Origin of the sequence: Mucilaginibacter sp. (assembly GCF_041660805.1) — a bacterium.
GTDB lineage: Bacteria > Bacteroidota > Bacteroidia > Sphingobacteriales > Sphingobacteriaceae > Mucilaginibacter.
The window spans coordinates 173,015-288,357 of record NZ_JBAZVP010000001.1; the positions used below are offsets into that span (position 1 = coordinate 173,015).

Sequence of the window (115,343 nt, forward strand, 5' to 3'; positions counted from 1 at the left end):
ACCAGCATAAACCGTTAAAACTCCCTTGAGTGTTGCTGGGACGGTTCCGTTGATCCGGATTTGTTCAGTAAGAGAAAAAGTCTTTTCGTATACAGCTGTTTTTTTATTGTCAAAAACAGGGTCGGTAATATATTGGGGCGATGTGCTGAATGACGGTGCTTTTACGGCTGCTACCTGCTCATATTCAAAATTGAACAGAGGCGGTGTTAACCCTTCTATATTGCTGTTTAACCCATATATATGCCACATTTGCGGTATGGTTGCTTTCGCCGTTAGCTCGTATACAGATGCATTTATCTTTTTTGAAGTAAATGACCATTTTACAGAGGGTTGCCCATTGACATTTAAAGCCAGTGAAAACATCACTGCTAAAAGTAAGATCGGTTTTAATATTTTAAACATGGCGCTATAGTTATTGTAACTTAATATCAAAGGATTGTTTTACAGGCGGCAGGCATTTAGCATCGTTGCAGACCATATATTCTATCGTGCCCCGTACATTAGTTTTTACCGCTCCTTTCACTTTTATGGTTTTAACAAACTGGGCCTTATCAGAGAAATATTTGACATCGACATCAAAAGTTTTATCATGTACTGTTTTTAAGTTACCGGTTTCCCTGTCAATTTTTTCAACCAGCAAAAGCGGATTTGGTGAAAAAGTTATTTTAGTGGGTAACGGCCCGCCATCAGGCGTAAATTGCGAGTAAATATGCCATGGCTTGGCTACAGTGGCGCTCATGACAACTTCGTAAACCTTGTCTGATTTTTTATGGCTGGTAAAGGACCAGCTTACCGGACTTTTTGTTTGGCCAAATACGTTAAGCGATACAAAGAGAAAGGTGCATACGATCAGTATATTTTTCATTTTCGTTTTTTTAAAGAAAATTATTTAGCGTTTTTTTTCAGGTCAGCTATGCTTGACGCGATGCTGGTAAAAGGATCAGCAGCTGCTTCATGCTCTATGAAATAATACTTTAACCCGCTTGCTTTGGCATATTGAAAATATTTCTTGTAATCCAAAATCCCCTGGCCTATAGGTAAAACAGTCTTATATTCTTTATCAAGATCTTTGATATGCCATAAAGGAAAACGGCCGGGGTATCTTTCAATCAGCTTAAGCGGGTCAGAACCGGCTTTGATAGCCCAGGCAATATCCAATTCAAACTTGAGCGCGGCCGGGTCAGTTTCGGTCAGGAATACTTCATATGGTACTTTACCATCGACTACCGCGAAATCCGCAGGCTCATTGTGGTAAACTAACTGGATCCCTGCTTTCTTAGTGGCTTCAGCGGCTTTATTTAAAATTTCAAGAGCCGAACTGATTTCCTTGCCCGTACTTATAGGAAGATGGGCGGCGACAAGGTATTCCAATCCACCCTGGGCGGCATCATCGATGATCTGCTGGGTGTTTTCTACCAGGTTTTTAAACGGAGGAAGAGTACTGCCCGCCGGCATTTTGACAGGCGCTCCAAATACGTGATGCGAACGCCACTTCATGCCCATGTTTTGTAATAGGGACGAGAAATCTTTAGCCGACAAACCATAATAATCGCCCTTACGGCTGAATGCCGATTCTATATTTTTAATACCTGCGGCAGCCGCTTTTTTAAGTGTGCCGGCAACGTCGGTGTCTATGAAATTGTAAAAAGTAAATAGTTGTACCCCTGGTTGCGGGATATTGCCGGCGGGAAATCCGTAAATTAAATTAGGTATCGACAGGCTGCTAAGGGCTAAGGCCCCCGAGGTTATTTTTATAAATTTTCTTCTGCTTTGCATGATTTTTTTTCTTGGTTTGTTGAGGAACGTGTTTAGTAGGGGTATGAGCTACGGGCTTATTCTTCCGGGATCTTAATATTGGGAGGGAGTTCAAAAACACGCCCCATTGAATTAACGATCAGCTTTTTTAATTCCAAAGGATCTATCAAGCCCTGTTTGCTATAAAGCACCTTACCCCCCGGGGCAAGCAATATTGTATAAGGTAATGAACCTTCCCAGTCCTTGTTCAATACATCAATGAATTGGTATTTATCGCCTGTAAGAATGTAGTTTTTTGTAGAAGCCTGTTTCTTTGTAAGGAAGGCCAGGGCATTCTTTTTGCGCGAAGGGTCATCCATACTGATAGTGGTCAGTTCAAATTCGCGCTGGCGGTACATCCTGTTTATCGTTACAAATTCTGGAAATTCGGTTACACAGGGGCCGCACCAGGTTGCCCATACATTAATGAGCCTGTAGTTATTGCTTTTGTTTCCCAGTAATGCTTTTGCACTATCAATTCCAATATCCTCAATTGTCACTTTTTCCTTTGCCCAACTTAACTCTTCGGCATTTGTCAGACTTTGTTTTTCAGGCCATTTAATAGAACATCCAAAGGTTTTTGTTTTGGGTACGGTGATTGTTTGGCCTGCCAAAAGCTCATCCAGTGCTTTCTTTGTGTTGAATGATTTTGCTTTCCCTGGTACACCTAATCCGTCATCAATACGGCCCGAATACCTTAATGTCCTGTCTTTGTCGAAAATAAAAACGTGCGGTGTTGCCTGCGGGCCATATTTAAGAGATGCTGCCGATGTCTCCCCGTCAAACAGAAAAGGAAAATTGAATTGTTTGTCTTTCGCCCTGATAACCATGTCTTCATAACTATCCCCCAGGTCGGTAAAACCCAGTTCATCAAGACGGATAGATTTTGGATCGTTTGGCGAAATGGCGACCACTGCTAATCCTTTAGATTTATAATCCTTAACTATTTGCATGATGGCATCCTCATAAGCTTGTGCTGTGGGGCAGTGCACACAGGTGAAAACTATCATCAGGGCTTTTGCCTTGCTGAAATCTTTCAGTGAGTACATTTTGCCATCCACACCTTTAAGAGAGAAATCGGGCGCTTTAGCTCCAATGGGTAGTGTAGGATGATCTGCAGCAACACCGGTTTTTGCCGCAAAAGATAAAATCACGGCAAATGCCAGGATGGAGCGGAACGAAAAAACTTGTAGCGCATGGCAACAAGTCTGCACAAATAAATTCCTTTTTTTCATAATGGTTAATTGGTTTATTTCGGTTATGAATTCAAATTTATTGTAGCCAGGCAGTGCGGCAAAGCGGTAATGAGTAGTTGGCGTGTTTGTTGGGTAATTGTAATAGGAATGGCCGGTAGCTGTATTTAGCCTATGTATAAACCGGCACTAATGGCATTGAGGTAAGCCTGCTTTGAAGGATGCGTGAATAAAACGCAGGTGCACAGCAGCCGTGCAGGAGGGGAGATTAAAGTATAGGTATAGGTTGATTTAGCCGGGTATTAAAACAACTTAAGTAAGGCGTCTTTACGGCTGCGCGAAACATTTACGGTAGAGCCGTCGCTCATAATTAAGTAACCACCTTCGCCGCGTACGTATCGGTTTACTTCGTTTATACTCACAATAAAAGAATGATGTACGCGAACAAAGTATGAAAAATCCTGCAGTTGCTCTTCAACGGCTTTGAGCGTACGCGATGCTAAAATCTTTCTTTTATCTTTTAGTAATATGTGCGTGTAATTATCATCTGCTTCACACAGAATGATTTGGTCTGCAGGTATTAGTTCAAAACCTTCCAGGGTTGGTATAGCAATTTTTTTGAATGTGTTGAGCCTGGGCTTCAGTCTGTCAAAAAGCATCTCAAATTGTTCAGCTTCCGGCAACTCTTTTTTGCGTTTCAGTTTATTTATTGCAGCGATCAACTCTTTTGGGTCAATTGGTTTAAGCAGATAGTCAAGCGCACTCAAACGTATCGCTTTAATGGCGTACTGATCAAAACTGGTAGTAAATATTACAGCAAACGAAACATGGCCAAGCTGCTCCAAAAGCTGAAAGCCACTAATGCCAGGCATTTGAATATCCAGGAACACTATATCAGGGCTTAAATTTAAAATAGCATCCATCCCCGTTTTTGCAGAGCTACAAGCCTGCAGTATTTGAACTTCAGGACAATATTCTTTAAGCAGAATGCCTAAAGTATCAAGGCAATGTGCTTCATCATCTACAAGGATTGCTTTAATCATAAATAACAGGTAATTTAAGTACAACCTCGGTGCCGCAAGGATTGCCGGCTATATCTACGATGTCGTTAATAACAACTGCCGGGTCCTGTGAATTTGCTTCCTGTATCATTTCAATCCGTTGTGATGTGATACCCAAACCCATTGATCTGTGAATTGGATCGGGTTTATGGGTCAGTGAGCAGGCTTTTTCGCGGCCAACACCGTCGTCCGTTATCTTCAGGTACAGAAAATCGTGCTCAACTAAAACTTCTATATGTAATTCTCCCTTTTCATCTTTATGCATCAAACCGTGCCATACAGCATTTTCTGTATAAGGTTGAATAATAAGTGGTGGAACTTTTAGCATAGATACATCAAGATCACCGTGTACTGTGATCTTGTAAGAGAAATGGTCATCAAAACGAAGTGCCTCCAGGCTAAGATACAGTGCCAGTGACTCCAACTCCTGCTCCAGTGTTATTAGTTTGCTTTGTGAGTTTTGCAATATCATCCTTACCAGCCGTGAAAACTTAGTAAGGTATTCTGAAGCCTGTACACTGTTGTTGCGTAAGATGAATCTATTGATAGAATTTAAAGAATTGAAAAGGAAATGCGGGTTCATTTGTGTGCGAAGAACCTGCATTTCAAGCTCTCCAAGTTGCTTTTTTGTTTCGAGTTTCTGAATGCGCAATTCATTCTCTACCAATTCACGCTTATGTTTCTCATTCCTTTTTTTCAAAAGCATATTTCGTACCATCACTACCCCAAAGAGCATTAGTGCCAATAAGCCAATAAATAGAAATTTTCTTTGTTGCGATGTTTGTTTCAACTCCTCCTGTTGTAGTTGCCTTTGTTTATTAAGCAGATCAATTTTTAGTTGTGCTTGTTCACGCTCGTTTGATGTTTTGTAGAAGGCGAGTTTACGGGCAGATACATCGATATCTATTTGGCTTTTTAACGCCGTATAGTTTTTTAAATACAGGTAAGCACTATCCTTATTTTGCGAGCCATCATATAATTGAAACAGCAGGAAGTTGCCATCAAGGATGTATTGTCTTGCACCGGATTGCTCGGCAGCATTCAATAATTCCCTGGTATTTTTAATGGCTGCATTAACATCACCGGTTTCCTTAAAGGTTCTTCCTAATTCCAATAACACCCGCATTGTCCAATTACGGTTATGCTCCTCTTTGAAATTTTTTAAAGCTGCATTAAGGTAAAAAAAAGCTGTATCATATTTTCTTAATTTAAGATAAACGCTACCCAAAAGAGCGTATGGCTTTGGCAGTAACTTCCTTGAGATCCCGCCGCCATCTTTGATGAATAACTTGTAATAATAGATTGCCGAATCGTACTTATTTTGCAGGTAATATGCTTCTCCAACCTTAAGATAGGAATACACCTTTAAGTCTTTGTCTCTTATTTTTGCGTAATAATCCAGAGCCGTTTCATAATCGCCTACATCTGCATAAAGTTGACCTAATGCGGCAAAAGCGTTGCCGTCGCCAAATTTCAAGGCCTTAGCGGCATATTGAAAAGATTGTTCGTATTTGCCCCGCTCTTCTTCTAATAAAGCTATTAAACTGTAAGTTCTGCCTATGCCAGTTGAATCGCGTAACTGTGTAAAAAGCTGATTGGCCTTGTTAAAGGCTTCCTTTGCCTGGTCAAATTTGCTTTGCGCCCATATTGTTTGTCCTAATAAAACGTAGGCATCTGTGAGTTGTGTGCTGTTATGTGCTTTGTTAAAAAAGGTAATCGATGTGCGACAATCTTTTTCAACTGCGGCAAAATCCCTTACCTCAAAGCCTGTTGCCGCCAGGTTATAATAAGCTTCACCGCCGCCTAACCAATAATTATCCTGATCGGCCTTCACTGCTGCTTGTAAAGCAAACGTTCGCGAAGCATGAAATATCCGTAGGTTACGGTATGCCAAACTTAAATCATTCAAACAATCGACCTGTTTTTTGCCGTTCAACCCGGGTAAAGCTTTCTTCAGGCTATCTATTTTGTTTTGCTGTGCATAACAAATGTTTTGGCAAAAAAACGCCAAAAAAGCAATAATAAACCGGCAGTAGGTTTGTAAAGGCATAAATAGTTGGTATTATAAAGTTACGCATTATTAACACTGCTGTATTATTCATGGGGGATAAATAAACAATTACAAGCCGGAATTGAGTAACTGGCAGATGGTGATGGTAGTATGCGGGAAGGGGAGGGTAGTTTACTTCAAGAGTTATTCAATTCACCGTGTTGTAATCAATTGAGCTTTATTGCTATTTATCTGTTTCAGATTGATTAACCTTACATCAGTCAACAAGTTTGAGCAGTACTTATTGCGACTTTTTTATCTCTTTAATTCAGCGAACGGTATTCATTGGGCGTTTGTCCGACACGCTTTTTGAATAGCCTGGCGAAATGCTGCGGATATTTAAATCCCAGTTCATAGGCAACCTGGTTGATAGTCTTGCTTCCGTCAAAGACCTTTTCTTTAGCCACATCAATTAATTTGGCTTGTATATACTCCTGGGCAGTTTTGCCTGTCTCTTTTTTTACCACGTCTCCAAAGTAGTTGGATGATAAATTAAGCTGTTCAGCACAATAAGTAACAGACGGCAGGCCGATGGTTTGCGGCTTTTCAGATTCAAAATATTCGTTCAGCAGGTTTTCAAATCTTTCCAAAACCCCCTGGTGCACATGGTCGCGGGTAATAAATTGCCGGTCGTAGAAACGGACGCTGTAATCCAGAAACAGTTCGATGTTAGACACGATCAGTCGTTTGCTATGTTTATCTACACCTCGTTCCAATTCATAGTCTATTTTTGAGAAACAATCCAAAACAATGTTCCTTTCACGTTCAGATAAGTGTAGTGCCTCGTTGGACTGGTAGCCAAAAAACGTAAATTCCTGGATACGCCTGCCGAGCGAAGTTCCATGTATTAAATCCGGGTGAAATGCCAGTACATGGCCCTTAGGTTGGTAGGTATCACCGTTACTGTTCGCGCCCGCTACCTGGCCTGGAGCAAGGAAAACCAGGGTTCCTTCCTGGTAATCATAAGTATCTCTTCCGTACACCAGATCGCCGCATTTTACATCTTTTAAAAAAACGATATAAAAGCCGAAATACATGCGTGACAGTTGTCGCGGGGCGGCTTTTGAGAGGTCAACTATAGTAATTAAGGGGTGTTTAGTCTCGTTGTTGTTGAATACATTGTAATCACTAATAGTGTTAAAACGGCGCATGGTATCCATAACTCATTATTTTAATTCGAATTTACGCTAATAATCAATGGATTGACACTAAGGTACTTCAAATCAGTAATAATGGTAGAAACATCCGTAAGATGTATCATATCCCGAAACAAAAAAGCTTAGCTCAAACATCTGTAATGGATGTTTGAGCTAAGCTGTTTTAGGTCTTTAATGCGTTTGGTCAGGGTACTTGCTAACCAATAATTCCGGGATATATAATTAATTGAAATATTTTTTTTAGACCTGGAAAGTAAATTACTTACGATGATTTTATCGGGAATTTGCCGAACTCAAACAACTGTTAATCAATTACCAATAAGATTTCATTCGCCTGGAAACGAGCCGTGCTCCTGATGGGGGCGTGTGTTGAGAATGATGTTATATTATTGCTTACCGCCAAATATAAGTGAATATGCTGCTGCTGTCTCACAACCTATATCCGGAAGAAAACGTATAAAAAGTCCCTGGATAATTTAAACGAAAGATTAAATATTGCATTAAAAGCACTTTATTTAATTATTAAGATTTATGAATTAATTTGAAAGCCACCCGGTGTTTCAAATAGTTCATTTCTTAATAATTAATTATTAATCTTTAATCAAAAGCAAATTTATTTCAGAAAGTTAAACACCCGCTCCAACTTAGCCGCAGTAGCTGTAGTTAAGTTAAAATTGATTTACAATTTTAGTCCTAAAGTAAATCGCATATTATGATCAGCTCACTACGAAGCATTAAGATTATAATATAAAAAACCTACCAATCAGTTGATTTAATTAATCGTTTTATGAAAATTAATTTACTTAAAATTACTGGGATATCTGTGTGTTTTTTGTTCAGTAATCCAGCATTATCAAAGAACTTAAAGTGGATAAGGCCTGAACCATTGAGCAAGTTACCAGGGTTATATTTTGCAACGCAAAAAGATGTATCGGGTACAGTTGTTGATGAAAAGAACCTGCCCGTTCCCGGAGTTACCGTTAAAAATTTGGCCACCGGAAAAGCTGTCGTAACCGACGTGAACGGACGGTTTAGTATAGAAGCCGGGGATGATGATACACTCAGCTTTTCTTTTGTTGGCTTTATAACACAAAACCAAAAAGCCGGTTCAACAAATGTGTTAAGCATTAAACTTGTTCCCTCAAGTACCAATTTGAACGAAGTAGTGGTTGTTGGTTATGGCACACAAGACCAAAACAAAATTACCTCAGCAGTAGCTCACGTAACACCTGACGAATTCAGGCAAAGCGGATCCAGAAACCCGCTTGACCTGATACAGGGAAAAGTTCCGGGGTTAAATTTAACCCGTACCAGCGGTTCCAATCCTAATAGTGGTGTTTCCGTACAATTAAGAGGAGCAGTTACCGTCACCGGTAGTTCAAGTCCTTTATATGTAATTGACGGCATTCCTTATTCAAATGCCAATATATTAGATGTTTTGCAACAAGATGACATCGCGTCGATTGACGTCCTTAAAGATGGATCTGGGGCTGCAATTTACGGAACAAGTGCTAATGCGGGCGTTATTTTAATCACCACTAAAAAAGGTAAAGAAGGCCCGCCGCAGTTTGATTATTCCACTTATTTCAGGAAAGAATATGTTCAACGAAGGCAGGATTTCCTTACGGCAGATGAATATCGGCAAAAAATTGCTGCCGGCGATATTAAGCAGCAGGACTTTGGCAGTTCAACTGATTTTTATGATCAATTGATCAATCATGATAACCTCTCTCAAAACCATAACCTGGCTTTGTCTGGAGGAACTAATAAAACCAGCTATAGAGCGAGTATTAATTATCGCGATTTACAAGGTATTGCAAGAGAAAACGGACGGAGAGAATATAACTTGAGGTTAAGTGTAGATCAAACAGGCCTTAATGACCGTTTAAAAATGCAGATAAACCTGGCAACTAACTTTAACAACGCCAATTTATTAGGCGGTGGAGGATGGGAAAGCGAGGCTACCAAAAATCCTACCCTATCTAATTTTAACCCCGATGGTAGTTACCGGTTTGATTTGACCAGCACTAATGAATATGCGCGCTTAATTCAGGAGACCAGTTACCGCAAGCAGCAAACAACTACTGCCAGTGCAAAAACTGATCTTACAATTATTGAAGGTTTAAAAGCATCTGTATTTGGCTCTGTAGTAAGGGATAGTTATTTGGATGGACAATACCGGCTTAAAGCAAGTGAAAACTCTGTTGAAAATACAGACTTTCCAAGAGGTGGATATGCTTACAGAGGCACCTCGTTATACCAGGATTTTGCCCTTGAGCCAACCTTACAATATAATAGGATATTTGCTAAAAAGCATAATCTTACAGCTTTGGCAGGTTACAGTTACCGTTATCATATAGAAGAGGGTGCAAGCGCATCTAACCGGGGCTTTATAAATGATCTTTTTCATGAGGATAATCTTGCCCAGGGATCTGCCCTTGCACTCGGAAAAGCATCAATGGGAAGTTTCAAAAATGATAATACACTCATTGCACTTTTTGGGCGGTTAAATTATGCCTATAATGATAAATACCTCTTGCAATTTATTATTAGAAGAGAAGGGTCTTCCAGATTTGGGGACAACAACAAGTTTGGATATTTCCCTGCGGTTTCTGCGGGATGGAATGTGAAACAAGAAAGCTTTATGCAGGATGTTGCTTTTGTTAACTACCTGAAGTTAAGAGTGGGCTATGGTGTAACCGGCAACAGCGGGTTTTCAAATAATGCGTCACGGGTTACCCTGGGCGGCGGCGGCCGGTACTTATATCCCGATGGTCAGTATCTGGAAACCTATGGGCCTAACAGAAACCCCAACCCAAACCTCAAATGGGAAACTAAAAGAGAGTTAAACATTGGATTGGATTTTACTTTATTAAACAACCGGCTGTCGGGCACGCTTGACTTGTTCAATCGTACAACCAAAGATCTGTTAGACACTTACACATCTCCGCAGCCGCCATTTATCCAATCCAGCATATATACCAATGTTGGTACAATATCATCTAAAGGTATAGAGCTTGGATTGAGTTACGCGGCCATTAAAACTCAGAATTTTAGATGGAGCGCTGATGCAACCTTTAGTACGTTAAGAAATAAACTTGATTCTTACTCCAATGATCAGTATAAGGTTTTATATAAAACCTTTGGCGGAATTGGAGGGGCAGGGGCATTGGGTGATGCCATAACTACTTATGAGGGTGGCAACCTTGGCGAATTCTGGGGTAAACGGTTTGCAGGCTTTACGGCCGACGGTAAGTGGCTTTTTTATAACCGAAATGGCGAAAAAGTAACAAACGATGTAATTAATAATTCTAAAGATCGGAACGTAACTGATCTGGCAATGCTTGGTAACGCAATACCCAAATACTATGCCTCACTAACAAATAGTTTTGTGTACAAGAACTTTGATCTTAGAATATTTTTAAGGGGCAAGTTTGACTTTGATGTTTTAAATACCACTGCGCTTTCTTATGCAAACAAAACCTGGAGCGGAAATTTGTTGCAAAGTACGTTTAGCAAATACAGTCAAATAAACGACACTTATCAGTATTCAGATTATTATATAGAAAGCGGCACCTATGTGAAGCTGGATGAGGTAACATTAGGTTACAATTTCAAGTTCAAAACCAAACTGATTCGTGGGATACGTTTATATGTAACGGGCCAAAACCTGGCAACCTTTAGCGGGTACACAGGCAGCGACCCTGATTTTATACAGGACACAGGTACAGGGCCTGGTGTAGATAACAGGGGGGCGTACCCAAGTACACGGACATTTTTAATAGGCTTGAATTGTGGATTTTAAAATCAAGAAAATGAAAAACCAAACATTCAGATATATAGCACTTATTTTAATATTATGTACTACAGCATGCAAAAAGCAGCTGGAAGAACATGCATATGATCAATTATTAACTGATAATTTCTACAACAATAAAACGGAGGTGTTATCTGCCGTATTGCGGCCTTATACACATGCGAATGCATGGGTCACCCCATCAGGGCAGGATGGCTGGTGGAGACCGGCGGAGCTTTCAGGAGACCAACTGGCCTGGCCTACAAAAGGGAGGCACGGAGAGGATGGCGGTAAGTGGAAAAGGTTTCATTACCACACCTGGACAACCGACGAGGGCGGATTAAACAACGCATGGTCGCTTATGTTCTGGGGAATGGGTTTATGTAATGACCCCATTGAAAATATCGGGAAAAGAGATATCGCAGCCATGGGGATTACACAAACTGAAAAGGATTCTTACATTGCTGAACTCAAATTGCTAAGGGCTTTCCATTATTTGAAACTGATGGACCTTTTTGGTAATATTCCCGTAGTCACTCAGGTTGGTACTCCGGCCAAGCCCGAGACCTTACCAAGAGCCGAGGTTTTTAAATTTGTTGAAAGTGAAATAAAACAAAACATTGACAAGGCTCCCAAATTATCACGCGGAATGTTAGGCCGCATGTCTCAGGCAGGGGCTTACGCCATGCTGGTTGAGCTCTACTTAAATGCTGAAGTATGGACAGGTACTCCAAGATGGGACGATTGTATTGCCGCCGCAGATAAACTCATAAACAATGATGGCGGCGGGCAGAATGGCCCTATGGCGCTGGATCCGAATATTATTGATCAATTCAAAACCACAAATGATTTATCCAAAGAAGTGATATTCTCAATTGCCTATGATTATAAGGTTGCTAATTTTGAGCCATCATGGCCGGGAGAATTTTTTCACTTTAAACAGCAGGAAATATATGGTGGCGGGCGTAATGGTAACGATGGAATTGTTGTAATTCCGGGTGTTTATACAACTTACGATGCGGCCGACCTGCGCAGATCAAATTGGCTGTTAATGGGGCCCATGGTTAAATTCACTGATGGCAAAACACCTGTTCTTGCATCTGAAGAATACAATGGGCAACAGTTGGTATTTGTAGATAATATTCAAAAAAACAAAGCGGGTTCTACCTTATCTAGTATGAGTGAGGGTGAAGAGAACAGTGGCGTGCGCTTCAATAAGTATAAACTCGGCAATCAATTTCCCGGGCCTGGAGGAGTGCCTGGAATAGATCCGAATTATAATAATACTGACTGGAATATTTACCGGTTAACCTGGATCTATTTTGCAAAAGCAGAAGCCATTATGCGTAAAAATGGCGGTACTGCAAATGCTGTCGCTGTGCAGTTAATTAACGACTGTAAAAAACGTGCTTTTTCTGACGCGGATTGGGCTACTAGGGCTTATACCCCGGCAACCCTTACGCTTGATGAACTGCTGGCAGAAAGGGGCAGGGAATTTATCTTTGAAGGCTTTAGAAGGGATGATTTGATACGTTTCGGGAAATTCGCCACAGGAAGCTGGTGGGATCATACGCCAACTAATCCAAACAAGGCTCTTTATCCTATACCGCAGCGACAACGGGATCTAAATTCAAATTTGCAACAGAACCCGGGATATTAATAAAAAAATAATAACAGAAAGCTAAGGTGCCATGTAAGTGGCACCTTAGCTTTTTTGATACTAATATTTACATTCCAGTAATCAACAAGGGGCCGAATATTGCCCTGTTCAACATGCCGGGCCCTATCCGTCTGTTTCTGATAACACGGTAGGAACATCGTCTCCATTATTGAGTTGTAGCCTTATAATAAGAGGAGCACGCCCGCTGTAAATAAACTAAAGAAGCTTTTGTTCTATTGGATAATAGATAATTGAAAAGCGTTTGCTTTAACACTCACAGCTTCGGTTTTATTGCTATAACTTTTTTACAAACACCCCCCTTTTGAATAAACTTATTATGTTTTATATTGCCCCGCTCTGATCTAAACAATATCAACTATGTTAAAACTTTCCTTTACACTGTTTTTTGTCCTCATCTTTTTAGTAACTGTTAAATATTTTGCCGGTGCTGATGGAAAAGACCATACACCGGTTACGGGTGTTGATTCGGCTCATACGCGCATGCAAACTCCGCCTGTTCAATTGAAAAAGCTTTCAGGATGGCCTGACGGTTTAACGGTAACCACGTTTGCCGGGCCGGAGCTTACACCAAGCCCTGCCTGTATCGCGGCGGCACCAACCGGCGAAGTTTACGTTGGTGTAGATATGATGGGCTCATTGGGAAAAGCGCCCGGAAAAGGAAGGATTTTAAGATTGGTTGATAAGGATAACGATGGCAAAATAGATGGACATACCGAATTTGCCCGTGTCGATAATCCCAGAGGGATTTTTGTATTGGATGATAAAGTTTTTGTTCTGCATACCATATTCTCGAAAGAGACAGAAAAGGCAACAGGTATGGATCTGGTGGTATTTGAAGACAAGGATCATGATGGGGTAGCTGATGGGCCTTCCAAGCCGGTTGTTGAACACCTAAGTAACCCAAATATGCTTGCGGATAGGGGAACAGATCATGCAACCAACGGTATTCGTATGGGTATTGACGGTTGGATCTATATTGCCGTGGGCGATTTTGGTTTTCATGATGCCATTGACCGCTCAGGGAAAAAACTGACCATGCTGGGTGGTGGTATTGTACGGGTAAGGCCTGATGGGACGGAAATGGAAATTTTTTCGCACGGCACACGGAATATTTACGACGTAGCGATAGACCCTTATATGAATATTTTTACAAGGGATAATACAAACGATGGCGGCGGCTGGAATATTCGTTTTTCGCACCATATCCAGTCGGGAGAATACGGCTATCCGGTGTTATTTCAGCATTTTACCGATGAGATACTGCCTGCACTGGCAGACCTGGGAGGGGGATCGGGCACGGGCGCGTTATTTATGGATGAACCCACCTGGCCCGAAAAATACAACCATGTGCCAATGATGGCAGACTGGGGAAGAAACGAGCTTTATATTCACCGCGTTACTCCTGATGGTGCCAGCTTTACGCAAAAGCAGGAGGATTTTATCCAGCTGCCGCAAATTACGGATCTGGATGTTGACGGATCAGGAAGGCTTTACTTATCTGCATGGGATGGCGCAGGCTATTCAGGCGACCCGGCCAAAGGATACGTTGTAAGGGCAGTGCCCGCCGGTTGGACGTATAAGGCGTTCCCTAACCTCAAAGCCACATCAGTTAAAGACTTAGCCGCTATGCTTACTTCAGGCAGTGCTGTGGCCCGCCTGTATGCCTCTCAGGAACTTATTTTGCGCCCTGCCGGAGAAGCTGGTAAAGTGGCGCTCGGTATAGCATCAGATACCACATTGCCATTATTTGCCCGTGTGGCAGGATTATACACCTATACGCAAATAGCAGGGGATAGCGGCATACCTGCCCTGGTGCAGCTTTTCGAAGAAAGCGCACTACGGGAATTTGCGTTGAAGGCTTTGGCTGACAGGAAAGGCCGCCTTGAAAATGTACCGATAGAACCGTTCTTAAAAGGTCTTAAAGATCAGTCTGAGCGTGTACAGGCAGCTGCTATAATTGGCCTGGGGCGATTAGGCAGGATAGAGGCTGCCAAGTCATTACTGCAAACACATGTCCCGGCATCTTTTGTTGCCCCGGCCAAAGGTACTGAAGGAGCTCATGCTACTCCTAATTCTGGCATAATTCCTGCCCATTTAGCAGTTCGGGCACTTGTAGGCCTCAACGCGGTGAGTGCTTGCGTTAATGCAATAGGGACTGAAAACTCAACACTGGCGCTTTGGGCCCTCAGAAACATGCATGATGCAAAGGCCGTGGACGGTTTAATATCGGCCTATCAACAAGCTAAGACTCAAAGCCTAAAAAAGCAAATACTGATAACACTTGCCAGGCTTTACAAAAAAGAAGCCCCTTATGATGGCTCCTGGTGGTGGAGTACCCGGCCAGATTCGCATGGCCCATATTATAAGGCGGTTATTTGGGAGTCTTCTCCCAAGATCCGTACGTTTCTGACAAAGGAGCGTAGCAAAGCGACAACAACGGGCAAACAGTTCTATGCTGATTTGAACGCGCGCAACCAAATGACAATTACTGCGTTTGGCGGAGAAGAAAAACCACCCGTAGCTAAAGAAGCTAAAGTCGACCTTGAAAAGATCCGGAATAAAAAAGGGCAGATTGGGAAATCTTCTATTGAAGATGTAATGCTGGCCATCGCAAAAATTAAGGGAGATCCGTTTAAAGGTAAAGCACTTTTTTCTCAGCAGGGTTGCGTCGCCTGTCACAGTATTAAGCGTGGTGAAAAACAGAAAGGACCTTTTATGGGACAGATAGGGTCTATTATGACCCGGCAGCAAATTGCCGAATCGGTTCTTAAGCCGAACGCATCTATCTCTCAGGGGTTTGCCACGGTGATGATATCAGCGAAGGGAAATAAGAGTTATATGGGCTTCATCACTGAAGAATCTGCCCAAAAGATTGTTATGCGCAATATAGTAGGGGATGTTTTTACTATTAAAACCGCGGATATTATTTCACGAAAGGAAATGAAAAATTCGATGATGCCTACTGGCCTGGCCAGCGCATTGTCTTATGAAGAGTTTGCATCGCTTGTAACCTTTCTGTCTCAGCAAAAAAATTAACCGTTTAGCGGTATATAAATAATCTAAAACAATAATGGCCGGTTAACTTTTTTAAGCTTTAAGATAAAGTTAACCTGCCTTTCTAAATGGCCGGTTAAACTGTCCCATTCAGAAAAACGTTCTTTACCAAGTAGTATTTGATTGGTTTCTGTATTCCAGTAACCGCCATCTGATGGAAGTTTTGATGATTCGGCAACCTGGATGCTAATTACCTGCTGGCTCAGTTTATCGTAAAAGGAAATGGTATGTTTTGATGGCACTGGCGGCGATTGTTTAAGTTTTATTTTGCATCATTAAGCCAAACAACTTTTTGCTCTGACTCATGTGGCTGGGCAATGATCTCACTATACAAATGAGGGCGGCGGGCTTGAATATACCGGTAGCCGCCTGCATCGGTAAGTTTATCGGGAGTGGCGGTAGCAATAGCAATATCGTCATCAAATGTGCGGCATTCAGCAATAATATCTCCGAATGGATCAAGTATCATAGAGCAACCATTCTTTAGCTGATCATCGTCCATACCAATTGGGTTAGAGAATACGGCATAAATGGCATTATCATATGCACGCGCGGGCAGCCATTTCATTAACCAGGCACGGCCTTTTAATCCGTCAAACTCCTGTCGCAAGGTGGTTGGGTCTGCTTCGCGGTTTTGCCAAAGCTCCGGATCTACAAAACCGGCCCCCGGCCGGGTAGAGGGTGTACACATGGTTACATGCGGCATAAACACAATATCTGCACCCAGTAGTTTTACAGCCCTTACATTTTCTATGATATTGTTATCGTAACAGATCAGGATACTGCAATTCCAGCCATGAATATCAAATACCACATATTCATTCCCCGGTGTAAGGTGCGGATTTATAAAAGGGTGAAGCTTGCGGTATTTAGCAACAAGCCCATTTTTATCCACACAAACGTATGCCTTAAATAAATTATCATCAAGGTCTTTTTCAAACAAGCCGGCGAGAATAGTTATGTTTAATTCGGAGGCTATCTCCGTAAGATTTTTAATGCTCGGGCCATCAGGAATAAATTCGGCTACTTTAAGCATCTGCTGCTTGTTCAGTTTGCGGGCAAATGTATACCCGGTTATTGAGCATTCATGAAAAGCCACAACCTGTGCTCCCTTTGCAGCTGCTTTTGCAGATAATTTTTTTATTGCCGATAAATTATAAGCTTTATCTCCGCTTTTATGCTCGAATTGTGCTGTCGCTATCTTTAGGTTTTCCATTTAAAAAGCATGTATGTAAATATAACGCTTAAAGTATGCTTTTACTATCAAAGCATAAGACCCAAACATATTAGGAATTGCATTTTTTACATATACAGGCAGAAAAAAGACAAATCAATTATTTGAATTGCCTTAATTTATATTGCCGTAAATTCATCAACAGCTGTTCGCCAGTTTATATAGTTGTTGTTTTGCGTTGCCTTGTAAATAACCTTTAAATAATCAGGTTGAAAATAAGCAGCTAATGAGAACACCCCAATACCGTTTATTGGCTCAAATAAGGTACCGGGAGCATAGCCTTTTTCATTGTTTTTTGCACGTTTTTGATCAAACGGAACTGTGCTTTTCACAAACTCCGGGTGTGTTTTTTCACCCGTCATAAAAGGTGTCATATAATCAACACACTTTTTTATAGATGAGCCGTTGGCGGTTTGCCAGATAAAATAATTTTTACCCGTTGCCCTGTAAATAGCAATACAAGCCGATAGCAACGGTTCCAGATCATAAGTATGGTAGTGAAAAGCATCACGCTCAATAAGATCATGCGTGGTGCCATCAGGGTTCAAGTTAACGTTCAGTTGTTTTTCAAGCTCGTCTTTAATAATATTATCGTACTTGCTATCATGTAAAGTGTAAGCGATAAGCGTTATCATTTTAATACGATGCGAATTCCAGTTGTTAATGGCTGTACCCTTGCCCGGTTTGGCAGATTGGCTGTTAACTTCCGCTTCGGCAATGCTACGCATCCAGTCATCTATCAGCGCCCTGTCATCCGGTTTTATATCGTTCCTTACCAGATCATATGCGGTAACCATGTCTTCCAGTTTGGTTTCGTTAATGGGGTCTCCGCTGGCTTTATTTACTTTTGCCCAGGCCATAAGAAATTCGGTAGCCTTATTCAAATATTCCTTTTTGCCCGAGTACCTATATGCCAGTGCCAACGCATAACTTTTATAAGCATCTTCAACAGCTTTTAAGCTGGCGGTTTTCCTGGGGTCGCCGGCCAATATGCCCTGTGATAATATCTCGGTAATAGGGTTTGCTGTTTCTGTCAGGGCACGTTCTGCTGCCTTTTGATACGGTTCAAATGCTTTTTGATACTTTACATCCCTGTTAATTGTTTTACGCATTAACGCAACCTCATTTTTATTAAGGCTTATAATTTGTGCTTTACCACAAATCGCGGTTGCCAGTAGTCCCAAAAAACATATGAATTTTTTCATGCAGGTATTAGTATAATTTTATTTCCAATTTAAACCGTGTAGTTCAGCCAAAACTTTTAATCGCCCAATATTATCTTTATCTGATACATATACTGATACTGAGCTTTTTAGTTTAGCTGCGATGAGATGATGGGTATTTATAACATCTGGCAATGTGGATGCAGTTAGTGAACTTATATCCTGGGTCTTTTCTTTTTGACGGGTGTGATGGGTCCCTGAACTTTTTCATAGCGTGGCGGCGTTGTTTGCGGCGGGTCAGCTAAATTGACACTTAATTGCCTTTTCCCTAGCTGCATCCCATCCAATGCTGCAATAGCGGCAATAGCACCTTCTTCATCTGTTATTTCCAGAAACGCATAACCTTTGCATATGCGCGTAGCCTTATCACGCACAATCTTAATTGTACTTACTTCCCCATATGGGCTAACCAGCCTGACGAGGTCTATTTCTTCCATTTCCAGCGGAAATCCCCCGACGAATATCTTAACCATAAATTTAATTTATCAATGCAAATATAAGTACTGAAAACGATGAAAGATGCGCGCCATTATGGGATAGGACTTTTCCTGGTGATTATTTCGCCGTATTTTATATAAAAAAATGATCGGAGAGCTTAGTATGAAAATAGAGGTTCTGATAAGAAATGGAAAAGATTGATCTTTTATATTTAAATAAAGATAGAATGATTTTATTAACTGCCATCTTTCAGGCTTATGTTATTGTTTAATTTAATTTTAACCTTTCTTGAATCTGTTACGCTAATCTGTTTTTTTTTGTAATTAAGCAACTATATTTATTGAGCTGAACATGCTGCCAGCAAAGGCCAATTGTAAAAATATACATGCCGAGGTGTTGAATAACTCATTTGCATTTTTAACGCTTTCTAGCAAACTTTTTGTAAGCGCCTGGTTGTACTTTTCTAATAAATTACAATATTTATCCTTCCAGTCATTAATATCTAACTGCTGTTTTATATAAGTCGGTTTTTGAATCAGATCAAATTGCTCTGGTAAAAATAGTTCAGGAAATTCTACAGAGAAATCATGTCGTATAATTCTTCCGATATGAAATATAATATCGCATTTTAATTGAGGTTGTTTGAACCAGTTGTATATGGTTCTTCTATTAACCTTCAATGATTTAGCTAAGTCGCTGAGATTATATCCATTGCGACGAATCAGGTACTCAACAATTTGACCGTGATGTTTCATTGTTTTGTTATTGGGGGTTAAAGTAGCTCAATTAACCAGCCAAATAATATAAAATTAATAAAAAACGGACCTAAATCTTCCAATAATATGATTTAACGCAAATATAAGTCACCTAATTGTAATTTCGATAAAATATTTAATTAGTACAATTTGGCTTTAAGATGGGTATAATATAACCCATATAGAGTAATGCTTTACTCATATATATTTGATGCAAAGCAGGTAATTTAGCTCCTGCAAATTAAAATTGCTTATTATATTTTCATCCGTTTGCGCAAATTTAGCGCACCCATCCCGCACCTTTTAGAAACTTGATCAGATCTGGATCGTTGGCAGACATAGCCGGAAGCCAGATGCTGATCTGCTCGCGATTCCATAAACGGCCCTGCGGATTGCCGGGACTTGCAAATTTATAACGATATAGAACTGCCCGGATATATCGCGGCGGCCCGGCGGGGAAAGGGTTACCGGCAAATAAACTTAAAGCACCAGGGTCATTATGAAGAAGTTTCCACACCAGGTATAGCGTCCACGGGTATTCATTTGGGGATGACATAGCAGCAAACCACATTTGCCAGTCTAAACGCAACTGGTAGGGGGCTATCTGCGGCGGCCGCTTGTTAAGGGACACCGGCAAGCCTTTATAGATATAGGGTTTCCAATTGGCTTTATCGTTGGGCATCTTGTCCATTGTTCCTTCAAATACCACATTAAATCGCTCCTGCCCCACTGATCCGAATGCACCATAAGTATTTACGAGGCCCAGCCGATCAAAAGAAGTATTCATGATTTGGCTCGGTGACAGTATGTTAAGTGCCGGACGGATGCTAAGGAGTATAATAACACCTGCAGCAACCCAGGCGCTTATTAGCATAGGTTTGGATGTTTTGGCGCGGTTAGCAGCAGTTTCGGCCTTATGAACAAGCGTTCGGGGAAGGAGCCTTGACCAGAAGCTGTCATCGAAACAGGCTAAAGCAGGGATAATAGTAAGCCAGTTTAAAAACGAGAGGTTACCACTGAGAATAATAGCGATCTGAAATAAAACGATTACCGATCCTGCAATGTGACGCGCAAGCCGGGGCCAAAATACGAACCATGGCGCTACAAGTTCGGCCAGCCAATTGAACCAGACACCAATTTTTAGCAGTGCATGCGGTAAAAAATGAAACCACCGGGTTAACGGGCCAGGAATGGGTTGCGTTTCAAAATAGTAATAGAGGGCGGTACCATTACGCCATATTTCATCTCCCCGATACTTGATCAACCCGGAACCAAGCATGATACGAAAAGCCAGCCACCGGAATAAAACAATGATGGGCATGGGCGGCGCGTACCGGGGAAATGGGCGCATGTCAAGTAGCGGGCAAAGAAATATAGCGAGAAAACCGGTTTCGGTGAGTTGGATCTCCCAGCCGTAGCTATACCAGTCTTGCCCTACATGAACAAAAGACATATAAAGAAACCAAAGAACAGCAAGTTGTATCGCATTTGTGTAACCTGCCGCTACTATACAAGAAAGTATGAATCCAATCCAGGCGATGGTTAAAAGCGCCATATCAGAATGCCAAAGCCAAAAGAGCGACGGCAGGCGCACAAAGCCAGCGCCGTTCGATCCCAGTGCCGCACTTATCTGCTTTAGATAAACATCGACAGGAAGGAGCCCATTAGAGCCAATCAAAGGAACGATCTGATTGATTGCCACAAGGAAGGCTACAGCATAGGTTATGCCCAACAGCCGAAGAATGGCAAAGCGGGTAAGCCAGTAGGTAGGAGGGGTGCCCGGCATACGAAAAACGCTTTGGAATCCACTATCCATTTTGCTTGCCACTTCCATTTTCAGTCCCTTACTTTAGGCACATTACACATTAATCCGTTTGCAAAAATTGATCCTAAAAAAGTCTGGATATAAAGCAATAATCAATTACGGCAAGTGCTTAAATAAAAATAGTGGTTTGCAAAATACAAACCACTATTTTAAACCAACTGATCTTAAATTATTTAGTTAGCTTCTTATCCAGCTTTAATATTTTCTCATCTTTTTTACTCACATCTTTCATCATGGTAAAGTGATCGCCAATCTTTCCATCAGCACAAATCCATTTTAACTCCAATTGGTTTCCCTGTATCTCCAGCATAACGGCCCCGCCAATTTCATTATTGGAATAATACATAGCATTATGCGGCCAGTTAGCCTTATGCCCGCCTTGCGCACCTGCCGAACCACTAACTACGTATACCGTGCCATTTATATTTGTTTGGCTTTTTAAATAAGGTGCAGAATTTTTACTGCCATCATAAAGTGCCGTTGAGTTGCTAAGGTTATATTTAGTTGCATCAAAATCTGCCTCTTTGCCATAATAACCTTTCATTAATTTTGAACGTTCGTAAACATGGCTGTGCCCGCAAAGGATCAGATCAACGCCGCTATCTTCTAAGGTCTTTATGAAATTCTCTCTGATTTTAACCAGCAAATCTTCCGTATCAGAATCATGCGACCCCATAGTATACGGCGGATGATGCCAGTAAGCTATCACCCATTTTTTGTTTGTATTTGCCTGGAGGTCTTTTTTAACCCATTCGGCCTGCTCGCCCATCTGATCATAAATATGTTTGCCCTTAGTATCGGGGCCATAGGAGTCAAGGGCAAGAAAATGTACATTTCCAATATCATACGAATAATACGACTTGGTATTTGAAGGTACGCCACCAGCTTCTCCCTTGGTTGGGACCGAAAAGTTTTGGAAATAAGCAATTCTAAATTGATCGGAGACGGAAGAAGAATTAAAATCATGGTAATCATGATTGCCCGGAACCGGAAATAAAGGATATCTTTTTAGCAGGGCGTTTTGATAATTATTAAAAAATTTGGCTTGAAATTCAGCATCAGTACCATCGGAGTAAGCATTATCGCCCATTAAGATCCATGCGTTCAGATAATTATCACCAAGATATTTTACAATTTGGTCCCTAACATTTCGCTGATTGATAGAGTTATTGCCGGCATCACCAAAACCGGCAACCCTTATCAGTGTTTCGCTGCCCTTTTCGGGGAACGTATAAAAGTAATTGTTCTCATCGCCCTGTATAATATTCTTTGTAAGATTACCTATAGAATAATAGTACTTAGTGAGCGGTTTTAATCCGGATAGTTTAACAATATGTTCAGAAACCAGGGTAGAGTCGCTGGCTTGCATATCCAAATTTCCGGGAGTTAAACCGTAACGAACGCTGCTTCTGTCATAAACATTGGTACGCCATCTTATAGTCATACTGGTTGGTGTAGCAACCTGAAGATAGGGGCCTCTTAATAATTCGGCCTGCGGTGCCGTGGGTGCCAGTTTTACTGCTGTTGGAGCTGCCGGGTTTCCCTGTGAAAATACCAGTGCGGGTAAAACAAGGCTGAAAAGAAAAATTAATTTAAATTTTTTCATGTAGATAATTAATTGTTGGTTGTTTAAAATGTAAGGGCCGCTGTTGCAAAGCCCGCTTTGATCTGTACTGCATATTAGCGGTGTGCTGATCTGTTAAAGAATTAATAAATTGAATAATTTGATTGATTTCTTCCGGCGATAGATTTAATGGTTTTGATGCGAGTGTTTGCTCATTAATGGTTAACCCCAGGCCATTACCACCGCCTTTATTATAAAAATCAAGCACGCTTTTTAATGTCTTGAATGCCCCATTGTGCATGTATGGGGCTGTTTTTTGAGCATTTCTTACCGTTGGCGTTTTAAAAGCCTGCTTATAATAGCGTATTTGGTAAAGGTTATAGCGGCCCATATCAGTATCATTTTCCGGCTTTTTAAAATTGTCTGTTTTAGTAGTACCTAAAATTTCTAATTCAGACTTATCAAAAAAAGGCGGGGTAAGCGAATTAAAGTAAGGTGCAAAATGGCAGGTTCCGCACTGCGCCTTCCCCATAAATAAGTTAAAACCTTTTATTTGTACGGGCGTCATCGCTTTATTATCGCCGTTTATATAATGGTCAAATGCGGAGTTTAAGGGGTTTAAACCACCTACAAAGGCAGATATGGCTAATGCAATATTATTAACATAGTTTTTATCTGATCCTTTGCCCGGGAACAATTTTTTAAAATGCTGCCGGTACTTTGGGGCATGTACAATATTCTCATACAGAAGCTTGTCTTTACCGCCCATTTCCAGGGGATTAAATACCACATTTTTTACTTGTTCAACAAGATTTGCAGAGCGGCCTTCCCAAAACTGCGAATGTTGCCTTCCCGAATAAAAAAGTGTGGGCGTGTTTCTTTTAATAACAGAATCGGTTATAATAGAAGGGCTCCTAACCAGCCCATCTGAAAAGTATTTTTCTGGCTTATGGCATGTGGCACAGCTAACCTTTAAATCACCTGAAAGCGCTTTGTCAAAGAAGAGCCTCTTACCCAAAGCGGCAAGTTCCGGTTTATTTACAGATGGTATAGAATCCCAGGTATTAAGAAAATTTCTGCTGAATATATTTGATGCATTATAATTAAGAAAGGCCGAAGTATTTAATTCAAGGTTTTGCTGCTTAATAAACGCAGCTAACTGCTCTTGCAAAGGAAGTGCATACTTACGCAGGTATTCCATCCTGTTAAATGAATCGAACTGCTGGTGGGCATTAAGATACTTAATAGAACCCTGAAGGGTTTGCGCTAAATTTCTGCTGCTGTTATACCCGTTTTTTAAATAAGGCTGCAATATCTTTTGAATGGTTTTACTTGCTTCAAGTGTTTCTGAAATGCCGGTTTTTAAAAGAGGGGCATCATACCCGCTGATATATAAAGTAATGATCCTGATAAGTTCAATTCTTATACTTTCTAGTATTTGTCTATCATTTGCTTTAAACTGATATAAAAGCGTTCGCAAGTCTTTTGTTGAACTGTATAAAGCATCTGCCTGTACTAATAATTCAGCTTTATGGGCAAATACATCATCCTCAAATAATAAAGTTTCTAACTGCTGTAGCCCCATTGGTTCTATCAATTCCAGTTCAGGTTCTTCTACTTCATATTTTGGTGCGGCATTATACATCATTGTTTCACTCGGGAAGAAATAAGAAGTGAAAAAGGCAATGTTTTTATAGTGCATCCTGCAATCCCGGAGGCATTTCCTTGCATTTAGTACACTCGCCCTATCCTTATCTATTAATTTTAATGCAGCATACAGCTTCTCAACCGATGTATTGAACAGCCGGGCATTATAAGTATAAATGTTTACCGCATTTGTTGCTCCAATATCATCAGTGCCGGTATTGGTGACTGATAAAAATATAATTAGCCCTGCAAGTGCGCCAAAAAATAATAATGCTTTTCTTTTCATTAACAATCCCCGGAATTTAAAAAGGCGAATTACCTTCTGCACTAACATTTAAAGTGCAATTTACAGACAAGAGCAGCAATATCACACAATATGCATTTGTAATAAGGATGCTTAACGACTTGTAAGATAAACACATTTTGAATTTGGGATTAAACATTTACAGACTATTGAGCCTTTAAACTGAAAGTAGCGGGTTTTGCTCTGCAGGGGGTAAACTAACTTAGCCTGGCAGAGTAGTAAATATATCCTAAATCAGATATACCTATTTTAATGTACTTAATATAATATTTCATCACGACCCCTGTTAAAAGAGTCGTTGAATTTTTCAGTCAATTTTAATCTATTGTTATTAATTGAAAGTTATTAAATTTTTAAGTTTAAAACAGGTGCCTGCATCATTCCTTATGATTGCAGGCACCCGTCATTTCAGGAAAACTAAATATTTTGTTTTAGTCCGGAAGAAGAATGCACACCCTAAATCGGTTTTTGATGAAGCAGTGCGTTGAACTGCACAGTTTAGCGAACCGTTGAAACAGGCGCTTTTGAATAGTGAATATAACGTTAAACTTTATTTGCTTTAGTTGGGTTTGTTACTCATAACTCGTGCATTTATAGTTGATATAGTTCTTGACTTTTTATTAGTGAAGATCGCATGATCTCTTGGGCCGAACTGAGATTTTGTGGCGCTTGATGATTCTTCAATTTTATGAGGAGATTCAATCCCGTTGATTGATTGATAAGATTCCTTTTTCCTCTTTCTTTCATAACTGCCTGTGGAACCGAAATTGTAGGTAAGCCCCACCGCTGCAAACAAGTTTCCTTTTGCTGTATTAGATATAATTTTACCTATGCTGTTATCATGAGGGATACTATATAAATTATACAAGCCCAAACTTGCCCTTATTTGAAAGCCGGATCTCTGGGCACCAAAATGTAAAGCCGCGAAATTACTTGACGCGTAAGAGGCTTTTGCATCGCCGTTAACAATCATTTCTGTTGCAATTTGTTGGTTAAATACTCCGTTGGGGTGAGACCGGGCATGGTCGCGATCCCATTCTTTACTGCCAATTTGCATGGCGGTATTTTGCGTATGGGTAATATCATGATACCACTCGTTGTTTGTTTCGCCGGCAAATTCTGCATCTAATGTAACATTAACACCTTTACCTTGATCAAAATTACCGAAACCAAAATTTATAACATGTGCCAGTAACGAGTACCGGTAATAGGTCATTGCCTCAGATAGGTCAAAGAACCGGGTATAAGGATCGTCATTGCTTCGTGTTGAAATAATGGTTGCATCCTGACTTAATAATATTGGCCCTACATTTAGCCCAATATGAGCACCCCAGGTAATAAAGTTATTTCTGAACTGTGGCACTGCACCAAATTTACCGGGCGTGGTACTATTATCATAACCAACACTGCGTGTTCCTGTTCCTGCTATAATTCCAAATTCAGGGAAAATAGTGGGCTTAACACCTTTTTCTACGATCTTTTTTAAGTTAGAGAAATACAGGTCAGATTCCAACCTTAATTCAACACCGTTTTGTGTTACTCGTGAACCCTTTTGACCTATTGGTTTGCCGCCAACAAAATCGGGGACATAATCAAGTGCATCATTGGCAGCGCGGTATTCGGTATGGCGACTACTTAATTTAATTCGTGGATTGAACAGTAGAGTGTTTTTTGTTTCTTGTATATCCAGTGTTTCATATTTATTAATAATGCTTGAGCCAACCTGTTGCAGGGTTACAAAAGCTAGGGTGTTGTCCTGTACCGGGGCAACAGGTGACGCAACAGCTACAAGTAGCAGATCTGCACTGGTCATATTTCGGGTTTTATCCTCTCCAAACCCCAGCGACTTAAACTTTTCTGCTCCGTGATAGGTTAATTCATTTAAACGTTTGGGCGTAAAATCATTTTGCTGCCTTGCCGGAACAGAACCATTTCCACTTAATACCCGCCGGATTAATTTAATCGCATCGCGTTCACCGTAATGTAAAGCTGCCAGCATAAATAATTCCATGGCCTTTGTGCCGGCGTTGTTCATTACCTGATCAGGGCTGATGATGTTACTTTCGGTAACTAAAACAGGCCCTAAATTCCCGGGTACATTAGCGTCGAAAAAAGTACTGTTTTTTAATGCGTTCATAAAAAGGCTTTGATCGCCTTTTTTGAGATCGGCAGTTAAATCATATATCAGTTTCTGACTTTGCGGATGGCGGTTAATATCGCCTTCCTGTAAGCGCATTAATTCATAAAGGGCGCGTTTGTAATTTTCGTTGGCATTTTCCATTGAAATTTTATCATTTGGAAAAGTACGGTTACGAAACCCTGCAACCGCCGCTTTTTCTGCCAAACGTTGGTTGTTTATTTTTGCCGTTTCCATCCGCAATATAGCTTCAAGGGTGATAGGTTTCCCATTGAAATCAATAAATGTAAGTTTAGGCGATTCGCGCACCTCGCGTGTAGCAGACGTAATGGTAATTGTATTTTCCAATTTTGTACCGTAGTCACGTGCGCGGTAGGCCTGGTATACATTTTCTTTCCATTGTTGCTTATCGCCTGTAATAGTAGCAGGTTTTGCTGCTATGATGGCTCTAAGGTTTTTTAGCACTAAAGGATTTTCGCCAATTGTTGAATTTTGCTGGGGCTCGGTTTTAAAACCAATGTATTGGCCCTTGGGAAGAGACTCATTAATAAGCCCGAAGAGAACGATAACATCATTGATGCCTTTATCAGCAACATATTCCAGATCGCTTTTTTCAAAGAGTTGGTCTAAGGCAATCCCTGTTTTAGTATTGTACTTACTGGTATCTTTAAGTATCTCGGCGGCTTTTACTGCAGCACCTTTTAAGCGGGAATCGACATTTAATATTTGCGTACTTTTCTGATACGTTGTAAGAGATTCGTTTTGCGCTCGTTTTTTTATTGCCGTATCCTGGGGTGCTTTATAATTCAAAGGGGTTTGCGCATTACCAACTTTTGTTAAAATGCACCCAATAATTGTAACTACAATAAAAAGCACATGCTTAATAGCCTTACTCATTAATACTTTCATAATTGGTTCAAATTATGAAGTAAACATAGGCACAACTGATTGAGGGATGGACTGAATTTGTGAAGTTGCCCCAATAATGTAAATTTTCTATACACTTTTGCACACTAATAGCTTAGCGATGCATACGTGGACTATCAGATTTTGGAGTAAAAAAATATTTTGAGGGCAAGGGGAAGGCGAAAAGATTGCCCGATCACTCTCCTGTAACCCGGGTTGTCACACGGTATCAAATTACCAGGCTGGATGGAAAAAAGTTATTGGAGTTTTACAGCAGGCGCCGGGATAAGGTTATTTTATGCTTTTATGTGTCTGCTCTATCATACTATTAAGCAACTGCGTTGATCCGTGTTCTGAACCGATCAAATCATTTAACGTTACCTGATCCAACACCTGATCAACAGAAAGCTGGATCATCTGCCAGAGCGACCGGATGGTACAATCAAGTGAATTGGTACATAAAGAATGTGTGCCGGGATAGGAGCCGCAAAAATCTTTACTGAACAAAGAACCACCTAAAGCTTTCAGCACCTGGTTAATGTTGATTTCGGTTGCTGGTTTTGACAATACATAACCTCCTTTATAGCCCGGTGTGCTGTCAATATATCCGGTTATACGTAATATGCGGGTAAGTTTGGCTACATAAGCTGTTGACAAGCCTTCGGCTTCACTTAAGTCAGGAATGTTCATTCCTTCCTTATCCTGGCATCGTGCAATCTGCAGCAATATTCGTAAACCATATTCCTCCTGGGCAGTAATTTTCATATTTATATGCTGCTAATTTATATCTTTTATTTACAACATACCCAACTCCAGTTTAGCAGTTTCAGACATCATATCCCTGTCCCAGGGCGGGTCCCATACTACTGCTACCTGTACTTCATTTACGCCTTCAATTTGTTTCACCTTTTGCTCCACTTCCAGTGGCAGCACCTGCGCAGCGGGGCAGCCGGGCGCGGTGAGGGTCATCACTATCTGCACGTTATTTAAAGGCGGCATAATGGTTGTTTCATAAATCAGCCCCAATTCATAAATACTCACCGGGATCTCGGGGTCATAAATGGTTTGCAGGCAATCAATGACCTTTTGTTTCAATGCTTCCTCATTCATTATCGTAATTTTTTAAGCCCTGATGGTTTGATAAGCCAGGGCATAGTTTTTTATCTGCCTTATCATGGCCAGCAAACCGTTTGAACGGGTTTGTGCCAGATGTGTCATCATGCCAATTTGCTCTATAAAATTAAGCTTTGCATTAATAATTTCATCAGGGGCATGCCCGGATAATACCCGGATAAGCATACTTACTAAACCCTTTACAATTACCGCATCACTATCCGCTTTAAAAAACACCTGGCCATCATGGTAATCTGCCACCAGCCATACGGCCGATTGGCACCCTTTGATCCTGTTATCTTCCGTTTTATATTTATCTTCTAATACCGGCAGTTTTTTGCCCAGCTCTATGATGTACTCATATTTATCTTCCCAACCATCCAGCAAAGAAAAATCTTCAACGATTGCTGCTTCAGTAGCCTGTATTTGTTCATTGCTGCCCTTCATTATGCTAACATTTTAATGGTTTTATGTAAACCCGCAACCAGTTTATCCACTTCTTCGCGCGTATTGTATAAAGCAAAGGAAGCCCTTACTGTACCCGGAATATTAAAGCGTTTCATTAGCGGCTGGCAGCAGTGGTGGCCTGTTCTCACCGCAATTCCCTGGTTATCCAGCAAAATGCCAATATCCTGCGGGTGGGTGTTTTTGATCACAAAAGATACCAGGCTTGCCTTTTCCATAGCCTTGCCAATAATGGTAAGACCGGGAATGGTTTCCAGTTGTTCGGTTGCATAGCGAAGCAATTGAGCCTCATGTTTCCGGATCTCTTCCTTTCCTGTTACAGCAATAAAATCCAATGCTGCTTTTAAAGCGATGGTATCGGCTATATTGGGTGTGCCCGCTTCATATTTATAGGGCAGCTCATTGTAGGTAGTGTGTTCAAAAGTTACTTCTTTGATCATTTCTCCGCCGCCCTGAAAGACCGGCATGTTTTCCAGGATCGCTTTTTTGCCATACAACACACCAACACCTGTTGGCCCGTAAACTTTATGGCCGGAGAACGCGAAAAAATCGCAATTCAGATCCTGTACATCAATGTCCAGGTGAACTGCTGATTGTGCCCCATCAATTAATACCAATGCGCCAGCCTGGTGAGCCAGTGCAATCATTTCCTTAACCGGGTTTATTGTTCCTAAAGCATTAGACACCTGTACAACAGATACCAATTTTGTTTTGGCAGACAGTAATTCCTTGTAGGCTGTTAAGGAAAGCCCGCCATCCTCTGTAACCGGAATTACTTTAAGCACGGCATTTTTTTCTTCACAAAGTATCTGCCAGGGTACAATGTTAGAATGATGTTCCATACCCGAAATAATGATCTCATCTCCCGCATTTATATTTTGCCTTCCCCAGGTATAGGCAACCAGGTTAATACCTTCCGTTGTTCCCCTTGTAAAAATGATCTCTTCTGTTGTAGCGGCGCCAATAAATTGTTTTACTGCATAACGTGAAGCTTCATAAGCCGTTGTAGCCTCTTCGGCCAGGCTATGGATACCCCGGTGAATGTTGGCGTTATAACCGGTATAGTAATCATGAATGGCATTAATAACGCTTAACGGCTTTTGTGATGTTGCCGCGTTATCAAGGTATACCAATGGCTTATCCTTTACCATACGGCCAAGAATGGGGAATGCCTGCCGTATGGCATACACATCAAAAGCAGATGATATTGTGCTATAGGCTGTCATTCTTTTATTTAGTATTAAAAAGCTGTAATGTAATAAGTTGCCTTACATGCTCACGGAGCAATTGGGGTTTTATCTGTACCAAAATATCGTCGGCAAAGGCCTGTAACAGCATGGCCTGTGCATTTTCCATAGAGATACCTCTTGTCCTTAGATAGAATAAGGCGGTTTCATCCAGTTGCCCTATAGTGCAGCCATGTGAACATTTAACATCATCTGCAAATATTTCCAGCTGTGGCTTGGTATTGATACCGGCCCGGTCAGATAACAGGATGTTTTTATTGGATTGATAGGCATTGGTTTTTTGCGCCTGTGGCCGTACCATTATCTTTCCGTTAAATACGGCTGTGGCGGTATCATCCACAATCCCTTTATACAACTGGTTGCTGAAACAATTAGGTTGCTGGTTATCTACCAACGTGTGATTATCAGCATGGGTGTTACCTTTCAGCATATATAACCCATACAGATGTGTCTCGTTACCCGGCGCATCCAGTATCAGGTTCATATTATTACGGATCATGCCGCCATTAAGCGTAATTGTTACCGTATGTACATAGCTGCGGCCCGTTTGCCGGATATGCGTTGTGCTTACCTGGCTGGAATTAGCGGTATCGTTCTGGAGCTTATAATATTCCATATAAGTACCGTCATTAATTACCACCTCCATTACCTGATTGGTAAAGCTATCGGCCGTACCTATCGTTTGGTAGGTTTCCACCAGTTGCAATTTGCTCCCTTCGCCGGCATATATCAGGCTACGGGGCTGGGAAAGCATGTGATGCCCGCGCACGTCTGAAAGATGATACAGATAAACAGGGTGGCCCAATTGCTGCCCTTTAGCTATATGAATAAAAACACCGCCATAAATGAACGAGGTGTTGAGTGCATGGATCCCGTCTTTAACATACATGCTGCTTTGCCCCAGGTGCTGCTTAACCAGGTCTTTATATATTCCCCTTGCCGCGTCTTCCAATGGCGTAACGGTTAATTGATTGTGCGGAGAACGGATAGTAGAAAGCCCCGGCATAAACAAGCCATTTACAAAAACAAGTTCATTGGCGATAGAATGCCCCGGTAAACGAACAGCATCCAGATCAGACCGGCTAATATCCGGGTTTTCATTATCTCCGGGCAACTCATATTCTTTATCAAACAAGCTGCTGATATTGGTGTATTTCCACTCTTCATTTCGTAAAGATGGAAGGCCTGAATTATTAAAATTATCAAATCCTTCCAGCCGCAACCTGGCAATTTCGCCATCCGGGCTTGCACCCTGCAACTGTTCAAAACGATCCTTAAAATAACTTACGTTCACCATGATCTTGTTTAATTAAGCTATTTCCTCCTTAATAAAATCATACCCTTTTTCTTCCAGTTCAAGGGCCAGTTCTTTACCGCCTGATCTCACCATGCGGCCGTTATATAACACGTGTATAAAATCTGGCTGCAGGTAATCCAGTAAACGCTGGTAATGGGTGATGATCAGTATGGCACGGTCCTTACTGCGTAACTGATTTACGCCATTAGCCACAATGCGCAAGGCATCAATATCCAAACCGGAATCCGTTTCATCCAGTATAGCCAGTTTGGGTTCCAGCATGGCCATCTGGAAAATTTCGTTACGTTTTTTCTCACCTCCGGAGAAACCTTCGTTAAGAGAACGGCTCAGTAAAGCCTGATCAACATGAACCAGCTTCATCTTCTCTTTCATCAATTTTAAAAAGGCAACGGCATCCAGCGGTTCTTCACCCTGGTATTTTCGCTTTTCATTTACGGCTGCCTTAATAAAATTGGTGGTGCTTACCCCCGGTATTTCCACCGGGTATTGAAAAGCCAAAAACAAACCTTCACGGGCCCGGTCCTCAGGCAACATGGGCAGCAGGTTTTTATCGGCAAAAGTAATTGAGCCTTCTGTTACCTCGTATCCCTCTCTGCCCGCCAATACCAGTGCCAGCGTGCTTTTCCCTGAACCATTTGGCCCCATAATAGCATGTACTTCTCCCGGCCTGATCTCAAGATCAATTCCATTTAATATCTGCTTCCCTTCAATAGACGCGTGTATGTTTTTGATATTTAACATGTTTCTTTATTTAAAATTACCCTACACTGCCTTCTAAACTAATGGCAAGTAGTTTTTGTGCTTCTACAGCAAATTCCATTGGTAGCTGGCTCATTACTTCTTTGGCAAAACCGTTTACAATTAGTGCCACTGCGGTTTCGGTATCAATACCCCGCTGCCTGCAATAAAAAAGTTGGTCTTCTCCAATTTTTGAAGTGGTTGCTTCATGTTCCACTATAGCAGTAGTGTTCTTTACTTCGATATATGGGAAAGTATGTGCGCCGCATTGGTCGCCCAGCAATAAAGAATCACACTGGGAATAATTACGGGCATTGGTGGCCCATTTGCTGGCACGAACCAGCCCGCGATAACTATTATTACTGTGCCCGGAAGAGATGCCTTTAGCTACAATCCTGCTTTTGGTATTTTTACCCAGGTGGATCATCTTGGTGCCGGTATCTGCTTGCTGATAGTTGTTGGTAAGCGCTACCGAATAAAATTCGCCGGTAGAATAATCGCCCTTTAAAATAACGCTTGGATATTTCCAGGTTATGGCCGAGCCGGTTTCTACCTGTGTCCATGATATCTTGGAATGATCGCCCTGGCAAATGCCACGTTTGGTTACAAAATTGTAAATGCCACCGTGACCTTCCTTGTCACCGGGGTACCAGTTTTGAACTGTGGAATATTTGATCTCTGCCCTGTTCAGTGCCACCAGTTCTACAACAGCGGCATGCAATTGGTTTTCGTCACGCATAGGTGCAGTACAGCCTTCCAGATAGCTCACATAGCTATCATCTTCAGCAATGATGAGCGTGCGTTCAAACTGACCCGAGTTTTCTGTATTGATGCGGAAATAAGTGGATAATTCCATAGGGCAGCGTACCCCGGCGGGGATATAGCAAAATGAGCCATCAGTAAACACCGCGGCATTTAAGGCCGCGAAATAATTATCTGTCATGGGCACCACAGATCCCATGTATTTCTTTATCAGTTCAGGATGTTGTTGTATGGCTTCGCTCATAGAACAGAAAATGACCCCTATATCTGCCAATTGCTTTTTAAACGAAGTAGCGACGGAAATGCTATCCATTACCACATCTACCGCTACACCGCTCAGGCGTTTTTGCTCATCCAATGAGATACCCAGTTTTTCAAACGTGCGGCGTAATTCCGGGTCTATCTCATCAAGGCCGTTTAATTTTTCTTTCGGCTTTGGCGCGGCATAATAAATAATATTCTGGTAATTGATAGGCGGATAGGTTACGTTCGGCCATTTAGGTTCGTCCATTTTTTGCCATTGCGCATAAGCTTTCAGGCGCCAGTCCAGCATCCAGTCCGGCTCATTTTTCTTGGTCGAGATCAGGCGGATAACCGCTTCGTTGATCCCCTTCGGAACAGTATCCGTATCGATATCAGTAACAAAGCCGTATTTGTAGTCATTTAATACGGTTTGTTCCAATGTATTTAGTTCGTCTTTCATGATGCCAGTCTTTTAAATGGAATCAGTAATAATTACCCTGCAAAGATACGGTCATTACCTGTTTATACAAAAAAGTATAAACAATATGACAATGGCATAACTTTAGCTGATTCCGGAACAAACCTATATTGCTTTAGGCATCTATAGCAGCAATTGTATGACCTTTTTTATCCTCAATAGCCTCTAATAACTGATCATAAGGCTTGTTGAATTTTTCAATGGCCTCGCTTTCCAGCTGAGCTGTGATCTCATCAATGTTAATACCGGTCTTTTTTAACTGCGCTAAGGTCTGGATAGCTTTATCGAGGTCTTTTTCCAAACGGTTTTCGGGATGCCCATGATCACGATAGGCCTCCAGCGTTTCCAGTGGGATGGTATTAACTGTTTGCGGGCCTATCAGGGCATCTACATATTTGGTATCAGGGAAGGAGGGGTCCTTAGTGCCGGTGCTTGCCCATAAAACGCGTTGCGGCCTGGCACCTTTCTCCTGCAATTTTTTAAAGCGTTCACTACTAAAAACCCGTTTATAGATCTGATAAGCTTGTTTAGCGCAGGCAATGGCTACCTCACCCTTCATTTCGGGATGGCCTTTTGTTTCCAGCAACGGATCTACCAACACATCAATGCGGCTCAGGAAAAAGCTGGCTACAGATGCTATATGATTAACAGGCTGGCCTGCTTCTATCCGGTCTTCCAGACCCGACAAATAGGCTTCAGTGACTTCCTCATACCGGTTCAGGCCAAACAACAACGTAATATTAATATTCAACCCTTCGCTGATCGTTTTGCGGATGGCAGGCAGGCCATCTGTGGTTGCGGGTATTTTGATCATAACATTTTCCCGGTCAACTTTTCTCCACAGCTCTACAGCTTGCCTGATCGTTCTATTGGTATCATGCGCCAGGTGAGGAGAAACTTCCAGGCTTATATAACCATCCTGGCCGCGCTCGAAAACGGGTTTGAACAAATCGGCGGCATTTTGAATATCGGTTATCGCCAGTTCGTAAAAGATCGCTTCGTTATTTTGATGAGTAGCAGCCAACTCCCTGATCTGTTCGTCATAGTCGGTGCTGCCGCTAATAGCCTTTTCAAAAATAGCCGGGTTAGAGGTCATGCCCCGCAGACCATCTTCCTCAATCAGTTTTTTTAACTGACCTGAATTGATGAGTTTACGGTCAAGAAAATCCAGCCAAACATTTTGACCGAAGCCCTGCAGTTGTTTTATTTTATTAGTTTCCATGATTCAATTTTTAAACAGATTAAAGAAATTCTCATATAAGCCGCAGCCAGTTCTATTATTTCTTGCTGAGTTTTTTTCAGCATTCATTCGGGTTGATAATACCCTCATCTCCCAGGCCGCTGTTAATATTAGGCTGGTTATCTGTATAGGGTAAGCTTTCATCAGGCAGCTCTTTTTTTTGCGGTTGGTTACCTTCCGGAGGGGTTGTCCCCGTTTGTTCTTTTAACGGATGGCCCTCCAGCGCCAGGCCGATATTAATCAGCAAGGCCGTATCAATATGATGATCGTCTGCCGTGCGCCAGGTTCCTGAACGGTTTACTATCAAAAAACCGGATCCATTTGGATGGCGGATGCGAAAGCCTTGTTCGCCTTTATGCCGTTCCGGTCTGGCGTTAAGCAAGAGCAAAGCGCCTGTTGAAGGGTCTTTTACTTGAATATCCATCACTTTTATTTTATCTGTAATATAACAGCAATAGCCGGCAAGTGCTGCTCTTTGCCGGCTCATGTAAGTCACCTCATTTATGCATACTTAACCTTGCAGCTCCTTGCTTGCACGGTAATTGATGCCATTTTCCGCAATTTGTGTTAATAAAAGATCAGCTTCCTTTTCTTCGGCCAGCGTTTGAGCCAACAGATCCGCGGCTACGGGATACCCCATGATCCGGGCCAGTGTCTCCAGCCCGCCATAGGTTGCTATTTCGTAATGTTCAGCCTTTTGGCCGGCAAAAATGAGTCCGACATCCCTTTGCGCGGTACCTTCTTCCGTATCATCAATAATATCTGCTCCTTCATCCACAATGCCGGCCATTGCCGGGCATTTGGTGTCGTCCACTTTTTCTTCAATCATGCCAAATACTTCTTCCAGGCGGCCTATATGTGTTTCGGTTTGCCAGAAATGGTTGCCAAAGGCATCTTTTAACGCTGGGGTAGTGGCGGCTTTTTGCAATTTGGGCAGGGTTTTAAGGAGCTTCTTTTCTGCCCAGTACATATCCTTTAATTGCTCTACGAAAAACTCCTTGAGTTTTGAATCGGTTGCCTGCATGGTTTGTGTTTCCATAATCAGCATTATTAAAATTTTTGAAAAAAATCGTTAATAGTTGGTAACGTAGAAATTACTCTCATGAATGATAGGACTTAGATGTGAAAATATCCTAACGTTAGTCTTGTTAATGGATGCCCGGTGTTCGGGGATCTATAAGTGCAAATTCATGTTATTAAAACAACAGTTGGTTTTGCTCAATGTTTAAATAATTTGAAAATATTAATGCTACCCGCTTGCATTTGCTTGAATTTTATGAAAGCCGGTGCAGCCGATCATATCAGGAATTATAACATTATTGAAAAATTATTATTAAGCATAATTTTTTAATGTTATCTTAACATTTTATTTTTCTTTTAATTGAAAAAGTGATTTTTTAACTACATTAGAATTCAAATGCCACTTGTTTTACTTGCATAATTTAAACAGTTGCTAATTAATGAGAGGTTTTAACTTAAAACAACATCAGAATTTAAGATTTGAAGAAGTTTTTGAAGGCTATAAACATCAGGTTTATGCCCAGGTATTTGCTATTGCCAAATCTGAGTATGCTGCCGAAGAAATAACACAGGAGATCTTCATTAAATTATGGCTAAATAAAGAGGCGTTAAAAGATGTAAAAAATCTTGGTGGCTATATATATACTATTGCACGTAACTATTCTTTAAATTATCTTAGAAAAGCCGCCAGTGATACCAAACTTGTTAATGAACTATTACGGGTTGCGGTTACTAATGATAATAATACAGAAGCTAGTATGAGGGTATCTGAATGTAGAAAACTTATTTCAACGGCGGTAAGCCAATTATCGCCACAAAGACAATTAGTATACAAGCTAAATAAAGAAGACGGCTTAAATTATGATGAAATAGCAACCCATTTAAACCTTTCAAAACACACCGTTAAAAACCATTTAATGGCGGCGCTTAGTTTTATAGGTACTTACCTTACCAAGAACGGCGTCAACCCAACCCTTATCGCCATTTTCTCTATTTTTTATCTGAATTGATATCAAATATTCAACTCTGATCTAAAAAATAGAGTAAATTATTAATTTTAGAGCTACTTTATTGATATATTTTATATTTAGATACAAACTAAGTGTACTTTTTACACTAAATTTGATAAAAGAATAGATAAATTATCAATTTATGATGGTTTTTTATTGATATTCATCCACAAAAATTAGTGAATTATTAATAAATATAAATTTATTTCACTTTTGATTAGTCTGTTTGACATTTTGTTGTGTCTTTAAAGTATTAAACAGAATAAATGGATACAAATCAACGCAAATCAGAGCTTTTGGAAAAGTACATGAACAATTCATGTACTAAACAAGAGTTTGAAGAATTCATGGAGCTTATTAAAATATCCCAGGATTTTGAAGATTTTGATGGCCCCATGAAAAAGCAATGGGAAAATGCCCGCTACGAAAGCATTCCTCATGCAGTTGATTGGGATAGTATATATAATAATATCAAATTAAGGCTTTGGGCCCTTAAGAAAACAAAGGTGCAATTTAAATTTGCCGCTGTAATAGTACTGGCAATTTGCACACTAACTTTTATACTTTATAAGAACCCTGCAAGTACTGACCATACTTTATACCTTACACAACACTCTGGCGCAGCTAAAACGAAAGTTGTGGTACTAAGTGATGGCACCAGGGTAACCTTAAATGCAAATAGCGATTTGCGTTATCCGCAAAACTTTAACGCTAAAACCCGCGAGGTTTATTTAAAAGGCGAGGCCTATTTTCAGGTGATACATAATGTAAACAAGCCTTTTATTATTCACTCGGGTAAATTAAAAACGCAGGTGTTGGGTACTACATTTACGGTAAGCGCTTATTCGCAAATAAAACCAATGAATGTAACGGTGCTTACGGGCAAGGTTGCTGTAAAGGATGAATTGACCCATGCGCTGGCCATATTAACCAGGGGGCAATCGGCATCTACAAAAAATGGTAAAAACGATTTTGAAATTACCAGCCTGGCAAATCCCGAAGATGCAATTGCCTGGATGGATGATAAAATGATCTTTGAAAATTCGGATCTGGAAACCATTGCTTTCAAGCTGAGTAACAAATATGGTGTAACTGTAAAAGTAACCGGTAATAAACTGGCACAGCAGCATATCACGGCTATTTTTCAGGGGCAAAATTTGCCAGGCATCTTAAATGCAATTACAAAGCTTACACACTCCAGTTACACGGTGCGGGATAATACTTATATACTATACTAACTACTAACAAATATTAACTGATGTTTCACTAAACTAAGTGCCTATTGAGTAAAAAAAAATAAAACAAAAAAGGTTGAATGTGTTCCAGCACATCCAACCTCTGAGCCGAAGCCCGGCAAATTCATAGTCCCCTGTTAAGGGTATTTTCTCACTACAAACTTTTGATCAAATATATGACAAATAAATCATTGTCTTTTCACTTGCTATGTAAAGCGTTAGTTAAAATAATCATTTTTACCGTTATTTTTTCTGTATGCTTTACCATAACTCAAGCAAAAAACATTTCAGCACAAGACTTAAAAACAAGGATATCACTGCGTGTAGTGAATATGCCGGTTAAAGATGTGCTAAGGCAAATCAATAAAGAAACTAAAATTAGTTTTGTCTTCAGTAACTCTATTGTTACCAACCAGGAGGTAAGTTTAGATGTAAAAAACGAACAACTTGGCCTTGTACTAAAAAAGATCTTCGAGCCCCTGGGTATGGATTACTCCATATCAGGCAACGTGATCCTCATCGACAAAAAAGTAACTACTCCAACAGAAATTACATCCCAAAAGGTGGCTCCAATAAAAGTAAGCGGTAAAGTTATTGATAACGCAGGAGCGGCGTTAATAGGAGTAAGTGTTAAAATAAAAGGTAGCAGCAGCGGCACAGTAACTGACGTAGACGGGCACTATGCATTAACAGTACCTGATGAAAATGCTACGTTAATTTTCTCCTATATGGGCTTTGTAACCCAGGAAGTAGCTATAGGCGGCAGGCCGGTTGTTAATGTACAATTGGTAGAAAACCGCAATAGCCTTAATGAAGTAGTTGTTACAGCTTTAGGTATTTCCCGCCAGAAAAAAGCGCTGGCATACTCGGTAACCGAAGTTAAAGGTGAAGAATTTACGCAAGCCCGGGAAAATAACGTGGCCAATGCACTAACAGGTAAAGTTGCAGGTGTTAATGCAACAGGCCTGTCAACCGGCCCGGGTGGGTCAAGCCGTGTGATCATTCGTGGTAACGGTTCCCTTTCTGGTGGCAACCAACCCTTGTATGTGGTAAATGGTATGCCGATAGACAACTCAGTTCCGGGTGGAAGCGCAACTACTAATGGCAGTGCAGGTAATGTTGACCGTGGCGATGGTATTGCTGGTATCAATCCGGATGATATTGAATCTATAAGCGTACTAAAAGGTGGTACTGCAGCCGCATTGTATGGCGCAAGGGCAGCCAACGGTGTAATTTTAATTACTACTAAAAAGGGGCGTATTCAAAAAGGAATTGGCATTGATTACAACTCAACCTTTACCATGGAAACACCGGCTGTTTTCCCAGACTGGCAGTATGAGTACGGCCAGGGTGATGGTGGTGTAAAACCTACTACCCAGGCCGAAGCCATTCAAACCGGCAGGCGTTCTTTCGGTGCCAAAATAGATGGTTCAACTTATGTAGCAGCCGATGGTTTAGAACACCCTTATTCTGCACAAAGAAATAATATCAAAAACTTTTACCGAACCGGCTCTACATTTACTAATACAGTAGCATTTACAGGTGGCACAGAGGCCATTACCTATCGTTTTTCAGTAGCCGACCTGAACAGTAAAAGTGTTTTGCCTAACAGCGATTATGACCGTAAAACCGGCAACCTTAATGTTAGCGGCAAACTGGGTAAAAAAGTAAGCTTTGAAGCCCTGGCACAGTATAACATAGAACGTGCTAAAAACAGAGCTACCGCGGGCGATGCTTTAGGTAACCCCAACTGGACGCCATATATGATTGCCAATACCGCAGATATTACCTGGCTTAAACCAGGTTATGATGCCAAAGGCAACGAAATTGGCTGGAACGATGCCTCTATTGCTTCTAACAGCTATTTTGTGGTTAATAAGTTTCAACAGCGGGATACTAAGAACCGATTTATAGGGCAGGCCGGCGTTACCTACGAATTCATCAAAAACTTATCATTAAAAGGTGTGGTAAGCCGCGACTTTTATTACTATAACTACAATTACATTTTGCCAACCGGGACACTTTATGTTCCTAACGGGCAATATAATGAGCTTAAGGTTGATGCATCTGAAACCAACGGCTTATTAACGCTGAATTATAATGGCAAGATCAAAGATTTTGGTATCTCGGCCTTTGTGGGTGGTAACCAGCAGCGTTCGGTTTACAACGAATCAAATATCACGGGCGCCAATTATATCATTCCTTACTTTTATAGCTCAACTAACTTATCGACAGTTTCTACTACACCCAAAAATAACCAAACAGCTATTAACTCTTTAATGGGTTCGGCTGATATCAGTTATAAAAACTTTGCTTACTTAACTGTTACCGGCCGCCAGGATTGGTTTTCAACTTTAAGCCCGCAAAACAACAGCATTTTTTATCCATCAGTAGGAGGTAGCTTTGTACTTTCAGAAGCATTTAAATTACCACAGGCTGTAAGCTATGCCAAAATACGTGCATCATGGGCACAGGTAGGTGGTGGTGCACCAGATCCTTACCAGATCCATCAGGCATTTACTATGCTGCCAACCTCCGGTCAGCCCATACAAAACGTATCAAGCACTACTATTAGTAATGCAAATTTACGCCCTTATACCTCAACTACTACAGAAGCCGGTATCGAAGCGCGTTTCCTGAACAACCGTTTGGGATTTGATATTACCCTGTACAACCGTAAAACTACTGATGACATTGTATCTACCGCCATTACCGGTACCAGCGGCTACAACAATGTTATACTTAATGTTGGCGAGTTAAGCAATAAGGGTATTGAGGCCCTGGTAAATGGCACTCCAATAAAAACCAAAGATTTTACCTGGAGCACCAGCTACAATATTGCTTATAATAAAAACGAGGTAGTTAAGCTTGCCGCCGGTTTAGATCAAATTCAAGTGTCACAATCTGTAAACGGATGGGCGTACATTAACAACATTGTTGGCCAGCCTTATGGTAGTATTGTTGGTACCCGCATGATGAAAGATGCCAACGGAAATGTGGTATTCAACGCAACTACAGGCTTGCCGGTTGCTACCGGTTTGCAAACATTAGGTAATGGTGTAGCACCGTTAACAATGGGTTTTTCCAATGATTTTAAATACAAAAGATTTAGTCTGAATGTGCTGGTTGACGGGAAGTTTGGCAACAAGATCTTCTCATTGATGGAAGTTTATGGTACCCGCTTAGGTTTAATGAAAACTACTTTGCCGGGCCGCGAAAACGGACTGCAACTTACCGGTGTTGACCAAAGCGGCAACCCTTATTCAAGAGTGGTTCCCATTTCAGGTTTACGTTCTTACTATGATAATTATAAATCATATTCAGAACTGTTCCTGCATGATGCCGGCTTTGTAAAGCTTCGGCAGGTTATACTAAGCTACTCTATCCCGGTAGAAAAACTTAAAGCAGTAAACCTGCAAGGTGCATCTATAGCCTTTGTTGCGCGCAATTTGCTCACTATATATAAGCAAACAGACAACTTCGATCCCGAGTCGAGCTTTACCAATGGGTCAAGCCAGGGTTTTGAATCGTTTGGATTGCCCAGAACCAGAAGCTTTGGTTTAAACCTGACGGTTAAATTTTAATTATAAACGTGCATTAATGCATCAATTAAAAGACAATTAACATGAAAAAAAACTTTAGAAAATATTCTATACTGATTTTAACCGTCTGTATGGGTTTACAGGCGTGCGATAAGGGATTCGAAGAAATGAACACTAACCCAAACGCATCGGCAACCCCAACTCCTGCTTTTGTATTTACCAAAGCATTGTTAGATGGGTCCGGTGATGTTCTCAACCTTCTTCAGGGCACTATGCAATATACTACCAGTTATAATGATGTTGCCGGTTTTGGTGCTAAGTATATTCTTAGCCAAAGCCAGCAATCATGGACGGTGTTTAACAATGCATACCCTAAAGAAATAAATGAGATACAACAGGTAATTGGCCAGGTATCCGGCAGTCCGGATCAGGTTAACCTGCTTTCATGTGCGCGTATCTGGCGGATATATTGCTTTAGCCGCGTTACTGATCTATATGGCGATGTCCCTTATTCACAAGCCGGCAAGGGGTTTGAAAGTGCTAACTACAAACCTGTATACGACCCGCAACAAGCTATATATGCAGACATGCTTAAAGAGCTTGATGAGGCTGCAGCTGCTATTGACCCAACCAAAGCAAACTTTGGCGCAGCCGATCTGATATATAATGGCGACATGGCTAAATGGAAAAAGTTCTCCTATTCGCTTATGCTGCGCCTGGCTATGCGCATGACCAAGGCCGATATAGCTTTAGCCGAAACATGGGCGAAAAAAGCAATTGCAGGCGGTGTAATTACTGTGGATGCAGATGTGGCGAAAGTTTCGGGTTATGTGTCTGCAGGTCAGGATATCAACAAAAACCCACTTGCTTTAGCAATGCTCAATTCTGATTATATAGGTGCAAATGGTTCAAGCAACCCCGAAGGTGGCAAGTTTCAGGATGTATTTATTAATTATCTGAAAACAAATAAAGACCCCCGATTGGGCGTGCTCTCAGTAGTTTGGGTAGGCGGTAAAGCAGATACTACAGCGGCTACCCAAAAAGGTATGTCATCAAGCTTAAGTTCTAAACCCGCGAATTTTGTTACCTATTCAGAGCCTAATCCAGCTACCATTCTTCAGCTTAATAGTCCTTATCTTCTGTTAACCAACGCCGAAACCAGTTTTTTACTTGCCGAAGCCGCATTACGTGGCTGGTATAGTGGTGCATCAGCCAGTGCATCATATGTAAATGGTATAAGCGCCTCAATGCGCCAGTGGTCGTTATTTGGAGCTGGGGGTACTATTAGCGACAATCAGATCCAAACTTATATTAAATATCATTCGCTTAACACGGCCGGTACATTTGCAAGCCAGATGGAGCAGATCTATACTCAATTTTGGGTGGGTGTTTATCCAAATTCACAAGAAGTGTTTGCGAGTTACAGGCGTACAGGCTATCCGGCCCTGGTACCTAATAATTATGTAGGTAACGCTACAGGTGGTAAAATTTTCAGAAGGTTCCTGTATCCTGCTACTGAACAAAACTTAAATGGAGAAAATTATCAGGCTACTATCGCCCGCCAGGGCCCTGATGAATTTTTAACCAGAATGTGGTGGGACCGCCCGTAAATAAATAGTTAATTTTAGTTGATTATAAATAGCCCTGTCGGTAACATGCCGGCAGGCTATTTAAAACATAAGAGCTAATATATATTTTAACCAATAAAAGCATAAATCAATTTACAATGGAAAGAAGATCTATCTTAAAAAAAGTACTGGCTTCGGTTGCCGGTATCTCCGTATTTGGGTTAGCAAACGCCGCCCCGGTACAAAATGAAGAAAAAGAAGTAAATAATGTAACCGAGTATCAGGATGTACCCCTGTTTTCAGGATCAACCAAGCTTGGGAATATGGTTTTTGTAGCCGGTAAAGGCGCTCATGTTGAACCTTTTGAAATTAAGGCACATACGGAGATTGTACTTAAAGAACTTGAATCAGAGCTAAAAAAAGCAGGCTCATCAATGGAAAAGGTGCTAAAAGTAAATGTGTATTTAAATGATATTGCCGATTACAAAGGCATGAACGAAGTTTATAAAGGCCGTTTTGGTAAAAAACCACCTGTACGTACTACTGTAGCCGTTGCCAAGGGAGGTGTTCCGGGTGACTCCCTGGTTGAGATGGATTGCATTGCTTACATATAGTTTACCTCTTAAAATTTAATAATGAAACGCAGAAACGTTATAAAGAGCCTTACCATGCTTCCCTTTGCCGGGAGCATAGTTGCAAAGGCTGCTACAACATATACACCCGCCGTAGCCCCGCCCGCTGCAAAGCGGGACCTCTTTAAAGAGCTTGGTGTTACTCCTGTTATAAATGCATCGGTAACCATGACATTCTTATCAGGGTCATTAATGCTGCCCGAAGTACTTGAAGCCATAAATTCAACCTCACATGACTTTGCAAACATGTTTGAATTGCAGGATAAAGTAGGCGCTAAAATTGCAGAAATGCTGCATTGCGAGGCTGCAATGGTTACCTCGGGAGCGGCGTGTGCTATGCTTTTGGGTACAGCTGCCTGTATAACCGGCACTGATGCCGAAAAGATAAAAATGCTGCCCAACTTACCAGGCCCGCGGGCTGAGGTTATCATGCAAAAATCGCACAGGTATTTGTTTGACCAGGCCGTAAGTACAACAGGTGCTAAGATCATTGAGGTAGATGGCGCGGCAGAAATGGCACAGGCCATTAACAATAATACGGTTATGGCTTTGTTTTTTAATGCTGCCGAAAAAAGCAGTATTACGCATGAAGACTTTTTGAAAGTAGCCAAAGCGCGCAACATACCTACCTTTTTAGATGCGGCGGCAGATGTACCACCGGTTGAAAACCTTTTTAAGTTCCAGAAAATGGGATTTGACCTGGTTACTTTTTCGGGTGGTAAAATGATACGCGGCCCGCAAAGTGCAGGGTTACTCTTCGGTCGTAAAGACCTGATAACTGCCGCAAGGTTAAACCACAGCCCGCATGAGGCGCCTATCGGCCGCCCAATGAAGGTGAACAAAGAAGAAATGTTTGGCATGTACGCGGCGTTAAAATCTTACATCGAAAGAGATCATAAAAAAGAATGGGAAGACTGGCTGCAGCGCGCGAAACAAATTGGGGGCAAGCTGGAAGCATTACAAACAGTAAAAACAAAAACAGTTGTTGACCCTGGTCCGGCTAATGCGTTTCCGAGTTTGTTTGTAACATGGGATCAAAGCAAGATCAAAATTACGCCAAAGGATGTGCAGACAGCGCTCAAAGATGGCACGCCAAGCATTGTTACCAATTCAAAGGGTGATTCGCTTGTTGTAGGTGTTGTGCTTTTACGGCCAGATCAGATTGATATTGTAGCCGGCAAGGTACATAGCATCCTGCAAAAAGCTTCAGCGGTATAATGTAAAGCACCTATGCATTAACACTGCTTAATCATTAATTATTTGTCCTTTTTTTCACAGGGCCTTTACTATACAAAGGCTTAACGGGGATTCTTTTTTTTAAATTTTTAACGATCTATCTATGAAAAATATACTCTTTTTTATCCTCGGCCTGTTATGCTTATCCTTCCAGGCCGGGGCACAATCTTATAATATTGTTATTAAAGGCGGCCATATAATAGACCCCAAAAACAATATTGACGACATCATGGACATTGCCATAAAGGATGGAAAAATAGCTCAGGTTTCAAAAAATATTGACAGTAAACAAGCCGTACAAGTTGTTAACGCCAAAGGCTTGTATGTTACTCCGGGGTTGATAGATATTCACTCGCATAATTTCTTCGGTACCGAGCCAGATCATCAGTATGAGAATGGCAACCTGGCCTTACCGCCTGATGGCTTCACTTTTAGAAACGGCGTTACCACTGTTGTTGATGCCGGCAGTTCGGGCTGGCGCACGTTCCCTACGTTTAAAGCGCAAACTATTGACCAGGCGCAAACAAGGGTGCTGGCTTTTATTAATATTGCAGGTGAAGGTATGCGCGGCGGCTATGAGCAAAATTTGAACGATATGGATTCAAAAATGTCGGCCCTGGTAGCGCGGCAGTATAAAAAATACGTTGTGGGTTTTAAAGTTGCGCATTACGAAGGCCATGAATGGGCGCCGGTTGATCGTGCGGTTGAAGCAGGTAGGTTAGCAGGGGGGATTCCGGTGATGATTGATTTTGGCGGTAGTACGCCACCTCTTTCAATAGAAGAATTGTTTATGAAGCACCTGCGCCCCGGCGATATTTTCACACATTGTTTTGGCCAGTTAAAAAGCCGGGAATATATTGTAGACCTGAAAACCCAAAAAGTTAAGCCTTTTGTTTGGGAAGCCCGCAAGCGTGGAATTTTCTTTGATGTTGGTTATGGCGGTATCAGTTTTGCTTACTCACAGGCAATACCGGCAGTAAAAGAAGGGTTTTTCCCTAACTCAATAAGTACAGACATACACACCGGCAGCATGAACAATGCCATGAAGGATATGCTTACCACCATGTCTAAGTTTTTGGCTATGGGGATGGATCTCAAAAGTGTGATCCGTGCATCAACATCAAACCCGGCCCTTGAGATAAAGCACGAAGAATTAGGCAACCTATCTGTAGGCGCTGATGCTGATGTGGCTATATTGAATGTAAGAGAAGGTAAATTCGGTTTGTTTGACTATACCGGCTATAAAGTTGAAGCCGATAAAAAACTGGAATGTGAGTTAACTATACGCGCCGGCAAAATAGTTTATGATTTAAACGGCATTGTTGACCCTATTGAAATTCCAAGAAATTCAGCATCGAAGTAATACCGTTTAACCAATTACGGTATTACTAAACCAATTATAAATCTTTTATCAACGATTTTATGAAATTAAGAGTTGTTACAATTGGCATGCTTCTGTTTGGCTTTTGCCAAACAGGCATTGTCAAAGCACAAACCATATCAAGAGACGAACTGATATTTTATACCTCTGAATGGAAGGGAGAACGCTTTAAAGATGGCAGGCCCAAAATATCTGACGATTTAATACAGCGGGCTAAAAACATAGGCATTGAAGAAGCCTGGACCGTTTTAAAAAACGAGGGTTATAATAACCAGTTTGAAAGGAACTGGAAACTGGTTCATGATGATGTGCCCGTTGTAGGCAGGGTTGTTACAGCCATGTTTATGCCCAGCAGGCCCGATATCGAAAAAAATATTAAAGACCGTGGCAGCAAGCAGGGGCGTAAGGGGAATACCAATGCCTGGCCTATTGATGTACTTACCAAAGGTGATGTATATGTGGCAGACGGCTTTGGTAAAATTAAAGGAGGTACACTGATAGGGGATAATTTAGGCAATTCTATTTATAATAAAACGGGCAATGGGGTAATATTTGACGGCTCGGCCCGCGACCTGCAGGGCTTAAGCAAGATAAATGGTTTTAATGCCTTTGTGCGCGATTTTGACCCGTCCTATCTGGAAGAAATGGTTTTAATGGGACTCAATACGCCGATCCGCATTGGGCAGACTATTGTATTACCTGGTGATCTGGTAATTTCTGAAAAAGAAGGTGTACTTTTTATACCCGCCCACTTAGCTGAAAAAGTGGTTGTAACTGCCGAATTTATAGCCCTGCGAGATAAATTTGGGCAGGCTATGCTTAAATCGGGCACCTATACTACAGGCGAAATAGACAGCCAATGGACAGCCCCCATTAAAGATGCCTTTTTAAAATGGTTGAGCCAAAATCCTAAAGAGGTGAAAATGACCCGGGCACAGTTGGACGAATTTATGCAAAAACGTACCTGGTAAAACCCTCGTGATTTAATTTAACCATTCAATATTAAACTCAAGAAATTGAAAACAATTTATATTTATAAAGCACTGGCAGGCCTATCTGCAGTATGCTTTCTTACTGCATTGGCAGTAACTTTTAATAGCAGTATCGCTAATGCCGGCCCCTTTCTTATTGCAGCATTCATTATACTTGCCATTGCATTCAGGGGCTTTGTAATGCTTAAGGGCTTCTCTTATACCCTCATTATTTTCGCGGCGGTTACAACAGCCTTGTATTATCCGCAGTATTTTATCCAGATAAACGGGGTCAAACTATCCATACTCATTACGCCATTAATACAGCTTATTATGTTTGGTATGGGCACATCAATGAGCATAAAAGATTTTGCAGGTGTAATTAAAATGCCAAAAGGTGTGTTTATTGGTGTGTTTAGTCATTTTTTGATCATGCCTTTGCTTGGTTTTACCTTAGCCAAACTAAGTGGTTTCCCACCGGAAATTGCAGCCGGTATCATCTTAATAGGTTGTTCACCAAATGGTATGGCTTCTAACGTGATCTCTTATCTGGCTAAAGCTAATCTGGCTTTATCCATTACCATTACCGCCGTATCAACCATGCTTGCACCTTTTTTTACCCCGCTGCTTATGAAAGTATTGGGTGGCGGTTTTATAGAGATAGATGTATTAAATATGATGTGGGATATTTTTAAAATGGTTATTATACCTATTGGTGCCGGCATTGTATTTAACAGGTACCTGCTTAAAAAGGTTAAGTGGCTTGAGGCAGTAATGCCGCTTGTATCAATGTTTGGTATCGCGCTCATTATTGTGGTTATTACAGCGGCAGGAAGAAGCAGTTTATTAAACATTGGCTTTATGCTGATATTTTTGGTGCTTATCCATAATTTATTGGGTTATACATTAGGCTACTGGTCTGGCCGGTTATTTAAAATGCCCGAACGCGATTGCCGCACCATGGCTATAGAAGTTGGTATGCAGAATGGAGGTTTGGCTTCGGGGTTAGCAAAAGAAATGGGTAAAATGGCGACTGTGGGTTTAGCCCCGGCAGTATTTGGCCCGCTCATGAACATCACCGGCTCTTTGTTGGCTACTTATTGGCACCGCAAACCGCTTAACGATGAAAACTTAAAAAAGCCAGATTGAAATAGGTTATCAGATTTTTATAAACTACCAATATAGCCACCCGAAAATGTCTGGTCAGGGCACATTGAATTTTCCGGCTTAAATTATGCCGGTTGTTACTGACCAGACAAGCGCCGTACTTTATTAACCCTATTGAGGGTATAGCTGAAGTTTTGATCGCCTGTATGGAATTTATGGTTTTCATCCAGGATAAAAAGAACATTTTCGTCGCCCTTCAAAAGATAGATCGATTTGCCGGGCAGGTTGGTTTCAAGTATATATTCAGTAGCGGCCGGGTCAGTTTTTGTTCCCCTGATGATCTTCCATTTTCCCTTTAGTGGCCGGCGTCCAAACATTTCGGTTGTTAGTATGTAAGTGGTCGGCTTCAGTGTTAGCGTATCCCTGAAAAAAATAACCTGCCATTTCAGGTGGTCGCAATCGGATGGCAAATTAGCCCCCAATTGCCTGCTGATTTCAAAACAGGGTGTACGGCCTTCAAATATCCCATAAACGGCCCGGCCTTTTGGCATCTCTCTAAACGTAATGCTTTCTGAAATTTTATTGTCAGGAGCTGCTGTCTGGCCTTCTGCATTATTGGTTAGTAAGAAACCAAAGCAGGCAGACAGGATAAAAATAATCTGTTTCATTGTTGTATTCTGCTAAGTGTGTAGCTCCATGCACCGTTTCCTATCATCAGTTGCTGACGGCTATCCAATAAATGGAGTAAATTTTCATTTAACCGGAGAAATGAAACGGAGACCGGGGGCTTATCAGGATCCAGGCGATAGACTATGGCGGCAGGATTTGTTCTTGTACCTTTTGTAATAACCCATTTTCCTTCCCTGTGAAGAGGGGTGCCCCCATTTATAAGTCCTTGTGTGCCTTGATTGGGCATTCCATAAACACAATTAAGTGTGTACGTTCCGGATGTTTGTTTCTTGGTGTCCCCAAAAAGTTTGAGTTCCCATTTAATAAGTTCGCAAGTAGCTTCTTTAGGGATGCCGGGCAAAGGTTTTGTGCCTGGGCTGCAGGGCGTACTTGCCATGAAAACAGCAGGAGCTGATAATTTACCAGCGGATGTTACCTGCGCGTTAGCATTTATAGCTGTTATATGTATGCTGATCAAAAATAATGAAACAACATGTGCTGCCTTTTTCATATCATGATTTTTAATTTCCGTAAATTTTCTTTTCCACGTCCTCTTTATAATTCCGGCCTATGGGTATTTGGTGGTCAGGTATTATGATCCTGTTTTTTTCTATCCGCCTAATTTTATCCTTAGCTACAATAAATGATTTATGCACTCTGATAAAATGGGTGTCCGGGAATATTTCCAGCATAGATTTTACCGATCCCTTAATAACAATCCTCCGCTCGGGAGTATGGATAATGGCATAGTCCTTTAATCCCTGTATATGTGATACCTCTGCAAAGTATAGCTTTATCTTTTGCACACCACTTTTAACGAATACAAAATCCGGAGTGTCCCGGCTCATTTCCAGATTGGTGCCTTCCATTTTTAAAGCAAGGAACTCTTTGATCTTATCAAGTGCTAACAGGAAACGATCATGGGAGATCGGCTTTAATAAAAAGTCAATAACCCCTAGTTCAAATCCTTCAAACGCATAATTGCGAAACGCTGTAGTAAATACAGTAATTGGCGGCTGGGTTAATGATCTTAAAAAATCAATCCCGTTCATCTCCGGCATCTCAATATCTAAAAATATAACGTCAACTGTATTGCACTGTAAAAACTGATGGGCATCAAAGGCATTGCTGAAAGCCCCGGCCAGCCTAGCGTATCCCGATTGTTGCAGGTAGCTTGTCAAAATGTCCCTGGCAAGCGGTTCATCGTCTATGATCACGCAATTCAGCATGGCAAATTTATTTTTAATAATACATGAAAATGATCTGGCTGATTGGTGATCTGCAGGGTATGGTTGCCCGGGTATAATAACTCCAGTCGTTTTTTAAGATTATCAAGGCCGATACCGCCATTATGCTCAGGCTGATGAAAATTAAGTTTATTATTTGTTATAGTTACTTCAAGCGCGGTATCTATACGAATAGTGATGTGCAGGTAAGCATTATGTATAGCCCTGCTAATACCATGTTTGAATGCATTTTCTACAAGAGGTAAAATTAAAAATGGCGGTATCAGGCACTTATTCGGGTTGCCGGTAACCGTTAAACTTATCTCTGCATTGTTTCCTTGTCTTAACTTTTCCAACTCCAGGTAATTACTCAGGTATTTGATCTCCTTTTCCAGGGGTACATAGGTTTCTTCACTTTCATACAGCATGTATTCCATCAGTTCAGATAGTTTTAATACTACATCGGGTGCTTTGTCTGATTTTTTTATAGTTAAGGCATACAGGTTGTTCAATGCGTTAAACAAAAAATGCGGGTTTACCTGAGACCGGAGATAATTTACTTCTGCCTGTAGCTTTTCTACCCGCATCTCTTGCAGTAATTTAGTTTGCTCGTACCAGTCAATACTGAATTTTAGTGCAACTGTTAATAATAAATACAGGGAAGTATGCGTGAAATTATATATAATGGAACTATAAAGACGGGCATTCCTGGTAGGCCCCAATACAAACCCGAATAAATTATAATCATAAAGGCTCTGAATTATCAGATAGCCAAAAACCAACAATATTACCAATACAAAATAAGGTACGTATCGTTTATGCATCAGGTAGCGGGGTATCAGCCAATGTATATTAGCCCAGGCAAGGGCAATCAATAAACCAATCCTTACAACAGAACAGGCAATAAAATTCGGAAGGCCTGCTTTTGTGATCAGGTAGGTTCTGTCATATAGAAAAATAATGGTCACCAATACCCAATAGGCAAAATAGATCCATGAACGCCTTGTTCTGAATTGTTGGCTTATTTTTGAGCTGACAGTATTTTGCATTTACTAAATAACGGATTACTAAAGGAAGCGCAAAGTTTTATAGAGCAACTACAAAAAATGTAGATGAAAACGATAAATATATTTACAATAATTACCCATTTTTATAAACCGGCTTAATAACCCTGGGCCGCTATTAATAGCCTTCGGTACGTTTTACAGTATTTAAAAGTTCAAGCTTTTCATATAACGCGGCGGGTTGAAAGGGCTTAGAAAGATAATCATGCATTCCGGCCTCTTTAATTTTGTCATGAATATTGTGGGATACTGATGCGGTTAAAGCAATTATAGGGATACTTGCTTTAACTGGGTCAATAAAAGAGCGTATAGATAACGTAGCCTGATAGCCATCCATAACCGGCATATGCAGGTCCATTAATACGGCATCAAATGCGTTATTCAAAAGCTTATCAACAGCCTCCTGGCCATTGTGTGTAACAACAGTTTTGACATGCCATTTTGATAAAAGTTTTACAAGTAACAGTGCGTTAATAGGATTGTCTTCGGCTATAAGTATATTAAGACTTTCAAGATTGGCATACATAGTGTTATGTGAAGGCAAGACCTTAAGACTACCTTTATATAAATTGAAGTGAATGTCAAATGAAAACACAGAGCCTTTACCCGATTGGCTTTCTAATTGAATACTGCTGTTAAAAAGCTTAAGTAATCTTTTAACAATAGCAAGGCCAAGGCCGGTACCGCCATAATGACGTGTAGTATCTGCCGATGCCTGTATAAAGGGTTCAAATATCACTTCCTGCCGATCAATAGGAATGCCGATGCCGGTATCTTCAACCGAAAAATGAATTGTTATTTGTTCCGCATCTTCCTGACCGACAAGAGCCTTTACACTTACTTTTCCGGTTTCGGTAAATTTTATGGCATTACCTGCCAGGTTATAGATAATTTGCGTAAGCCTTGTAGGGTCAGCAATTATCCATAGTTCCTGCAGCTTTTCATCTACTTCAAGTACCAGTTCAAAGCCTTTTTCGGTGGCTTTTTGCTGAAGACCGGAACATACCTTATGCAATAAACCAGGTAAATGAACAGGTATAGTTTCTAATTCAATTTTGTCGTTTTCGCTTTTATTATAATCTAATATATCATTAACCAGTGTAAGCAAACTAATTGCCGAAAATTCAAGCACATCCAGGTTTTCGGTTTGCTCTTTTGTTGCGGTATCTTTTATCAGATTGGTCATCCCTATCACTGCATTTAACGGCGTGCGTAACTCGTGCGACATGGTTGATAAGAATACAGAGCGTGATTCTGCCAATGCTTTAGTTTCTGCTATAGTGGCCTGAAGTTGTTTATTAAGAGCTTCTTTTTCGTCAACACTATTACGAAACGCCCGGTAAAAGAGATAATGAACCAGTACCATGGTAATAAAGTTTAGCAGCACAATCACTTCAAAACCCGGTGAAGGCAATTCTTGTGGTATAATATCCAGGTGCCATTTTGCCCTGCTTATAATTACCAGGTAAAGCATTACTGGCGAGATGGCCAAAACGCTATAAATAGAAGCGTAACGATTATCTATTAGGTAGTAACTTACAAAGGTTACCATAAAAACAAACTGTATGGTAAGCAGGTTAATATGCAGCCCAAAAATAAAGAGGTTTGCCCAAATGCCTGCAGCGCCTGTTAAAAGTATAATGTGCGATATAATATTTATACTAAACGGCTTGTATAACAGGTATTTAATTAATGCCAGGTATAACAAAAAGAAAAAACTAATACGATACAGTTGTTGATTTTGTATGTTATTAATTACCAAAGGTACTAGTATGAATATCTTTAGGAGAGAGAACAATAAAATGGTGTAGGTGATTTTTATTCGAGCCTGTTCTAAACCATCTGGCTGTTGCAGCAATACCTTTTTTAAGGAGAAATTAAAAAAAGGTATCGATCCTTTCATGATCTGTATCAGCTAAAGTATTATGAGTAGGGTGGTGTAATTAAAAGCTAAATTATTAAAAGTTTTAATAACATAACGCCTTATTTACTATAGCTTAATATTTAGGACACAAATGCAGTCGATATAAGTTGAATTTATGCGATAAAGTTGTATTCAGATGATGGCCTGTACCTAACTTAAACCAATACAACTGGCGGATGTAACCGCTTATAATTAATAAACGCAAGGTAGCCTCGCGCTACCCTGCGTTACTTATTAACTGTCTGTATTATTAAATTGATTATACCCTTTATTCTTATCAGGTATTGTTTATAGTGTTTAACTCATCAATTATTTGCCCAGCGGTTTTTTCGTTAACCTTTTTGTGGTTTTTAATAACAGACTTTGCCTTTTCCTCATAATCAGGACTTAAATTCTTTTGTATAGATTCTGCACTTAACTTAATTCTTTTGAATGAGTTATCAGGGAAGAGCAGGTAGTATTCGTAATTGCTAACAAATTTATTACTAAAGTCCCCTGTGTAATTTGAGCCGGCAGATTTATAACCCTGCTGTTCTTTTACGGTGCGTAATTTTAACAGCATTATTTTAGTATTGGTTGTATCGCTGCTTAGCAACTCGTAAAATTTAATGTCGCCGGTAAAAGCATATTTATAAAATTGCTTTTTCTTACCGTTGTCGCTCAGGTAAAAAGATTTCAGGGAGTTATTATCAATAACGATGACTGAATCTTTATACTTTGTATAAAGCTCATGATTCATAAAATTAAAATTGAACTGATACCCTGCGGATACAGACAAATTACTTGTACTTACCGCGCCACCGTACATCCATTCATCTGCGTAAAAAATATCTTTCCCTGCTATGCTTTTAAAATCTTTTAAACTTTTATAATTTAAACTGCTGGTAGCAAGTATATTGAAATTTCTATACGCCTCACTAAGAGAACCGGTTTGATTTGTTTGGGCAAAAGCACTAAAGCTTAAACCAACCGATGCAAGTAAAATATATAAAAGTTTGTTTTTCATAATTACAAATTGTTAAAACAGAAGGGAATTGAGGTATTCCCTTCTGTAAGAGAGTTTATTTGTTTGTTAACGGCAACAAATATGTTTTGTAATTAGTGCCGATGTTTTCACCGCTTGCGTCACTTATAGAATAAGGGAGAATGTACTTTTTGGTAGCATCCAATAAACTTAAGTTTACTTTAACCGGAATAGAAGCATCATTGGTGCCTGCTGCAATAGTTGCTTTTAAATTACCTGCAGAAATGGCGTTATCTGGCACAGCTATATAAGCAGTGCCGAATTTTGCATTATATGCGGTTATTGCAGCCTCATCTTTTACAAATGTTACCACAACCTCTTTAGGTAATGTATTTTCCCAGGATACCCTTGCATATAGAAGTACCTCATATGCCGTATTGCCCGCAAAAGTTACCGAAGTTGCCGCGGTTGCTGTGTTTTTGGGCCAATTAGCATTTGGTATAATAACTATTGGTTGTATCTCATTATAATTTGTGATCGGTTCATCTTTTAAACAAGATGTAAATAGCATGGCTATAACCGAAAATACTGCTAATAAACTTATGTGTTTTTTCATATTTTTAATTTTAAAATTATTCACTAATCAATCAAAAAATTAAGGCATCCACCAAATTTTAACGGTAAACTGGTCTCCTGTTTTACGCCCTGCTGATGGAACGTTAGCTTCATTATAAGAAATTTCGTTTTGAGGATATAAAAGCCTTATAGGAATGGAGTTAGAAGTACGGCCAGGATATTCTGACAGTGTTATAAACGGATAATAGCTTGTGCCGTTTCTTCTGTAATCGGTCCACTCTTCCAACTCATCAACCCCTGAAAGCGCAATGTACTTTTGGTAAGCAAGCAGTTTTAATTTATCAGTTGCAAGCGCCCAATTAACTTTGGTATTAGCCGCCTGTGCAGTATACCAGGTATTAAATGAACTTGTAGCTGCTGTAGCCGAACCACCGATATTTAAAAATATAAACGACTCCTGAACCGCGGCTTTATAAGCGGTTTCTGCATTACCTGCCAAATAGCCACGTTGTATAGCTTCTGCCTGTAAAAATAAGCTCTCAACAGAGGTAATTATCCAAAGTGGCGTATCCCAGCCTTTAATAAGGCCAACTGTGCCTGATGAGGCGGCAGATGCAATATTTGTACCACCTACTTTTGAAAGGAAATCCCTGGTTTGATATTTATAGGTTGCATTATCAATAGACCTGCCGTATATTCCGCCCCTGTAATTTGGTGGAGTAAGGTTTGGTGTTGGTTCTGCAGACCCGGCAGGAACCGCTGTTTTTATTGGTTGGTAAAAGCCACCTATCCGTGGATCTGTATTGGTTTTTAATTCATTCACCAAAATGATGTTAGCCCTTTCTTGCGAAGGCTCACCACCTGTAGTATTAAAAAGATAAGTGCTATAATAAGGACCAGGCTGCGATTGGCTATAGCCAGGATTGATAGTAGCACTTGCAGCTGAGCCAATAAACCCAGATCCTTCGGTTACTATTTTTCCTATTTCTGCTTGTATATAAGCTTGCCTGTCGGTACGGTTGGCCTGGTGCATCAGCAAGCGCAGTTTAATTGTATTGGCAAACCTGATCCATTTTGGTTTATCGCCGGCAAACATTTTATCTACTATTGCTAAACGCGGATTTGTAGCAAGATCAGCGGTTTTAATTTGTGTAACCCCGGCATCTATCTGTTTGATCAGATCTTCGTAAACAGTCTTGGCATCATCATACTTTGGTGTAAGAACAGCCGGTGCATTATAGGTGTCAGAGTAGGGGATGTCACCATACTGGTCAACCAGGCGTGCATAGTTTAACGATTTCATGATTTTGGCTATCCCGCTGTAAAAGGTCATTCCTGCTGCGTCAGCTTTATTCTGCATTAACTGATAATCGTAGTTATTATCAAGTATATTGCCAAAACCAGCTCCAAAGCCATTTGAAATGTTATAAGATTGCTCTTCTGCATTTGGCGATACACCTGATGAGGTATTTAAAAACCCCAGCCAATGGCTTAAAAACTGATAGCCTGTTACTACGTTAGTAGCGGTGGTAGTTAAAGCACCTCCTAAAAGGGTGGATGGGTCTATAGAAGCATCAACCGGTGCATTTGGGTTTGTATTTATGTCAAGCCAGGACTTTTTACAACCGCCAGCTATAACAGACGCCAATAACCCTATAAGTATGATTCTTTTTGTTGTTTTTTTCATTTTCGTCATTCTAAAATTGTTCAAATTCGTTTTTTTTAGAAAGTTAGGTTTACATTAAAACCATAAAGTCTTGTTGGCGGTGTTTGCCCAATAGTTGTTGTACCTGTACCGTTATCAACAGTGTTTGAAAACTCCGGATCGGTCCATTGGTTAGTACCTGGCCTCCACATTAACAAGTTGCGGCCAACCAATGCTACAGTGGCTCTTTTTATCACCTTAGAACCTTTTAGCCATTGGGAAGGCACATCATAACTCAAGGTAACTTCACGCAATTTCCAGAATGCCGCACTCGTATAGTAATTGGATTGTGTAGTGCGGAATGTAGACGCTTGCAGAAAATCATAATGAGCATTATTAACTACAATATTGGTGTTAGGCACATAAGTTGCACCACCATCAGTAGAATATACTGAGTTAGGGAATACAAAACGCTGGCGACCATTTAATGCAGAAAGCTCATCGTTACCGGTGAAGGTTAATGAAGAACCTATATCATTATATATGAAGTTACCACCACGGTATTCAGCAACGGCACGCAGGTTAAAGTGTTTGTAACTTACATCGGTGCTAATACCAATAATGTGTTTAGGCAAAATTTGGCCAAATACGCTTGTTGCGGCGTTTTTGGTTGGCAAGCCTGTTACAGCATCAACAATTACCCTTCCTTGCGAATCGCGCAGCCAATCAGTTAAACGGTGTGTATAAGCAGGATAGCCTACAATTACATAAGCACTGTTAGATACAGGCAATTGTGAAACACCCTGATAAAGAGAAGTTACTTTATTATCACTATAAGTATAATTAGCACTTAGGTTCCATGTTACTTGTCTTGACCGTACAGGTACTAACTTCAAATCAAAGTCGAACCCCTTGTTATTAAAGTTAGCAGCGTTCAAGAACACAGACCCATAACCGGTACCCTGAGATACGCTGATGTTAATTACCTGGTTGTTATTTTTCTGGTAATAGTATGCACCATCAATAAATACCCGGTTGTTAAACAATCCAATTTCTACACCACCTTCGTAAGATTCAACAGTTTCGGGTTTTAAATTTGGATCATATAATGTTCCGTCGGCAGAGTAAGAGGCATAAGTACCGTAAGGGAAACCACCGGCATTACTGTAGGTTGATTGCAGCCTGTAAGCGCCAAGGTTATCATTGTTTCCACCGGTATTTACGTTACCGGTTTTGTTCCAGCTTAACCTTAGTTTAATCATATCAACATTCTTGATATCTTTAAGTGATGGTATGGCATCGCTTAAAACTAATGATCCGCTTACTCCCGGATAAAAATAAGAGTTCGCGTTTACATCTAAGCGCGAATCCCAGTCATTACGGCCTGTAAATTCCAGGAACGCAAGGTTTTTATAGCTCAATAATAAATCGCCTGCCAGTGAGAATAAACGGGTGCGGTAGTTGCTTTCACTTACACCGGGTATACCTGTGTACACACTGTTGTTAAATAGCGTAGGTACCCCTAATGTATTGCCTTGTGTGCTGATAAATTTATTATAGCTTTCACGGATCAGGTTATCACCAATGAATTTAAGACCAAAATCTCCAAACTTCTTATCAGCAGTAACGATGATCTCGTTCTGGAAACGTGAAGTATAAGAAGAAGCATCGCCTACACTGGCTTGTTTATCTGTACCGCCCTGGTATATCTTTTTACCCAATGGCGAATAAAATATAGCTCCAACAGTAGCTTTTTGAGTAGTATTTCTGAACGTATAGCTTGGGCGTTCCAATATTTGCAGCCATTTGGTTGGGGTAAAGGCAAGGTTCATGGTACCCAGGAACTCGTCTCTTTTATTAACTGTACGGTTGCGGGCCAGTTCTTCGTATGGGTTTGGATAATAATCATTAAAATAATGGTTATGATCGGCCCATTGATAATTCTCAAAATCTTTATACTCGGTCAAAGGAATTTCAGTAGGGGAGTTGATCACAGCATTATATATGCTTGAGCTTGAGGTAGTAACATCATTTCCTCTTGCGCTGTAAGATATGGAGGTTGATGCTTTTACTGTTTTTCCTAACGTTTTATCTGAATTTAACCGGAATGATCTTCTGTAACCTTTGTCACTTGGCATAACGCCTTCAATATTTACATTTTGGAATGAAGCGAAATAACTTGAATTTGCATCGCCAGCCCTGATAGAGAAATCTGTTTGGAAATTTTTACCGGTTTCAAAGAATTTGCGTTTTTCATCGTTACGGTTTACATAGGTGACCTTTTGCATCTCGCCATTCTCATCCGGGCGGCCAATTTCAACTACTTCGCCATTTAACCTTGGCCCCCAGTTTTGATTTTCAATTGGGTCAAAAACACCGTCTCCAAACTGGTCATAGGCCGATCCGCTACCAAACCTGTCTTGAAGGGCAGGCATGTAAGAAACCTTTTCAATTTGATAGGTTGTACCTATATTAATTTCAGGTGCCTTGTTTGTTACACCTTTTTTTGTTGTTACCAATAAAACCCCGTTTACCCCATCTGGCCCGTATAGGGCAGATGCATTGGCACCTTTAAGGATGTTCACGCTTTCAACATCATTTGGGTTAATTGAGTTAATAAAGTCTAAAGGAACGGGCACGTTATCAACTACCAATAATACCTGGTTGTTACCGGTAAGTGAACGTATACCCCGTAAAGTGATACGGGTATCAGCATTTAGGCCATTGTTAACTGTGCTTACATTAAGCCCCGATACCTTACCAACCAAGCCGTTTTGAAGATTGGTAGGATGGGCTTGTGTAAGATCACCGGATTTAATAGTTGCCTGTGAATAACCCGATTCCCTGGTTTGTTTTTGTAAACCCAATGCACCGGTTACTATAACCTCATTCAGGCTCTTGGCATCCGTTTGTAAGGTTATTACTAATGGCCGGCCATTAGTAGGCGCCGGAATAGTTTGTGACAGGTATCCAAGGAAGGAAACTACTAATGTAGCATTGCCGTTTATATTATTAAATTTAAAATTACCGGCTCGGTCTGTCTGGGTACCAGAATTGGTCCCTTTTATCATTACTGTTACGCCCGGAATGGGTTGACCGTCCTGTTTATCTGTTACGGTACCAGTAATTGATCGCGTTTGTGAAAATGCTTGTGAAGTAAAAAGAAGCAAGCACAAAATTAGGTGTAGATTTTTCTTCATTTTTAATCATTTAGTTTAAGTGTGTTAAGTAATTAAGGGTTTTTAAGAATAATCAAGATGATTTCGCTGAAATGCTTAATTTTTCTTTGCCTTTTAACCTAAATAAATGATGTAAATGATGTGTTTTGTAATTTTTTTCCATTTTAGTGTTTTTGTTTGCACTAAAATTCATAAAAAACATTATTTGGTGAAAATTTAATATTAAATTATCATAATTTTTATTGATTTTATAAAAATTGATGTTAATTTTAATTGATTTTTAACATATAAATGTTAAAAAATGTTAAAAATTGTTAAATTTTTAATTCGATATGTATAATTTATTGATTAATTAATCGTTATTGGTGGTTTTTACATGAAAAAATCACTAAAATTCTCGTTTTATGTCCATTTATTTCACATAATTTCATACAATTTTCACAAATCGTATTATTATTCAAGAAAATGGTTCGCTTTTGTATGTAAAGTATTAATGATTCGACAAAAACACATCCTAATAAAGCTCATATAATGAAAATATTAGAATAATGCCGGTTATGTGTATCTAAGTACTGATTATGATAAACATCTTTTGAAAAAGAATATCTAATTTACCTTTGTGACTGGCTTTTTGTGCGTTTTTAGCCAAAAGACATAGAACTGATACAAGAAGATACGGAAACAGGATAGGAAAAATTAAAATAAGGGCGGTTTCTGCAAATTTAAGCGCTTTATGTTTTGATGTCGGCCCTTGTTGGTGACAACACCAATAACGGCAAAAGCGCCGGCACAAATAACAAAGCCTGCGATGATGAGTCGCAGGCTTAACTTATATATAGGTAGTGTGTAGGGTTCTTGCTTAGTTGGTTTTGTTAACCTTAATATCAGCGTTATCTCTTATCTCTTCGTTGGCAACCTTTACAATGGCATCGCCCTCGGTAAGCGGGCCAAAAACTTCTGTTTTATTATCAGCAGACCTGCCGGTTTTTACAGGGACCCAATGCGCTTTATTATCGGTTACTTTTATTACATAAACACCTTGTGTTGAGTTGAGTACTGCTTTAGCGGGTATTACGAAAGTACCGTCGGCTCCGTTAAAGGGTATATGTACTTCTGCTACCATGCCCGGCAGTAATTTTTTGTTTTTATTGATCACATCCATTTCGGTACGTTGCGAACGCAGGCGTGAATCAAGCGCACCAGCCAGGCGGGTTACCCGGGCGGTAAATTTCTCACCGGGGAATGCTTTAACGCTAAAGCTGATCTCATTTTTGTTATTAAGAACGCCAGTATAACTTTCAGGTACACTAACTGCAAGGCGCAGCTTCTTTTGCTCCTGCAAGGTAAACACAGGCAATTCAGACCCCTTGCCTGATGGGCCAACATACGCACCGGCACTTACATTACGCGCGGTAATAATACCATCAAACGGCGCGCGGATCTGTAAATAATTCCTGTTATCGCCAACCTCACGGAAGGCCGCCCGTGCCGATTCTAACTGGGCCAGGTCTGAGTTTTGTTTTGCGAGCGCCAGATCCAGTTCATTAGGAGACACGGTACCCGGTGTTTTGCTGGTTTCCAATAAACGCTTATAGGTAGCCTTGCTTGAAAGATACACTGCTTCCTGCGATTGCAGGCGTGATTGTGCACCCGATAACTGCGAGTTGTATTCGGGGGCTTCCATAGTGGCAAGTAACTGGCCGGCCTTTACCTCAGAACCAATATCTACATTCAGTTTTTTGATAAAGCTGCTTACCTTGGCATAAAGATCAACCTGCTGATAAGCCACCAATTCGCCTGGTATATCAAGCGATGTACTTAACACACCTTTTTTAAGGGAAACAACTTCCTGGGTTGGCGCCTCTTCTACCGTAACTGGTTTTTCTGCTTTTGAACCGCATGCCTCTAACGTGGCTGCAACCATTAATATTTTTATAAAATTTATTGCTGATGACTTATTCATAAGGCTTTTAAGCTAGGGTTTGTGTTAACATAATATTTGCTTTCTTCATCTTCCGGGTCTAACGATACACTTTGGGTAGTGGCTTTACCCTGGCCCCATGCAAACGCAAGTGGCAGAATAAACAATGCTGCAAAGGTTGATGCGATTAAGCCACCCACAACGGCACGGCCCAATGGCGACGATTGGTCTCCGGCTTCGCCTAAACCGCTGGCCATAGGTATCATACCAACAACCATAGCTAAAGCCGTCATTACAATAGGGCGCATCCGCAGGGCGGCCGCCTCTTTGGCCGATAAGGTGGCATCACCATTCACCATGCGTAATTGCTCGGCATTGGTAATGAGCAGTACGGCGTTGGATATGGATACACCAACGGACATGATCATCCCCATATAGGATTGCAGGTTAAGCGTAGAACCGCACATCATGAGTAAGGCCAGCGAACCCAGTATTACCGCCGGTACCGTTGCCAGCACCACTGCCGATACCTTAAACGACTGAAAGTTTGCCGCCAGCATCAGGAATATTACGATAACCGCTATCACCAAACCGGTTTCTAAACTATCCATAGTAGCGGTAAGGGTTTGGCTAATGCCAATCATTTCAACATTCAGGCCACGTGGTAGTGTGCCCAGGTTGCTAATGGCTTTTTGTACATCCTTACTAGCTGCACCAAGGTCTTTATTGTTAAGGTTAGCTGTTACAGATAGTACAGGCATAGCACCAAGATTATCATTTTCGCCATAAGTGGTGCCGGGTGTAAGTGTGGCCACATCGCTTAATACCGGGCGGGTTTGATTTTTGAGGATCGGTGTTTGGCCCATGTCACTCAGGCTTGCCATTTTACTTTCGGGTATCTCTATCTGTACGCTATAACTGTTGCCCGATTTTTCATCAACCCATATATTTTTTTCGGTAAAACGCGATGATGAAGTAGATGCAACAAGCGAGCGCGAAATATCATTCATATCAACCCCCAATTGCGCGGCGCGTACCCTATCAACTTCTACATTCACAGAAGGGTACTTGGTTGATTGCCCAAGCTGCACATCACGCAGGTAATCTATCTTATTTAACTGGTTGATCACCTTGTTGGCATATTGCTCATTAAGCTTCTTGTCACGGCCAGATATCCGCACCTCAACCGGTGTAGGCGAACCCTGGCTCAAGATCTTGTCGGTCAGTTCTATCGGCTCAAAAGAAAGCTTAACATCGGGCAGTTCTTTCCCTATTTGATGCCTTATTTTTTCTTTAAGTTCGTCAAGATTAGGATGATAATCTTCGGTAAGCGCCACCTGTACAACTGCCTCGCTTGGTTGTGCCATCCATAAAAATATAGGACTGGTAGAGAAAAGTGTAGGGTGCGAACCTACATATGCCGATGTAATGGCTATATTCTCTTTCCCGGTAATACCTTTTATAGTGTTAATGGCGTGCAGTGTTTTGGCTTCGGTAAGCTCTATACGGGTACCTTCGGGGGCACGCAGGCGTACCTGAAACTGGCCGCCATTTACTTTTGGCAATACATCGCGCCCTATGCTCGCCATCATTAAACCGGCCGCTAATATGGTGAGCAGCAGGTACCCAATAACAATAGGTTTGCGCATGGGCATAAGGCGTTCAATAAAGCGCATATAGCTTTGCCTTATTTTTTCAAAGCGGCTCACCTTACCATCGTGGTTACTATCTCCATGCTCAACCAAAGTGCTTTTTTGTGCCCAGGTATTGTGCTCGCCTTCCAAATTAAGTCCTGAAGCTTTAAATTCTTCGGCATCACTCATTTCCTGCCCGTTTGGCTTTTTGTGGTGTTTAATTTTCATTAACCAGTTGGCCATAACCGGTACAAAGGTTTGCGCCAAAAAGTAAGATATGATCATGCTGAAACCAATAGCCAATGCCAACGGCAGGAATAATGAGCCCGGGATGCCCCCCATAGTAAATGCAGGCGCGAATACCGCCAAAATACAAAACAGGATAAGCAGCTTAGGGAATGCTATCTCTTTACAGGCATCCCAAATGGCCAGGGCCTTGGGTTTACCCATATCAAAATGCTGGTGAATATTCTCAATAGTTACCGTGCTCTCATCCACCAGTATCCCGATAGCTAAAGCCAGCCCGCTCAGGGTCATGATGTTGATGGTTTGCCCAAACAAACTCAGGAACAATACTGCAGAGATGATGGCGATAGGTATGGTAAGGATAACGATACATGCCCCTCTAACATCACCCAAAAAGAGTAATACCATTAAACCGGTAAGTAAGGCACCAATAGCACCTTCTGTTAACAAGCTTTTAACGGAGTTGATAACGTAGGTAGATTGGTCAAACTCATAACTTAGCTTCACATCATCGGGTAACTGCGCCTGTATTTTGGGGATAGCCTTTTTGAGGTTTTGTACCACTTCCCAGGTTGATGCATCGGCGCTTTTAGCTATATTAAGGTAAACCGAACGCTTGCCGTTTACCAGGCCGTAACCTGCGGTAACATCAGCGCCATCTTCAACAGTTGCAACATCTTTTAAATAAAGGTTTTGCACGCCGCCTTTAAACAGCGGGATATTCTCAAAATCTTTTATGGTATGTTCGGTTGTGTTGGTTGGGGTGATATAGTTTTTATCGCCAATACGCACGTTACCCGATGGGGCGGTAAGGTTGTTTACACGCAGGGCTTCCACTAACTGATCTATGCTGAGGTTATGCGAGCGCAGCATCCCTGGGTCGGCTTTTATAACTACGGTACGTACGTTACCGCCAAATGGGGGAGGTGCAACCAGGCCCGGTATCTGGGTAAATGATGCCCGCACATAAACGTTTGCCAGATCCAGTAATTCGTTATTGTTGCGTTTATTACTGCTTAATACCAGCTCGCCAACCGGCAATGTAGAGGCATCAAACCTGATGATGAATGGCGGGTTGGAGCCCGGCGGAAAAACAGCCTGGATCCTGTTGGCAAAAGCGCTTACCTCGGCAGCGGCCTGCGCCATATTGGTGCCGGGATAAAAATTTATCTTCATCAGGGTTAGGCCCTGTATATTTTTGGTTTCGATACTTTTTACACCATTTACAAAAAGCAATATGTTGATATACTGCTTGCCAAACATAGCCTCCATTTGCGATGGGGTGTAACCCGAGAAAGGGTGCGAAAGATAGATTACCGGCAGATCGAGCTTTGGAAATATATCAACCTTTATAGTTGTTGCAGACTTTATCCCGAAGAACAGCAAGCCGGCAACCAGTACCATTATTGTAATAGGTTTACGTAGCGCAAAACGAATTAAATTCATTATTGTAGATTAAAGTTCATTTATAAATAGGTTGAAATCGCCCGCTGCCGCGGCTTTTAGCAGTAATGCCTGCCATACATTATTGTAGGCAATATCCCTGTCTGTTTCGGCACGTATTAAGGCATACCGGGCCTGTGTAACATCAACCAGGTTAGAGAGGCCGTTTTTGTACAGTACCGATTTTTGCAACCATGCATCTGATGCCGCTTTTATTTGTACCGGCACCTCGCGGTAGTTGGATAGCGCATTCCTGATCTTAGCATCAGACAGGTTTAACTGGGCGTTCAGTTCCAGCTTGGTTTGGTCATATTCATTTTGTAAACCCTGACTAATGTACCGCTGAGATTTAACCTGTTGTGATATGCGTAATGGTTGCGTTAAATTCCAGGTTACGCCTACACCTATTAAATAGTTAGACCGGGTTGGCTTTATACCATCGGCATAGTTGCTTGTATAGGCGGTTTGGTCTGCAGCATAAGTACTGCTAAACCCCGACCCCCTTGTTTGAAAAACGCCAACCAGCGAAAATACCGGGTAGTTGAAAGTTTTATAATAAGCCGCCTGCCTGTCGCTTACATCTATCCGGCTTTTGTAGTAGTTTAATAAGGGGTGATTGTTTACCGCATCAGGCGCGTTTGCGGCGGCAATATTAGCAGGTACACGCGCTATAAATAAACTATCTAATATGAAATTATGATCATCAGCACCAATGAGCACCGCAAGGTTTTTTGCTTGTTGCTGCTCGGCATCAAGTGCCTGGGTAAGCAGTATTTTGGCACTGGATATTTCTGCATTGGCCTGTGATGAATCAACACCGGCTATCAGCCCGCCTTTTGTCCTTGAAATAACCACTTGCCTGAAGGTATCGGCCCGGCTTAAATTTTTACGGTACGATGCCGTGAGCCTTTGTGATGCCAGTAAATTTAAATAAGCTGCAGAAACCCTTACCTTTTGCTGAAAGATCTCCTGCTGCAGATCGTTATTATCCCTGGTGGCTGCGGCCTGGGCTGTTTTAATCTTCTCTTTGGCACGGCCAAAAGCAAAAAAATCCCAATTTACATTAGTAAGGTAAAGCGACCCGAAGGCAGCATTCCAGTTCTGTTTATCAAGTGCAGGGCCTGACGAGGCAACAGCTAATCCTCCAAAACCATAAAGCGGGCCGTTTTGGCCGTTTACCGTTCCGTAATCTTGCTGTGCACCTATGTTTAAGTTAGGCAGGTAGTCGCGCTTAGCCTGTGTTACACCTGCTTTTGATGCATTGGCGTAATTTGCCTTGGCTTTTACAATACCATAATTATCAACAGCCTGTTGTATGGCATCTTTTAAAGTGAGTTTTTGTTGTGCTTGTGCACTATCTGCAATAAGTAAAACAGATAAATAAAGTAGCGGTTGTAGTATTTTCATGTAGAACCCCAAATTTGCGGTCACTGATGTAGTAATCGTTGAGCAAGACTACCACATCATTTTGAAGCAAATTTGAAGCATTGATACTAAATTGGCATTTGTATTAAGTTTTTGACAATTAAATTACGCAAGTGCTATATTTTCATTAAAAACCAGTTCCGTATTTTCCTGAGGTTCTTTACTGATCTGCTGTACTTTGGCAAAATTTACCTGTATACAGTGTACTCCGTTTGCAAAAGTGTATGAAACTTTAAAGTTGTTAACGGTGCAAATTTGTTTTACAATTGACAGCCCTAAGCCAATGCTCTCTGCAGATTGGTTGCTCTTTTTAAACCTGCGGAACAGCAGTTCCGGTTCAACATCGGGAGGGAGGCCGGTATTTTTGATGGTAAGTGCATTGTTGGTTAGTGTTACATCAATATCACCGTTCTCCATATTATATCTAATGGCGTTACTTACCAGGTTGGTTACCAGTATCTCGGCTAATACAGGGTGAATTTGCAGTGATACCTTTTTATCAATATTGGTAGTTACACACAGGTTTTTCATCTGTATCCAGTTATCAAAAGAGGCAAGCGCTTCGTTGGTTATTTTACAAAACAGGATGCTTTCACTGGCCTCAAATTCAAAATTATCAAGCTTGGTAAGCAGCAGCAGGGAACGGTTGATCCTTACCAGTTTGTCAACCGCGTTTTGCATGTCATCAATTAATACGGCCTGGTTTTCGGCTATATTGCTTTCAGATAATAGTTCCAGCTTGCTGCGGATAACGGCCAGCGGGGTTTGCACTTCGTGCGATGCATTTTCACTAAATTCCTTTACGCGCGAATAATCTTCCAGCGCTATATCGGTCATTTTCTTTAAAAAGAAGTTAAGTTGCTTAAACTCTGTGGTATTGGTAACCGGCAGTACTATTTTTTCTTTTTGCCTTAAGCTGAAAGCCTGAATTATTTCGAGCGTTTTTTGAAAGGAGGACAACACATACCTTGAAATAAGCCTGCCGGAAACGGCTACAAATACAATGATCAGTATCATTTTCCATATCAGGGCCCGCATCATGCCCTCAATGATCAGTTCGCCACGGGCAATGTAGTTATAGGTTGATATGCTATAAACCTGGTTATTGATCTTGTAATAAGATACCACATCAAGGCGGCATTCGTCGCGCTTTAATTCGGTATTATAAAAACGATAGGTGCTTGCCTTGGTGTTTTGAGCAGGCATGGCGCTAATTTTTTTTATAGCGATGGGCCTGTCGAGCAAATATTTATGCGGGGGTATGCCAGCCTTTATCTGTTCGGCTACTTTGTTGGTCACATCTTGTAGGCGGGCAATTTCTGCCGTGCGGATATTGTCCCTGATGCTGCGGTATGATATTACCATACTGATGGGCGTTACCAAAAACACAACGCCAACCAACCACAAAGTTAATTTGTCAACTAATTTCATATTTCTGTTTCGGTGGATTTAAATCTGTAACCTAAACCGTAAATTGTATCTATATAATCAATGCCGTTAATTAAGCTGATCTTTCTACGCAGATTTTTAACATGCTGGTACACAAAATCTAAATTTGCTAAATTATCAGTATAATCTCCCCAAAGGTGGGCGGCAATGGCCTGGCGCGAAAGCACCCTGTTCTTATTTACCATAAAATACATCAGCAATTCAAATTCCTTGCGGGTAATATCTAACAGCTGATTATTAATAAAAGCCTCAAAAGTATCGGTATTCAGGCTTATTTCATTGAACGTTATCATGTTGCTGTTATTGCCGTTAAGGCTTTTACGGCGATAGATGGCGCGTAACCGGGCATGCAGCTCAGACAAGTGGAAGGGTTTGGTAAGGTAATCGTCGGCACCGCCTTCAAGACCTTTAATTTTATCGTCAAGGGCCTCTTTGGCCGATATGATCAATACGCCGCTTTGGATCTTTTCGGCTTTGATGAATTTAAGCAGATCAAGTCCGTTACCATCGGGCAGCATAATATCCAGCAGGATGCAGTCGTAAGTAAAAGAAAGCAGTTTGTGCTTTGCTTCTTCAACCGTTTCGGCTAATTCACAAACATAGCCGGCAAGTGTAAGAAAATCATGGATGCTCTTGGCCAGTTCCTTATTGTCCTCTAAGGCAAGTACTTTCATGCGTCAAATATAAAACGCAATTCTGTATCAATTTTGAAACGGCAATAATGTTAGAGCAAAATGACACTTAATGATGACTGGTACTGCCGTTAGGCTTGCGCTGAAAGCTCCATACCAGGTAAATCAACGCGGGTAAAATGAAGAGGCTGCCTATTAATAAAGCCAGGCCCAGCGCTTCAATAGTTTTATCGGCGCCCCTGTCACCAATGAGCGAAAGATAACCGCCATTTTTTAGGATAACGATATTTGGGTAGTGCTTATAGGTTGTGGTCAGCAATATCATGGTAACCTGGAAACCCGCCAGCACACGGATAATATAACGCTTGCCTTTATAAATAAGGTACCAAAGCATAATAAGCGAAATGGTTGCCGCACTTACCGCGGTTATACCAATAACGTTGCCGAATACCCATTCCACCAACGGAATCCGCTCTGTTATTGCTGCGATGAAAACGCCTGCGCCAGCCACAACAGCGGCCACATTCATGATGCGGGCTTTACGGATAAAGCCTTTGCATTCTGCTTCGTCATGGGTTTCGCCTATTAGGTATATGGCGGCCAAAAATCCGCAAAGCGCAACGGTGAAAAAACCAATGGCTACCGAGAACCAGTTGAGCCAGCTATAAATATAGGCATCCATAAAAGTACTGGCCTGCGGATCTATCCGGCCGGACACCGCGCTGCCTGCAATAATGCCCAGGAAAAGCGGCGTTATAAAACTGGAGTAAACAAATATCTTGTTATACACTTTCTGCATGTCATCAATAACGGCATCATAATTTCTGAAGGTTAAGGCAGTGCCACGGGCAATAATACCCATCAGCATTATAACCAAGGGGATATGCAGGTAGGTTGACATGGTGGTATAAATAACCGGGAAACCCACAAATAATATTACAATAGCAATAATAAGCCACATGTGGTTAGCCTCCCATATTGGCCCAATGGCGTTGTACATAATACGGCGTGTACGCGATTTATTAGCGTGTGATGTAAACATCTCAATAATGCCCGCGCCAAAATCGGCACCACCCATTAACAGGTAAAGTAAAAGCGCGAGCCATAAAAATAGTATCACAACATAAAGCATCAACATATATTAATTTTTAGTGTGAGCGGGTTTAGTAGTATCGTAAATTTCAGGTACCATTCTTATTTGCCTGTAAAGCAGAAATATAACCGCAATGCTTAAAGTTAAATAAACGGCCGTAAACAGGTAAAAAGAATAACCAATGCCCGGCATAGGGGTCACTGCATCTTTAGTGCGCATAATGCCTTGTATTATCCAGGGCTGTCGGCCAACTTCGGTTACTGTCCACCCGGCTTCAACGGCAATAAAGCCAATAGGCGTGGCTGCTATAAATAAACGTAAAAACCAGTGCTGATTAAACCAATCGCGTTTTTTAATGAGCGCTATGAAATAAATAACGCCTATTGCCATCATCAGCATACCCAATGCTACCATTAGCTGAAACGAGTAGTGGGTGATAGCAATTGGCGGCTGGTCTTTCTCGGGGATCTGGTCCAGGCCTGTTACAGGTGTTTTAAAATCATCATGCACCATAAAGCTTAGCAGGCCGGGCAGTTCAATCGCATAATCAACCTTTTTGTTTTTAACATCGGGGATACCCCCAATTATTAAGGGTGAATATTCTTCCGTTTTAAAATGCGCTTCCATAGCCGCCAGTTTGGCCGGTTGCCTTTTGGCTACCATCTTGGCAGATATATCTCCGCTTAGCGGTTGCAGTATACTGGCTACAACACCAAATACAGCCGCTATCCTAAAAGCTTTTTGGTGAAAGGTTACATTCTTTTTCCTCAATATCATGAGGGCATGCACCCCCGCCACAGCAAAACCGGTAGCAGCAAACGCGGCTATTGACATATGCAGCGCCTGTGAGAACCATGCCGGGTTAAACATGGCCTTTATGGGGTCTATATTGGTGTACTTGCCATTTACAAAATCAAACCCGGTGGGACTGTTCATCCAGCTGTTGGCGGCTACCACTAATATCCCCGATGCTATCCCGCTGATGCCTACCACCACACCCGTAAACCAATGGAACCATTTGTTGAACCTGTTCCATCCGTACAGGTAAAATCCAAGTGCTATGGCCTCAATAAAAAAAGCGGTACCTTCCAGCGAAAAGGGCATCCCAAAAATTGGGCCTGCATGTTTCATAAAGGTTGGCCAAAGTAAGCCAAGCTCAAAAGATAGTACAGTGCCTGATACCGCACCGGTGGCAAAAAAGATAGCCACGCCCTTGCTCCAGGCTTTGGTTACATTTTGGTAAACCGGGTTATTGGTTTTAAGCCATAAATAATGTGATACGGCCATAAAGAATGGCATCACCATGCCTATGCAGGAAAATATGATGTGAAAGCCCAGGGAGAGCGCCATTTGTGAACGCGCGGCTAAAAAATTATCCATGGTGCAAGTTACCCACTATGTAGCACTAACTGAACTTTTTAGCCTTTAAAAAAGTATTTTTTGAAATTTAGAATGAATACAAATTTCAAAAAAATTAGGCAATTAATATTCTACAAATAGCTGATGAGGGTAGCACCATAACCAACGTTCGCCAGGCTGGGCCGAAGCTATTACCGGGTGTTGTGTTTTATGGTTATGTTTAGTCATGTGTTGATTTGAGGACTGGTCACAACAAAGTGTTTCGCCACAGGTTTGGCAGGTACGCAGGTGTACCCAATCGCTGCCAATTTTAATACATTCTTCGCAAACCTGCTCATCGCTTAATTTAACCTTTGTAATTGCGTTTATGTGTTCGCAAGAAGAATCATCTGTTATCATAGTAGTGCTGTGTTATATCAAAATTAATAAAGAATTTATCAAATTGCCCATCTAAAATATGATTGCTTAAAACATTAATCTGCAAAATTGAGCGTATATTATTAACCACAAAGGGCACTAAGTAATAAGACACAAAGTATACAGAGACTTATTTTCTTACCTATGCTTTATTACTCTTTGTGCTCCTCTGTGATTTTCTCTCTGTGGCCTCTGTGGTTATATATCCATTTCTATATTCCTCAAACGTACGAAGCTGCATATACGCCATATTCCTAAAAGATTTGGAAGCATTTAACCGAAAAAATTTAAGTTTTTTAATATTTAGACTATTTTTTTGATGCATAATTACAAGACAAGGAATCTTAGTGTTAATAAAACACTTGTTTATAAACCCCGGCATTTTAAAACAATTAGCTTAAAAATTAGCATTGCGGATGTTAATAACTGTGTGATTAATGTTAATAAAGTGTTAAAAAGAAAAATAAAAAAGTACTTGACATGTATGTGTTTAAATTCCGATATTGTAATTAACAAGAACGACGTACTTTGACAGCCTTACAGGATTACAGAAACTGAATCGGGGGAACCTTCGGGGAAACTAAAGATCAGGGAAGTGCCTGAATTAATGAAGAGAATAAAAGACGAAAGTAGTTTACATCGGAATTAATTAAAGAGGTATTATAATACTGCAATACTCTACGGAGAACAGCAGGAAAAATAATGATCTCGAAGCAATCAGCGTTAGCAAACAATGAGCAATCAGCATTCACTATGAATATGATTAATTGGTGTTGCACAGATAACGACAGAGTCGACTTCCCCAAGGGAGATTGACGAAATCAATTACCGCAGATATAATGAGCTACCGGAAGCCGCAAGGAAAATGGATGGTTTCAGAATTGAAAGGTTTTGATGGAGTTACCTTCGCAAGGAGACAGACAAAGTCAGCATTATGTAAGCATTTGATTATATCAGCATTCAAAGTAATAAAGATGAATCAGCGTTAGCAATTAACAAAGAGGAGAGCGGGTCGGTTAATTTACACAAAACTTGTTAGCTTCTGAGTGACTACGGTTATTCATGAGGTCAGGAAACGGAAGAAGAATCGAAAGAGGAAGCTTCCGTTTTCTATTTTATGGGCTTTTTTATTTGCAGATAATAAAACATCTAATAATATGCAGCCGGGTGGCTGTTATTTAAAAGGCCTCCGGCCTGCAAATCGCTGCTTAACACCATCACCCCGGCAAGCCCACGCAACCTTTCTAACACCTACAACTTTTATAACATTTTCAACTACTCCCAACCAAAAACCCTACTTTAGTGTTCTATGATAAAGGATACTACAGATAAATTGGACAGGAAGAAAAAAATATTTGTGTTGGATACCTCGGTTATCCTATACGATCATAACGCTTTTGAGAACTTCCAGGAACATGATGTAGCCATCCCTATACAGGTACTGGAAGAGCTGGACAATATGAAGAGCGGTAATGATACCCGCAATTTTGAGGCCCGCAGCTTTATCAGGTTAATGGATGAGATGTCGCACAACCGCCTTATTAATCAGTGGCTTCCGCTTAATGGCAAAAGCAAAGGCTGTTTTAAGGTGATAATGGATGTAAAGAACAGCAGTGCCGACGCCGAGGTTGTTTTTGGTTCAGAAAAGATTGATCACCGCATATTAAACGCAGCCCTGGGTGTACAGTTTGAGCACCCCGATAGAAAAGTAATTCTGGTTTCAAAAGATATATGCCTGCGGTTAAAGGCAAAATCACTTAACCTTAATGCCGAGGATTACGAGACCGGTAAGGTAAAAAACCTCGACGAGCTCTACAGCGGCAAAACCGTATTAAATAAAGTAACCGAAAAACTGCTGGGCAAGCTCAATAAAAATGATTTTTTGCCGGGGAGCGATTTTGAAATAGAACCCAACGCCGGCAACCAGTTTTATGTGTTAAACAGCAAGAACGGTACAGCATCTGCCTTTTACAACTCGCAAAGCGGGCAGGTTGAGAAGGTGACCGAGCAGCCTGCCCTTAACATTTACCCACGTAATTTGGAACAGGCCTTTGCCATACACGCGCTGCTGCATCCGGATATTAAACTGGTAACCATACAGGGTAATGCAGGTACCGGTAAAACACTTTTAGCGCTGGCAAGCGCGCTGGAACAACGCAAGCATTACCGCCAGATATTTGTTACCCGCCCAATTATACCTTTAAGTAATAAGGATATAGGCTTTTTACCCGGCGATGTAAAATCAAAGATAGACCCATACATGGCGCCTATTTGGGATAACCTTAAGTTTATTAAAGACCAGTTTGCCGAGGATGAAAAGATGCAGGCCAAGATAGATGAACTGGTTGCCAATGATAAAATATCCATCACACCGCTGGCTTTTATCCGCGGGCGTACACTGAGCAAGATCTTCTTTATTGTTGACGAAGCGCAAAACCTTACACCACACGAGGTGAAAACCATCATATCACGCGCGGGCGAAAACAGCAAATTTATATTTGCAGGAGACATTTACCAGATAGATACCCCGTATTTGGATGCGGAAAGTAATGGCTTATCTTACCTGATAGATAAAGCAAAAGGCCACCCGTTGTATGCCCACATTACCTTGCAAAAAGGGGAGCGAAGCGAACTGGCAAATTTGGCTAATGATTTATTGTAAGAGGCTTTATATTAATATATGATTTTAACAATCGCTTGGCTCCAGCCGAGTGATGACTATTATAAGGCCTCCGGCCGAACGACGACAATGTTGCCAGAAGCACCTACCTCAGAGCGTTCTCTGTGACCTTGGCAATATCAATACTTATCTTATTAATAAAGCCCAGTTGTTCTTTCATTAGTATATCATCTGCTGTAAGCGGGATCTTTTCAGTTTCTGGTTTTGCAGTATCAGCTTTGGCTGTTTCGGGTTTAGGAACAGGTGGTTCAATGGTTTCGCCCTTAATTTTTTTATTGATCTCCTTTAATACAGCAATGCTGCGTTTAACCAGCTTTAAAGTATCGGCATGCGGTTTCTGCGGGCCTGTACGGATAAGGGCCGAGGCAATGTTTGCTGTATATGACGACAGGATATGGTTCAGCACTACAAATTTGTGGATATCCTTAATATTACGCTGTTTGCTTTTAGGTTCAGACGTCATACGCTCAAAGGTGGCCGATAAATTGGCCGAGTTTACATACACATCTTTACGGGCAAGCTTGTATTCGGTAATACTTACTTCCTTGCCCGCAATGCTTTCTGATATTTTTTTAAGGTAATTGATGTTCGCCGTAATAACCGACGATAATGTTTCCTTTATCTGCTCAAATTCCCATGTAGGGAATATAACATAGCTGGCAATTAGCGCTATGGTTGATCCTATTATGGTATCAATGATCCGCTCCTGAAAAACGTTGATCTGCCCGAGGCCTAAAAACTTAAACAGTATCAGCACATATGGTGTCATAAAAATAACGCTTACCACATAGTTTAATCTTAAAAAGCTGTAAGTGCCTACCATTAATATAACCAGTAATATAAACTGCACGGTTTTATCGGGTATAAAAGTTAATATTAATATACCTATTACACCACCGCCAATTGTACCTATTAACCTTTGATAATTACGTTGTTTTGATAGACTGAACCCCGGCTTTAATATCACAATAATAGTAAGCAGCACCCAATAACTATGGCCGCCTAATGAAAAATATTTAGAGGTAATATACCCCACCAAACAAACCAATGATACCCTTAACGCGTGTTTAAAAGTGGCTGAGTTTAGAGAGAGGTTATCAAAAAATATATGCGGTGCATAATCCTGATGGGTGACAAATTTAGAATACTCAACATCAGTATCTGGCGTGCCAATTAAGCCTTCAGATGCTTTTGAGTGATAATATTTATAAATGTTGGATATGCTTTTGGTTAAATCGCGCAGGTTTATCAGGATCTTTCTTAAAACCAGGTTGCTTGTTTCCTTATCGTCTAAGCCAATCTCATCTATCTTCAGTTTTAATTGCTCCAGCCTAAACTCCAGGTTACTTGTTTTTTCGGGTCTTGAATTAGCAAGGATAGAATAACCAACGTTGTCCAGTTCATCGGCTACATGGTGCAAAAAATCTGCTATCTCCTGTAATATGCCTGTATTTTTAAATCTTTCACGAATATGGGCATAATCATAATGGGTGGCCATTATCTGCTCAAACATATCAACCAGGTCAATAAAAGTAAGCACCAGTATCCGGCTTGCGGCAGTTGATTCCTTTACCATCAGCCGGCTTTTAAAAAGCAGCTCCCGAACAGCATCCTGATGATTGCTTACCTGTATCTGTTGCAATACCAGTTTGCGGTAGTTCTCGTCAATATCAACCTCTACCCGGTAAAAATCAGCTTTAATTCGTAAAAAGCGGGCTATATCGGCAACGTTTTCGCCCAGTGTTTGCTGTGCCGCGCGATAAGGCCTGATACCAAAAAATACCATGCTGAAAGCCATATACCACAAACCGCCCGCTAAAATGGTAGCACAAAACAAGAGAAGTTCCGGTGGAGGCACGTCCTTATCCAGCATAAATATCATTATGAGCAGGGAACTTGTACCTACAGATGCAGCCCGGTTGCCGTACACATTAAACATGGAGAATATGAAAGAGAACAACGTTATCTCCAGGCCAAGCGTGTAAACATTAAGCCGGGCAAAGCCGGTTATCATCGCGACAGCAAAAAGGCATAAATTACCAATGGCCATGGCATTACGTTTTTGTGCTACAGGGCCGGGGCTGTCAATAGTACATATACACAAAGCGCCAAGGGAGAGGGTAAGGCCCAGGTTAAAATTACCCAGCTGCATCATCACTAATGATGGCAGCAAAATACCTGCAGATATGCGCAAACCGTCAGAAAAATACTGGCTGTAAAAAAAGCTTTTTATTTCTCTTTTATGGTTGTTCATGTAGGGGTAATGCTGCAAAGGTTTTTTATACAGCAAAAATAAACAAATAAAGCATGCTAGGGTTGTAATAACAAATATTGCATTGAAGCGCTTTAAATGTTATTAATTTTTTAGTTATTAACCTTAAATAGATTTAAGATAGTTAAATTCACGCCGTAAACCCCGGCAATCGGGAATATTTAAAATTTGCTAACCTGTACTGTTATGCCATCAACTCAAAGGCTCACTCAAAGAGAAACAACATTTAATTACGAAGTTGTAAAACGTTTTGAATTATACAACAGCTTGTTTCAAACGCTGCCTTTTTACCAGGTTAAGGATACCGGTATATTATTGCCGTTTTTTAGCTCGCATTGCGACAAGGGGGCGGCAAAAAATTCATCGCCGGCAAGTATAATTGAATCTTTCTTTAAAAAGTATGTACCCGATATTGACCACAGGGAGCAAATAAACCGTTTATTCAGGTTTATACAATATATTGAAAGACAGGTAGTTTTGTTTGATGCCATTGAAGATTCATCTTTTGGTAAAGTAGGCCGGTCTGATGATTCCGGAACACTGCAAAGCTTAATTCAGCAGGCATCAGTAAGTGAGCAGGCGCGTACCCAAATCAGCGAACAATTAAAAGATTTTTCGCTGCGGCTGGTATTAACCGCGCACCCAACACAGTTTTATCCGGGTGCGGTGCTGGGTATCATGACCGATCTGATAGAAGCCCTTAAAACCAATGATATTACCAATATTGACGTTTTATTGCAGCAATTGGGTAAAACGCCTTTCTTTAATAAAACATCGCCAACGCCTGTAGATGAAGCGGTTAGCTTGGTTTGGTTTTTAGAGAACATATTTTATCATGCACTGGGCGGCATACAATCAAAACTGGAAGAAGAGTTTGAATTAGATGGCAGTCACCAGGTTTTAGAATTAGGTTTCTGGCCGGGCGGCGACAGGGATGGTAACCCCAATGTGAATACCGAAACTACACGTGAGGTAGCCTTTTTATTAAGGCAGATGATTTTCCGTTGCTACTATCGTGATTTTAGGGTAATAAAGCGCCGTATCACTTTCAGGGGTTTTGCCGATAACATGGCCACTATTGAAAAACTGCTTTATGAAAATGCCTTTACTGTACAGGATAAACCGGTTGATCTGCAGCCCGAAATGCTTGGCCTGCTAAAATCAATGAGGGAAACGCTTGTTACCAGCCATGATAGCTTGTTTGTAAATATTGTAGATAACCTGATCCAAAAGGTACAGTTATTTGGGTCGTACTTTGCCACACTGGATATAAGGCAGGACAGCCGCGTGCTGCGCGATGTATTTAAATATTGCACTAAAAAGATCTACACCGGTGTACCTAAAGATTATCATGACCAAAGCGAAGAGGCCAAAATAAAAAGCCTTCCGTTTAACCAGGCTGATTTTAAATGTCCTGAGACCGAAGATGCAATGACCCGCGATACGCTGGATACCATAAGGCTGATGAAACAAATCCAGCAAAGTAATGGCGAAAAGGGTTGCCAGCGGTTTATTATTAGTAACTGCCAGCAGGCAACTGATATATTGCAGCTTATTGACCTGTTTTTATGGAGCGGATGGGAAAAGGATAAATTGAGTGTTGACTTTATGCCACTGTTTGAAACAGTAAACGACTTAAAGCACGCAAGTGAGGTAATGGAAAAATTATACATCCATCCATTTTACAAAACACATTTAAAAAGGCGCGGAAATAAGCAAACTATAATGCTGGGCTTTAGCGATAGTACTAAAGACGGTGGTTATTTGATGGCAAATTGGTCTATATACCAGGCTAAGGTTGAGCTTACCGCCATGGCGCGCAAATACGGAATCGCGCTTGCTTTTTTTGATGGCAGGGGTGGCCCGCCGGCACGTGGTGGTGGTAAAACGCACCGCTTTTATGCCTCAATGGGTAAAGAAATAGCTAACGAAAATATTCAATTAACTATACAGGGCCAAACGGTTAGTTCACAATATGGGTCTGTAGAAACGGCAAGGTTTAATACCGAGCAACTGATAAACGCGGGCATAACTTCGGCATTGCACCCTAATCATCAGGATCTGCTGGATAATGATCATAAAGCCCTGATATCTGAAATGGCCGATGAAAGCCACAAGCTTTTCTTAAGCCTGCGCGAAGATCCTTTATTTGTAGAGTACCTGGAAAGGTTTAGTCCGCTTAAATTATTGTCGCACATTAATATCAGCAGCAGGCCAACCAAACGTAATGCAGGCGCTAAAATGAAACTGGAAGATTTGCGTGCAATTAGTTTTGTAACCTCATGGAGCCAGTTAAAACAAAGCATCCCCGGGTTTTACGGTGTTGGTACGGCATTAAAGAAAATGAAAGATAAAGGGAGCTGGAAAGAAATTAAAGACCTTTATCGCTCATCAGGATTTTTCAAGACTATGGTAGATAACTGTATGATGTCGATGTCAAAATCAGATTTCAGGGTTACTGCATATTTAGAAAAGGATGCCAAATTTGGCGAGTTTTGGAAAGGCCTGCGCGATGAATTTGAATTGACGAAGCATCTGTTGCTGGACCTGACCGACTCTAAAGTTTTAATGGAAGAATTTCCGGTAGAAAGCCGTTCAATTGCCATACGCGAAAAAATTGTTTTGCCTTTAGTAATTATTCAGCATTACGCGCTTGCCCTGTTAAATAAAACTAACGACGAAGAGTTAATTGGAATTTATAATAAGCTGGTGATACGCACCGTGTACGGAATTATTAATGCAGGCAGGAATTTAGCTTAAGAGTTCGACAAGCTCACCATGACACTTTGTGAAATGAGGCCCTCCTGAGCTTGTGGAAGAACACGCGTGGGATAGCCCGCTATGTGTGGTTCGACAGGCTCACCATGACAGGACAGGCTCACCATGACACTTTGCGAAAAATGGGGTCCTCCTGAGCCTGTCGAAGGACGCGCGTGGGGTAGTCCGCTATGTGTGGTTCGACAGGCTCACCATGACAGGACAAGGCTCACCATGACACTTTGCGAAAATGGGGTACTCCTAAACCTGTTGAAGGACGTGCGTAGGTTAAGCCCGCCAATGGCTTAAACTCATAATATCATTACATTGTAAAATATTATAAACCGTATGGTGCAAACTTTGTTGTACCAATATTATAAGCTTACTATTTTACGATGAAAAAATCATTCTGCATTGCTATTACATTAGTGGTATTATTTGCGGCGCAAGCCTGTAATGATACCCGGAAAGCCAAGAATTTTAATGATAAAACCCTGGTTGATGATACCGGTATATCGTTAATAAAAAACGGTGTTGAGTCTGGCAACGCGGAGGTAAAATTATCCCGGCTTGCCGAAAAACAATCGCAAAATGCTAAGGTGGTTGATTTTGCTAAAATGATGATCACCGACCATACTGCTATGGGTGACGAACTGAAAAAGCTTGCCGCAGGTAAAAAAGTGAATACAAGTGATACTTTAACACTTGAGCATATGCACTTAATAACAAGTCTTTCAAAAAAATACGGTGCTGAGTTTGATAAAGAATATATGCAGGCAATGGTTGCCGACCATAAAAGGGCCATTGAAGTATTTAAAGCTGCTGCCAATAATACCGATGTAACTGTAAATAACTTTGCCGGGAAAAATATTCCTAAACTGGAAGGCCATTTAGAAGAAGCCAATAAAATATTTACCTCTTTAAAATAATTTTAACTGCTGCTGAACCGGTGGTTTTGCTTTGCCAAACACGGTACGGCCGCCGTATTTCCATGATTCATTTCTTTCCTTTTCAATAACCTGATCAAAGTTGGCGTTGGGGGTAAAATCCTTTTCGGCAGCCTGGGCTATATTGGTCAGGCGTTTAATAGCCTCAATTTTTTCTGATTGGCCCAGCCTGGCTTTATGTATTGCTGTTTGCAGGGTGCCAATGGTTTCGTCATAAACCTTTATAGGCACAGGGAAAGGGTGCCCATCCTTACCGCCATGCGCGAACGAGAACCTTGCCGGGTCTTTAAAACGGGATGGCGTACCATGTATCACTTCGCTTACTAAGGCTAAAGATTGCAGCGTTCGTGGGCCTAACCCTTGCAATAATATCAATTCCTCAAAATCTTTTGGCTGCTTTTCATGCGCCAGCCATAATACCGCCCCTAATCGTTTCAGGTCCACGTCTTTGGCCTTTACTTCATGATGGTTTGGCATTACCAGTTTGCTTATCTCTTTGAGCATCCTGTCCGGCTGCTCGGCTGCTATCTGCATAACACCTGTGCGGCTGCTAAGGGCCTGCTTATCGGCCATGTTTAATATGTAGCCATTGTTTTTTCCATAAATGCTGGTGTGCGGGTCATCTAAAAAAGAAGTTAGCTGTTCCGAGTGCCAGTGGTAGCGGCGGGCCGTGCTGCTTTGGTCGCTCATGCCTTGTTGTACTACGGCCCATTTACCGGTATCGCTTAAAATAAAATTGTGTGTGTATAGTTGAAATCCATCCTGAATGGCGGTATTATCAATTTTAGCGCTAAGCTTGCTGCACCTAACCAGGTAATTACCATCAAGCCCGGTACTGTTGCCAACGTTTAATAATTCTTCGGGTGTACGTTTAGATGCCTTGCCTTTGCCGCCGCAAATATAAATGCCCAGTTCGCGGCTATGCGGATTCACCGTTCGCTTTAAAGCACCCATTACAGAAGTGGTAATGCCCGATGAATGCCAGTCCATACCCATTACCGCGCCCAGGCTCTGAAACCAGAATGGATCGCTCAAGCGGCGCAGTACCTCATCTTTGCCATAATCCATTACAATGTTCTCGATCACGGCTAAGCCCAGCTTGCCCATTCTTTCGGCGAGCCATAAAGGCACATAACCATAATGTAAAGGCAAATCAGCACTTCCTGAACGTTTCATGCTAACAAATTTAGCAATTTATTTATATTGTTAATGCTTGCTTGTTTAACTATTACAATTAATTTTAGGAATGATTTACTGGCTGCAGGCAATACTGATTGTTATAATTATTTTTTGATGCTGATGTACTTCAGGAGAACGCAACGTAAAAAAAAGCTGCAGGCAGATTTGAAAGCCAATTGGGGTAAACCTTTAAATGTAAGGAGAAACTTCAATCTGATCAATCGTTATAAAACTAATTTTCCCGGGGAAGATAGCCTCTCCACAAACACCGCCAATGATCTCGACCTTGATAGTGTGTTTAGCTATATAGACCGTACCAGTTCAAAAGTAGGGCAGCAATACCTTTATAAGAACCTGCACAGTATTCATACCAACCCTGAATATTTTGAAAAACTAGAGGCGCAAATAGAAAGCTTAAACCAGGATGAAGCCTCAAGAGAACAAATTCAGCTTAAATTATTTGATTTAAATAACGACGATGCATATCATTTGCCCGAGTTATTTGCTAAAAAACATCAGTCACTATTTAAGCCGCTGGTAGAAATGTATATAAAAGTGGCTGCCTTAATTGTTTTTGCACTGGTAGCGCTTTTAGTGATCATACCTAACCAGGTATATTTAATTATGCTTTTTGCAGCTCTGTTGGCCAATACAGTCATTTATTTTATCAATAAGAATAAGATATATAATTACATTCATTCATTACCACAGTTGCTTGCATTATATAATGTTGGCAACTGGATTGTTAATACGGGCTATGTTGATATTGATGATAAGGTTACGCACAGCCTGGCCAAATTATCAAAACTTAAAAAATCATTAAGCTTTATAAACTACCAGAGCAAGGTTGCTAATGACCCCACAGATCTAACCTATTTAATTAGTGAATGGATAAAAATGTTCTTGTTATTTGAGCCGAGGGTTTTCATATCTTCTATAAATAAGGTTAACCAGTATCTTGATGACATAAAGATAGTTTACGATTATGTAGCTCAAATAGATGTTGCCATATCTGTACAATCAGTAAGGGATGGTTTACCTTACTATTGCATCCCCGAAATTGAAGCCGGCAGCGGTAAAATAATAGTTAAAGACCTGTATCATACACTTATTGAAAACTGTGTTGCAAATTCAATTGACAGCAATATTGGGCAGGGTGTTTTAATAACAGGATCTAACATGTCTGGCAAAACAACCTTTATACGGGCTATGGCGGTAAATGCGCTGCTATCTCAAACTATTCATACAAGCTTAACAACAAAATACCAGGCACCACCGCTTAATATACTCACCAGTATTAATATGAGCGATAATATTGAGGAGCAAAAGAGCTATTTTCAGGCGGAGGCATTGTCGGTTTTGCATATACTCGATAACTCAACGGCTGATAAACCAGTAAAAAGCCTGGTGATCATTGATGAAATTTTCAGGGGAACAAACACCATTGAGCGTATAGCGTCTGCCAAGGCTGTGTTGTCGCATTTAGTGCAAAACGAAAATTTTGTATTTGTTTCGACCCATGATCTTGAACTGGCCAAACTTTTAGGGGATGATTTTGCAGTATACTCTTTTGAGGAATTAATGGGCGATAACCGGTTGGTATTTGATTATCAAATAAAACCCGGGTTATTAAAAAACAAGAACGGAATTGCTGTTTTACAGGGCCTGGGTTATCCGCCTGGTGTTATTGAGGATGCTTATACGGTAAGCCGGCAGTTAAGGGAAAAGTATGATATTTAATTAATGTAAAGTCTGGGTCTATTCGTGCAGGCTCTATACTATTAGTTAAATATTGGCAAACACATAGCTGATTTTGAACGTTATATAATCACTATGAAAAAAATATTTACTCTTATATTAACGTCGGTAAGCATATTTGGCGCCCTATCAGTAAACGCCCAAAGTTCTGATACCACCAGGAGCGGGCGCTGGTTTAAACGTGATATTGCCGGGGCCATACAGTTACAGGCAACCTACCGTAAAACGGATCTGAATCAGCTTAACCAAATACTAAACAGCAACAACATCCCTTCATTATCACACAATAATATCTGGATAAATGCCTCTATGAGCCACATATTTAAGAAATTTATTGTGGAAGATGGGATAGGTTTTACTCCCATAACTTCATCAGAGGTTAATGGTTTAAAAGCAAAGTATAACCAGTATCAGGCCTTTTTAAGATTTGGATATAACATTGCAGAAAGCTCCAGTTACAGGTTGTATCCTTTCGCGGGGATAAATTTTTCGGCAGCGGTATTAGGTATAAAGGATAATGCCCGGATAGAAAACACTGATGATTTTTCGCAGGAGATCTTAAACAGTACATCAAGTAAAACCTTTTATCAGCCAAATTTTGGGATAGACCTGGGTGCCGGTTTTGATTACCTGATAAAAGTAAAATCAAAGCAGATGGACAACTTTGAGGTGGAGCGTAACATCCCGATAGGGGTAAGGGTTGGTTATTACATTAACGCTTACCAGGGCGATTGGAAGATTGAAGACCACTCCCTCCAGAATGGGCCAGACAATAAGAACAGCGCATTTTTTGTTACGTTTAATGTTGGCTTAGGCTACTATATCAGGAAAAGATAATCATTCAATATTCTGTTGAATTAAAAAAGGGGGATCAATATAACTGATCCGTTTTTTGTGGTGTATTAGCGGATTAATGACATTATATTAAAACTCAGACGTTCAAAAAACTAAGTGATATTTCAATACATTAGGGGCAATGAAAAAAATCATCACCCTAATCTTTATCTGCGTTTGTACCTCATCATATAACAATACTGTTGTTGCTCAAACGGTACCTGCCGATACTCTAAATAATTACAATGAAAAAGCAGACTTGCCGCTTTTAGGTAAAGTATGGGGCTTTTTAAAATACCATCACCCTAACGTTACCAAAGGTCAGTTCGACTGGGATCAGCAACTGATAGGGGTGTTGCCCGCTTACATGGCAACAAAGGATAGGGCAAGTCGCGACAAAGTTTTGCTAAAATGGATCAACGACCTGGGGACTATACCAACTTACCCCACTATTGATAGCGTTATCACCAATGTAAAGCTAAAGCCCAATTTAGAATGGATCAGCAGCGCTAATTTTTCACCAGAGGTACTTCGTACCCTTAATAATCTCAAACACAACCACTCGCAGGCAGATCAGCGTTATGTTAAATTTATGGCCGACGACGATGTGGTGATGCCTTTTATTATTAACGAATTGCCTTATGCTACAATGAGGTTCCCTGCCTATTCGTACCGCCTGCTGGCAGCTTTCAGGTATTGGAATATTATAGCTTATTGGTACCCATACAAACATCTCGCTAAACAAGATTGGGATAAATATTTAAAGCAGTTAACGCACGAAACCTTAGCTACCCGTAACGAAACAGAATATGTCCATTTTATACAAAGCATGGCAGCATCCGTTAAAGATTCGCACGCGGTTATAAGTTCTGTAGGGCTTGAGGAGGTAAAAGGAAAATATCAGGCACCCTTCAGTGTAAAAATACTTGATGGCAAAGCGGTTGTTAATTCAATGAACCCAAACTTTGTAAAGGGGCTTGATGTACAGAAGGGATATATTCTGGAATCTGTTAATAGCGTTCCTGTAAGTAAGATACTTGACAATGTAAAACCTTACGTTTCGGCATCAACCAATGCATCCGTATTACGTGAAGCAGGTAGGTTGGTAACACGTACAAACGATACCGTTTCAAACATTGTGCTGATAGATAATAGCAATCAGAAGCATAGTTTATCTATTAAAAATATTCGCTATAGTTCCTTCATACCAAAAGGGATTGATTTTCCGTATCAGAAAGATTCCAGCTATTATGTGATGAAAAGCGATGTGCTCTACATTAATGTTGGCGCAATACAAAGAACACAGATCCCTTTGCTTAAACCCATTCTGAAAACAGTAAAAGGTGTGGTATTTGATGGCAGGCAATACCCGGGCACAGGTGCGCAAGCCGATCTGTATAGCGAATTATTCTTTCCCCATAAAATACCGTTTATCAAATTTTCGAGTGCTGTAAAAGGCTATCCGGGTGTGTTCAGGTTCACCAAACCAATTGTTGTTGGAGCTGATAACCCCGATTATTACAAAGGAAAAGTTGCTATTTTAGTGAACCAGGAAACACAAAGCGGCGGTGAATTTTTTGCACTGTTCATCAAATTAATACCCAACGCAGTGGTTGTAGGCTCAGAAACATCGGGTGCTGATGGTAGTGTACCTCCCGCATTTAAATTACCCGGCGGTTTCACTACACAGTTAACTGCGATAGGCGCATACCATCCCGATGGCCGCGAAACCCAGCAAATTGGGGTTATACCCGATGTGAAGGTTAGCCAAACCTTAAACGGTTTCCGCGAACACAAAGATGAACTGTTAGATAAAGCGGTTGAGGTGATCCTGAACGGAAAGAAATAAGATGATTACTCCTTAATAAAGATCTTTAACAAGCTGAATTTATACTTCAAATGCATACTTAGCATCGCTCCAAAATTCATCAAGGGCAACTATGCGGGGTTTAAAGAACGAGATCAGTTTGGGCCAGTCTTCTTTTTGGTAAATGCTTACAGGAGCGATTTCTGTGGAGATCCGGCTAATGGTTTTGCCGTATTCGTCGGTAGTGTGCAGCTGCCATTCCCAATTTTCGTTAAGTGTATTTTGCAGTACATTTTTGTAGGTAGCAAACTGCTCAAAAAATAATTGTTGCAGTTCTTTATCCGGGTGGGTTATCTCAATAGAAATGCTTGCATGTTTATTATCAGCCTGCATCCTGAAAAAGATATGCTTAACACCTGTTTTATAATTAACCCAGTTAGTCCTTAATCCTTCGGCAGATAATACCGGGCCCATGTACTGCCCAAAAGCAGTCCAGAATGCTTGTCTTAGTTGTGATGCCTGCTCTTTGCTATACATGGTATTATTGGGGGAAGGACAAAGCTGTTTAAATTAACAACCACAAAGGAAAATTACAGTTAACACAGAGATCATAAATAGAGATAATAATGAATCATAAGTCTGCATTCTTAGTTTTCTTCGTTGGTAAAACTATTTTTATTGATTTAACGCGGAATATGTGTGCAAAGTAGTTTAAAATATTTCGGTTAATAAAATCAACCTGAATATTTACATTAGCAAATCCAATAAGCGACCTTGGATTATATAAAGAGAAAGTTTATCAACCTGCTAAAGTAATAGCCAATTAATATGAAAGTTACCGCATCATTGCTAATAGTTTATTGTACCTTATTTTTATCTTTTTATAAATCTTTTGGGCAATCAGCCAATCTGTTCGATCCGCAAAGTAAACCACAGTTGGTATCCAAACAGTTTGCTTTTACCGAAGGCCCTGCGGTTGATAAGAAAGGAAATATCTTTTTTACCGACCAGCCCAACAACAAAATTTGGAAATATGATACGGACGGTAAATTATCGGTATTTATGGATAGTGCGGGCAGGGCCAACGGAACGTATTTTGATAAAAAAGGTAACCTTATTGTTTGTGCCGATGAACACAACCAGATGTGGCAGGTAAAACCCAATAAAGAAGTTAAAGTGCTGATAAAAGACTTCGGCGGGCATTTGCTGAATGGGCCTAATGATCTTTGGGTACACCCCAACGGGAATGTTTATTTTACCGACCCATACTACCAACGCCCATGGTGGACACGTACCAAACCTGACCTTGACCATCAGAAAGTGTTTTATCTGCCAAAAGGAAAAACACAGCCAATAGCTTTAGAAGATAGCCTGAAAAGACCAAACGGAATAGTAGGCACACCTGACGGTAAAACTTTATACGTAGCCGATATTGGAGATAATAAGATCTATAAATTCAGCATTAAGGCTGATGGTACTTTAGGCAATAAAACCATCCATATTAAACAAGGTGCAGATGGCATGACGCTTGATGCGCTGGGTAACCTTTATCTGGCAGGTAATGGTGTCACTATTTATAATCCGCAAGGCGAAAAAATTGCACACATTGATGTTCCTGAACCCTGGAGCGCCAACTTATGTTTTGGCGGTAAGAACAGGGATGTGCTTTTTATTACCGCATCAACCGCTATTTACACCATGAAAATGAATGTAAAAGGAGTGGAGTAGACACTTCTATAACAATATGTAATTGCGAGGCCTTTGAAAGGGAAATGACATTTGCTGGGTCATCCTGAGCTTGTCGAAGGACGTGCGTAAAGGCCCACCCCGCAATGCTTCGACAAGCTCAGCATGACCCAATTAACTAAATATGTCATAGGTAGCGGAGCGCGGCAATCTCGTAGCCAATGCATGAACGCCACAGCCCGCAGCGCGTAATCCCATGCCTGGGCTTTTCAATGACATGATGGGAATTAACCATTACATCTTCCGCTGCGACTTCTCCCACATGGAACTTTGTTTTTTGGTGAAATACCTGATAATCCCCATCAGCACCGCATAATTCATTACGCAAAAGTAGTAAGGGATAAAGAGCACCTTTATACGCAATTGTCTTTTTTCAAGTATAAAACCTAAAATAGCCGATAGGTAAAATGCTACCTGTGCCACAAACATAAGCTGGTAAAAAACACCATCGCCGGCAAGGGCTAATGCCAGATTAGTAAGGAAAGCGATGATCAAAAAGAAGGGCGTAACCGTCCACCTTAACACCCTATGGCTCACATATTGAAAGGAGAGAATTGGGTACTTAAACGAAAACAGCAATGGCTTTAAGCGCAGGATAGATTGTATCCCGCCCGCGGCAATCCTTATCTTTCTTTTCAGTTCTTCGGTAACGTTTTCTGATGCATTCTCCAAAGCATACGCATCCGGTTCATAAATAATGCGGTAGCCTTTTTCAGCTATCAGCATAGATATCATAAAGTCATCTAAAATAGTATCGGCAGGTACATCTTCATAAAGTTTGCGCCTCACGCTAAATAGTTCACCTGCCGCGCCAACAACAGAATATAGCTCCGAATCCCATTTTTTTAATGCCGATTCATACTTCCAGTAAAAACCCTCACCGGCAGCACTTGCATCGGCATTCGCATCAATCTGCACCCGTTTTTCGCCCGCTACGGCGCCTACTGTTCTGTCAGCGTAATGGCGGCAAATCCGGGTAATAGCTTCAGGGTTTAAAAAAGTATTGGCATCAGTGAATACTACCACCTCGGTGGTTACAAACTCCATTGCGCGGTGTATAGCGGCAATTTTACCCGCACGCTCCGGGCGGTGCAGTAACTGTATCTGGGGGTACTGACTAATAATATCCGGCGTTTTATCGTTAGAACCATCGGTAACAAAAAGGAATTTTAACTTACCGGCAGGATAGTTCAACTGCAGGCAATTAGCAATCTTGCTGGCCATGTAATGCTCTTCGTTGTAAGCGGCAACAACCAGGGTGCATTCCGGTAACTGGTCATCGGCAACAACAGGTAATACCGGTTTACCTTTGAATGTTCTTTTAATTTTTATAATAAAATATAATAGTATGCCGTAGCCTGCAAATGTGTAAAATGCTATAAAGAGGCTAATCCAAAATGCTATTTTCATGAAGTTTTATTAAGTGTGTAACCAAGGTCACTACTGGTTTTGCTGTGGGTAATGTTCCACCAGATACCCCGCAATAATAGGGGTATAAAGTTGAATCTTTTGCCTTTAATGTAATTGATAATGTTGCGGGGCGATACCACCAGCATAAAGTAAATATAAAAGACCAGCGCCTTAAAAAATGGCGCGTTCCTGCGGATAAAAAGTATGCGGTTACGGTTCATAAAATATTCTTTAATGGGGCTGTTCTTGCCTACACTAATAGATTCTTTATGAAATATTACCGCGCTGCCGCATACCCAGGCCTGGTAACCCGCACGGTTAATGCGTTCGCCCCAGTCAACTTCTTCAAAGTATAAAAAGAAGTTCTCGGCCATTAAGCCGGCTTTTTCAACAGCCTGGCGTTTTATCATCATGGCTGCGCCGTGGCAATAACCGGTTCTACCAATAAAGTTTTCGTACTGGCCGTTATCTTTTTGCCCTTTTCCAATGGCTGTATTACGGCCGGTGTAGTAATTAACCAAAGTAAAGCCTGCGTATTGTATCAGGCTTTTATCGTTGTAATATTTAATTAAGGGAGATATAATGCCCACCTGTGGGTTGGTATCCAATACGTTAACTAACTTTTCGACCAGGCCGGGGGTAAATTCTGTATCGTTATTAACCAGGAAATAATAATCGCCGGTAGCATTTTCAATGCCCAAATTGTTGCCACCCGCGAAACCCAAATTTATATCTGAACGTATAAACTTAATATCAGTATATTTAGTAGTCCACTCGGGTACAGGGTTTATTGTACTTGCGTTATCAACAACAATTATCTCTAAATTTTTATAGGTATTTGTTTCGGTAATAGAAGTTAAAAGTTCTTCCGTTATTTGAGAATGATTAAAATTAACAGTGATAACAGAGATTTTGGTCATATTGCGTAGTATATTTAAACGTTATAATATTAATAAAAGTTAGCCACTTAACCGCCATTTAGCACATTGGAGAATAAACAAATTGTTGACGAGGCTGCATTGCTTGAACTTAAAGCCGACGAACTGGTAGTTTTACTCCAAAAAGGTGTTGTAGACAGGGACAGGGCAAGGGCTATACAGGAAAGAATATATCACGCGCTTGATAAGGGATCCCTCCCTCAAAAAATTGAAGCCTTTAAAGAACTGGATGCTGTTGATGACCGGCTTGAACTGTTAAATGAATTTGAATTCCTGTTATCGCATCACCAGTTAGACAGTAAAGCTTCCAAAAAATACCTTTTACAGGAGCGGTTAAAAAAAGGCTTAATAATAACTATAGGGATAATCATGATAACCCTGGGTATGGCCATGATCATTATGCCTGCACCGCCTTATTTTGAAATGTTCACTGTTTTTTATTTTAACCAAAACGATGGGGTTACTTTAATGGACCTTATAGCCTTGCTTATTGTATTTACAGGTGTATATTTGTTTTTAAGCTCGATACTAAAAAAACAATCCCAATAACCTATCCAAATGCCCTTGTCAAAAAAGATCTTATTGGTTGATGATAACCGGCTGGTTTTAGAAATGATGGGCAGGGCGCTGGATAAAGAAGGTTTTTATTGTATGAAAGCCATATCGGCAAGCGCTGCTATAGATATGCTTAAGCAGGACAGGCCCGACATTATCCTGTCAGACTATCATATGCCCGATGTGAATGGTTTCGAGTTCAGGCAAAGCCTGATAGATACGCCTGATTATAAGGATATCCCTTTCATGTTCTTAACATCAGAGGGAGACAATAATTTAATGCTGGAGGGTATTAACCTTGAAGCTGTAGATTATATTTTAAAAGGTACCCCAATACCTGTGATAGTATCTAAAATAAATAACTTTTTACATACCGTACGTGAGCAGCATGAACGTACCCTTAAAGAGTTAAGTAAGGCCGCGGTAGCTTTAAATCTAAGTTCTATCCCTCAAAAAAACCCAACGGTTAAAGGCTTTGAAATTGATTTTTGGCATAAGCCCTTTCAAAATTACCCGGGTGGCGATTTTATAGATTTTATTACCATAAATGAACAGTATACTTTTATTGTACTGGGCGATGTAATGGGTAAAAAGTGGGGAGCCTGGTATTTTTCGTTCGGGTTTTTAAGTTACATAAGGGCAGCCGTGCGTATTTGTATTTCCGAAGGTAATTTCTCTACAAAAAGCATCCTCCAAAAAATAAACGCGGTGGTATATCATGATCCGGTGGTTAATGATGTGCTATCCAGCTTGTCGCTTATTATGATTGATACCGTTAATGCCGAAGTAAAATATTCCGGCGCGGGAGATCTGCCCTTGTTATATTATAATTACGCCGAAAAGAAAACGACACAGGTCACCTCGTCGGGGATGTTATTAGGCTTAATGCCCGATGGAGACTTTGACGAGCTGGTACTAAAGCTAAACACCGGCGACCAGATATTTCTGCTAACCGATGGAATAATTGATTTTGAAGGGGCCGAAGGAAAAAGAACCGATTATAATACGTTTATTACGGCAATTACGCCATTTTTGGGAACATCATTTTCGGAATTTAAAAAAGGTGAATTTTTAAAAGAAAAAACAATAGTGCATGTTGATGATTGCAGCTTAATTTATTTACAAAAAACAGCTTAATGATACTAACAACAACAACTAACAAAAGTGCTTTAATTGCCCGGCTTGAGGCAAAAGAAGCAAACCTCACCGTTGCAGATGATTTTAAAGAAGAATTAGTAGCGCTGATAGATAAAGGCAACAGGTTTATTGTGGTTAATTTTGAAAATGTAGTTTATGTAGATAGCTCCTTTTTGGGGGCATTGGTATCATCTCTTAAATACGCTATCCCTAACCAGGCCGATATTGTTATTGCCGGTTTAAACAAAGATATTTTTGCCCTGTTTCAATTAATAAGACTGGATAAGGCATTTAAAATATACACCACTGCCAATGAAGCGGCTGCAAGCAAAACGTTGTAATATGCCCGGGGGACTATCTAAAAGGTTTATTTTCGCTAATAATGCCGATGCATTATACCCACTTACTGTGGATATAATTGAACATGTAAAACAAGAAGCAAACCCGCATGAAACAGCCATCCTTAAATTAAAGATGGTTTTAATAGAACTGTTAACAAACGCTATAAAACACTCAGGAAATAGCGAAACCCTTATTGAGGTATCAACAGATGCTCACTGCATTAAATTAAAAAAAACAGATAACGGGGATACATTTGCCATTGAATGTGATCAAATTAAACTGGAGTGGCCATTACCCGGAAAACATCACGCAGGCCGGATAATTAGTATTTATGGTGACGATAGCTGCACCTTAAAAGGGAATGTGGAAAATAATTGTCAAATAAACTTTTTTATAGAAGAGCATACAGATACCGAAACAATGGATAATGCGATCACTTCTCTACCGGAACATTTTGGGTTAATGATAGTTACAAGGGCATGTAATAGTTTTATGTACGAATTTGATATTGATACCTGTACAAATAATTTTATTGCTACTATAAACATCGGGGGAGAGTAATTGAATACTTATTGTATATATCTGCTGTATACATAATAACTCTTACCTGTTTGATACAAGCTTGCTTTGGGAAAGCAAAACGACACAGCAACTGTAAAAAATTTTAGTCGGTAAAATCCGGCTGTTTTTTATAAATTTAACTATCAATCGCAATTTTTGGTATGACTTTAAATTATTATTGGACAAGATACAGGTCGGTTTTAATTTATGGCATTTTGTTAGCTGCCTTGCTGTTGCTTTTAAAGTGGCTGGAGTGGCGTTTTATAATAGTTGACTACGCTTTTGAGATGTATGCCGGCTTCATAGCCATACTATTTACAGGTTTAGGGATATGGCTGGCGCTAAAACTGAGTAAGCCAAAAACAGCTACCGTTTATATAGAAAAAGAAATACTGATTAAAGATAACGGCGAATTTGTTTTAAACGAGCTTGAGCTAAACCGCCTTGGTTTAAGTAAACGCGAATTAGAAGTGCTGCAACTAATGGCGCAAGGTTTAAGTAACCAGGAAATTGCAGGGCATTTATTTGTGTCACTAAATACTATTAAAACCCATTCATCAAAATTATTTGAGAAGATGGATGTACAGCGCCGTACCCAGGCTGTTGATATGGCTAAAAAACTGAGCTTGATACCCTGATCCCCTCATACTTAAGTATGAAAATGAATGGCTAATTTCAAAATCACCCTAAAGTATGACCGGAAAGATAACCTGATAACCCACCTTTGTTACAACAAAATTTAAAAACATGAAAAAAAATGTACTTGTATTTGGGCTGATCTCCGGATTTATCGTATCGGCCTGGGCAGTGGGCAGTATAGCCCGGTGCTATACCACCGGCAATTTTGGTGGTAGTATGCTATTGGGCTATGCCTCAATGATATTGGCGTTTTCGCTTGTATTTGTAGGCATTAAAAACTATCGCGATAAGTTTAACAACGGTGTTATTAGTTTTGGCAAAGCATTTAAAATTGGGTTATTAATAACGCTTGTTGCATCAACCGTGTATGTGGTGACATGGTTAATAGATTACTACGTTTTTATTCCCGATTTTATGGATAAGTATTCGGCACATATAATTAGAGATGCCCAAAACAGCGGCGCGACAGCAGCCGAGATCAGCAGTAAAACCAAAGAGATGGCCACCATGAAAGAGCTGTACAATACACCTGTATGGGTTGTGTTATTTACGTATATGGAAATTTTCCCTGTTGGGCTGCTTGTAACAATAATAGCCGCGTTAATATTAAAAAAGAAGGATAATAGCGGATCAATAGTAGCCGCCGCATAATACATTCATCATGAAAATTACTTTAACAAGCGTATTTGTGAGCGACCAGGAAAAGGCGCTGCAATTTTATACGGAAGTATTAGGGTTTATCAAAAAAAACGAAATCCCGTTGGGGGAATTTAAATGGTTAACACTTGTATCACCAGCTCTGCCAGATGGTGTTGAGCTACTACTCGAGCCTAATAATAACCCCGCGGCATCAAACTATCAGAAGGCTATTTTTGAGCAGGGAATACCGGCGACAGCTTTTTATGTTGATGATATTGATGAGGAATATAAACGGCTTTTGTCTTTAGGAGTAAGTTTTGTAACACCCCCAACAGAGGCAGGCCCGGTAAAAATCGCTGTTTTTAATGATACCTGTGGGAATTTGATCCAGATATACCAGATGTGATCACGGCATACTTATAAAAGCAGAAAGGTTCCAAAGAATATTCTCTGGAACCTTTCTGCTTTAGACTATTTTAATCTTAGCATTCAGTGGTTAAATACACACTTAGTGCTTGGTTATCTGTTTCACAATATCATTGCCAAAAGCAAATACCATTAATGATATCAACAATACAAAGCCAACAATTTGCGCGCGCTCCAGGAACTTATCGCTCAGGGGTTTACCTTTTATCATCTCAACGATCAGGAATACGGTATGCCCGCCATCTAACCCAGGAATAGGCAACAGGTTGGTAAGCGCTAAAACCATTGAAAGGAAGCCCACAAGGCTCCAAAAACGAATCCAGTCTACATGGCTTCCAAACATTACCGCGATGCCTATAGGGCTTGATATTGCCTTACGTGCCTTAACCTCGCCGGTAAATATTTTACTTATACCCTTCGCATTATCCGTAAACATTCCCCATGCTTTGGTTGCCCCAACAGGTAATGAGCCAAAGAAGCCATATTTTACAGTAGTATCCTTAGGCAGGTCGGTTTTAACAGATATACCATATTTGCCATCTGCAAAGCCCAGCATCCCGTCTTTATTCACTTGGGTAACAAGCGGTAGGGTAGCGTTGTTACGCTTAACAGTTAAGCCGGCCGATTTATTTTTAAACTTTTTTAATTCTGTTTGAAATTCATCATAAAACCTGATCGGGGTACCATTTACAGCAATAATGCTATCACCTTTTTGTAAACCGGCTTTGGCAGCATTGCTCTTTGGCACAACCACACCTACCATAAAGGTAGTACGTGGCAATCGGCCAATAAATTCTTCAATGCCGTAATCAGACAGGTCATTCAGGATTGTAGAAGGTACCTTTACGTCAAGCTTTTGATCTCCGCGCTGTACATTTAAAACAGTTTTGTCCAGCAATACTTTCGAGCTGATCAAATCCTCAAACCGTACAATAGGTTTATTATTCACGCCGATAATTTTATCACCAGCCCTAAGACCCATTTTTTGGCCAATAGTACCCGGTACTATACCATATTTAATGTTGGCATTTGGGATATAGGTTTCGCCATAGCGGATGGTAAGCACCCAAAATATAAATATACCTACTATAATGTTTACAATTATACCGCCAAGCATCACAATAAGGCGCTGCCAGGCCGGTTTTGAACGAAACTCCCATGGCTGCGGCGGGCCGGCCAATTGGTCGGTATCCATCGACTCATCTATCATACCGGCAATTTTTACATAGCCACCCAGTGGTAACCATCCAATACCGTATTCAACACCTTTATAATTGAATTTGAAAAGACTAAAGTTCCATGCATCAAAAAACAGGTAAAACTTCTCTACTTTTATTCCGAAAGCGCGGGCTGCTAAAAAGTGCCCAAACTCGTGCAGTATCACTAAAATTGAAAGACCAAGTATTAATTGGCCAACCATTATTAAAACGCTCATTCTTTATTTATATATATTAAGATTGTAAAGCCTTTAACGGCATTTTCTTTATTAAATTTTGCGCAAATATGCGTGTTTCTTTATCAGTATTCAAATAGTCGCTTAGCGAGGGCTTTTCTATATAAACTATTTGCTGCATGCAGTTTTCAATAATATCGCTCATTGCTAAAAAGCTTGTAGTATTATTTAAAAAAGCAGCAACGGCTATTTCATTAGCTGCGTTAATAATGCAGGGCATATTGCCGCCACGGTTTAAAGCCTCATACGCCAGCTTTAAATTACGGAAAGTATCAATATCCGGTTTTTCAAAGCTTAGGTTAGGGTAGTCCATAAAATCAAACCGCTTAAAATTGCTTTTTATACGGTTTGGATAAGAAAGCGCATATTGTATGGGCAGCTTCATATCAGGCAAACCCATTTGTGCTTTAATTGAACCATCATCAAACTGAACCAAAGAATGGACAATAGATTGCGGATGCACAATTACATCTATCTGGCTTGCCTCCAGGCCAAACAACCATTTTGCCTCAATAACCTCCAGGCCCTTATTCATTAACGAGGCGGAGTCTATAGTTATTTTAGCGCCCATTACCCAATTAGGATGTTTAAGCGCCTGCTCACGGGTTGCACCAGCTAAAAAATCTGTCGTTTTACCTCTAAAAGGCCCGCCGGATGCTGTGATGATGATCTTTTCAATCTTATTACCTTCTTCGCCTGCAAGGCACTGGAAAATAGCAGAGTGCTCACTATCTACCGGTAATATTTTAACGTTATGTTCTTTAGCTAAACCGGTAACCAGTTCGCCGGCTACAACCAGGGTTTCTTTATTGGCTAACGCGATATCTTTGCCTGCTTTAATGGCGTTAATGGTGGGTTCTAACCCTGCAAAACCAACCATTGCGGTTAACACCATGTCAATATCAGAATGGGTTACCAGGACTTTTATAGCATTATAACCAGCTAATACTTTTATCGGCAGGTGAGCTAATGCTTCTTTAATTTCCTGGTATTTGCTTTCATCGCATATAATAGCGTATTCTGGCACAAATTCAATAGCTTGTTGAATAAGTAGGTATGCATTAGAATGTGCCGTAAGCATAAAAGCCCTGAATAGGTGACTGTTATCCCTTATTACATCAAGTGTTTGTGTGCCAATACTACCTGTAGAGCCAAGGATGGCTATGTTTTTTACTTTGTTCAATATACTTATATAACCGTCATTACCTCATACTATGTAATGACGCATGGTTACCACTAATTGTTACTAATATAATTACTTAATTCATCCGCTATCTTCCGGTCATTAGCCAGGCGTGGTACTTTGTTTTGTCCGCCCAGTTTGCCCTGGCTTCGCATATAGTTTATAAAGGTATCCTTTTTTAAACTTTGGATGATGAGCGGCTGCAAAATGTTACCCTCAATAAGGTCAAAATAGTAAATATTTTTTTGCTGCAGCACTTTATCTACTTTTAACGCGAATGCTTTTAGGTCTTTCGGCTCTTTGCCAAACTCAATAAACCATTCGTGGTAAGGAGGGATTCCGTCGCCCGGTGCTACCTGCGGTGCTACTGTAAATTCTATCACATCAACACCTTCTTCTTTAGCCACGCTCATGAGGGAATGCTCCACTTCCTCACCAATAACATGCTCGCCAAAGGCAGATATATAATGTTTAATACGGCCGCTAACTATGATCTTATAAGGGTTTTTTGAAACGAATTTAACTGTATCGCCCAAGCTATAACCCCACAAACCGGCATTGGTGTTCATAATGAGGGCATAATTTTTATCCAGCTCAACATCTTTCAGGTTGATACGTGCAGGGTTTTCGTTAAAATATTCATCAGAAGGAATAAATTCATAGAATACGCCCGAATCAACCAATAGCAATAATCCTTTGTCCTTTTGCGAATCCTGAAAAGCGATAAAGCCTTCTGATGCCGGATAAGTTTCAATGGAATCTATCTTAGCACCAATACTTTCTTCCATGCGGGCGCGATAAGGCTCATAATTAACCCCGCCATGCACAAATAGTTTAAAGTTAGGGAAGATGTCTTTTATCTTTTTACCACCTGATACGGCAGATAGCCTGTCAAAATACATCTGGCACCAGGGTGGTATGCCTGATATCAGCCGCAGATCTTCTTTGGCCGTTTCCTGCACTATTGCATCAACCTTTTGCTCCCAATCTTCAATACAATTGGTTTGGTATGATGGTAAGCGGTTCTTTTGCAGATAAGCAGGCACATGGTGTGCCACAATACCAGATAACCTACCGGTTGAGATACCGGCTTTAACATCTAAAACAGGGCTTCCCTGTAAGAATATCATTTTGCCATCTACAAAATCTGCCTTGCCCGTTTCATGAATGTAATTCAGTAAAGCATTGCGCGCGGCTTTAATATGCTCGGGCATGCTTTCTTTTGATATGGGGATATACTTAACGCCAGATGTAGTACCCGATGTTTTGGCCAGATATACAGGCTTGCCCGGCCACATTACATTTTCCTCGCCGTGTACTACGCGTTCAATATAGGGGCGCAGCTCTTCGTAATCACGTATGGGTACATTTTTTTTAAAATCTTCGTATGAATTAATCCCGGCAAAGTTATGATCCCGGCCAAAAGCGGTGTCCTTAGCATCATGAATTAAATTGCTGAAAGTGTCCTGCTGAAGCGTAACTGCATTTTGGCGGATATTGTTCAGTTGCCGGTTCACAAAAACGGCAAACACCTTACTCAATGCTGCTTTTAAACCCATAATTAATTGGTTTCGGCAATATCATCATCCACATCCTTATGGCTGTAAACCAATTTGCGGTAGGTAACAGCCAATATAATATTCACAAAAGGATAGGTGAATAATATGGTTATGGATATAACAGGATAATATTGGGCAAGTTTTGCAGGCAAGGCAATAAATAAAATAATGATGCCTAATATTAAAACTACCTTAAGCAGGTGCCCTTTAGTAAGCTGAAAACTTTGTTTTAATGACTCAAACGGCCCCGAAGCATCATCTACAATAAATGTGTTAAAAAACATTGACCGTAAAGCCAGGTATAAGCCAAAAACCCCGGCTAAAACCTCCACCACAAAAGCCAGATCGGGATTATTCTCTAATTTATCAATCAGTATGGTGAGGTTGGTTATTATAAAGGCAATAATAAATACAACAACCAGGTAGCTCCACACCATTTTAGCGGTAGGGATAACCTGCATAAACTCAAAATCGTAGTATTCACTATCTATTAAAGTAAATATCAGTTTGTATAAGCCCAGCGTTGTGTAAGCCTGCACCCATATCAGCAGGAAAGATACGATCATGGTTCCTGTAAAATCAGTAGGGGAGTATATAAACCCTATTATTAAACCAAGTACTGATAACATAAAAAACGCAATTACCGAATAAACAATAATGGTTACAAAATTCTTCCTGAAAATATCCCATGCAGTTTTAATGGTCTCTGCAACAGAAAAAGGGTGGTACATACTACGTTTTTATGATTTTTTTAACACAACTCGTTTCCAATAATCCTGCATAAATCCCAACCCGTAGGCGGTGAGCTGGGTAAAGGCAGCTATAATGCTCAAAAATGCGATTTTTGCTGATTTATTTTGCCACCACGAGTGAAAAAATATTAACAATATGTAAACAGCTAACATTAAATTGCAAAATTTTGCAACAGGTGAGTTAAGTATGTTAACAATAACTGTAAATATCATGGCAAGCGTAGCAAATGCAGGAAAAAAATGCACCAGCTTTAATTGCGATGGGAAGAATTTATAAATGTTGATACGGGCACGACCAAAAAAATGGATCTGCTTAAAAAATTTTACAAAATCTGTACGGCGCTTATGGTAAACGATGGCATTGGGTATTAACCCTATCTTATAACCTAAAGAATGTATGCGGATGCTGTACTCAATATCCTCACCTAAGCGGGTAATGATAAAACCACCTGCTTTTTCCCAAACCTGGCGGGATATACCCATATTAAAGCTGCGCGGATGAAATTGACCTATCCCTTTTTTGCTGCCCCGGATACCACCGGTTGTAAAAGGAGAGGTCATGGAATAGCTGATGGCTTTTTGCAGCGGGGTAAATGAATGGTGTGCGCCATCGGGCCCGCCGTAGGCATCAAGCCAGTTTTTACTGAGCGAATCATTTACTATTTGCAGGTAGTCTTCCGGTATCAGGCAATCGGAATCAAAAATTACAAAATAATCGCCTTTGGCGCGTTCAAAACCAAAATTGCGGGTAAAACCCTGCCCTTCATTCGCTTTTTCAAAGTAGCGGATGTCGAGTTTGCCTTCAAAGCTTTTTACAATGTCGCCGGCTTTATCTATAGAGCCATCCTCAATAACCAAAACCTCAAACTGCTTATAAGTTTGATGCGTTAAAGTGCCCAGTAACTCACTTATCTCTTGCGGGCGATTATATAAAGGTATGATGATGGAAAAAAACATATTTTTAGATGTGCAGATATGCGGATGTGCAAATATGCAGATGAAAATTATTAGTCGATTATAGAATTATAAGGCATTTGCACATCTGCACATCAAATAGTATCCTCAATTTGATAGTTATTACGATCTGGTGAGTTACGCGAAACAAGTTCGGCAACAAAGCCGGTTAAAAATAATTGCGACCCCAATAAAATTGCAACCAAAGCAAAATAAAATAAAGGGTTATCTGTAGGTTGCCTTGGCTTTACATTATTTGCAAGGTCTGTTAGCTTATCGGCTATTAAATAAATTGCAATAACCATACCTGCAAAAAAACTAAGAGTGCCCATCATGCCAAAAAAGTGCATAGGCCGTTTGCCAAATTTGCCAACAAAGAATATAGAAAGCAGATCAAGAAACCCGTTTATAAACCTGCTCCAGCCAAACTTGGTTTTGCCGTATTTACGTGCGCGGTGCTCAACCACCTGTTCGCCAATTTTGGTAAAGCCCGCCCATTTTGCCAGTACGGGTATGTAACGGTGCATTTCGCCATATACTTCAATGTTTTTTACAACAGGTTTGCGGTAGGCTTTTAATCCGCAATTAAAATCGTGCAGGTTGGGGATGCCGCTCATTTTACGTGTAGCGGAGTTGAATAATTTTGTAGGTAAAGTTTTACTTAGCGGGTCATAGCGCTTTGCTTTCCAGCCCGATATAAGATCGTAGTTGTCCTCAGTTATGCGGCGGTAAAGGCCGGGAATCTCATCGGGGCTGTCCTGCAGGTCGGCATCCATAGTAATAACAACATTGCCGCGTGCCGCCTCAAAGCCGGTGTTTAAAGCCGCAGATTTGCCATAATTACGGCGAAATTTAATGCCTTGTATAAAAGGATTGTTCTCTTTTAATTTAACGATCATATCCCACGAGCCATCCCTGCTGCCATCATCAATTAAAATGATCTCATAGGTATAATTGTTCTCGCTCATTACGCGGCTTATCCATGTGGTAAGTTCCGGTAATGATTCTACTTCATCGTAAAGTGGTACTACAACTGATATATCCATTTATTGGGAAAAAATGCCGGGGTGTCTCAAATCAGCAACCTGCATCATCTGCAAAAATATAAAAAACATACAACGGTTTTAGGGTTAGTTTTTTTAATCGGTATTTGGGTTTCATAATTTTAATATATTGCCGCTTTAATAATCTGCCAAAATGAAATTTTATAAAGCCCTCTTACTGATACTTACCATAGCTGTTTATAATGCTAAAGCGCAAAATACAGATCAGCCTCCAATAAAGTACGATCAGCATAAAGTATTTAATCCTTTGTTCTATTTCGGCAAAGGCAATGAGTTCCGTTCAGCATCTGGTGCACCCGGTGCAAAATACTGGCAAAACCGTGCCGATTATAAAATAAATGTAGCGCTTGATACCGCCAAACACAGCATAACCGGCAGCGTAATAATTACTTATACTAATAATAGTCCGGATGCTTTATCATTTCTGTGGCTGCAAACAGATCAAAACATTTACCGCGAAGATTCACGCGGACAAGCAACCAGTGTAGTTGAAGGCGGCCGTTTTGCAAATACATCTTTTACAAAGGGCTATGAAATAAAGGCAGTAACCCTGGTAAAAAATGGAAAGGCAGAAAAAGCCAACTATTTGATAAATGATACCCGGATGCAAATACGGTTGAAAGACACCTTACCCGCAAACGGAAGTAAGATACAGGTAAAAATTGATTATGCTTACACCGTCCCGGAATATGGAACCGACCGCACAGGCCGTTTAAATACCAAATACGGCTGGATTTATGACATTGCCCAATGGTACCCGCGTATGGAGGTTTATGACGATGTAAGCGGCTGGAACACTATCCCGTACATGGGCTCATCAGAGTTTTACCTGGAGTACGGTAACTTTGATTACACCATAACCGCACCGGCCAGTTTGGTAATAGCCGGATCCGGCGAGTTACTTAACCCCACAGAGGTGCTTACCCCAACGGCTCTTAAACGTTTGGTATTGGCTAAAACCAGCGATAAAACTGTTTTTATAAAAGATTCGGCAGAGGTAGTTGGTAAAAATGCTTACGTTAACAAACCAACACTTACCTGGCATTTTTATTGCAAAAACTCGCGCGATGTAGCATGGGCAGCCTCAAAAGCTTTTGTTTGGGATGCAGCGAGGATCAACCTGGCAAACGGGAAAAAAGCGTTAGCGCAATCTATTTACCCAATTGAAAGTGGCGGCAACAAAGCCTACGGCCGTTCTACCGAATATGTTAAGGCGGCTATTGAGCTATATTCGGCCAAGTGGTTTGAGTACACTTACCCGGTTGCTACAAATGTGGGCGGCCCGGTAAGCGGCATGGAATACCCGGGGATAGTGTTTTGCGATTATAAAAGTCAGGCCGGTGATCTGTGGGAAGTAACAAATCACGAATTTGGCCACAACTGGTTCCCGATGATAGTAGGCTCAAACGAGCGGAAATATGCCTGGATGGATGAAGGCTTTAATACTTTTATTAATAAGGTAGATACCAAAGTATTCAACAAAGGCGAATACTATGAAAAAACCGACGAGCAACAGGCGGCGCAGGGTAATTTCAACGATCATTCTGATGCTATTATGAATACGCCCGATGTGATACAAACGGATAACATGGGTGCATCGTCATACGTTAAACCCGCGCTGGGGTTAACCATTTTACGTGAGCAAATTTTAGGAGAGGACCGTTTTGATTACGCTTTCCGTACTTATATTAAACGCTGGGCCTTTAAACACCCAACCCCGTTCGACTTTTTTCATACGATGGATAACGCTGCAGGCGAAGACCTGAGCTGGTTTTGGAACGAATGGTTTATGACCACATGGAAGCTTGACCAAGGTGTGAAAGGAATTGATTATAAAGATGACGACCCAACTAAAGGCTCACTTATTACCATTGAAAATTTAGAAGAAATGGCCTTGCCGGTAACTGCATTAATAAAGGAGGAGAACGGTAAAAGCGGAACGGTTAAACTACCTGCCGAAATATGGCAGCGCGGCGGCGTATGGACGTTCCCCTACAAATCAACATCGAAAATATTGTACGTGACGTTAGACCCTGATCATGTACTGCCTGATATTAACCCGGAAAATAACTCAATGAGTGGGGTATTGATCCCCAAAAGTACCACTGCGGTTAATGTTATAAATAACTATTTGAATGCCGTTGGCGGTGCAGCTAAACTAAAAGAAGTAAAAGACCTCACCATTAAAGCTACATCTAAACTACAGGGTACAGAGTTGGCAGCGGTTACAAAGTATAAGACACCTGATAAAGCATTGCAGGAGATATTGGCACCATCGTTTAATAACTTTGTTGTGCTGCGGGTAAATATTAATGGAGATAGCATTAGGCTTGAACAGTTTAACAAACAATTACCTGTAAGTAAAGAAGATAAAAGCCTGGCTAAAGCAAAATACCAGCTATTCCCTGAACTGGATTATAGCAAAGCCGGATATAAACTTGAATTAGCACCAACCATGCAGGTTATAAATGATGAACTGGCATACATTGTAACAGTAACTAACCCGGATGGCGTACGTGTGAAAAATTATTACAATCAAAAAACCGGTTATAAAGTAAGAAAACTAACTGACGTGCCTAACGCCACACCAACTGATTACGACAATTACCAAAATATTAGTACAGGTATAAAAATTCCATTCACCGAAAAAGCAAGTGCAGGAGGGTATCCATTTGAATTAAAAGTTACCGATGCGGTGGTAAATAGTAATATAAGCGACAATGATTTTAAATAAAGGGACGGTAAACCACATTGTAGTTTGATTGTTAAAATTATAACCGGGTAATTAGATTTTGATCTTATTGCCTAACTTTAAATATGTCGCAAGAATTAACTGCAAATATTTCATTACGCAAACAGGAGATCACCACCAGGTACATAGAGGAATTGGATAAGCACCTGGCCGATCTGAAAGCCGGTTTGCTGGAAACTTCTCTCGAAATAAATGATTTTGCCGACCTGCTATTTATTACGCCCACGCATTTAAGTGATACTATAAAAGATGTGCTGGGGAAATCGCCTTGTAATGTTTATGAGGAAAAGCTGATCAAACTTTCTAAAGAATTGCTTCTAAATACCAATAAAACAATATCCGAAATAGCCGTCACACTCACTTACGATCCATCAAACTTTACAAAGTTCTTTAAACGGTTTGCAGGCATGACCCCTAAAGAGTTCAGGAATCAGCACTTGATTAAATTGACATCAGCAGCCGAAATAATCAGTTAACTACTCATACCGCAATGCTTCAATGGGGTCTAACCTTGAAGCTTTTTGTGCCGGATAGTAGCCAAAAAATATCCCGGTAACGGCGCATACTACAAATGATAGTAATACAGACGATTGTGAAACAATTGTTGGCCAGGCCAGCGTAAGCGTAACAATCCGTGTAGAAGCAATGCCCAGCACAACGCCAATAACACCGCCTGTTATGCTTATTAATATAGCCTCCATCAAAAACTGCATCATAATATCTTTACCCCGGGCACCTATAGACATGCGCAAACCAATTTCGCGGGTGCGTTCAGTTACCGATACGTACATAATATTCATGATACCTATCCCGCCAATTACCAGTGATATGCCCGCAATTACAGTGAGTAATATGGTGAGTAATCCGCTGGTTGAGCTTAAGGTATTGATCAGTTCGGCCTGGGTACGCACCGTAAAGTCATTATCTTCATCATTTCTTAAGCGATGAGATTCGCGCAGAATGTCTGTCATCTCCTGTGAGGCAGCATCTGATACCGCCTCACTTGCTGCCGAAGCGTAAATATTCTGAAAGTAAATAGTAGCCAGGATCCTTTTTTGCACGGTAGTATAGGGAGCTATCAATATATCATCCTGATCCTGCCCGAAAGTATTTTGGCCTTTAGGGTTAAGTATCCCAATAATTTGAAAGGGTATTTTATTAAAGCGGATAACCTTACCTATGGGATTTTCGCCATTAGGAAAAATATTGTCAATAACCGTTTGACCGATGAGGCACACCTTAGCAGATTTTCTTACATCATCGTTCGTAAAAAGTATCCCATCCTTAAGGCTCAGCTTACGGATATCTATATACTCAGGGCTAACACCTTGTATTGTTGTTGGCCAGTTAAGGGCGCCATTTATAACCTGCCCCCTTGAAGTTATTGATGGTGATAGTTCTGTAATGTTTTTAGCGCCCCTTTGTAAGGCTATTATGTCTTTTTCAGTTAACGTCTGGAAGCTTGAGCCCGCTATGCGCACACCGCCTGTAACATTACTGCTGGGTAATATGGTGATCATGTTTGACCCCATACTTGAAAGCTGATCAGTAATGCTTTTCTTTGAACCCTGGCCAATGGCAACCATAGCTATAACCGCGGCAACACCAATAATGATGCCCAGCATAGTTAAAAAAGCCCTTAATTTATTCCGCAGTAACGCTCTGTAGGCTATCCGCAGCAGGTTTAATATATCCATGGCTTTCGTTAATAATCATCCGCATCGGGCAGGTCAGCCAACATCTGCCTGGCCGATCGCGGGTTTTCGTTCTTTGTATCCTTTTGCACCTTGCCATCGCGCAGCAAAATAGTACGGCTGCTAAATGATGCTATATCTGGTTCGTGTGTTACAAATACAATTGTTTTCCCTTCATTTTTGTTTAAATCCTGCATTAAAGCCATTATCTCGTATGATGTACGGCTATCCAGGTTTCCTGTTGCCTCATCGGCCAGTATCATTACAGGTTCGTTTACCAATGCCCGTGCTATAGCCACACGCTGCTGCTGCCCGCCGGATAGCTGATTTGGAGTGTGGTCAAACCTATCGGCCAGCTTTACGGCTTCCAGGGCTTTTATGGCCCGGTCACGGCGTTCATTTACCGGGATATCCTTATTATATAAAAGAGGCAGCTCTACATTTTCTAATGCAGACGTACGCGGCAACAAATTATATGACTGGAAAACAAAACCTATTTTATGATTACGCAACTTTGCAAGTTCATCTTTCGAGAGCTTTTTTACATCAACGCCATCAAGTAAATAATCGCCTAATGTGGGTTTATCCAAACAGCCTAAAATGTTTAACAGGGTTGTTTTTCCTGATCCGCTGCTTCCCATTATAGTTACAAATTCACCGGCCTCTACATGAAAGCTGATCCCCTTTAGGGCCCTTACAGTTTCGCTGCCCATTATAAACTCGCGTTTAAGCTCGGTTATCTCCAGGATCTTTTTGCTCATCGCCCACGTCCTCCACCGCCGCCACCACCACGTCTTTGCGGCATAAACGGACTCCCGCCCGGGGCCGCTCCGGTTTTAGCGGATAGTTCGCCGCCGGTAAAGCCGGTAATTACCAGGTCATCTTTAGTTAAACCTGATAACACCTGTACCTGCGTATTATCATTTAAGCCGGTTTGTATTCTCTTTCTTACTATTTTTTTGCCCTGCAGCACCCAAACAACTGCGTTTTGTTTATTTAAACCCGATGTATCCTTCCGGCTTTTAGGGGTATGGGTACCAGCGCCTTGTCCGGCATCTGGTGCGCCGCCCTGCCCACCGGCTGCAGCATTACCACCAACTGCACCCGCTGCTCTTTTGCGCCCGCCTGTGCGGCCTATCCTGCCCACAATTTCATAATCTTTCATCATGCTGGAATCTGGTGTAAAGGCAATTGCTTTAGCGGGTATAAGCATCGTGTTCTGCACCTCTTTGGTGTAAATGATAATGCTGGCTGTCATGCCTGGTTTTAGTTTCATATCATCATTAGGGGCATTCACAATGGTGGTATAAGTAACCACATTGGCCGATACGCTGGGGTGCAACCTTACCTCTTTAACTGTACCTCCAAATTTATCGTTAATAAAGGCATCAACAGTAAATGAAGCCCTTTCGCCTGGTTTTACATCGCCTATATCAGCCTCGTCAACATCTACAAGCACTTCCATTTTAGTAATGTCTTTGGCTATTACAAACAGGGTAGGTGTACTAAAGCTGGCCGCTACAGTTTGCCCGGTGCTAATGTTACGGTTAAGTACAACACCATCTATAGGCGAAAAAATATCCGAATAAGACAAATTCTTTTCGGCCGACCGTACCTGTGCCTGCACACTGTTCACATTTGCTTTTGCAGCATTAAGTGTATTTAGGGCATTGTCATAATCAGCTTTGCTGATGGCATCTGTTTTATAAAGTAATTCTTGCCGCCCAAAATTCTGGCGCTGATAAACAAGCTGACTTTGAGCGTTTTGGAGGTTACCGCGAAACTGATCTAAAGTGGCTTGTAACAATGATTTATCCAGCTGAGCTATCAGCTGCCCTTGTTTAACTTTCGAGTTAAAATCGGCATACAGATATTTTATAATGCCCGATACCTGGGTACCAACGGTTACGGTATCAACAGGTTCAACCCGGCCGGTAGCAGTTACACTTTGAGCAATATAGCCATAGGCGGGCTTTTGAGTTTGCAATACAATGGGCTTATCCTCTTTACGGATAAAGAAAAACCATATCAGCACCGCTATGATCAGCACTGCTAAAATGATCCCCGTTTTTTTATAATTAATTTTCATTATTACCTGTATTACAGTTTAATAGGTGTCCCTTTATAAAAATCATATATTTTTTGAGTAAGCAGTACATTATACTTAGCCTGTATAAATGCCTGCTGCGCCTGTACAAACAAATTCTTTTGCAATAAAAAATCCACCGAATTAGCAACGCCTACTTTTAATTGTTCGCTGGCTATGCGGTAGCTTTCTTTACTAAAATTATATCCCTGCAATGCGGCGTCATATTGCTGCTGCGCGTTAAGCACATTAATATAGGTACGCTCAACTGTTTGTGACAGGGTGATCCTGGTGTCCTTTAGATTGAGTTTGGCCTGGTTAACCGCTATTTTTGCTTCTTCCACCTGGGTTTTAACCACCCGTTTGGTAAATATCGGGATGGCTAATGTTACGCCAACCTGCTGGTAAAAGTTATTGTTTAACTGCGAAAAATAGCCCTGCCCGTTGGTATAACCTGATGTTAACGAAGCACCCGCGCTTAAGCTTGGTTTGTAGCCGGCCAGCGCTTTTTTAATATCATATTCGGCAATTTGTACACCAAGCTCGCTGTTTTTAATTTCGGGGCGGGTGGTAAAGGCGGCCTGCTCCGTTTCCTGCAATGGCGTTATAGATGTGGGTGTAATGATAGTATCCGGCTTAACAATATCAAAAGTAGCACTGGTTGGTAACAGCAGTAATTGTTTAAGCGTAAGCAGGTCTCCGCGCTGGGCGTTTTGCGAAAGTACAAGTGTGTATTGATCAGTCGCCAGTTGGGCCTGCAATTGTATCAATCCCTGGCGCGCTATAGTGCCTACAGTATATCTTTTTTGCTGAAGCGCTACCTGTGCTTTAGAAGTGTTCACCAGATCGGTGTTGTAAATAATGTTTTCCTTATCTAAAAGTACAGTGAGGTAGGCCTGGGTAATTTGCAGGGTAATATCGTTCTCCTGCTCAATAATGCTAAGGTTGGCAGATTGTATAGACAGGTTTTTTTGTTGTATGTTATTATTAATAGAACCACCATTATAAAGCACTGCCGAAGAATTTAAACCGTAATTGCCCGACGAGCTAAAATTGGAACGCCCCGCACCTGTACCCCCCGTATTGTTACCATGCGCAAAGTTTTGTGAAGCCGAAGCAGAAAGATCAGGTAAACGGGCAGCTTTGGCAAGCAAATATTCCTGCCTGCTTAATTGCTGGCTTAAGCGAAGGCTGTTAATTTGAATATTATTCTTTTTAGCATATGTAATGCACTGCTCCAGGTTCCACTTTAATGGCTGGTTAAGAAGGGTACTATCTTGTGCCCATAAATTTGCACCAACCAGCAAAAGGGTAGCTAATAGTAACGCATATTTATTTTGCAGCGGCATATATAACAGGTTATGTAGCTGATATTCAATTGTAATTTAATCACACAAGTGTATTTGTATTTGTTTTGTTTTAAATACGGGTAGCAGGAACTGTAATAATTTAATTACAAGAGTTACCTAAGCGCTTGAAAAAGCGCTTCAAAAAAGAAGAGAAAAGGCTATAAAATTAACTATACCAAGCCCAATACCTTACTGGTTCGTTCGCGGGTTGCATTACTCAACGCTTCGTCCTTAATTAAGGATTGCCCGTATGATGGGATCATTTTCTTCAGTTTCTCCTGCCATTCGGTTGAGTTTGCCTGAGCTTTAAAGCAGCGGCTTATCAGCTCAACCATAATAGGTACAGATGTTGACGCGCCCGGCGAAGCACCCAGCAGGGCAGATATAGAACCATCGGCAGAGGTTACTACCTCGGTGCCAAATTCTAATACGCCTGTGCGTTTAGCATCCTTTTTTATCACCTGCACACGCTGGCCTGCAATATCCAGTGTCCATTCATCAGCGGTAGCTTCAGGGTAGTATTCTTTAAGCGCGTTCAACCTGTCGGCCGGCGACTGCATAACCTGGCTTATGAGGTATTTGGTTAACGCCATATTATCGCGGGCAACGGCCAGCAATGGCAATATGTTATTTAGTTTTATAGAAGTGAACAGGTCAAGTAACGATCCTTTTTTTAGGAAACGGGTAGAGAAACCTGCATAAGGGCCAAAAAGCAATGCTTTTTTTCCGTCTATCATCCGGGTATCCAAATGCGGTACTGACATTGGCGGCGAACCTACCGATGCCTTACCATATACTTTAGCGTAGTGCTTATTAATAACTTCGGGATTGTGGCAAACCAGCCATTGGCCGCTTACCGGGAAACCGCCAAAGCCCTTGCTCTCCGGTATGCCCGATTTTTGCAGCAAAGGCAAAGCGCCGCCACCGGCACCAACAAATATAAATTTAGCGTTCACTTTGCGGCTATTGCCTGTTGCACGGTCACTAACTTTAACACGCCAGGTATTATCCTTGTTGCGTTTTATGTCATCAACATCGTGGTTAAGGCTCAGGTTAACACCTGGTTTTTGCTTAAGCTGATCAAAAAGAGCACGGCTTAATGTACCAAAATTTACATCGGTGCCAATATCCATATAAGTAGCAGATACCTTTTCAGCAGCATCGCGGCCCTCCATTACTAAAGGGATCCATTTTTGCAGCTGGGCATGGTCTTCAGAATATTCCATACCCTTAAAAAAGTGGTGTTGCACCAGGGCTTCACGGCGTTTTTTAAGATATTCAACATTATCGGCACCCCAAACAAAGCTCATATGCGGTATTTTGCTGATGAACGTTTGCGGTTTACCCACGTAGTTCTGCTCCACCAAATACGACCAGAATTCTTTTGTAACCTCAAACTGCTCGGCAATTTTTATGGCTTTTGATATCTCGATGCTGCCATCGGCGCGTTGCGGGGTATAGTTCAGCTCGCAAAACGCAGAGTGGCCCGTACCTGCATTATTCATGGCATCAGAACTTTCGGCAGCAACAGAATCAAGTCGTTCAAATATCTCAATGGTTAAATTGGGTTGCAGCTCTTTAAGCATTACCCCAAGCGTTGCGCTCATAATGCCCGCGCCTACTAAAACCACATCAACCGTTGTATTTGAAACTTTATTGCCGTTATTCATGATATAATTGAATGCTAAGATACATTCAAATAGTTATTTGAGGATGAAACCTTGTTATATACTGTTTAAATGAGAAAAATTTTACACTTAATACTCTGCCGGTAAAGCACAAGTATGTAATACCCTTACCCAATAAATCAGGCAATTTTAATAAATTTTACCTGAAAACCCTCTATCAAATAACCTTAAAATAACAATCAGTTAAATTATTTGATGTTTAACTGATAAAACAAATCGGCTAGCTGTTAAATCAACACAAAATAATTGTACAACTGTATATATAGTACAACCAATTAAAAGCCAATGAGCAGATCAGCCTTAATTATTTTAGCCGCAATGTTTTATATTGCCCTGGCCGCATGCAATCGTAATAAACCAAAGCCGGTGTCATCAAATATTACTAAACAAACTGTAGTTGTTAACGGTAAAAAAGATAGTGTAATTAATAATGCTAAAAAGAATTATGGCAACGCTACCGTTTCTGAGCCTTGTGTAAAATGTTTAATACAAGTGGTACAGTCAACTGATAATTACCGGACAAGTGTTGCTGGTGCAATTGCAAAAAATATTATTTACAACGTAAACTGGGTAAAAGCAGAAGAGGTGGCTGATACCACAAATGGCAAAGGTTCTACCAGTGCATTAAGATTAGATATTGTGGAAAAAGGGGTAAACGATAAAAAATTATCATCCTTTATATATGATAATAGCCTGGCGAAACTGTATTTTCTTAAAAATGCATCAGGGAATGAGAAAAATGAGCTAAAAACAAATGAGATTGTACTGAAAAAGATAAGAAACGCCTGTTATTGGGGTGTGGCTTCTGGTAATTAAGGTATTAAATATAAAAAGCCGGGTGTTCTGTAAATGAATGCCCGGCTTTTTTGTTTTTTATATTTTTGAAAGAAAATTACTATGCATGCAGAATAATTTTGCAGATTTTTAATTGATTTAAGAATTTTACCAATGATTTATTGTTAATTTTTATAAATATTATTAACATTACTATGAAATTTATAAAAATAATTTAAATTCGCACTGTAAATACTGAGATAAAAGACTCTTAAAGAAACTATAGTTTAAAACTAAATTACAAATCATTAAAAAAAATGGCAACTAAACTCGAGTACATCTGGCTTGATGGCTACAAACCAACTCAAAGCTTGCGTAGTAAAACGAAAATTGAAAAGGATTTTAGCGGTAAATTAGAAGATTGCCCGCTTTGGAGCTTTGATGGTTCATCAACAGAACAGGCACCGGGTGGTTCATCTGATTGCGTTTTAAAACCGGTATTTATTTGCAAAGACCCCCAAAGAAAAAATGCCTACTTAGTAATGTGCGAAGTATTAGATTCAAAAGGACAGCCTCATGAGTCAAATGGCCGCGCGCTTATACAGGATGATGATAATGATTTTTGGTTTGGTTTTGAGCAGGAATACTTTTTATGGGATCCTGAAACTAACAAACCGCTTGGTTTCCCGGCTGGTGGTTACCCAGGTCCGCAAGGCCCTTACTACTGTTCAGTAGGTGCTAACAATGCTTACGGCCGCGAAATTGTTGAAGAACATTTAGATGTATGTTTAGATGCAGGCTTAAACGTTGAAGGTATCAACGCTGAGGTAGCAGCAGGTCAGTGGGAATTCCAGATCTTTGCTAAAGGCGCTAAAGAAGCAGGTGACCAAATTTGGGTAGCCCGTTATTTATTAGAAAGAATTGGCGAAAGCTATGGCGTTTCTATTAACTGGCATTGCAAACCATTAGGTACTTTAGACTGGAATGGTTCTGGTATGCACGCTAACTTCTCAAACACTACATTAAGAACAGCAAATAGCAAAGCTACATTTGAAACTATATGCGAGGCTTTCCGCCCTGCAGTAGCTGAGTGTGTTGCTGTATATGGTGCTCATAACGAGTTACGTTTAACCGGTAAACACGAAACTGCTTCTATAACTGATTTCAGCTATGGTGTATCTGATCGTGGTGCTTCTATCCGTATCCCATTATACACAGTAGATCATGACTGGAGTGGTTACCTGGAAGATCGTCGCCCTAACTCAGCGGCCGATCCGTACAAAGTTGCTGCTGTTATTATCAAAACTGTAAAATCAGCAAAAGTTTAATACCCCATATTGTTACAGATCCCCCGGCTACAAACCGGGGGATTTTTTTTGCGCTATATATTCCATGTAGTTGCCTGAACTGATCATCTGCAGGTTATCAACAGATAAATTATAAACGTATACCCAGGCATATGTTATGCCGTTAGTTGTTTCAACAGGCATCATCAAACGGATATATAAATTAGGCTCATCCTGATCGGGGCCGTACCCTTCATAATCATCTATTTGCTTTAAAGCTTCGTGGCTTATTTCATAAATACTTCCGTATACCCGGCCAGGTTCTTCATTAATTATTAATCCGGGGTATTCACCAATATCATATAAGGTTCCTTTAACATAACCTGTGTTTAAATAAGTGCTGTTGCTTATAAGGTATTGTGCTAACCCGCTACCGGGCTGTAAAAGTGTGCCGTAAACAAATAAGAGATGAGTCATTATTTAAAGATAGGCTTACGATGTAAATAATATATCATTCATATTATTTTTATCTTGCTTAAATTGGCATTTTATATCTCACAACAATGGATCAGGAACAGGTAATTGCATATATTAAAGAGAATAATGTTCAGAAGGTAAAGTTTGCCTTTGCCGATATCGACGGCGTTTTACGGGGCAAAGTTATCAGTCAGAAGAAACTATTGGATGGCATGCAGGCCGGTTATGGTTTTTGCGATGTTGTTTTTGGCTGGGATAGCAATGATGCTACTTATGATAATGTGCAGCTTACCGGCTGGCACAGTGGTTACCCTGATAAATTGTGCTTTATAGACCTTTCTACTTTTAGAACCATTCCGTGGCAGGATGATATTCCGTTTTTTTTGGCTGATTTTAGCGGACCGGATGGAAAAGACCTCCCGGCTTGCCCCCGCAGTTTATTAAAACGGATCACCCGCCAATGCGAGGATATGGGTTACCATGCCGAGTTTGCACAGGAATTTGAGTGGTTTAACTTTAAAGAAACGCCCCAAAGCCTGCAGCAAAAAGGTTTTGCCAATATGGAGCCGCTATCTCCGGGTATGTTTGGCTACTCTATATTACGCACCTCGCAAAACAGCGATTTTTATTACGACCTGTTTAACCTGCTTACCCGTTTTGATATTCCGGTTGAGGGTTTGCATACAGAGACTGGTCCGGGAGTATATGAGGCAGCCATTATGCATGACGAGGTTTTAAAAGCAGCGGATAAAGCGGTGCTGTTTAAAACCGCGGTAAAAGAAATTGCCAGTAAACATGGCATCAGCGCCACGTTTATGGCTAAATGGAATGCCGATCTACCGGGTTGCAGCGGCCACATTCACCAAAGCTTATGGACTAAAGATCAGTCACAAAACCTGTTCTATGATGGTGCGGATATAAATAAAATGAGCGAGCTGCATAAGCAATATCTGGCCGGGCAGCTTTACTGTATGCCGCATTTGCTGCCTATGTACGCACCAACTATAAATAGCTACAAACGCCTTGTTGAAGGCGCCTGGGCACCAACTACTATTACCTGGGGAATGGATAACCGTACTACAGCCCTCAGGGTGATCAATACTACAGCCGGTTATACCCGCCTGGAAACCCGCATCCCCGGTTCTGATACCAACCCTTACCTGGCTATAGCGGCAGCACTGGCATCGGGTTTATATGGCATTAAAAATAAACTGAAGCTTAATATTGCGCCAACCGTTGGCAATGGTTATCAGGATAAAAGCAACGGCAGCCTGCATGCCAACCTGTTTGATGCCGCCACAGCTATGCAAAACTCGGCTATAGCTAAAGAATTATTTGGTGAAGGTTTTGTACAGCACTTTACCCAAACCCGCCTTTGGGAGCACCGCCAATACGCCAAAAGCGTAAGCGATTGGGAATTAAAGAGGTATTTTGAAATCATATAGATTATATTTAACCACAGAGTACACGAAGGTAAGAGCACAGAGAGCACAAAGCTTTAACGGTGTATAATTAAGATTTTTGAAGGGTATAAGTATAATATGACAGAGAATGAAATATCTAATCATGTGATTGGGGTTGCGATTGAAGTTCACAAGGTTTTAGGGCCGGGTTTATTGGAGAGCGCTTACAAAGAGTGTTTGTTTTATAAATT

At 40.9% G+C, this 115,343-nt stretch carries 92 protein-coding genes (2 of these 92 running past the window's edge); 32 read left to right on the forward strand and 60 right to left on the reverse strand.

Features of this window, described 5'->3' with window-relative positions; all coding sequences use genetic code 11:
* The 7 genes from WC743_RS00890 to WC743_RS00920 form a co-directional block, all read right to left on the reverse strand.
* Positions 1-402: the start of a protein-disulfide reductase DsbD family protein gene (locus WC743_RS00890; RefSeq protein WP_373009833.1), read on the reverse strand. It extends 1,545 nt beyond the left edge of the window; 402 of the gene's 1,947 nt are visible here — the first part of the coding sequence; it begins with the start codon at positions 400-402; its stop codon lies beyond the left edge, outside the window.
* 10 nt (positions 403-412) lie between these two features.
* A complete protein-coding gene (locus tag WC743_RS00895) occupies positions 413-865 on the reverse strand; it encodes a protein-disulfide reductase DsbD domain-containing protein (protein ID WP_373009834.1) in 453 nt (150 codons plus the stop codon).
* Between the two features lie 20 nt (positions 866-885).
* Positions 886-1,776 carry a sugar phosphate isomerase/epimerase family protein gene (locus WC743_RS00900; protein ID WP_373009835.1) on the reverse strand — a complete coding sequence of 297 codons (891 nt, stop codon included), beginning with the start codon at positions 1,774-1,776 and terminating at the stop codon, positions 886-888.
* A gap of 56 nt (positions 1,777-1,832) precedes the next feature.
* On the reverse strand, positions 1,833-3,029 hold the full coding sequence (locus WC743_RS00905) for a redoxin domain-containing protein (RefSeq protein WP_373009836.1): 1,197 nt from the start codon (positions 3,027-3,029) through the stop codon (positions 1,833-1,835).
* Between the two features lie 260 nt (positions 3,030-3,289).
* A complete protein-coding gene (locus WC743_RS00910) occupies positions 3,290-4,030 on the reverse strand; it encodes a LytR/AlgR family response regulator transcription factor (protein ID WP_373009837.1) in 741 nt (246 codons plus the stop codon).
* Complete coding sequence (locus WC743_RS00915; protein ID WP_373009838.1) at positions 4,023-6,098, reverse strand: histidine kinase; 2,076 nt, start codon at positions 6,096-6,098, stop codon at positions 4,023-4,025. Before WC743_RS00915 ends, WC743_RS00910 begins: the two co-directional genes overlap by 8 nt.
* A 263-nt stretch (positions 6,099-6,361) precedes the next feature.
* Positions 6,362-7,258, reverse strand: coding sequence for a helix-turn-helix domain-containing protein (locus WC743_RS00920; RefSeq protein ID WP_373009839.1), 897 nt, complete (start codon positions 7,256-7,258; stop codon positions 6,362-6,364).
* Between the two features lie 883 nt (positions 7,259-8,141).
* Between WC743_RS00920 and WC743_RS00925 the strand changes: the two genes are divergently transcribed.
* The 3 genes from WC743_RS00925 (at position 8,142) to WC743_RS00935 (ending at position 15,768) form a co-directional block, all read left to right on the forward strand.
* Positions 8,142-11,060, forward strand: coding sequence for a SusC/RagA family TonB-linked outer membrane protein (locus WC743_RS00925; protein ID WP_373009840.1), 2,919 nt, complete (start codon positions 8,142-8,144; stop codon positions 11,058-11,060).
* A 10-nt stretch (positions 11,061-11,070) separates the two neighbouring features.
* On the forward strand, positions 11,071-12,711 hold the full coding sequence (locus WC743_RS00930; protein WP_373009841.1) for a RagB/SusD family nutrient uptake outer membrane protein: 1,641 nt from the start codon (positions 11,071-11,073) through the stop codon (positions 12,709-12,711).
* A 378-nt stretch (positions 12,712-13,089) separates the two neighbouring features.
* Positions 13,090-15,768 carry a c-type cytochrome gene (locus WC743_RS00935; protein WP_373009842.1) on the forward strand — a complete coding sequence of 893 codons (2,679 nt, stop codon included), beginning with the start codon at positions 13,090-13,092 and terminating at the stop codon, positions 15,766-15,768.
* A 23-nt stretch (positions 15,769-15,791) separates the two neighbouring features.
* Here the strand turns inward: WC743_RS00935 and WC743_RS00940 are convergent, their stop codons facing one another.
* The 19 genes from WC743_RS00940 to WC743_RS01030 all read right to left on the reverse strand — a co-directional run bounded on the left by WC743_RS00940 (position 15,792) and on the right by WC743_RS01030 (position 36,462).
* The gene (locus tag WC743_RS00940; RefSeq protein ID WP_373009843.1) at positions 15,792-16,028 is read right to left on the reverse strand and encodes a hypothetical protein; all 237 of its coding nucleotides are present in this window, start codon (positions 16,026-16,028) and stop codon (positions 15,792-15,794) included.
* A gap of 20 nt (positions 16,029-16,048) precedes the next feature.
* Positions 16,049-17,002: a nitrilase family protein gene (locus WC743_RS00945; RefSeq protein WP_373009844.1), complete on the reverse strand. Its 954-nt coding sequence runs from the start codon at positions 17,000-17,002 to the stop codon at positions 16,049-16,051.
* Between the two features lie 137 nt (positions 17,003-17,139).
* A complete protein-coding gene (locus WC743_RS00950) occupies positions 17,140-18,225 on the reverse strand; it encodes an alginate lyase family protein (RefSeq protein ID WP_373009845.1) in 1,086 nt (361 codons plus the stop codon).
* A 173-nt stretch (positions 18,226-18,398) separates the two neighbouring features.
* The gene (locus WC743_RS00955) at positions 18,399-18,716 is read right to left on the reverse strand and encodes an RNA recognition motif domain-containing protein (protein WP_373009846.1); all 318 of its coding nucleotides are present in this window, start codon (positions 18,714-18,716) and stop codon (positions 18,399-18,401) included.
* A gap of 288 nt (positions 18,717-19,004) precedes the next feature.
* Positions 19,005-19,436, reverse strand: a complete 432-nt coding sequence (locus WC743_RS00960; RefSeq protein ID WP_373009847.1) for a hypothetical protein — start codon at positions 19,434-19,436, stop codon at positions 19,005-19,007.
* Positions 19,437-19,716: 280 nt separating this feature from the next.
* Positions 19,717-21,270: a lipase maturation factor family protein gene (locus tag WC743_RS00965; RefSeq protein ID WP_373009848.1), complete on the reverse strand. Its 1,554-nt coding sequence runs from the start codon at positions 21,268-21,270 to the stop codon at positions 19,717-19,719.
* Positions 21,271-21,430: 160 nt separating this feature from the next.
* Positions 21,431-22,867: a purple acid phosphatase family protein gene (locus WC743_RS00970; RefSeq protein WP_373009849.1), complete on the reverse strand. Its 1,437-nt coding sequence runs from the start codon at positions 22,865-22,867 to the stop codon at positions 21,431-21,433.
* Positions 22,854-24,758, reverse strand: a complete 1,905-nt coding sequence (locus WC743_RS00975) for a cytochrome-c peroxidase (protein ID WP_373009850.1) — start codon at positions 24,756-24,758, stop codon at positions 22,854-22,856. The genes WC743_RS00970 and WC743_RS00975 overlap by 14 nt, the downstream gene beginning before the upstream one ends.
* A 577-nt stretch (positions 24,759-25,335) precedes the next feature.
* Positions 25,336-27,822: a hypothetical protein gene (locus WC743_RS00980; protein WP_373009851.1), complete on the reverse strand. Its 2,487-nt coding sequence runs from the start codon at positions 27,820-27,822 to the stop codon at positions 25,336-25,338.
* A gap of 288 nt (positions 27,823-28,110) precedes the next feature.
* Positions 28,111-28,584: an Rrf2 family transcriptional regulator gene (locus WC743_RS00985; RefSeq protein WP_373009852.1), complete on the reverse strand. Its 474-nt coding sequence runs from the start codon at positions 28,582-28,584 to the stop codon at positions 28,111-28,113.
* 30 nt (positions 28,585-28,614) lie between these two features.
* Positions 28,615-28,929: an iron-sulfur cluster assembly protein gene (locus tag WC743_RS00990; RefSeq protein WP_373009853.1), complete on the reverse strand. Its 315-nt coding sequence runs from the start codon at positions 28,927-28,929 to the stop codon at positions 28,615-28,617.
* Positions 28,930-28,941: 12 nt separating this feature from the next.
* A complete protein-coding gene (locus WC743_RS00995; protein ID WP_373009854.1) occupies positions 28,942-29,379 on the reverse strand; it encodes a SufE family protein in 438 nt (145 codons plus the stop codon).
* Positions 29,379-30,623, reverse strand: a complete 1,245-nt coding sequence (locus WC743_RS01000; protein ID WP_373009855.1) for a SufS family cysteine desulfurase — start codon at positions 30,621-30,623, stop codon at positions 29,379-29,381. The genes WC743_RS00995 and WC743_RS01000 overlap by 1 nt, the downstream gene beginning before the upstream one ends.
* 4 nt (positions 30,624-30,627) lie before the next feature.
* The gene (sufD, locus tag WC743_RS01005; RefSeq protein WP_373009856.1) at positions 30,628-31,941 is read right to left on the reverse strand and encodes a Fe-S cluster assembly protein SufD; all 1,314 of its coding nucleotides are present in this window, start codon (positions 31,939-31,941) and stop codon (positions 30,628-30,630) included.
* A 12-nt stretch (positions 31,942-31,953) separates the two neighbouring features.
* Positions 31,954-32,703, reverse strand: coding sequence for a Fe-S cluster assembly ATPase SufC (sufC, locus tag WC743_RS01010; RefSeq protein ID WP_373009857.1), 750 nt, complete (start codon positions 32,701-32,703; stop codon positions 31,954-31,956).
* 16 nt (positions 32,704-32,719) lie between these two features.
* Positions 32,720-34,165 carry a Fe-S cluster assembly protein SufB gene (gene sufB, locus WC743_RS01015; protein WP_373009858.1) on the reverse strand — a complete coding sequence of 482 codons (1,446 nt, stop codon included), beginning with the start codon at positions 34,163-34,165 and terminating at the stop codon, positions 32,720-32,722.
* Between the two features lie 133 nt (positions 34,166-34,298).
* Complete coding sequence (gene tal / locus WC743_RS01020) at positions 34,299-35,405, reverse strand: transaldolase (RefSeq protein ID WP_373009859.1); 1,107 nt, start codon at positions 35,403-35,405, stop codon at positions 34,299-34,301.
* Between the two features lie 76 nt (positions 35,406-35,481).
* On the reverse strand, positions 35,482-35,910 hold the full coding sequence (locus tag WC743_RS01025; protein WP_373009860.1) for a hypothetical protein: 429 nt from the start codon (positions 35,908-35,910) through the stop codon (positions 35,482-35,484).
* Between the two features lie 24 nt (positions 35,911-35,934).
* Complete coding sequence (locus WC743_RS01030) at positions 35,935-36,462, reverse strand: DUF892 family protein (protein WP_373009861.1); 528 nt, start codon at positions 36,460-36,462, stop codon at positions 35,935-35,937.
* Between the two features lie 421 nt (positions 36,463-36,883).
* Between WC743_RS01030 and WC743_RS01035 the strand changes: the two genes are divergently transcribed.
* The 9 genes from WC743_RS01035 to WC743_RS01075 all read left to right on the forward strand — a co-directional run bounded on the left by WC743_RS01035 (position 36,884) and on the right by WC743_RS01075 (position 49,167).
* On the forward strand, positions 36,884-37,453 hold the full coding sequence (locus tag WC743_RS01035) for an RNA polymerase sigma factor (protein WP_373009862.1): 570 nt from the start codon (positions 36,884-36,886) through the stop codon (positions 37,451-37,453).
* A gap of 266 nt (positions 37,454-37,719) precedes the next feature.
* Positions 37,720-38,691, forward strand: coding sequence for a FecR family protein (locus WC743_RS01040; RefSeq protein ID WP_373009863.1), 972 nt, complete (start codon positions 37,720-37,722; stop codon positions 38,689-38,691).
* A 173-nt stretch (positions 38,692-38,864) separates the two neighbouring features.
* Positions 38,865-42,272: a SusC/RagA family TonB-linked outer membrane protein gene (locus tag WC743_RS01045; protein ID WP_373009864.1), complete on the forward strand. Its 3,408-nt coding sequence runs from the start codon at positions 38,865-38,867 to the stop codon at positions 42,270-42,272.
* Between the two features lie 41 nt (positions 42,273-42,313).
* Positions 42,314-43,840, forward strand: a complete 1,527-nt coding sequence (locus WC743_RS01050; protein ID WP_373009865.1) for a SusD/RagB family nutrient-binding outer membrane lipoprotein — start codon at positions 42,314-42,316, stop codon at positions 43,838-43,840.
* A 116-nt stretch (positions 43,841-43,956) separates the two neighbouring features.
* On the forward strand, positions 43,957-44,412 hold the full coding sequence (locus WC743_RS01055) for a RidA family protein (protein ID WP_373009866.1): 456 nt from the start codon (positions 43,957-43,959) through the stop codon (positions 44,410-44,412).
* 21 nt (positions 44,413-44,433) lie between these two features.
* Positions 44,434-45,648, forward strand: coding sequence for an aminotransferase class V-fold PLP-dependent enzyme (locus tag WC743_RS01060; RefSeq protein WP_373009867.1), 1,215 nt, complete (start codon positions 44,434-44,436; stop codon positions 45,646-45,648).
* Between the two features lie 121 nt (positions 45,649-45,769).
* Positions 45,770-47,029 carry an amidohydrolase/deacetylase family metallohydrolase gene (locus tag WC743_RS01065; RefSeq protein WP_373009868.1) on the forward strand — a complete coding sequence of 420 codons (1,260 nt, stop codon included), beginning with the start codon at positions 45,770-45,772 and terminating at the stop codon, positions 47,027-47,029.
* 59 nt (positions 47,030-47,088) lie between these two features.
* Positions 47,089-48,018 (forward strand): RraA family protein, encoded by a 930-nt coding sequence (locus WC743_RS01070; protein WP_373009869.1) that lies wholly within the window; start codon positions 47,089-47,091, stop codon positions 48,016-48,018.
* 45 nt (positions 48,019-48,063) lie between these two features.
* The gene (locus tag WC743_RS01075; RefSeq protein ID WP_373009870.1) at positions 48,064-49,167 is read left to right on the forward strand and encodes a bile acid:sodium symporter family protein; all 1,104 of its coding nucleotides are present in this window, start codon (positions 48,064-48,066) and stop codon (positions 49,165-49,167) included.
* 95 nt (positions 49,168-49,262) lie between these two features.
* Here WC743_RS01075 and WC743_RS01080 read toward each other — a convergent pair whose 3' ends face one another.
* From WC743_RS01080 to WC743_RS01160, 17 genes are all read right to left on the reverse strand, one after another.
* On the reverse strand, positions 49,263-49,793 hold the full coding sequence (locus WC743_RS01080) for a hypothetical protein (protein ID WP_373009871.1): 531 nt from the start codon (positions 49,791-49,793) through the stop codon (positions 49,263-49,265).
* Entirely contained in the window at positions 49,790-50,305 is a 516-nt protein-coding gene (locus tag WC743_RS01085) for a hypothetical protein (RefSeq protein WP_373009872.1), read from the reverse strand. The genes WC743_RS01080 and WC743_RS01085 overlap by 4 nt, the downstream gene beginning before the upstream one ends.
* A gap of 10 nt (positions 50,306-50,315) precedes the next feature.
* Positions 50,316-51,023, reverse strand: coding sequence for a LytR/AlgR family response regulator transcription factor (locus WC743_RS01090; RefSeq protein ID WP_373009873.1), 708 nt, complete (start codon positions 51,021-51,023; stop codon positions 50,316-50,318).
* Positions 51,017-52,069 (reverse strand): sensor histidine kinase, encoded by a 1,053-nt coding sequence (locus WC743_RS01095; RefSeq protein WP_373009874.1) that lies wholly within the window; start codon positions 52,067-52,069, stop codon positions 51,017-51,019. The genes WC743_RS01090 and WC743_RS01095 overlap by 7 nt, the downstream gene beginning before the upstream one ends.
* A 133-nt stretch (positions 52,070-52,202) precedes the next feature.
* Positions 52,203-53,987, reverse strand: coding sequence for an ATP-binding protein (locus tag WC743_RS01100; protein WP_373009875.1), 1,785 nt, complete (start codon positions 53,985-53,987; stop codon positions 52,203-52,205).
* A 298-nt stretch (positions 53,988-54,285) separates the two neighbouring features.
* Positions 54,286-55,014 (reverse strand): hypothetical protein, encoded by a 729-nt coding sequence (locus WC743_RS01105; protein ID WP_373009876.1) that lies wholly within the window; start codon positions 55,012-55,014, stop codon positions 54,286-54,288.
* 55 nt (positions 55,015-55,069) lie between these two features.
* Entirely contained in the window at positions 55,070-55,588 is a 519-nt protein-coding gene (locus WC743_RS01110) for a DUF1735 domain-containing protein (RefSeq protein WP_373009877.1), read from the reverse strand.
* Positions 55,589-55,627: 39 nt separating this feature from the next.
* Entirely contained in the window at positions 55,628-57,235 is a 1,608-nt protein-coding gene (locus tag WC743_RS01115; RefSeq protein ID WP_373009878.1) for a SusD/RagB family nutrient-binding outer membrane lipoprotein, read from the reverse strand.
* A 35-nt stretch (positions 57,236-57,270) separates the two neighbouring features.
* Positions 57,271-60,393 carry a SusC/RagA family TonB-linked outer membrane protein gene (locus WC743_RS01120; RefSeq protein WP_373009879.1) on the reverse strand — a complete coding sequence of 1,041 codons (3,123 nt, stop codon included), beginning with the start codon at positions 60,391-60,393 and terminating at the stop codon, positions 57,271-57,273.
* A gap of 838 nt (positions 60,394-61,231) precedes the next feature.
* Positions 61,232-62,335 (reverse strand): efflux RND transporter periplasmic adaptor subunit, encoded by a 1,104-nt coding sequence (locus WC743_RS01125; protein ID WP_373009880.1) that lies wholly within the window; start codon positions 62,333-62,335, stop codon positions 61,232-61,234.
* A complete protein-coding gene (locus WC743_RS01130) occupies positions 62,332-65,619 on the reverse strand; it encodes an efflux RND transporter permease subunit (RefSeq protein WP_373009881.1) in 3,288 nt (1,095 codons plus the stop codon). Before WC743_RS01130 ends, WC743_RS01125 begins: the two co-directional genes overlap by 4 nt.
* Positions 65,620-65,628: 9 nt before the next feature.
* Positions 65,629-67,023, reverse strand: a complete 1,395-nt coding sequence (locus WC743_RS01135; protein ID WP_373009882.1) for a TolC family protein — start codon at positions 67,021-67,023, stop codon at positions 65,629-65,631.
* 123 nt (positions 67,024-67,146) lie between these two features.
* Complete coding sequence (locus WC743_RS01140; RefSeq protein ID WP_373009883.1) at positions 67,147-68,472, reverse strand: sensor histidine kinase; 1,326 nt, start codon at positions 68,470-68,472, stop codon at positions 67,147-67,149.
* The gene (locus tag WC743_RS01145; protein ID WP_373009884.1) at positions 68,469-69,164 is read right to left on the reverse strand and encodes a response regulator transcription factor; all 696 of its coding nucleotides are present in this window, start codon (positions 69,162-69,164) and stop codon (positions 68,469-68,471) included. Before WC743_RS01145 ends, WC743_RS01140 begins: the two co-directional genes overlap by 4 nt.
* A gap of 67 nt (positions 69,165-69,231) precedes the next feature.
* The gene (locus WC743_RS01150) at positions 69,232-70,254 is read right to left on the reverse strand and encodes a cytochrome d ubiquinol oxidase subunit II (RefSeq protein WP_373010272.1); all 1,023 of its coding nucleotides are present in this window, start codon (positions 70,252-70,254) and stop codon (positions 69,232-69,234) included.
* Between the two features lie 9 nt (positions 70,255-70,263).
* Positions 70,264-71,595, reverse strand: coding sequence for a cytochrome ubiquinol oxidase subunit I (locus tag WC743_RS01155; protein WP_373009885.1), 1,332 nt, complete (start codon positions 71,593-71,595; stop codon positions 70,264-70,266).
* 102 nt (positions 71,596-71,697) lie between these two features.
* Positions 71,698-71,973 carry a UBP-type zinc finger domain-containing protein gene (locus WC743_RS01160; protein ID WP_373009886.1) on the reverse strand — a complete coding sequence of 92 codons (276 nt, stop codon included), beginning with the start codon at positions 71,971-71,973 and terminating at the stop codon, positions 71,698-71,700.
* Positions 71,974-73,300: 1,327 nt separating this feature from the next.
* Between WC743_RS01160 and WC743_RS01165 the strand changes: the two genes are divergently transcribed.
* On the forward strand, positions 73,301-74,653 hold the full coding sequence (locus WC743_RS01165; protein WP_373009887.1) for a PhoH family protein: 1,353 nt from the start codon (positions 73,301-73,303) through the stop codon (positions 74,651-74,653).
* 103 nt (positions 74,654-74,756) lie between these two features.
* On the opposite strand, the gene WC743_RS01170 is transcribed toward WC743_RS01165, so the two are convergent.
* The gene (locus WC743_RS01170; RefSeq protein ID WP_373009888.1) at positions 74,757-76,925 is read right to left on the reverse strand and encodes an FUSC family membrane protein; all 2,169 of its coding nucleotides are present in this window, start codon (positions 76,923-76,925) and stop codon (positions 74,757-74,759) included.
* A gap of 204 nt (positions 76,926-77,129) precedes the next feature.
* Between WC743_RS01170 and WC743_RS01175 the strand changes: the two genes are divergently transcribed.
* Entirely contained in the window at positions 77,130-79,703 is a 2,574-nt protein-coding gene (locus WC743_RS01175) for a phosphoenolpyruvate carboxylase (RefSeq protein WP_373009889.1), read from the forward strand.
* Between the two features lie 392 nt (positions 79,704-80,095).
* On the forward strand, positions 80,096-80,629 hold the full coding sequence (locus tag WC743_RS01180) for a DUF4142 domain-containing protein (protein WP_373009890.1): 534 nt from the start codon (positions 80,096-80,098) through the stop codon (positions 80,627-80,629).
* Here WC743_RS01180 and WC743_RS01185 read toward each other — a convergent pair.
* Positions 80,621-81,823, reverse strand: a complete 1,203-nt coding sequence (locus tag WC743_RS01185) for a DUF763 domain-containing protein (protein WP_373009891.1) — start codon at positions 81,821-81,823, stop codon at positions 80,621-80,623. The two genes, WC743_RS01180 and WC743_RS01185, sit on opposite strands and share 9 nt — an antisense overlap.
* 33 nt (positions 81,824-81,856) lie before the next feature.
* Here WC743_RS01185 and WC743_RS01190 point away from each other — a divergent pair, with 33 nt between their 5' ends.
* The 3 genes from WC743_RS01190 to WC743_RS01200 all read left to right on the forward strand — a co-directional run bounded on the left by WC743_RS01190 (position 81,857) and on the right by WC743_RS01200 (position 86,267).
* Entirely contained in the window at positions 81,857-83,566 is a 1,710-nt protein-coding gene (locus WC743_RS01190) for a hypothetical protein (RefSeq protein WP_373009892.1), read from the forward strand.
* Between the two features lie 93 nt (positions 83,567-83,659).
* Complete coding sequence (locus WC743_RS01195; RefSeq protein ID WP_373009894.1) at positions 83,660-84,421, forward strand: hypothetical protein; 762 nt, start codon at positions 83,660-83,662, stop codon at positions 84,419-84,421.
* Between the two features lie 139 nt (positions 84,422-84,560).
* Positions 84,561-86,267, forward strand: coding sequence for a S41 family peptidase (locus WC743_RS01200; RefSeq protein WP_373009895.1), 1,707 nt, complete (start codon positions 84,561-84,563; stop codon positions 86,265-86,267).
* 39 nt (positions 86,268-86,306) lie between these two features.
* On the opposite strand, the gene WC743_RS01205 is transcribed toward WC743_RS01200, so the two are convergent.
* Complete coding sequence (locus tag WC743_RS01205; protein WP_373009896.1) at positions 86,307-86,762, reverse strand: DUF4268 domain-containing protein; 456 nt, start codon at positions 86,760-86,762, stop codon at positions 86,307-86,309.
* A gap of 291 nt (positions 86,763-87,053) precedes the next feature.
* Between WC743_RS01205 and WC743_RS01210 the strand changes: the two genes are divergently transcribed.
* A complete protein-coding gene (locus WC743_RS01210; RefSeq protein WP_373009897.1) occupies positions 87,054-87,953 on the forward strand; it encodes an SMP-30/gluconolactonase/LRE family protein in 900 nt (299 codons plus the stop codon).
* 252 nt (positions 87,954-88,205) lie between these two features.
* Here WC743_RS01210 and WC743_RS01215 read toward each other — a convergent pair whose 3' ends face one another.
* A complete protein-coding gene (locus WC743_RS01215) occupies positions 88,206-89,381 on the reverse strand; it encodes a glycosyltransferase family 2 protein (protein WP_373009898.1) in 1,176 nt (391 codons plus the stop codon).
* Positions 89,378-90,301 carry a glycosyltransferase family 2 protein gene (locus WC743_RS01220; RefSeq protein ID WP_373009899.1) on the reverse strand — a complete coding sequence of 308 codons (924 nt, stop codon included), beginning with the start codon at positions 90,299-90,301 and terminating at the stop codon, positions 89,378-89,380. Before WC743_RS01220 ends, WC743_RS01215 begins: the two co-directional genes overlap by 4 nt.
* A gap of 66 nt (positions 90,302-90,367) precedes the next feature.
* On the opposite strand from WC743_RS01220, the gene WC743_RS01225 reads away from it, so the two are divergent.
* The 7 genes from WC743_RS01225 to WC743_RS01255 all read left to right on the forward strand — a co-directional run bounded on the left by WC743_RS01225 (position 90,368) and on the right by WC743_RS01255 (position 94,598).
* Entirely contained in the window at positions 90,368-90,868 is a 501-nt protein-coding gene (locus WC743_RS01225; protein ID WP_373009900.1) for a hypothetical protein, read from the forward strand.
* Between the two features lie 9 nt (positions 90,869-90,877).
* Positions 90,878-92,011 carry a SpoIIE family protein phosphatase gene (locus WC743_RS01230; RefSeq protein WP_373009901.1) on the forward strand — a complete coding sequence of 378 codons (1,134 nt, stop codon included), beginning with the start codon at positions 90,878-90,880 and terminating at the stop codon, positions 92,009-92,011.
* A complete protein-coding gene (locus WC743_RS01235; RefSeq protein WP_373009902.1) occupies positions 92,011-92,352 on the forward strand; it encodes an STAS domain-containing protein in 342 nt (113 codons plus the stop codon). The genes WC743_RS01230 and WC743_RS01235 overlap by 1 nt, the downstream gene beginning before the upstream one ends.
* A 1-nt stretch (position 92,353) precedes the next feature.
* On the forward strand, positions 92,354-92,914 hold the full coding sequence (locus tag WC743_RS01240; RefSeq protein ID WP_373009903.1) for a hypothetical protein: 561 nt from the start codon (positions 92,354-92,356) through the stop codon (positions 92,912-92,914).
* Between the two features lie 161 nt (positions 92,915-93,075).
* On the forward strand, positions 93,076-93,552 hold the full coding sequence (locus WC743_RS01245; protein ID WP_373009904.1) for a response regulator transcription factor: 477 nt from the start codon (positions 93,076-93,078) through the stop codon (positions 93,550-93,552).
* A gap of 109 nt (positions 93,553-93,661) precedes the next feature.
* Positions 93,662-94,204, forward strand: a complete 543-nt coding sequence (locus WC743_RS01250) for a DUF4199 domain-containing protein (RefSeq protein ID WP_373009905.1) — start codon at positions 93,662-93,664, stop codon at positions 94,202-94,204.
* A gap of 10 nt (positions 94,205-94,214) precedes the next feature.
* Complete coding sequence (locus tag WC743_RS01255; RefSeq protein WP_373009906.1) at positions 94,215-94,598, forward strand: VOC family protein; 384 nt, start codon at positions 94,215-94,217, stop codon at positions 94,596-94,598.
* Positions 94,599-94,700: 102 nt separating this feature from the next.
* Here the strand turns inward: WC743_RS01255 and rseP are convergent, their stop codons facing one another.
* The 6 genes from rseP to WC743_RS01285 all read right to left on the reverse strand — a co-directional run bounded on the left by rseP (position 94,701) and on the right by WC743_RS01285 (position 101,565).
* Entirely contained in the window at positions 94,701-96,053 is a 1,353-nt protein-coding gene (rseP, locus tag WC743_RS01260) for an RIP metalloprotease RseP (RefSeq protein WP_373009907.1), read from the reverse strand.
* A gap of 16 nt (positions 96,054-96,069) precedes the next feature.
* A complete protein-coding gene (locus WC743_RS01265) occupies positions 96,070-97,257 on the reverse strand; it encodes a 1-deoxy-D-xylulose-5-phosphate reductoisomerase (protein ID WP_373010273.1) in 1,188 nt (395 codons plus the stop codon).
* A 50-nt stretch (positions 97,258-97,307) separates the two neighbouring features.
* Positions 97,308-98,813, reverse strand: coding sequence for a GH3 auxin-responsive promoter family protein (locus WC743_RS01270; RefSeq protein ID WP_373009908.1), 1,506 nt, complete (start codon positions 98,811-98,813; stop codon positions 97,308-97,310).
* A gap of 2 nt (positions 98,814-98,815) precedes the next feature.
* On the reverse strand, positions 98,816-99,544 hold the full coding sequence (locus WC743_RS01275; RefSeq protein ID WP_373009909.1) for a hypothetical protein: 729 nt from the start codon (positions 99,542-99,544) through the stop codon (positions 98,816-98,818).
* Between the two features lie 9 nt (positions 99,545-99,553).
* Positions 99,554-100,522 (reverse strand): glycosyltransferase family 2 protein, encoded by a 969-nt coding sequence (locus WC743_RS01280; RefSeq protein ID WP_373009911.1) that lies wholly within the window; start codon positions 100,520-100,522, stop codon positions 99,554-99,556.
* 92 nt (positions 100,523-100,614) lie between these two features.
* Positions 100,615-101,565, reverse strand: coding sequence for a glycosyltransferase family 2 protein (locus tag WC743_RS01285; protein WP_373009912.1), 951 nt, complete (start codon positions 101,563-101,565; stop codon positions 100,615-100,617).
* A 151-nt stretch (positions 101,566-101,716) separates the two neighbouring features.
* On the opposite strand from WC743_RS01285, the gene WC743_RS01290 reads away from it, so the two are divergent.
* Positions 101,717-104,317 (forward strand): M1 family metallopeptidase, encoded by a 2,601-nt coding sequence (locus WC743_RS01290; RefSeq protein WP_373009913.1) that lies wholly within the window; start codon positions 101,717-101,719, stop codon positions 104,315-104,317.
* 83 nt (positions 104,318-104,400) lie between these two features.
* Positions 104,401-104,811, forward strand: a complete 411-nt coding sequence (locus WC743_RS01295; RefSeq protein ID WP_373009914.1) for a helix-turn-helix domain-containing protein — start codon at positions 104,401-104,403, stop codon at positions 104,809-104,811.
* On the opposite strand, the gene WC743_RS01300 is transcribed toward WC743_RS01295, so the two are convergent.
* From WC743_RS01300 to WC743_RS01320, 5 genes are all read right to left on the reverse strand, one after another.
* The gene (locus WC743_RS01300; protein WP_373009915.1) at positions 104,812-106,032 is read right to left on the reverse strand and encodes an ABC transporter permease; all 1,221 of its coding nucleotides are present in this window, start codon (positions 106,030-106,032) and stop codon (positions 104,812-104,814) included. It lies immediately after the preceding gene.
* A gap of 8 nt (positions 106,033-106,040) precedes the next feature.
* The gene (locus tag WC743_RS01305) at positions 106,041-106,790 is read right to left on the reverse strand and encodes an ABC transporter ATP-binding protein (RefSeq protein ID WP_373009916.1); all 750 of its coding nucleotides are present in this window, start codon (positions 106,788-106,790) and stop codon (positions 106,041-106,043) included.
* The gene (locus tag WC743_RS01310) at positions 106,787-108,118 is read right to left on the reverse strand and encodes an efflux RND transporter periplasmic adaptor subunit (protein ID WP_373009917.1); all 1,332 of its coding nucleotides are present in this window, start codon (positions 108,116-108,118) and stop codon (positions 106,787-106,789) included. The genes WC743_RS01305 and WC743_RS01310 overlap by 4 nt, the downstream gene beginning before the upstream one ends.
* A gap of 11 nt (positions 108,119-108,129) precedes the next feature.
* Positions 108,130-109,464, reverse strand: coding sequence for a TolC family protein (locus tag WC743_RS01315; protein WP_373009919.1), 1,335 nt, complete (start codon positions 109,462-109,464; stop codon positions 108,130-108,132).
* 170 nt (positions 109,465-109,634) lie between these two features.
* Positions 109,635-111,134 (reverse strand): malate:quinone oxidoreductase, encoded by a 1,500-nt coding sequence (locus WC743_RS01320; protein WP_373009920.1) that lies wholly within the window; start codon positions 111,132-111,134, stop codon positions 109,635-109,637.
* Between the two features lie 303 nt (positions 111,135-111,437).
* Here WC743_RS01320 and WC743_RS01325 point away from each other — a divergent pair, with 303 nt between their 5' ends.
* Together WC743_RS01325 and WC743_RS01330 are read left to right on the forward strand one after the other, a co-directional pair.
* Positions 111,438-111,968, forward strand: coding sequence for a hypothetical protein (locus WC743_RS01325; protein WP_373009921.1), 531 nt, complete (start codon positions 111,438-111,440; stop codon positions 111,966-111,968).
* A 275-nt stretch (positions 111,969-112,243) separates the two neighbouring features.
* Positions 112,244-113,254, forward strand: a complete 1,011-nt coding sequence (locus WC743_RS01330) for a glutamine synthetase beta-grasp domain-containing protein (protein ID WP_373009922.1) — start codon at positions 112,244-112,246, stop codon at positions 113,252-113,254.
* A 27-nt stretch (positions 113,255-113,281) separates the two neighbouring features.
* Here the strand turns inward: WC743_RS01330 and WC743_RS01335 are convergent, their stop codons facing one another.
* Positions 113,282-113,689, reverse strand: coding sequence for a gamma-glutamylcyclotransferase (locus WC743_RS01335; RefSeq protein ID WP_373009923.1), 408 nt, complete (start codon positions 113,687-113,689; stop codon positions 113,282-113,284).
* 86 nt (positions 113,690-113,775) lie between these two features.
* Between WC743_RS01335 and WC743_RS01340 the strand changes: the two genes are divergently transcribed.
* Together WC743_RS01340 and WC743_RS01345 are read left to right on the forward strand one after the other, a co-directional pair.
* Complete coding sequence (locus tag WC743_RS01340) at positions 113,776-115,134, forward strand: glutamine synthetase family protein (protein ID WP_373009924.1); 1,359 nt, start codon at positions 113,776-113,778, stop codon at positions 115,132-115,134.
* Between the two features lie 96 nt (positions 115,135-115,230).
* A protein-coding gene (locus tag WC743_RS01345) for a GxxExxY protein (protein WP_373009925.1) crosses the window boundary here: on the forward strand, positions 115,231-115,343 show its 5' portion. 268 nt of this gene lie beyond the right edge of the window; 113 of the gene's 381 nt are visible here — the first part of the coding sequence; the start codon lies at positions 115,231-115,233; its stop codon lies beyond the right edge, outside the window.

Bases quoted from the DNA above. Each gene is read 5' to 3' on its own strand.
- WC743_RS00895 (WP_373009834.1), bottom strand. From the start codon at position 865: ATGAAAAATATACTGATCGTATGCACCTTTCTCTTTGTATCGCTTAAC.
- WC743_RS00900 (WP_373009835.1), bottom strand. From the start codon at position 1,776: ATGCAAAGCAGAAGAAAATTTATAAAAATAACCTCGGGGGCCTTAGCC.
- WC743_RS00905 (WP_373009836.1), bottom strand. From the start codon at position 3,029: ATGAAAAAAAGGAATTTATTTGTGCAGACTTGTTGCCATGCGCTACAA.
- WC743_RS00910 (WP_373009837.1), bottom strand. From the start codon at position 4,030: ATGATTAAAGCAATCCTTGTAGATGATGAAGCACATTGCCTTGATACT.
- WC743_RS00915 (WP_373009838.1), bottom strand. From the start codon at position 6,098: ATGCCTTTACAAACCTACTGCCGGTTTATTATTGCTTTTTTGGCGTTT.
- WC743_RS00920 (WP_373009839.1), bottom strand. From the start codon at position 7,258: ATGGATACCATGCGCCGTTTTAACACTATTAGTGATTACAATGTATTC.
- WC743_RS00930 (WP_373009841.1), top strand. From the start codon at position 11,071: ATGAAAAACCAAACATTCAGATATATAGCACTTATTTTAATATTATGT.
- WC743_RS00935 (WP_373009842.1), top strand. From the start codon at position 13,090: ATGTTAAAACTTTCCTTTACACTGTTTTTTGTCCTCATCTTTTTAGTA.
- WC743_RS00945 (WP_373009844.1), bottom strand. From the start codon at position 17,002: ATGGAAAACCTAAAGATAGCGACAGCACAATTCGAGCATAAAAGCGGA.
- WC743_RS00950 (WP_373009845.1), bottom strand. From the start codon at position 18,225: ATGAAAAAATTCATATGTTTTTTGGGACTACTGGCAACCGCGATTTGT.
- WC743_RS00955 (WP_373009846.1), bottom strand. From the start codon at position 18,716: ATGGTTAAGATATTCGTCGGGGGATTTCCGCTGGAAATGGAAGAAATA.
- WC743_RS00960 (WP_373009847.1), bottom strand. From the start codon at position 19,436: ATGAAACATCACGGTCAAATTGTTGAGTACCTGATTCGTCGCAATGGA.
- WC743_RS00965 (WP_373009848.1), bottom strand. From the start codon at position 21,270: ATGGAAGTGGCAAGCAAAATGGATAGTGGATTCCAAAGCGTTTTTCGT.
- WC743_RS00970 (WP_373009849.1), bottom strand. From the start codon at position 22,867: ATGAAAAAATTTAAATTAATTTTTCTTTTCAGCCTTGTTTTACCCGCA.
- WC743_RS00975 (WP_373009850.1), bottom strand. From the start codon at position 24,758: ATGAAAAGAAAAGCATTATTATTTTTTGGCGCACTTGCAGGGCTAATT.
- WC743_RS00980 (WP_373009851.1), bottom strand. From the start codon at position 27,822: ATGAAAGTATTAATGAGTAAGGCTATTAAGCATGTGCTTTTTATTGTA.
- WC743_RS00985 (WP_373009852.1), bottom strand. From the start codon at position 28,584: ATGAAAATTACTGCCCAGGAGGAATATGGTTTACGAATATTGCTGCAG.
- WC743_RS00990 (WP_373009853.1), bottom strand. From the start codon at position 28,929: ATGAATGAGGAAGCATTGAAACAAAAGGTCATTGATTGCCTGCAAACC.
- WC743_RS00995 (WP_373009854.1), bottom strand. From the start codon at position 29,379: ATGAAGGGCAGCAATGAACAAATACAGGCTACTGAAGCAGCAATCGTT.
- WC743_RS01000 (WP_373009855.1), bottom strand. From the start codon at position 30,623: ATGACAGCCTATAGCACAATATCATCTGCTTTTGATGTGTATGCCATA.
- sufD (WP_373009856.1), bottom strand. From the start codon at position 31,941: ATGGTGAACGTAAGTTATTTTAAGGATCGTTTTGAACAGTTGCAGGGT.
- sufC (WP_373009857.1), bottom strand. From the start codon at position 32,703: ATGTTAAATATCAAAAACATACACGCGTCTATTGAAGGGAAGCAGATA.
- sufB (WP_373009858.1), bottom strand. From the start codon at position 34,165: ATGAAAGACGAACTAAATACATTGGAACAAACCGTATTAAATGACTAC.
- tal (WP_373009859.1), bottom strand. From the start codon at position 35,405: ATGGAAACTAATAAAATAAAACAACTGCAGGGCTTCGGTCAAAATGTT.
- WC743_RS01025 (WP_373009860.1), bottom strand. From the start codon at position 35,910: ATGAGCCGGCAAAGAGCAGCACTTGCCGGCTATTGCTGTTATATTACA.
- WC743_RS01030 (WP_373009861.1), bottom strand. From the start codon at position 36,462: ATGGAAACACAAACCATGCAGGCAACCGATTCAAAACTCAAGGAGTTT.
- WC743_RS01035 (WP_373009862.1), top strand. From the start codon at position 36,884: ATGAGAGGTTTTAACTTAAAACAACATCAGAATTTAAGATTTGAAGAA.
- WC743_RS01040 (WP_373009863.1), top strand. From the start codon at position 37,720: ATGGATACAAATCAACGCAAATCAGAGCTTTTGGAAAAGTACATGAAC.
- WC743_RS01045 (WP_373009864.1), top strand. From the start codon at position 38,865: ATGACAAATAAATCATTGTCTTTTCACTTGCTATGTAAAGCGTTAGTT.
- WC743_RS01050 (WP_373009865.1), top strand. From the start codon at position 42,314: ATGAAAAAAAACTTTAGAAAATATTCTATACTGATTTTAACCGTCTGT.
- WC743_RS01055 (WP_373009866.1), top strand. From the start codon at position 43,957: ATGGAAAGAAGATCTATCTTAAAAAAAGTACTGGCTTCGGTTGCCGGT.
- WC743_RS01060 (WP_373009867.1), top strand. From the start codon at position 44,434: ATGAAACGCAGAAACGTTATAAAGAGCCTTACCATGCTTCCCTTTGCC.
- WC743_RS01065 (WP_373009868.1), top strand. From the start codon at position 45,770: ATGAAAAATATACTCTTTTTTATCCTCGGCCTGTTATGCTTATCCTTC.
- WC743_RS01070 (WP_373009869.1), top strand. From the start codon at position 47,089: ATGAAATTAAGAGTTGTTACAATTGGCATGCTTCTGTTTGGCTTTTGC.
- WC743_RS01080 (WP_373009871.1), bottom strand. From the start codon at position 49,793: ATGAAACAGATTATTTTTATCCTGTCTGCCTGCTTTGGTTTCTTACTA.
- WC743_RS01085 (WP_373009872.1), bottom strand. From the start codon at position 50,305: ATGAAAAAGGCAGCACATGTTGTTTCATTATTTTTGATCAGCATACAT.
- WC743_RS01090 (WP_373009873.1), bottom strand. From the start codon at position 51,023: ATGCTGAATTGCGTGATCATAGACGATGAACCGCTTGCCAGGGACATT.
- WC743_RS01095 (WP_373009874.1), bottom strand. From the start codon at position 52,069: ATGCAAAATACTGTCAGCTCAAAAATAAGCCAACAATTCAGAACAAGG.
- WC743_RS01100 (WP_373009875.1), bottom strand. From the start codon at position 53,987: ATGAAAGGATCGATACCTTTTTTTAATTTCTCCTTAAAAAAGGTATTG.
- WC743_RS01105 (WP_373009876.1), bottom strand. From the start codon at position 55,014: ATGAAAAACAAACTTTTATATATTTTACTTGCATCGGTTGGTTTAAGC.
- WC743_RS01110 (WP_373009877.1), bottom strand. From the start codon at position 55,588: ATGAAAAAACACATAAGTTTATTAGCAGTATTTTCGGTTATAGCCATG.
- WC743_RS01115 (WP_373009878.1), bottom strand. From the start codon at position 57,235: ATGAAAAAAACAACAAAAAGAATCATACTTATAGGGTTATTGGCGTCT.
- WC743_RS01120 (WP_373009879.1), bottom strand. From the start codon at position 60,393: ATGAAGAAAAATCTACACCTAATTTTGTGCTTGCTTCTTTTTACTTCA.
- WC743_RS01125 (WP_373009880.1), bottom strand. From the start codon at position 62,335: ATGAATAAGTCATCAGCAATAAATTTTATAAAAATATTAATGGTTGCA.
- WC743_RS01130 (WP_373009881.1), bottom strand. From the start codon at position 65,619: ATGAATTTAATTCGTTTTGCGCTACGTAAACCTATTACAATAATGGTA.
- WC743_RS01135 (WP_373009882.1), bottom strand. From the start codon at position 67,023: ATGAAAATACTACAACCGCTACTTTATTTATCTGTTTTACTTATTGCA.
- WC743_RS01140 (WP_373009883.1), bottom strand. From the start codon at position 68,472: ATGAAATTAGTTGACAAATTAACTTTGTGGTTGGTTGGCGTTGTGTTT.
- WC743_RS01145 (WP_373009884.1), bottom strand. From the start codon at position 69,164: ATGAAAGTACTTGCCTTAGAGGACAATAAGGAACTGGCCAAGAGCATC.
- WC743_RS01150 (WP_373010272.1), bottom strand. From the start codon at position 70,254: ATGCTTTATGTTGTGATACTATTTTTATGGCTCGCGCTTTTACTTTAC.
- WC743_RS01155 (WP_373009885.1), bottom strand. From the start codon at position 71,595: ATGGATAATTTTTTAGCCGCGCGTTCACAAATGGCGCTCTCCCTGGGC.
- WC743_RS01160 (WP_373009886.1), bottom strand. From the start codon at position 71,973: ATGATAACAGATGATTCTTCTTGCGAACACATAAACGCAATTACAAAG.
- WC743_RS01165 (WP_373009887.1), top strand. From the start codon at position 73,301: ATGATAAAGGATACTACAGATAAATTGGACAGGAAGAAAAAAATATTT.
- WC743_RS01170 (WP_373009888.1), bottom strand. From the start codon at position 76,925: ATGAACAACCATAAAAGAGAAATAAAAAGCTTTTTTTACAGCCAGTAT.
- WC743_RS01175 (WP_373009889.1), top strand. From the start codon at position 77,130: ATGCCATCAACTCAAAGGCTCACTCAAAGAGAAACAACATTTAATTAC.
- WC743_RS01180 (WP_373009890.1), top strand. From the start codon at position 80,096: ATGAAAAAATCATTCTGCATTGCTATTACATTAGTGGTATTATTTGCG.
- WC743_RS01185 (WP_373009891.1), bottom strand. From the start codon at position 81,823: ATGAAACGTTCAGGAAGTGCTGATTTGCCTTTACATTATGGTTATGTG.
- WC743_RS01190 (WP_373009892.1), top strand. From the start codon at position 81,857: ATGCTTGCTTGTTTAACTATTACAATTAATTTTAGGAATGATTTACTG.
- WC743_RS01195 (WP_373009894.1), top strand. From the start codon at position 83,660: ATGAAAAAAATATTTACTCTTATATTAACGTCGGTAAGCATATTTGGC.
- WC743_RS01200 (WP_373009895.1), top strand. From the start codon at position 84,561: ATGAAAAAAATCATCACCCTAATCTTTATCTGCGTTTGTACCTCATCA.
- WC743_RS01205 (WP_373009896.1), bottom strand. From the start codon at position 86,762: ATGTATAGCAAAGAGCAGGCATCACAACTAAGACAAGCATTCTGGACT.
- WC743_RS01210 (WP_373009897.1), top strand. From the start codon at position 87,054: ATGAAAGTTACCGCATCATTGCTAATAGTTTATTGTACCTTATTTTTA.
- WC743_RS01215 (WP_373009898.1), bottom strand. From the start codon at position 89,381: ATGAAAATAGCATTTTGGATTAGCCTCTTTATAGCATTTTACACATTT.
- WC743_RS01220 (WP_373009899.1), bottom strand. From the start codon at position 90,301: ATGACCAAAATCTCTGTTATCACTGTTAATTTTAATCATTCTCAAATA.
- WC743_RS01230 (WP_373009901.1), top strand. From the start codon at position 90,878: ATGCCCTTGTCAAAAAAGATCTTATTGGTTGATGATAACCGGCTGGTT.
- WC743_RS01235 (WP_373009902.1), top strand. From the start codon at position 92,011: ATGATACTAACAACAACAACTAACAAAAGTGCTTTAATTGCCCGGCTT.
- WC743_RS01240 (WP_373009903.1), top strand. From the start codon at position 92,354: ATGCCCGGGGGACTATCTAAAAGGTTTATTTTCGCTAATAATGCCGAT.
- WC743_RS01245 (WP_373009904.1), top strand. From the start codon at position 93,076: ATGACTTTAAATTATTATTGGACAAGATACAGGTCGGTTTTAATTTAT.
- WC743_RS01250 (WP_373009905.1), top strand. From the start codon at position 93,662: ATGAAAAAAAATGTACTTGTATTTGGGCTGATCTCCGGATTTATCGTA.
- WC743_RS01255 (WP_373009906.1), top strand. From the start codon at position 94,215: ATGAAAATTACTTTAACAAGCGTATTTGTGAGCGACCAGGAAAAGGCG.
- rseP (WP_373009907.1), bottom strand. From the start codon at position 96,053: ATGAGCGTTTTAATAATGGTTGGCCAATTAATACTTGGTCTTTCAATT.
- WC743_RS01270 (WP_373009908.1), bottom strand. From the start codon at position 98,813: ATGGGTTTAAAAGCAGCATTGAGTAAGGTGTTTGCCGTTTTTGTGAAC.
- WC743_RS01275 (WP_373009909.1), bottom strand. From the start codon at position 99,544: ATGTACCACCCTTTTTCTGTTGCAGAGACCATTAAAACTGCATGGGAT.
- WC743_RS01280 (WP_373009911.1), bottom strand. From the start codon at position 100,522: ATGTTTTTTTCCATCATCATACCTTTATATAATCGCCCGCAAGAGATA.
- WC743_RS01285 (WP_373009912.1), bottom strand. From the start codon at position 101,565: ATGGATATATCAGTTGTAGTACCACTTTACGATGAAGTAGAATCATTA.
- WC743_RS01290 (WP_373009913.1), top strand. From the start codon at position 101,717: ATGAAATTTTATAAAGCCCTCTTACTGATACTTACCATAGCTGTTTAT.
- WC743_RS01295 (WP_373009914.1), top strand. From the start codon at position 104,401: ATGTCGCAAGAATTAACTGCAAATATTTCATTACGCAAACAGGAGATC.
- WC743_RS01300 (WP_373009915.1), bottom strand. From the start codon at position 106,032: ATGGATATATTAAACCTGCTGCGGATAGCCTACAGAGCGTTACTGCGG.
- WC743_RS01305 (WP_373009916.1), bottom strand. From the start codon at position 106,790: ATGAGCAAAAAGATCCTGGAGATAACCGAGCTTAAACGCGAGTTTATA.
- WC743_RS01310 (WP_373009917.1), bottom strand. From the start codon at position 108,118: ATGAAAATTAATTATAAAAAAACGGGGATCATTTTAGCAGTGCTGATC.
- WC743_RS01315 (WP_373009919.1), bottom strand. From the start codon at position 109,464: ATGCCGCTGCAAAATAAATATGCGTTACTATTAGCTACCCTTTTGCTG.
- WC743_RS01320 (WP_373009920.1), bottom strand. From the start codon at position 111,134: ATGAATAACGGCAATAAAGTTTCAAATACAACGGTTGATGTGGTTTTA.
- WC743_RS01325 (WP_373009921.1), top strand. From the start codon at position 111,438: ATGAGCAGATCAGCCTTAATTATTTTAGCCGCAATGTTTTATATTGCC.
- WC743_RS01330 (WP_373009922.1), top strand. From the start codon at position 112,244: ATGGCAACTAAACTCGAGTACATCTGGCTTGATGGCTACAAACCAACT.
- WC743_RS01335 (WP_373009923.1), bottom strand. From the start codon at position 113,689: ATGACTCATCTCTTATTTGTTTACGGCACACTTTTACAGCCCGGTAGC.
- WC743_RS01340 (WP_373009924.1), top strand. From the start codon at position 113,776: ATGGATCAGGAACAGGTAATTGCATATATTAAAGAGAATAATGTTCAG.